Here is a 106174-nt window from a genome sequence, read left to right as displayed (position 1 = left end):
GAGATGAACCGCTGTATCGCCTGCTATCGCTGCGTTCGCTATTACAAAGATTATGCTGACGGCAAAGATCTGGGCGTCTATGGCGCACACGATAACGTCTACTTTGGTCGTCCGGAAGATGGCACGCTGGAGAGCGAATTTTCGGGTAACCTGGTTGAGATCTGCCCGACTGGCGTGTTTACCGATAAAACGCACTCTGAGCGCTATAACCGTAAATGGGATATGCAGTTTGCGCCCAGCATCTGCCAGCAGTGCAGCGTCGGCTGTAACACCAGTCCTGGCGAGCGCTATGGCGAGCTGCGTCGTATTGAAAACCGTTATAACGGCACGGTAAACCACTACTTCCTCTGCGATCGCGGTCGTTTTGGCTATGGCTATGTCAACCGCAAAGATCGCCCGCGTCACCCGCATCAGCTGCGCGGCAGCGATACGATTACGCTGAACGCAGAGCAGGCGGTTAACGCTGCGGCTGACATGCTGCGTCAGGCGAAACGCGTGATCGGTATCGGCTCACCCCGTGCCAGCATTGAGAGCAACTTTGCCCTGCGTGAGCTGGTGGGTGCCGGCAACTTCTCAACCGGTATGCCGGCAGGAGAGCAGGCGCGTGTTGAACTGATGCTGAACGTACTGCAGAACAGCGGTATCTATACGCCTTCACTGCGCGAAATGGAAAGTTACGATGCCGTGCTGGTGCTGGGCGAAGATCTGACGCAGGTGGGCGCGCGCGTCGCGCTGTCAGTGCGCCAGGCCGTAAAAGGCAAAGCACGCGAGATGGCAGCCGCGCAGAAAGTTGCAGACTGGCAGATCGCCGCCATCCTGAATATCGGTCAGCATGCGAAACATCCGCTGTTTGTCACTAACGTCGATGAAACCCGTCTGGATGATATTGCGGCGTGGAGCTATCGCGCCCCGGTAGAAGATCAGGCGCGCCTCGGGTTTGCCATCGCCAGCGCGCTGGATGAGAGCGCACCCGCGGTAAGTGATATCGATAAGTCACTCAGCAGCAAAATTGATGTGGTAGTGCAGGCGCTGGCAGGGGCGAAAAAGCCGCTGATTATCTCCGGCACCCACTCCGGCACGACCGCGATGATTGAGGCGGCTGCAAACGTGGCGAAAGCGCTGAAAGCCCGCGGTGCTGATGTAGGGATAACCCTGCTGGCCGGCGCGGCTAATAGCATGGGCCTGGGCATGATGGGCGGTTACTCGCTGGATGCGGCGCTGGATCAGCTGACAAACGGCGAAGCGGATGCGCTGGTGGTGCTGGAGAACGATCTCTATCGCCATGCACCGAAAGCCCGCGTCGACGCTGCGCTGCAGAAGGCGTCAGGCGTGATTGTGGTTGACCATCAGCGGACCGCCACGCTGGAGAAAGCCGGTATGGTGCTCTCCGCAGCCAGCTTCGCTGAAAGTGATGGCACCTCAATCAACCATGAAGGTCGCGCGCAGCGCTTCTTCCAGGTTTACGATCCCGCTTACTATGACAACAGCATTGTGATGCTGGAAAGCTGGCGCTGGCTGCATTCGCTGCACAGCGCGCTGGAGAGCCGTCATATCGACTGGACGCAGCTGGATCACGTGATTGATGCGGCGATTATTGCGCTGCCGCAGCTGAAAGGCATCAAAGATGCGGCACCGGATGCCAGCTTCCGCATTCGCGGTCAGAAGCTGGCGCGTTCACCGCATCGCGCCAGCGGTCGTACTGCCGCCCGCGCCAATATCAGCGTACATGAGCCACGTCAGCCGCAGGATAAAGACACTATGTTTGCCTTCTCAATGGAAGGGAACAACCAGCCTGAAGCACCGCGCTCGCAGATCCCCTTTGCCTGGGCGCCGGGCTGGAACTCACCGCAGGCGTGGAACAAATTCCAGGATGAAGTTGGCGGCAAACTGCGGAATGGCGATCCGGGTGTCCGGCTGTTTGAAGCGGGCGAAGGCTCACTGCCGTGGTTTAGCAACGTGCCGGAGCGGTTTGCCAGCGGCAGCCATTTCCGCGTTGCGCCTTACTACCGGCTGTTTGGCAGTGAAGAGATGACGCAGCGCTCTCCGACGTTCCAGAAGCGTATGGTCCCGGCTGAGCTGGTGATTAACCCAACGGATGCAGAGAAGCTTGGCGTCAATCACGGCGCTGCCGCAGAGCTGGTTTGCGCCGGCGAAACACTGCGCCTGCCGGTACGCTTCTCCGCTTTCCTGCAGCCGGGTCAGATTGGTCTGCCGCTCGGCATGCCGGGTGTGCCGCCGTTCCTTGCGCATGCGCAAATTGATCAACTGCAGGAGGCTGCGCAATGAGCTGGCTGACATCGGACGTTATCGACATCATTCTGCAGGTGGTTAAGGCGATTGTAATTTTGCTGGTCGTGGTAGCCTGCGGGGCGTTCATGAGCTTTGCCGAGCGTCGTTTGCTCGGCTTATGGCAGAACCGCTACGGACCTAACCGTGTCGGCTGGGGCGGTTCACTCCAGCTGGCGGCGGATATGATCAAAATGTTCTTTAAAGAGGACTGGGTACCGCCGTTTACCGACCGCTTCATCTTTACTCTGGCACCGGTTATTGCTTTTGTATCGCTGCTGCTGGCCTTTGCGATTGTACCGGTTTCACCCACCTGGATGGTCACGGATCTGAACATCGGTCTGCTGTTCTTCCTGATGATGGCGGGTCTGGCCGTCTACGCCGTGCTGTTTGCCGGCTGGTCGAGTAACAACAAATACTCGCTGCTGGGTGCGATGCGTGCCTCTGCGCAGACGCTGAGCTATGAGGTGTTTCTTGGCCTGTCGCTGATGGGCGTAGTGGCGCAGGCGGGATCGTTTAACCTGAATGCGATTGTTGAAAACCAGACGCACCTCTGGAACATCATTCCGCAGTTCTTTGGCTTTGTGACCTTCTGTATTGCCGGGGTAGCGGTGTGTCACCGTCATCCGTTTGACCAGCCGGAAGCGGAACAGGAGCTGGCTGACGGTTACCATATTGAATATGCCGGTATGAAGTTCGGTCTGTTCTTTGTGGGTGAATATGTCGCCATTACCACGGTTTCCGCGCTGATTGTCACGCTGTTCTTTGGCGGCTGGCATGGACCTTTCCTGCCGCCATTCATCTGGTTCGCCCTGAAAACGGCGTTCTTCATGGTGATGTTTATCCTGATCCGTGCTGCGCTGCCGCGTCCACGCTATGACCAGGTGCTGTCGTTCGGCTGGAAAGTTTGTCTGCCGTTGACGCTGTTGAACCTGCTGGCGACCGCCGCAGTGATTCTGTACAACGCGCAGTAAGGGGTATTGAGATGACATTAAAAGATATTGTCGTTGGCTTCGGCACGACAGTGCGCAGTATCTGGATGATCGGCATGCACGCCTTTGCCAAACGCGAAACGCAGATGTATCCGGAAGAGCCGGTCTATCTGCCGCCGCGCTATCGTGGTCGCATTGTGCTGACGCGCGATCCTGACGGTGAAGAGCGCTGCGTTGCCTGTAACCTCTGCGCAGTAGCCTGCCCGGTCGGCTGTATCTCGCTGCAGAAAGCAGAGACGCAGGATGGCCGCTGGTATCCGGAATTCTTTCGCATCAACTTTTCACGCTGCATTTTTTGTGGCCTGTGTGAAGAAGCCTGTCCGACCACTGCGATTCAGCTGACCCCTGATTTTGAGCTGGGTGAGTTTAAGCGTCAGGACCTGGTGTATGAGAAGCAGGATCTGCTGATCTCGGGACCCGGCAAATACCCGGAATACAATTTCTATCGTATGGCGGGTATGGCGATCGACGGAAAAGAGAAGGGCGACGCGGAAAACGAAGCCAAACCGATCGACGTCAAAGGGTTACTACCTTAAGGAGCCAGGTATGGAATTTGCGTTTTATCTTTGCGGACTGGTGGCGGTGCTGACGACGCTGCGCGTTATCACGCATACGAACCCGGTACACGCGCTGCTGTACCTGATTGTTTCGCTGCTGTCGATTGCCGGCGCGTTTTTTGCCATGGGTGCCTACTTTGCAGGCGCGCTGGAAATTATCGTATACGCCGGTGCCATTATGGTGCTGTTTGTGTTTGTGGTGATGATGCTTAATCTCGGCAAGCAGCAGCAGGAGCAGGAACGCGAGTGGCTTAAGCCCTCGCTCTGGGTGGGACCCGGCATCGTTTCAGCGCTGCTGCTGGTGGTGATGGTTTACGCTATTCTCACCGCCACCGATCAGGGTATTGATGGCACGGTTATCGATGCAAAAGCGGTCGGTATCAGCCTGTTTGGCCCGTATGTTCTGGCAGTTGAGCTGGCTTCAATGCTGCTGCTGGCAGGCCTGGTGGTGGCCTTCCATATCGGTCGCGACGATCGTCACGCTGAAGTGATGAGCCATCGCGTCACGGATGCGGCATCCAATAAGGAGGGACAGGCATGATCCCATTACAACATGGCCTGATTCTGGCTGCGGTGCTCTTTGTTCTCGGCCTGACCTCGCTGGTGCTGCGCCGTAATCTGCTCTTTATGCTGATTGGTCTGGAGATCATGATCAACGCCGCAGCGCTGGCGCTGGTGGTAGCGGGCAGCTATTGGGGACAGGCAGATGGTCAGGTGATGTATATCCTGGCAATCAGCCTTGCGGCAGCGGAAGCGAGTATTGGCCTGGCTCTGCTGCTGCAGCTCTATCGTCGTCGTCAGACGCTGAACATTGACACAGTGAGCGAGATGCGCGGATGAATCTTCTCTATTTAACTGTACTGTTTCCGCTAATTGGCTTTTTGCTGTTAGCGTTTTCCCGGGGCCGCTGGTCGGAGAACCTGTCAGCCGCTGTCGGAATGGGGTCGGTCGGTCTTTCAGCCCTGACCACGCTCTATGCGGGCATGGAGTTTTTCAGTCAGGGGCAACAGCCGTTTACGCAGGCATTGTGGACCTGGATGCAGGTTGGCAACTTTGACATTAAAGTGAACCTGGTGCTGGATGGCCTGTCGCTGACCATGCTCTCTGTCGTCACCGGCGTCGGCTTCTTTATCCATATGTTCGCCTCCTGGTATATGCGTGGTGAAGAGGGCTATTCGCGCTTCTTCGCCTATACCAACCTGTTTATCGCCAGCATGGTAGTACTGGTTCTGGCTGATAACCTGATGCTGATGTACCTCGGCTGGGAAGGGGTAGGGCTCTGCTCCTATCTGCTGATCGGCTTCTACTACAGCAATCCGGACAACGGCAAAGCGGCCATGAAAGCCTTTATCATCACCCGCGTGGGCGATGTGTTCCTGGCCTTTGCGCTGTTTATTCTCTACAACGAACTCGGCACGCTGAACTTCCGCGAGCTGATGGCGCTGGCACCGGCACACTTTGCCGCCGACAACAGCATGCTGCAGTGGGCGACCCTGATGCTGCTGGGTGGCGCGGTAGGTAAATCGGCTCAGCTGCCGCTGCAGACCTGGCTGGCGGATGCGATGGCGGGTCCGACGCCGGTTTCAGCGCTGATCCATGCGGCAACCATGGTAACGGCGGGCGTCTATCTGATCGCCCGTACCCACGGCCTGTTCCTGCTGACGCCTGACGTTCTGCACCTGGTGGGCATTGTCGGGGCTATCACGCTGGTACTGGCGGGCTTTGCTGCGCTGGTTCAGACCGATATCAAGCGCGTCCTGGCTTACTCAACCATGAGTCAGATTGGCTACATGTTTCTGGCGCTGGGCGTGCAGGCGTGGGATGCGGCGATTTTCCATCTGATGACGCACGCATTCTTTAAAGCGCTGCTGTTCCTCTCGTCTGGCTCCGTTATTCTGGCGTGCCATCATGAGCAGAACATCTTCAAAATGGGTGGCCTGCGCAAGAGCATTCCGCTGGTTTATGCCTGCTTCCTGGTGGGCGGTGCCGCGCTGGCTGCGCTGCCGCTTATTACCGCAGGCTTCTACAGTAAAGATGAGATCCTGTTTGGTGCGCTGGCTAATGGTCACATCAATCTGATGGTTGCCGGTCTGGTCGGGGCATTCCTTACCTCTATCTATACCTTCCGCATGATCTTTATCGTGTTCCACGGCGAAGAGAAGATCCACGCGCATGCCGGTAAAGGCATTACCCATCATCTGCCGCTGATTGTGCTGCTGATTCTCTCCACCTTCATTGGCGCGCTGATAACGCCTCCGCTGGCAGGCGTACTGCCGGAAAATGAATTTGGTGAAAACGGCAAAATGGCACTGGAGATCGCCTCAGGCTTGGTCGCTGTCAGCGGTATTCTGATTGCTGCTGCACTCTGGCTGGGCAAGCGTCAGCTGGTGACCCGCGTAGCCAACAGCGCACCGGGCCGCTTCTTCGGCACCTGGTGGTTTGCCGCGTGGGGCTTTGACTGGCTGTATGACAAAGTCTTTGTCAAACCCTATCTCGGTATCGCCTGGCTGCTGCAGCGCGATCCGCTGAACTCACTGATGAACCTGCCTGCGCTGCTGTCGCGTATTGGTAATAAAGGTCTGGTTGTCAGCGAGAACGGGTACCTGCGCTGGTATGTTGCCTCCATGAGTGTGGGTGCCGTTGTGGTGCTTGCCCTGATGCTGGTGATGTAAAGATTGATGGGCTTGGAAGAGAAGATGACAGAAACTGCTTCTCTTCCTGATAGCGAATGTGAAAATTGCCTGAATGACGAAGCGTAATCGGCGCAGCCCGTTTCGTTATCGCCAGCGCACAGCAACCGGAGCGTACTGATGTACGTAAGGATTGCAGGCACTGCCGGAAACGAAACGGGCAAGCAGGATAGCTCGAAACCAGGTTAAAAAAAGGGAAGTATGCCGTGCTATTACCTTGGCTAATAATAATACCTTTCGTCGGGGGCCTGCTCTGCTGGCTGGCTGAACGGCTTGGCGCAAAAGTACCGCGCTGGATCGCCCTGATCACCATGGGGCTCACGCTGGCGCTTGGCCTGCAGCTGTGGCTGCAGGGGGGCTATTCGCTGACGCAGGCCAGCGGTCTGCCGCAGTGGCAATCAAGCTTTGATGTTGCGTGGATCCCGCGCTTTGGTATTCGCTTCCACCTGGCAATTGATGGTTTGTCACTGCTGATGGTGGTACTGACCGGTCTGCTGGGCCTGATGGCAGTCCTCTGCTCATGGAATGAGATTGAGAAGTATCAGGGCTTTTTCCACCTCAACCTGATGTGGATCCTGGGCGGCGTTATCGGCGTATTCCTTGCCATCGACATGTTCCTGTTCTTCTTCTTCTGGGAGATGATGCTGGTGCCGATGTATTTCCTCATCGCGCTCTGGGGACATAAAGCGTCGGATGGTAAAACCCGTATCACGGCGGCGACCAAGTTCTTTATTTACACCCAGGCGTCTGGTCTGGTGATGCTGATTGCGATTCTGGCGCTGGTGTTTGTGCACTACAATGCGACCGGCGTCTGGACCTTCAGCTATGAAGAGCTGCTGAAAACGCCGATGTCACGCAATGTCGAATGGCTGCTGATGCTGGGCTTCTTCATCGCCTTTGCGGTGAAAATGCCGGTGGTGCCGCTTCATGGCTGGCTGCCCGATGCACACAGTCAGGCGCCGACTGCCGGCTCCGTCGATCTGGCCGGTATTCTGCTGAAAACCGCAGCCTATGGTCTGCTGCGCTTTAGCCTGCCGCTGTTTCCGAACGCTTCAGCTGAATTTGCACCGATTGCGATGTGGCTTGGCATTATCGGCATCTTCTATGGTGCCTGGATGGCGTTCTCGCAGACCGATATTAAACGTCTGATCGCCTATACCTCGATTTCGCACATGGGCTTTGTGCTGATCGCGATCTATACCGGCAGCCAGCTGGCCTTCCAGGGCGCGGTTATCCAGATGATTGCTCACGGTCTTTCAGCCGCGGCACTGTTTATTCTGTGCGGCCAGCTGTATGAACGTCTGCATACCCGCGATATGCGTCAGATGGGCGGTCTGTGGTCGCGAATCAAATGGATCCCGGGTCTGTCACTCTTTTTTGCGGTAGCGAATCTCGGCATGCCGGGGACCGGCAACTTTGTGGGCGAATTCATGATCCTGACCGGCAGCTTCCAGGTCGTGCCTGTGATTATCGTGATTGCCACCTTTGGGCTGGTGTTCGCCTCGGTCTACTCGCTAATCATGATGCAGCGTGCTTACTATGGCGAAGCGAAATCGAAAGAGCCGCTGCCGGGCATGTCAGTACGCGAATTTGCCACCATCGGCGTGCTGGTCGTGCTGCTGGTGCTGCTGGGTGTCTACCCGCAGCCGATTCTCGATACGTCCCATGCTGCGATGAGTAATATTCAGCAGTGGTTTACCGCTTCAATTTCAACTACAAGGCCGTAATTCGCCATGACAATAACTCCTCAACAATTGATCGCGCTACTGCCGCTGTTGATCGTCGGACTGACGGTGGTGGTGGTGATGCTGTCCATTGCGTGGCGACGCAACCACTTCGTTAATGCCACGCTGACCGTTATTGGCCTGAACCTTGCGCTGGTGTCGCTGTGGTTTGTTGGTCAGGCGGGCGCAATGGATGTCACGCCGCTGCTGCGCGTTGACGGCTACTCCATGTTTTATACCGCGCTGGTGATGCTGGCGAGTCTGGCGACCTGTACGTTCGCCTATCCCTGGCTGGCGGGCTTCCCGGATAACAAGGATGAGTTTTACCTGCTGGTGCTGATTGCCGCGCTGGGTGGCGTGGTGCTGGCAAGTGCCAACCATCTCGCCGCGCTGTTTATCGGTATTGAGCTGCTCTCCCTGCCGCTGTTTGGCCTGATTGGCTACGCCTTCCGGCAGAAACGTTCGCTGGAAGCGGCGCTGAAATACACCATTCTTTCTGCGGCCGCCTCGTCGTTTCTGCTGTTTGGTATTGCGCTGGTCTACGCCGATTCCGGCAGCCTGAGCTTTGTTCAGCTGGGTAACAGCCTGACCGACAGCATGATCCAGCAGCCGCTGCTGCTGGTGGGACTGGGAATGATGATTATCGGCCTGGGCTTTAAGCTGTCGCTGGTGCCGTTTCACCTCTGGACGCCGGACGTTTATCAGGGCGCGCCTGCACCGGTATCGACCTTCCTGGCAACCGCCAGCAAGATCGCTATCTTTGGTGTCATTATGCGCCTGTTTATGTACGCGCCGCTGACCGACAGCGAAGCGGTACGCACCGTGCTGGGGATTATCGCCTTTGTCTCTATCCTGGTGGGTAACCTGATGGCGATTTCGCAGAGCAACATTAAGCGTCTGCTCGGCTACTCCTCTATCGCTCATCTCGGCTATCTGCTGGTCGCGCTGATTGCGGTGAAAACGCATCAGCTGTCGCTGGAAACGGCTGGCGTCTACCTGGCGGGTTATCTGTTCAGCAGCCTGGGTGCGTTTGGCGTGGTCAGCCTGATGTCCAGCCCGTATCGCGGTCCGGATGCTGACTCGCTCTATTCCTATCGCGGCCTGTTCTGGCATCGTCCGGTACTCTCAGCGGTCATGACGGTGATGATGCTGTCGCTGGCGGGTATTCCGATGACGCTGGGCTTTATCGGTAAGTTTTACGTTATCGCATCCGGTGTGAATGCGCATCTCTGGTGGCTGACTGCTGCAGTCGTTGCCGGCAGCGCCATCGGCCTGTACTACTATCTGCGCGTAACGGTGAGCCTCTATCTCACCCCACCAGAGCTGCATACGCGTGATACGCCTGCTAACTGGGCGTTTACCGCGGGTGGTGTGGTTGTCCTGATCTCCGCCATTCTGGTGCTGCTGCTGGGTGTTTATCCGCAGCCGCTCATCAGGCTGGTGCAGATGGCGCAACCGCTGATGTAACGATGCATTCTGCTGACGAAAATCAGGCCTCCGGGCCTGATTTTTTTTATCTGTATCGATGGCCGCTACCATCATGGTGTGACTTCGGCCGGCGGAGTAGTCTCAGAATATTGTCATTTGAAGAGGAGGATATCTGTGGAAATAGCATGGCTTGATTGCCACCACCAGGAACTGACGGCACAGCAACTCTATACGCTGCTGGCGCTGCGTAACCGGGTTTTTATTGTGGAGCAGCAGTGCCCCTATCAGGATCTGGATGGCCAGGATCTGGCTGCAGAAAACCGTCATATCCTCGGTTTTCTTGAAGGGAAGCTGCTGGCCTGCGCGCGCATACTGACACCCGCGCAGCCGGATAAGGCAGTCGTTGTGGGGCGGGTGATTGTCTCTGAAGAGGCGCGCGGGCTGAAGCTGGGCTACCGGCTGATGGAACAGGTGCTGAACAGCTGTGAAACGCACTGGCCCGGGCAGGCAATTTATCTGTCGGCGCAGGCGCACCTTGAGGGATTTTATGGCCGGCTCGGTTTTCAGGCGGCCACTGCTGTTTACCTTGAAGATGAGATTCCGCATATCGGCATGCAGAAAATATAACGGCGAGGGAAGCCTCGCCGTTATCGTTATCAGCCCGGCGTCATCTGCCGGTCATCGGTATATTTACGCTGATCGGGCGGTGGCGGAAAATACTGGTAGAGCCAGGTTTCGCTCAGCGTCTCATCTTTGGTGCGCAGGAACAGGCGCATCTCCACAGGCGTGGTCGCATCGCTGTTCGGATACCAGTCAAACAGAATGCGATAACCGTTAATCGGTTCAACGTAGAGGATCTCTACCTGTTTGAACGTGCCTGATGAAACGGTAATGACCGGCTCAATGCCCCTGGCAGCGGCTGCTTTCAGGTCGCCATCAATGAAATCTACGGCAAAGCGGCGGCACCAGGTCTCCGGGAAATGTTCACCCGGCGCCCAGCCTTCGGGAAAACCGCCAATGCCGGTACGGGTCGCATCCACGCGCGCCAGATCGCTGCGCACCGGCGGCAGCTGGCTCCAGTAGAGCTTATAGCCAAAGTTCAGCTCGCTGCCCGCCTGAATCGGCTCCTCTGGCTGCCAGAAGCAGACCACGTTATCCAGCGTTTCCCCGGTGGTAGGGATCTCCATCAGATTAATCGCGCCTTTACCCCATTTTCCGGTTGGCTCGACCCACAGGCTCGGGCGTTTGTCGTACCAGCCAATCACATCCTGATAATTTTTAAAGTCGTGATCCAGCTGCAGCAGACCAAAGCCGCGCGGGTTTTCATCTTTATAGGCGTTGAACTGCAGGCGCTGCGGGTTATTAAGCGGACGGGCGATCCATTCACCGCTGCCGCTCCACATCGCCAGGCGATCGGAGTCATGGATCTGCGGATGGTAGGTGTTGCACATGCGGCGTTCGTTAGTACCGCAACTGAACATACTGGTCATCGGCGCAATGCCGAGCTGACGAATCGCTTTACGTGTATAGAGGTGGTTTTCCACTTCCATCACCACGCGTTTCTCTTCACAGTGAATGGTGAATTTGTAGGCACCGGTCAGGCTGGCACCATCCAGCAGGGCATACACGACAAAGGTAGTGTCGTCTGCTTTTGGCGTTTCAAACCAGAACGCGGTGAAATCAGGAAACTCCTCCTGACCGTTGCTGAACGTGTTAACAGCAACGCCGCGGGCGGAGAGGCCATACTGATAGGTTTCATCCACGGCGCGGAAGTAGCTGGCCCCGAGGAAAGAGACGATATCACGCCGCGCCAGCTCCGGCTTTTTAAACGCGCGGAAACCGGCAAAGCCGAGATCGTTTTTACCCGCCAGCTGCTGCGTGTCGACGCCGGCGTCATGATACTTAAACAGCTCCGGGCGAAAGTGGATTTCCCGTGCTTCGCGGCTGGTCGCATCAACAGAGAACATGCGGATACGCCGTTTAAATCCCATGCCGACGTGGAAAAACTGCACGTCCAGCTCGCGATCGGCGACGTTGTTCCACAGCGAGTGCTGAGCGTCATACTGAATTTCGTTGTACGCTTGCGGCGTAAGGGTCGCCAGCGTGTCAGGCAGCGCACCGGGCGCACCGCCCCAGGGTTTTTTCGCCAGCGCGGCGGCCTTCTGTTTCAATACATCAAAATCGAAGCGCACGGCTTTGCCGTCGGCGATGCCGTCATCGGCCCATGCAGATTGCGCAAACAGCGAGGAGAGCCCGGTCATGCCACTCAGGGCTGACAGAGCGACGGACGCTTTCACAAATTTTCTACGATTCATGCCGGAATTCTAATCCTTAGCTGCTCGGGTGTATTGTGTCTGTTTCCAGACGATTAGCGTCGGGCTACAGGGGGTTACGACAGTGGCGCAATCAAAAAATTCACTCGCCGGAAAATTTATCAGATTAATCAAATAAACGAAGCAGATTCTCTGTCGATCAGGGGGATCCGGCCTGTTTTTACAAAGCCGTCACGTTTTTACGGAGCGCACAGACGCAATTTCGGCCAGCAAAGTTATGATTTATGGCTATAGTTAATCGACACGTTATGAACACGGAGGAACCGCATAATGTCATCTTCAGACCAATTTGATAACCGTTATGAATCAGGTATTGACGACGATCTGGCGCTGTTAACTGAAACGCTTGAAGAAGTGCTGCGCGCGTCCGGCGATCCGGCCGATCAGAAGTATATTGAACTCAAACAAAAAGCTGAGCAGGCGCTGGAAGATGTGAAGAGCCGCGTCAGTCAGGCTTCGGACAGCTACTACTATCGTGCCAAACAGGCGGCCTATCGTGCCGATGATTACGTGCATGAAAAACCGTGGCAGGGCGTGGGTATTGGCGCCGCTGCAGGCCTGTTTGTAGGTTTACTGCTGGCCCGTCGTTAATACGCTGCCGGGCGCGCGCAACGCTGCGCCCGGCTTCGCCTGCCATACTTTCTTCGCTATTTACGACCTCTTTCCCGATTTCCCTTCCTGATGATTGTGTTTACCTCGCCTGCTTTCTACAGTAAAGCGTAACCAGGACAAGGAGAATGCAACGTGATACGTGTTGAGATGCTCGCCACGGGCGATGAAGTGCTGCATGGACAAATTGTGGATACCAACGCCGCCTGGCTGGCGGACGTGCTGTTTCAGCATGGCCTGCCGATGACCAGCCGCATGACCGTGGGTGATGCACTGCCGTCGCTGATTGATGCATTACAGAGCCGTAGCCAGGTGGCAGATGTGCTGATTGTTAACGGAGGACTGGGGCCGACCTCTGATGATTTGAGCGCGCAGGCCGCCGCGGCCGCCAGCGGTTGCGAGCTGGTGCTGCAGACAGAATGGCTGGCAAAAATGGAAGCCTGGTTTGCCAGTCGCGGTCGCGTGATGGCCGCCAGCAATCGCAAACAGGCTGAAATCCCGGCTAACGCCACGCTTATCAATAACCCGGTGGGTACCGCCTGTGGTTTCGCACTCCAGCTCAACCGCTGCTGGATTTTCTTTACGCCGGGCGTGCCGTCAGAATTCAAAGTGATGGTGGAGCAGGAGATTATTCCGCGCCTGAAAGCACGTTTTACCCTGCCTGAACCCCCGCTCTGCCTGCGCCTGACGACCTTTGGCCGCGGCGAGAGTGATATTGCGGCTGAGCTGGAGCCGCTGGCGCTGCCCGAAGGGGTCGTAATGGGTTACCGCTCTTCAATGCCGATTATCGAAATCAAGCTTACCGGGCCTGCCAGTGCGCGCGTGGCGATGGAGCAGGTCTGGCAGCAGGTAAAGCTGCTGCTGGCCGAATGTACGATTTTCGAAGGCACCGAAGGGCTGCCCGCGCTGCTGGCGCGTGAGCTGCAGCAGCGTGAGTTTCGCCTCGCCACCAGTGAGCAGTATACCGCCGGCTTTCTGCACTGGCAGCTGGCCGCCGCGGACGTGCCGCTAAGTGCTGGCGAGATTCTGGCGCCGCAGGCAGAAACACTTGAAGCACAGGTTGAGCGGACACGCATGCTGGCGGCAGAGCAGGGCAGCGCTATGGCGCTCTCTGTCGGTGAGCTGGCCGAAGGAGAAATCGCGATTGCGCTGCAGACGCCGGAAGCGGGCTGGGGACAGCGGGTGAAGTTTTCACACGGTCGTCATAATCAGGAAACCCGGCAGAAAGTGGTGGCGATGATGGCAATGAACATGCTGCGTCGCTGGCTGCACGGCAGCGAAGTTTCAACCGGACACGGCTGGATCGACATACTGGAAACGGTAAAGCACTGATTGCGCCTGCGAAGGGGCATACCGGATACGTCAGTGCTTAACCGGTATCGCTTGCAAAGGGAGCCTGGTTGCGGAAGTGACGGTGGCCTGCCGCCGCGCCATCCATGGCGCGGAGGCTGCTGCAAATCACCGTCGCTTCCGCGCCCTGTGACTTCTGCATAGCTGTCAGATAACTCGCTCTTACAGCCGCACAGAAGCACAGGGGAAGAGGGGGCGTTGAACTAAGCCGGACGTCACGCGGCAGGGACGCCGCGTGCCGAGGCCCGCAGGGAGCGGGTGTTGCCGTTCCGGGCGTGTTCAGCGCCCCTCTGACCAGAGTGGCTTTCTTGTCGCATGAACGATGTGAAAGAAAACAGACGAGGGCGGTTACAGCTCAATCTCAATCTCGCCGCGCGCTTTACAGCAGCAGGGCAGGATTTCACCCTGCTGAATAAAAGCCAGCGGGGTTTCAGCGTAATCGACCTCGCCCCGTACCAGGCGCATACGGCAGGAGCCGCAGTAGCCTTCACGGCACTGAAACTCCACGCAGAGGTTATGGGCCTCCAGCGTGGTCAGCAGATTAGGATGTTCATCTGCGCACTCCAGGCGGGAGCCTGAACTGCGCAGGATAATAACAGCGCGGCTCATGCTCAGAGCTGGAAATCGTTGAAGTCGTCTTCGCCTACTTCAGAGTCAATCTGACCCACCAGATAGGAGCTGACTTCCACTTCCTGCGGTGCTACCTGCACGTTATCAGACACCAGCCAGGAGTTGATCCATGGAATCGGGTTGGAGCGGGTCTGGAAGGGCAGATCGAGACCCACCGCCTGCATACGGATATTGGTGATGTACTCAATGTACTGGCACAGAATATCTTTATTCAGACCAATCATTGAGCCGCCGCTGAACAGATACTCTGCCCACTCTTTCTCCTGCAGTGCCGCCTTCTTAAACAGCTCGAAGCACTCTTCACGGCACTCCGCAGCAATCTCTTTCATCTCCGGATCGTCTTCACCACTGCGCAGCAGGTTCAGCATATGCTGGGTGCCGGTCAGGTGCAGCGCTTCATCACGCGCGATCAGCTTGATGATTTTGGCGTTGCCTTCCATCAGTTCACGTTCGGCGAAAGCGAATGAACAGGCGAAGCTGACGTAAAAGCGAATCGCTTCCAGCGCGTTAACGCTCATCAGACAGATATAGAGCTGCTTTTTCAGCGCACGCAGGCTGACGGTGACTGATTTACCGGCAACCTGATGCGTGCCTTCGCCCAGCAGATGCCAGTAGTTGGTCATCTCAATCAGATCGTCGTAGTACTTTGAGATATCCTGCGCGCGCGCCAGAATCTGCTCGTTGGTGACGATATCATCAAACACCAGCGACGGATCGTTGACGATGTTGCGGATAATATGGGTGTAAGAGCGTGAGTGAATGGTCTCAGAAAACGCCCAGGTCTCAATCCAGGTTTCCAGCTCCGGGATAGAGATCAGCGGCAGCAGCGCGACGTTCGGGCTGCGGCCCTGGATAGAATCGAGCAGCGTCTGATACTTCAGGTTGCTGATGAAGATATGCTTTTCGTGATCCGGCAGTGCCTGGTAGTCGATGCGATCGCGTGAGACGTCGACCTCTTCCGGACGCCAGAAGAAAGAGAGCTGCTTCTCAATCAGCTTTTCAAAAATGTCATATTTCTGCTGATCGAAACGCGCCACGTTCACGGACTGGCCGAAGAACATCGGCTCTTTCAGCTGATCGTTTTTATTCTGTGAAAAAGTAGTATAAGCCATGACTAAGTCCAAAAAGTGAAGCGGGCTGGCAGCGCCAGCCCTGACATAAGTACGCGTCGCCGGTCAGATTTTGCAGGCGCCGCTTTCGCAGCCATCATCCTGAATCGACGGGGCCAGATCGTCCTGTGCATCTTCTGCGCCATCGCGGGTGTTTTGATAGTAGAGCGTCTTCACACCAAACTTATAGGCGGTAAGCAGATCTTTCAGCAGCTGTTTCATCGGTACTTTACCGTTGGCAAAGCGGCCCGGATCGTAGTTCGTGTTTGAGGAGATCGCCTGATCGATAAACTTCTGCATCACGCCGACCAGCTGCAGATAACCATCATTAGAAGGCATTTCCCACAGCAGCTCATACTGATCTTTCAGACGCTCATACTCCGGCACTACCTGACGCAGGATGCCATCTTTAGACGCTTTAATACTGATGTGGCCGCGCGGCGGTTCAATACCGTTAGTGGCGTTAGAGATCTGCGAAGAGGTCTCTGACGGCATCAGGGCAGAGAGCGTGGAGTTACGCAGGCCGTGCGTGGTGATCGATTCACGCAGCGCTTCCCAGTCGAGATGCAGCGGCTCATTGCAGACGGCGTCCAGATCCTTTTTATAGGTATCAATCGGCAGAATACCTTGTGAATAGGTCGTCTCTTTAAACCACGGGCAGGCGCCTTGCTCTTTTGCCAGCTCATTTGATGCTTTCAGCAGATAGTACTGAATAGCCTCAAAGGTTTTGTGCGTCAGATTGTTAGCGCTGCCGTCAGAGTAGCGTACGCCGTGCTTCGCCAGGTAGTAAGCGTAGTTAATGACGCCAATACCCAGCGTACGGCGACCCATGGCACCACGCTGTGCTGCCGGAATCGGATAGTCCTGATAATCAAGCAGCGCATCGAGCGCGCGAACCGCCAGCACCGCCAGCTCTTCGAGGTCGTCGAGGCTGTTGATGGCACCGAGGTTGAAGGCGGAAAGCGTACAGAGCGCAATTTCGCCGTTCTCATCATTCACATCCTCAAGCGGCTTGGTTGGCAGCGCAATCTCAAGGCAGAGGTTGGACTGACGCACTGGCGCAATCGCCGGGTCAAACGGGCTGTGGGTATTGCAGTGATCGACGTTCTGGATGTAGATACGACCGGTTGAGGCTCGCTCCTGCATCATCAGCGAGAAGAGATCGACCGCTTTTACACGCTGCTTGCGGATGCTCTCATCTTTCTCATATTTGGTGTAGAGACGTTCAAACTCTTCCTGATCGGCGAAGAACGCATCATACAGGCCCGGGACATCTGACGGGCTGAACAGGGTGATATCTTCGCCTTTCAGCAGGCGGGTATACATCAGCTTGTTGATCTGAACGCCGTAGTCCATGTGGCGCACGCGGTTACCTTCCACGCCACGGTTGTTTTTCAGCACCAGCAGGCTTTCCACTTCCAGATGCCACATCGGGTAGAACAGCGTCGCTGCACCGCCGCGCACGCCGCCCTGAGAGCACGATTTCACCGCCGTCTGGAAATGCTTATAGAACGGGATACAGCCGGTATGAAACGCTTCGCCGCCGCGGATCGGGCTGCCCAGCGCACGAATACGGCCTGCGTTAATGCCAATGCCGGCGCGCTGTGACACATATTTCACGATAGCGCTGGAGGTGGCGTTGATAGAGTCCAGGCTGTCGCCGCACTCAATCAGGACGCAGGAGCTGAACTGACGGGTTGGGGTGCGCACGCCAGACATGATTGGCGTTGGCAGCGAGATCTTGAAGGTGGAGATCGCGTCATAAAAGCGCTTGATGTAGCTCATGCGCGTATCGCGTGGATAGTTTGAGAACAGGCAGGCTGCGACCAGGATATACAGGAACTGCGCGCTCTCATAGATCTCACCGCTGACGCGGTTCTGCACCAGATATTTTCCTTCCAGCTGCTTAACCGCAGCGTAAGAGAAGTTCATATCGCGCCAGTGATCGATGTAGCTGTCCATCAGCTCAAACTCTTCGGTGCTGTAATCTTCCAGCAGGTGGCGGTCATATTTGCCCAGCTCCACCATTTTCACGACCTGATCGTAAAGCTTCGGTGGCTCAAACTGGCCATAGGCTTTTTTACGCAGATGGAAGATAGCCAGACGTGCTGCCAGATACTGGTAATCTGGCGCATCGCGCGAAATCAGATCGGCTGCGGCTTTGATGATGGTTTCATGGATATCAGAGGTTCTGATGCCATCATAAAACTGAATGTGGGAGCGCAGTTCAACCTGAGAAACTGAAACATTGTTCAGCCCTTCAGCCGCCCAGTCGAGTACACGGTGAATTTTATCGAGATCAATGCGTTCCTGACGGCCATCGCGTTTGGTGACGAGCAGACTTTGGTTCATGTCGCGTGTTTACCTGTCCATGAAATAGGAAATTATCCCCTAACTATTCACAAGGTCTATGCACAAGCCGCTCGCTGTGAGTAAGCCTGTGGATAAACACTATATATAGGGGGTTCGGGAAGTTTTACTAACTATATGGTGAGTATTTTAGTCAGCATTCTTTGCTTAACAAGAGTTGATTTTTGGCAAAGAATCAGTCCTGGTAGCCGGGAAAAATCCTGGATCCGCGTGGCATAAGGCCTGGGTTAGCTGTCAACGGCTTCATACTTTTTTTTAATAGTATGACTGAGCGCGTAAATCTCAATCAAAGGCGCGGAACCCGTCCTTAAGGCAGAGACGAAACGGAGAAGATCGGCTAGCGGGGATGAAGAAGAGAGGCGCGCTCCGCAGAGCGGGCCTCTGTTATCAGCGTGTTTCGCCTGCGGCATCAGCCTGAGCGTGGGTATGAATCATATAGTTCACGTCCACACCTGGTCCGAGACGGAACTTGTTGGTCAGCGGATTATAGTGCAGGCCAATCATGTGGCGTTCGCGCAGTGTGGTTTCGTCTACCCAGTCCAGTAATTCAGCCGGGCGGATAAATTTTTTGGCGTCATGCGTACCGCGCGGCAGCATGCGCAGCACATATTCGGCGCCGAAGATTGCCAGCAGCCAGGCTTTAGGATTGCGGTTTATCGTGGAGAAAAAGACCTCACCACCTGGTTTTACCAGACGGGCGCAGGCTATAACAACCGAGCGCGGATCGGGTACGTGCTCCAGCATCTCCATGCAGGTCACTACGTCATACTGGCCAGCATGGCTGTTCGCATGATCCTCTACCGTCTGCTGAATATAATCGACGCTGACGCCGTTCTCTTCAGCATGCAGACGCGCGACTGCCAGCGGTTCCGCGCCCATATCCAGCCCGGTTACGTCTGCGCCTTCACGCGCCATGCTCTCTGCCAGAATGCCGCCGCCGCAGCCGACATCGAGCACTTTTTTACCAAACAGGCCGTTGCTGTGCTGCGCAATCCAGCCCAGACGCAGCGGGTTAATACGGTGCAGCGGCTTAAATTCACCCTCCAGATCCCACCAGCGCGAAGCGACCGCTTCAAACTTGGCAATCTCGCTGTGATCGACGTTCTGACGGCTTTCCTGCGGTTGTTCACTCATTGAATAACGACTCCTGGCAAAATATCTTCTGAGTATAAACGCTTAAACGTCAGGTGGCATCTCTCAGCATGAACGAAAAGCGCCAGAAAACCCCGCTTTACGTTCACCGTACGTAAGCAATGTGATATACTTTCGCACCTTTAAAATCCGGGATTAAGTAGAGGGATAGCGGCTCCATGAGCGACCTTGCGAGAGAAATTACACCGGTCAATATCGAAGAAGAGCTGAAAAACTCCTACCTCGATTACGCCATGTCGGTCATTGTTGGCCGAGCCTTACCCGATGTCCGTGATGGCCTGAAGCCGGTGCATCGCCGCGTGCTTTACGCCATGAGCGAACTGGGTAACGACTGGAATAAAGCCTATAAGAAATCTGCCCGTGTGGTAGGTGACGTTATCGGTAAGTATCACCCGCACGGTGACTCTGCTGTATACGAAAGTATTGTCCGTATGGCCCAGCCGTTCTCCCTGCGCTATATGTTGGTTGACGGTCAGGGTAACTTCGGTTCCGTTGATGGCGACTCCGCCGCAGCGATGCGTTATACCGAAGTCCGTATGGCGAAGATCTCCTCTGAGCTTCTGGCCGATCTGGAAAAAGAGACGGTCGACTTTGTGCCAAACTACGACGGCACCGAGCAGATCCCGGAAGTGCTGCCAACCAAAATTCCTAACCTGCTGGTAAACGGCTCCTCCGGTATCGCCGTGGGAATGGCAACTAACATTCCGCCGCATAACCTGACTGAAGTGATCAACGGCTGCCTCGCCTTTATCGATGATGAAAACATCAGCGTAGAAGGACTGATGGAGTACATCACCGGTCCGGACTTCCCGACCGCAGCCTTTATCAATGGCCGTCGTGGTATTGAAGAGGCCTATCGTACCGGGCGCGGTAAAATCTACATTCGCGCGCGTGGCGAAATCGAAACCGATGCCAAAACCGGTCGCGAAACCATTATCGTCAATGAGATCCCGTATCAGGTTAACAAAGCGCGCCTGATTGAAAAAATTGCCGAGCTGGTTAAAGAGAAGCGCGTTGAAGGGATCAGCGGGCTGCGCGATGAGTCTGATAAAGACGGTATGCGCATTGTCATTGAAGTCAAACGCGACGCCGTGGGTGAAGTGGTTCTGAACAACCTCTATTCGCTGACGCAGCTGCAGGTCTCTTTCGGCATCAACATGGTGGCTCTGCATCAGGGTCAGCCGAAGATCATGCCGCTGAAAGATATCATCGAAGCCTTTGTGCGCCATCGTCGCGAAGTGGTGACGCGTCGCACCATCTTCGAACTGCGCAAAGCGCGCGATCGTGCCCATATCCTTGAAGGTCTGGCGATTGCGCTGGCGAATATCGATCCGATTATCGAGCAGATCCGTCGCGCGCCGACGCCGGCAGAAGCGAAGGGCGCTCTGCTGGCACAGGCGTGGGATCTCGGCAATGTTGCCGCCATGCTTGAGCGTGCCGGCGATGACGCTGCGCGGCCGGAGTGGCTGGAGCCTGAATTTGGTATTCGCGATGGCCGCTACTATCTTACCGAGCAGCAGGCTCAGGCGATTCTGGATCTGCGTCTGCAGAAACTGACCGGCCTTGAGCATGAGAAACTGCTTGATGAGTACAAAGAGCTGCTGGAGCAGATTGCCGGGCTGATTCACATTCTGCAGAGTGCTGACCGCCTGATGGAAGTGATCCGCGAAGAGCTGGAAGCGATGCGCGATCAGTTTGGCGATGCGCGCCGTACTGAGATCACCGCCAACAGCGCGGATATCAATATCGAAGATCTGATCAACCAGGAAGATGTGGTCGTCACCCTGTCGCATCAGGGCTACGTTAAGTATCAGCCGCTGTCAGATTATGAAGCGCAGCGCCGCGGCGGCAAGGGTAAATCAGCCGCACGTATCAAAGAAGAGGACTTCATTGATCGCCTGCTGGTGGCTAATACCCACGACACGATTCTCTGCTTCTCCAGCCGGGGTCGTCTCTACTGGATGAAGGTTTATCAGCTGCCGGAAGCGAGCCGTGGCGCACGCGGGCGTCCTATCGTCAACCTGCTGCCGCTGGAAGCTAACGAGCGCATTACCGCTATTCTGCCGGTGCGTGAGTATACCGAAGGCTTCAATATCTTTATGGCGACGGCCAGCGGCACGGTGAAGAAAACCGCGCTGCAGGAGTTCAGTCGTCCGCGCAGCGCCGGCATTATCGCCATCAACCTGCGTGAAGATGATGAGCTGATTGGCGTAGCGCTGACCAACGGCAATGATGAAGCGATGCTCTTCTCCGCTGGCGGTAAAGTCGTGCGCTTTGCTGAGAGTGCAGTGCGTGCCATGGGGCGTTCAGCCTCAGGCGTGCGCGGTATCAGGCTGGCAGAGAACGATAAAGTGGTGTCGCTGATTGTGCCGCGCGAAGAGGGCGCGATCCTCACCGTTACGCAGAATGGTTACGGTAAGCGTACGGCTAACAGCGAGTATCCGACGAAATCGCGTGCCACTCAGGGCGTTATCTCGATCAAAGTTACCGAGCGTAACGGACCGGTTATCGGTGCGGTACAGGTGGTAGACGGCGATCAGATTATGATGATCACCGATGCCGGCACGCTGGTACGCACCCGCGTATCGGAAGTCAGCGTGGTCGGCCGTAACACGCAGGGCGTGATCCTGATCCGCACCGCGGAAGATGAGAACGTGGTTGGCCTGCAGCGCGTGGCGGAGCCGGTTGAAGAAGAGGAGCTGGATGCCATCGACGGCAGCGTGGCGGAAGGCGAAGAGGATATCGCGCCGGAAGTCGACAGCGATGACGAGGCACCGGACGCAGAAGACGACGCATAATCGTCTGATGCACCTTATCAGCGGCAGGTCAGGGCAACCGACCTGCCGTTTTATTATCTGAGTTTTCGCCCCGCACCTCTGCACCAACTGGCTTTTTCGCAGCGATAAAGCTAGTGTATGTGCACCTTTTTGGGTCCTGTTAACCGTTACCGCCAGTGAGCCTCTCTTGAAATATCTCGTCTCCTTTCGCACCACGCTTCGTATCTCGCGCTATCTTTTCCGGGCGCTGGCGCTGCTGCTCTGGTCGCTGGGTGCATTGCTGACCACCTTCTACATCATCAATGTGCTGCATGAAAAAGAGAACGGAATACGCCAGGAGTTTGCGACGAACTATGGTAAAGCAGAGTGGTACGTCCGGCACTCGGCTGACGTCATGCGGGAACTGAAGTACATCACGGAAAATCGTCTTAGCAGCAGCGCCAACGGGCTGGACATGCTCAACGGCCTGCCCGCCGGTAAAAGCACGCTGCCGCAGTTTACGCCGCTCTTTTCCGACGGTGACTGCACCTCAATGAGCAACACCTGGCGCAACTCGCTCGACTCGCTCAGCTACTATATCAACTACTGGAAAAGCAATTTTGCTGCGGCCTATGAGCTGAATCGCGTGTTTTTTATCGGCGGTGAGAGCCAGTGCCTGGCTGATTTCACCATTGGCAGCAGCAATCCGTTAGATCGGGAACGCAGCATGAAGGCGCTGCGCGAACATGTGCTGCACTATCGCAACAGCAATGAGGAAGATCGGCGCAATCCGATGTACTGGATCACCGACAGCACGCAGCCCGGAAGCGGCAATTTCTATATGGTCGTCCCGGTTTACGTCGCCAACAAACTTCAGGCGCTGCTGGGCGTTGAGCAGAATATCCGGCTGGATGAATTTGTTCAGCCCGGCGGACTGCCGCTGGTGGCGACCATTACCGATGAAAATTACCGCCCGCTGCTGAGCAGCCGCCGCAGCGGACCCGGTTACGCGCTGGACGATCTGCCCGATGAGAGCACCTGGTTTGGCTACCTCGACAGCTACCGCCAGCTGGTGCTGAAAAAGCCGCTGCCGCCGTCAGATCTGAATATCATCTGGTCTCTGCCCACGTCGGTAATGGTGGATCAGCTGCGGCTGCTGCTGCTTAACGCGCTGCTGCTTAACATCTTCAGTGCGATTGTGCTTTTTACTCTGGCGTGGATATTTGAGCGCCGCATGTTCCTGCCGGCGGAAGATAACGCGCACCGGCTGGAGGAGCATGAGCAGTTCAACCGGAAAATTGTCGCGTCGGCACCGGTAGGGATTTGCATTCTGCGCACCAGCGATGGCACCAATATTCTGAGCAACGAACTGGCGCACAACTACCTTACGCTGCTGACGCAGGAGGATCGCCAGCGGCTTAATGAAATTATCAGCGGCCAGCAGGTGAATTTTGTTGATGTGCTGACCGGCAGCAATACCAACCTGCAGATCAGCTTTGTGCATTCGCGCTACCGCAATGAAAATGTGGCCATCTGCGTGCTGGTTGATGTCTCATCCCGCGTACGTATGGAGCAGTCGCTGCAGGAGATGGCGCACGCCGCTGAACAGGCGAGCCAGTCGAAATCGATGTTCCTCGCAACCGTCAGTCATGAACTGCGCACGCCACTTTACGGCATCATCGGTAACCTCGATCTGCTGCAGACCAAAAGCCTGCCCAAAGGGGTGGAGTCGCTGGTCACCGCCATGAACAACTCCTCCAGCCTGCTGCTGAAAATTATCAGCGACATTCTCGACTTCTCGAAGATAGAGTCAGAGCAGCTGAAAATTGAGCCGCGTCCTTTCTCACCGCGCGAGGTGATTAACCATATCACCAGCAACTATTTATCGCTGGTGGTGCGCAAGCGTCTTACGCTCTATGTCTTTATGGAAAACAACGTGCCGCTGGCGCTGGATGGCGATCCGCTGCGGCTGCAGCAGGTGATCTCCAACCTGCTTAATAACGCCATCAAATTTACCCATACCGGCTGCATTATTCTGCACGCCTACGTTAAAGAGGGCTATCTTGCCTTCCGCGTGCGCGATACCGGGGTCGGCATTCCTGCCAGAGAGGTGACGCGGCTGTTCGATCCTTTCTTCCAGGTTGGCTCCGGCGTGCAGCGCAACTTCCAGGGCACCGGGCTGGGACTCGCAATCTGCGAAAAACTGATCAACATGATGGATGGCGATATTGAGGTCGATTCTGAACCGGGAATGGGCAGCCAGTTTATCGTGCGTATTCCGATCTACGCCGGGCAGCAGCCGGCGCCGCCGCTGCTGGATGGCCTGCAGGAGAAAGCGATCTGGCTTGACCTGCGCAACGACTATCTCGCTGCGTTTCTGCTGCGCCTGCTGCAGCAGCAGGGACTGAAAGCGGCAGCCTGGCAGGGACAGGCAGAAAGCGATGATGTGGTGATAAGCGATCACGACGATTCACTGGCGCAGGCGGTGCGCGCGCGCATTCTGATCTGCGGTGAGCATATCGATATGCCGCAGGAGCGCTCGCCGGGCGTCTGGGTGCAGAGCAGCGCAACGCTGCACGACCTGCCGCTGCTGCTGGGTCGTATCTATCGCATCACGATTGACAGCGATACCACCACGCCGCTGCCGCCACCTGCGGCAGAGAATGCGAGCAGCAATGAAGATATTATGATTCTGATTGTGGATGACCATCCCATCAACCGTATGCTGCTGTCGGAGCAGCTCGGTACGCTGGGCTATCAGACCAAAACGGCGCAGGATGGCGTTGATGCGCTTAACGTGCTGAGTCGCAATCATATCGACATCGTACTGAGCGACGTAAACATGCCGAATATGGATGGCTATCGCCTGACGCAGCGGCTGCGCCAGCTGGGGCACGTGTTCCCGGTGATTGGCGTAACGGCGAACGCGCTGGCGGAAGAGAAGCAGCGCTGTATGGATGCCGGTATGGATAACTGCCTGTCGAAACCGGTGACGCTGGATGAGCTGAAAGTCACCCTGGCGCGCTACGCTGCCCGCGTGCGTACCGGTCGTCAGGCGTAGGGCAGGGGATTAAACGAACGGGCGGCCTGCGGGCCGCCTGCAAAGATTAATCTTTGTCGATCTGCGTGGCGCTGACCGAGGAGAGGTAGTTCAGCAGTGCGATATCGTTATCCACACCCAGCTTCATCATGGCTGATTTCTTCTGGCTGCTGATGGTTTTGATACTGCGGTTCAGCTTCTTGGCAATCTCAGTCACGAGAAAACCTTCAGCAAAGAGACGCAGTACTTCACTCTCTTTCGGCGACAGACGCTTGTCACCGTAACCACCTGCGCTGATCTTCTCCAGCAGTTTGGCAACGCTTTCCGGCGTATATTTTTTGCCTTTCTGCAGTGCGGCCAGCGCTTTTGGCAGATCGGTCGGGGCGCCCTGTTTCAGCACAATCCCTTCAATATCGAGATCCAGAACGGCACTCAGGATCGCCGGATTGTTGTTCATGGTCAGAACAATGATCGAAAGATCGGGATAGTGACGCTTGATGTACTTGATCAGGGTAATGCCGTCGCCATACTTCTCGCCAGGCATTGAGAGATCGGTGATCAGAACATTCGCGTCCAGCTTGGAGAGGCTGTTGATCAGTGCTGTGGAGTCTTCAAACTCACCTACTACGTTAACCCATTCAATCTGTTCCAGAGACTTACGGATACCAAACAGAACAATGGGATGGTCGTCGGCAATAATTACGTTCAGGTTATTCATCTTATTGGTTACCTTGCTGCAGCAGTTGATTGACATAAGCGTCAATTTCACTGGTGGTATTTTTAATGGTTAAATCGTCGCACATTTTAATGTGCTGTTCTAACGCTTCACAAAGCTGTTTACCCGGCAGCAAATTGAGCATGGCAAAAACGCCTTTCAGGCGATGCGCTGTCTGAGCAAGAGAAGGATAGTCGCTATCCGACGCTTCAGTATACAGTCTCCTGACATCAGGCGGTACTGTCTCGGTAAACAGCTGGAAATAGCCGCCGCTTAACAGCGGTGTGCCAGCCTCATTTTCTTCACTCTCCTCCATCAAATCACTGGCCAGCTGCTTTTCAATCAGGGCCAGCAGTGCGTCAAGCAGGGCGTTGCTGAGGTTATAATTCACGCGATACTGTCTGTCGTTCAGAGCGTGATGCCCCAGCTCATCGCCCGCCAGCAGTAATGCCCAGCCGCTGAGACGTTCAGGGTCGTCCGTGATCAGGACGTCATGCTCCTGACCCGAGAGCCGTTCATCTGAGGTCAGGCACTTAGCGCCCCAGTTCTCCAGATGACGACAGACGATTTTCTGTACATCCTCCACTGCTATATCGACCAGAGCGGTCACGCCCTCCAGTAATTTTTCTTCCTGCTCCTCCAGCAGCAGCTGCAGCGTCAGCGGCAGCTGGATGTTATAGCGCGTGCCGATATCGGGTTTAGCGATAATGTCTAACTGGCCGCCCATCTGCTTGCAGAGCTGTTTACAGAGGAAAAAGGCCATTCCGGAGGCCTGACCAAAACGATCCTGCGACGTCTCACCAAGATAGGGGAAATCGGCGTTGGTCAGTTCATCCGCCGTTAGCCCGGAACCGGTATCGACCAGCTGCAGCTGCAGCACATCAGGCTTGTTCGCTGGCGTTTTCACTTCCAGCGTGATTTTTCCCCATTGCGTGGTGGTGAGCGCATAATGCATCAGGGTGGTCAGCACCTTACGCAGCGCGCGGCGATCGCCGCTGCGCATTTCATCATTCGCCAGCTGGTTGTTTACCACCAGCGTCAGGCCCTTGCGTCGCAGCAGCGGCAGGCTCTCCAGCGCAATCTCATCCAGCAGATCCTGCAGATTAAACGGGCTGGTTTCCGGCGACCAGTCATGCGCTTCCAGCCGGTTCAGCAGCACGATATCATCGACCAGGCGGGCCAGCCGCTGGCTCTCATCCAGCAGATCCAGCACGCTCTCATCGTCACTGCGCTGGCTGAGCTGCACCAGCCGCGTCACCATATCCTGCAGCGGGCGGTTCAGCGCATGGCCAAGCTGCTGCATCAGCTGCTGGCGCATCTGGTGATTGCGGTCCAGTACCTGCTGTGCTTTCTGCAGCTTCTTGTTAACCAGCAGTTCGCGATCCTGATCGCGCATCATAAACAGCTGCGTGTGCGGCGACAGCACGCTGCGTGCGTGACGGATCTCATAGACTTCGTTATTGATAGTCGCCTGCAGCACGCCCTGATGCTGATCGGACATATTGATAATCTTCTGCAGGTTCAGGTGCGGCAGCAGGTGATCGGCAATCTTATTACTTAGCAGGGTGCGGTTAGTGGCGAAGTCATACACCAGCAGCCCGACCGGCAGGCTGGCGACGATCTCTTCGTTCAGCATACGCAGCGAATCGAGCTCTGCGCTCTGATTCTCATTCGGGCGCAGCGCCTGCTGACGCAGCAGGGTCACGCCGGCAATCGACAGCAGGAAGAGCAACAGGTTGATAAGCAGCGGCCACATCAGGTTATGCAGCATATCAAGCGCAAGGCTAACCAGCGGTACGCGATAAACCAGCTGCAGCGGCGTGCTGGGCAGCGAGGCAGCGATCTCCAGATCCGGGTTAACCAGCGTAACGCTGGTCGTGCCGTCGCTGCCGTCATCAGTGCTGCTGCCCGGGGTCGCATCCTGACGCAGCTGGAAATTCTCCAGCGGCAGGTTCTGCGGCACCAGATCGTTAACCGGCAGATCGAAAGCAACCACCGTTGCCAGATGACCCGGCTGGTTAAAGGTGGTGCGCAGCGTAAAGTAGTGATCGTTCTGCCAGGTAAAATGACGCAGTGGAGAGAAGCTCTCGCGCTCATCCAGGGCGTTAGCCTGCTGCAGCATCTCAGCCCGGCGGCTGTCGACCAGCGTATTCAGCGCGCTCTCTTTGTAGCGCGTTGCCATATCTTTCAGCGGCAGGGTAGAGATCATGATCAGGCTATTATCCTGACCGTTCAGAAAATACATCGACCACGCCGGGTTTTCCGCACCCCATAAAGTATCGAGATAGCCGGACATACGCATAGTCATATCCAGCGTGCTGCCGTCGTGCGAACCGAAAATCAGCGCTTCCGTTTTGCGGCGCGTTTTTTCCAGATAGTAAACATCCGGGCGCAGCCGGGTCTCCTGCAGCGTGCTGTTTGGCGCAGAGCCGGCCGCACTGGTGGCGAGATTTTCGTAAATCTGCCAGGTGGCGAAGCGGTAAGCGTCGATGCGTTTTTGCATATCACGCGCCAGGTCAGCCATGGCATAACGCTTTTCGGCAATCCAGGCGCTGACGCTATTGTGCACCACGGCGCCCAGCGCCAGCAGCAGCACCAGGTTAAACACGACAACAAAACGCGTAACGTTACCGGAAGTCAGTGGAAATTTATAAAGCATAGTGAGTCTCAGGATCCTGCAATCAACGCGTAACCCGGCGTGCGCTGGCGGCGACAGCCAGCAGCATCAGAGCAATCAGCAGGAATGCACCGCTTAGTGTGAGCCACTGGGAAATAAAGCCGATTAACGCCGGGCCTGAGAGAATACCCGCATAGCCTAACGTTGTCATGGCCGATATCGCCAGGTTGACAGGCATGGCCTGCTGGTTACCGGCGGCATTAAACAGCATCGGCACTGTATTCGCCAGCCCGAATCCGACCAGCAGAAACGCCAGCAGTGCGGTTTGCGGCCAGGGGACCAGCACGGCCAGCGTCATACCTGCGCTGGCTGCCAGCGCGCCGGTAAGCATGACGTGATAGCGGCCAAAGCGCTGAATGATTTTGTCGCCGGTCAGCCGGCCAATCGTCATGGCAACCGAAAACACCGCATAGCCCAGTCCGGCATAGGCTACGCTGAGGCCCGGGCTCTGCAGCAGGAGCAGGGCGCTCCAGTCGAGCACGGCACCCTCGGCGAGGAACAGAATAAAGCAGAGGCAGCCGAGAAAAGCGACCCAGCCACGCGGGATCACCAGCCAGGGTTCATCAGCCTGACGCAGCCGCTCGCTCATCAGGGTTGGCAGACTGCAGCAGAGCAGCACGGCGATCAGCACCATCATAATCGCGATGGCCTGCAGCGGCGTCAGCCCGGCACCCAGCAGCAGACTCACCGCACCGGCGCCGATAATGCCGCCGAGGCTGAAGAAGCCGTGAAAGCCTGACATCATCGGCTTGCCCGCCGCTTTTTCCACGTGAACCGCCTGCACGTTCATCGCCACATCCAGCATGCCGAGTCCGGCGCCGAATAGCATCAGCGTAAACGCCATCGCCCAGAGATGATCCAGCGTGGCAAGCAGCGGCAACACCGCCAGAATCAGCAGCGCAGAGCAGGTCATAATCCGGCGGCAGCCAAAACGACCAATCAGCGCCCCCGTCACCGGCATAGCGGCCAGCGAACCGATGCCCAGACATAGTAAAAGCCCGCCGAGGGAGGCTCCGCTCAGCTGCAGACGCTGGCTGGCGTAAGGCACAAGCGGCGCCCAGGCAGACATACTCAACCCGGCGATAAGGAAAACAGTGCGCGTGCCGAAATTAACACGCTGATGCAGTTTGGCTGGCTGTGCGGCGTCCAGTGCAGTCATAGTCGTTATTTTGATCCGCTGTTAAAGCGTCGAAGTTTAGCATCAAAGCAGGCGGTGCAGCGGAATTAACGCGCAATTTGCGTTGCCTGCTGCTGCACAGGAATCGGACATCTTACCGATATTTGCCCGGGCCAGAATTTTTTCCAGATATTTCCTGGTACTGCCTGACAGATATTAAGTGACATAACGCAAATTAAGTCAGGTGATTGATGACATATACTGATGCAATCAGCGAGAGATCACTGGCTGACTATGGTTTTCGCTGGTTGCGCGTTTTACAGCCATTCTCCGGATTTTTGCCACCAGACAGCAGCCGCTAATGCGCGCTAAGATAAAGCAGGCCATCGCTAAAGGGGCCGCTTAGAGCAAGATCGCCACGCACGCCAGCCCGGCCGGGAGCGCGCATTTAACGTCATACCTTTAACCTTGTTACCTGCGGGTAACCCGTTTTCATCAGGTGAAGCGGGCCATGCTGTTATGGCCTGTATGGCGCACCTATCTGCCTGAAACATTAATTCAGGTAATCACTGGTGCAATACATACTCTGTAACGAGGTTACCTATGTTTTCAGGCCAATCCACTTCATCGTTCGCGTCGTTATTTACCTCTGGCACTGAGCGTGTCAGCCCGACAACTACCAGCCGGCAGCACCGCGATACCACGCCACCGGCCGCGCTACATCCCTATGAACCGCTGGCGCAGGATGGCGTGATCGCCGCCTGGGAGAGCAACCGCGCCATTCACCTGCGCGGACGCGCGGAGCAGGAGCCGCAGTCGCTAAAGCTGGTACAGGCGGAACTCAATCTGACTGAACCGCTGGTGGCGCGCGGTGCGGCAGGTAAAGTTGAAGCGCTGCGGCTGCGGCGCCAGGTCAGCGATCTGCAGGGAAAAATCGACGAGGTGCATAATGACTACGCTGTGCGAACGCATGAGGAGCAGGTCAAAAACAGCGCAGAGCTGGATGCGCAGCTGCAGGTTGCGGCAGGCAGAGAAGATCAGCTGACGCGCACCGCGCTGCTGTCACCGGTGTATGGCATCGTCAAAGCTATCGCTATTACCACGCCGGGCGGTGTGGTAGAGCCGGGCGGTAAACTGATGGAGATTGTCCCGCTGGAGGATCGGCTGCTGATCGAGACACGCGTTGCGCCACGCGATATCGCCTGGATCCGGGCCGGGTTGCCCGCAACGGTCAAAATTACCGCGTACGATACCGCGATTTATGGCGATCTGCCGGGCATCGTCGAGAGCGTTTCTCCGGATACGCTGCAGGATAGCGACCTGCGCGAGCCACCCTATTTTCGGGTCTATGTGCAGACACAGACGGCAACGCTTACCAGCCGGCGCGGTCAGCGCTTTCCTGTGCTGCCGGGTATGCTGACAGATGTGGAGATAAAAACCGGACAAAAATCGGTGCTGGATTATCTGCTCAAGCCGCTGAATAAAGCGGCCGAAGCGCTGCGCGAGCGCTGAATGCATTATTATACTGGCGGGAAAATAGCGCAGATAAAAAAATGCCGGACAAATATGTCCGGCGGGAATCAGGGTAAAACACTCATTCGGGATGAATGAAGATAATAATAAAATAAATGATGATAGCGTGGATAATTGTAGAGGCTGGCAGCAACAAAGTTTTATCATTCAGTGCGGCATTAAATTAATGTAGCTATTTGAATTCAAAGGAATTTAATTCGGTTTGTTTATTCGTGCTTTATTTTTTGTCAATATGTGCTGATTATTAGTTCCACGATATTTACATCTGGCAATAAATTTGTAATCAAATGAAACACTTTCGGAAATTTAGTATCATTTTCGTGATAGATTATTGCCCGCTATAAAACAACAATGAATTGCCGGCTGAATTTTTAACATTCAGTTTGCAGTGGCATAACTATAAAGGCACATAACCGAGGGTAAATAAATGAATCGTCGCGTTCTCTCCCTGATGATCCCGGCGCTGCTGGTGGCGGGTTCAGCAAGCGCAGCCGAAATCTATAATAAAGATGGCAACAAACTCGACCTCTACGGCAAAGTAGATGGTCTGCACTACTTCTCTGACAACGATGGCTCAGACGGTGACCAGTCTTACCTGCGCTTTGGTTTTAAAGGTGAAACTCAGGTGACCGATCAGCTGACGGGTTACGGTCAGTGGGAATACCAGGCCGCGCTGAATACGGCGGAAAGCGAAGGCACTAAAGACAGCTATACCCGCGTCGGCTTTGCCGGTCTGCGTTTTGGTGACGCTGGCTCTTTCGATTACGGTCGCAACTACGGCATTGCGTATGATATTGGCGCATGGACTGACGTTCTGCCGGAGTTTGGTGGCGATACCTATGGCGCGGACAACTTTATGTTCCAGCGCGGTAACGGTATGGCAACCTACCGCAATAATAATTTCTTTGGTCTGGTGGATGGCTGGAACGTGGCCGTTCAGTACCAGGGCAAAAATGATAACCCGACTGAATCCACCTCTGGCCGTGATGTGCTGGGCGAAAACGGCGACGGCTGGGGTCTGAGCACCACCTATGATCTGGGTAATGGTCTGGCACTGGGCGGTGCTATGTTCCAGTCCGATCGCACCAATAACCAGAATGCCGCAGGCGTACTGGGCCAGGGCGATAAAGCGGAAGCCTATACCGGCGGCCTGAAATATGACGCAAACAATATCTATCTGGCTGCGATGTATACCCGCTCTTACAACGCGACGCGTTTTGGCTCAGTTGATTCTGACGCTTTCGGTTATGCGAACAAAGCGGACAACTGGGAAGTGGTTGCGCAGTATCAGTTTGACTTCGGTCTGCGTCCGTCGCTGGCTTACGTCAATTCACGCGGTAAAGATATTGAAGGTTATGGCAGCCAGAACCTGAAAAAATATATCGACGTGGGCGCGACCTATTACTTCAATAAAAACATGTCGACCTATGTGGATTACCAGATCAATCTGCTGGATGACAACAACTTTACCAACAATGCCGGTATCAACACCGATGACATTGTGGCGCTGGGCCTGGTTTACCAGTTCTGAGCCTCTGGCGCGCGGCCCGGCGGGCTGCGCGCCACCTTTCCTGCCCGCTTCTTATCTGCAGCACCCGCCTCAGGCAGGCACAGCATCTGAACTACTGCACACTGCGCCAGCGCCGGGCTTTTGCCGCCGGACGCGGTTCAGCCTGCACTGCCGCAGCCGGCTGGCTGCCCTCCAGCGCAATACCTGCCAGGGTGAAAGCAGAAAAGCTCAGCCACCGCTGCCACTTTTCACTCTGCGTTTTTGACATCGCCATGCTGCACCTCGCTGAGAATAAACCTGCTCTCAACAATGCAGCATTTATGCCATGCTGCCGCTCTCAGCGTCACACGCTTCAGGCGGGGTTTGTTACACTGCGTCAGCCCTGAAGCAGTGCAGAGTGGGTAATAATGGTGCAGTACTTAACGTCGACGTGCGCTATAGCTCTCCAGTGAACGCTGACGCGCGTGCTGCCAGCTGCGATAACTGCCGTACAGGAACAGCGCGGCGGAGAGGGCGGCGATTAATACATACATCATCTGTGCTCCTTAAAGGTGGTATGCCTGGGGGTAAAGCCTGCAGCATGACCGGCGTTAATTCAATGAGATTTAGCGTAAATTACCCGCAGTTTATGCTTTGTAATACGCTGTATTTCCGTGTAACAGATGAGGAACCGATGCATTTCCGGAATATTTTGTTGACTGCTCTGATCGTGACCGGGCTGACGGCCTGCGACCGCGCACCGCAACGTGAACCCCTGGTCCTGCAGGGAAAAACCATGGGCACCGTATGGCGGGTTACGCTCGCCGGCGTTGATCCGCAGCGTAAAGAGGCGCTGCAGCAGGCGATTCAGCAGCAGCTCGATCGCGACGACGGTGAAATCTCTACCTGGAAAACCACCTCAGTGCTGTCGCGCTTCAACCAGTATCAGGGGACAGAGCCGCAGCCCGTTAGCGCGGATATGGCGGATATTGTGACTCTCTCACTGCGCATTGGTGCCAAAACCGCAGGTGCCATGGATATCACGGCAGGCAGACTGGTGAACTTATGGGGGTTCGGACCCGTCGGGCAGCCGGCGCATCAGCCTGATGTGGCAGCGATCGCGGCGGCCAGAGCTGAAACCGGCCTCTCGCATCTGCGGGTGATCCAGAGCGTAAGCGGGCAGTGGCTGCAGAAAGATCTGCCGGGGCTGTATGTGGATCTCTCAACCGTGGGCGAGGGCTACGCCACCGATCATCTGGCGCGGCTGATGGAGCAGCAGGGAATAACCAACTATCTGGTGTCGGTCGGCGGAGCCGTGCTCAGCCGCGGTCGTAATGCCAGCCAGCAGCCGTGGCGGGTGGCGGTTCAGAAACCCACCGATCGAGAAAACGCGGTCGAGGCGCGCGTTGACCTGCAGGGGCACGGCATCAGCACCTCCGGCAGCTATCGCAACTATTATGAACTGGACGGGAAACGCATTTCACACGTCATCGATCCCGCAACCGGACGGCCCATTCAGCATAAACTGGTTTCTGCCACGGTGATCGCCACTACGGCGCTGGAAGCGGATGGCTGGGATACCGGCCTGATGGTGCTGGGCACCGCGCGCGCAAAAGCGCTGGCGCTGAAAGAGCATCTGGCCGTTTATCTAATCACCAAAGAGGGCGACGGCTTCAGCCACTGGATGTCGCCCGGCTTTAAAACATTTCTTATCGACAAACCGTAACCGGAGGCCGTGATGCTGGATCTGTTTAGCGATGAAGCGCCGTGGCAGGAGCCACTGGCAGAAGGCGCGGTCATTCTGCGCCGCCGCGCCCGCGATGATGCACCTGCGCTGCTGGCAGCGATTGAAACCGTTGCGGCGCAGCATCCTTTTACGCACCGCATCACGCCGGGAGGCTATCGTATGTCCGTGGCGATGACCAACTGCGGCGATGTTGGCTGGTTCAGCGACGCGCGCGGCTATCGCTACAGCGAACAGGATGTCAGCAATGGCCAGCGCTGGCCCGCAATGCCGCCGCTGTTTCGTCAGCTGGCGCAGCAGTGCGCGCAGGAAGCGGGGTTTAGTCACTTTACGCCAGACGCCTGCCTGATCAACCGCTATACGCCCGGGGCAAAAATGTCGCTGCATCAGGACAAAGATGAGCGCGATCTGCGTCAGCCGATCGTCTCCGTCTCGCTGGGGCTGCCGGCGATATTTCAGTTTGGCGGTTTTGCGCGCGGCGACGCCACCCGGCGCGTGCTGCTGGAGCATGGTGATATCGTGGTGTGGGGCGGGCCGTCGCGGCTGCGCTATCACGGTATTCTGCCGCTTAAACCAGGCGTGCATCCCGCGGCGGGGGCCGTCCGCTATAATCTCACCTTCCGCCGGGCAAACTAACGTAACAGGGAATGAGAATTATTCTTGCTATCATCTGACGGGCCATTAAACTGCAGGCAGCATTTTTTGACCTTTGGAACAGATTGATGGCATTGCTTCAGGTGGTTTTTCGTCAGTATTGCTGGCCGTTTACCGGCGTTCTTTTTCTTACCCTGCTGAGTGCCGCACTCGGTATCGGCCTGATCGCTTATATCAATAATGAGCTGATTGTGGCGATCAATAGCGACGCAACGGTGCTGCCGGCATTTCTCGGTCAGCTGTTTCTGCTGATGGCGGTCACACTCGCTTCGCAGCTGGCGCTGACGCAGCTGGGGCACCATTTTGTCTGGCGGCTGCGGGGTGAGTTCATCAAGCGTATCCTCGATACTAACGTTGAGCGCATCGAACAGCTGGGCAGCGCTCAGCTGCTGGCCGGACTGACCAGCGACGTGCGGGCCATTACCATCGCTTTTGTCCGGCTGCCGGAGCTGATTCAGGGCATTATCATCACGCTGGGATCGGCGATTTACCTTGCCTGGCTCTCGCCGGAAATGCTGCTGGTCACTATGCTGTGGCTGGCGATCACGCTGGTGGGCGGCTGGCTGCTGGTTTCGCGCGTCTACCAGCATATGGCAAAGCTGCGCGATATCGAAGATGATCTCTATCGCGATTTCCAGACCATTATTGAGGGGCGCAAAGAGCTGCAGCTTAACCGCGATCGGGCGCGTCTGATCTACGATACGGTTTATCAGACGAATGCGGGTCGCTATCGCCATCATATTGTGCGCGCCGACACCTTCCATCTCAGCGCCGTTAACTGGTCTAACATCATGATGCTGGGCGGCATCGGTATCGTGTTCTTTATGGCAAACGGTCTCGGCTGGGCCAACACGGCCGTGGCGGCCACCTATTCGCTGACGCTGCTGTTCCTGCGCACGCCGCTGATCTCAGCCGTCGGCGCGCTGCCCACGCTGCTCAGCGCGCAGGTCGCGTTTCGCAAACTCAACCGCTTCGATCTGGCGCCTTATGAGCCTGCCTTCAGCGCCCCGGCACCGGCCAGCGCATGGCAGACGCTGGAGCTGCGCGACGTCTGCTTTCACTATGGCGAACAGGGCTTTGCGGTGGGGCCGATCAATCTGACGCTGCGACGCGGCGAACTGCTGTTCCTTATTGGCGGCAACGGCAGCGGGAAATCCACGCTGGCGATGCTGCTGACCGGCCTCTATCAGCCGCACGCCGGCAGCCTGCTGCTGGATGGTAAAGAGATAAGCAGTCAGCAATCCGATCTGTGGCGGCAGCACTTTTCAGCGGTATTTACCGACGTGCACCTGTTTGACCGCCTGATTGGCCGCGGCGGCGAACCGGCCGATCCGGCACTGGTTCAGCGCTGGCTGGAGCGGCTGAAAATGAGCGAGAAACTGCAGCTGGATGGCAACCGGGTGCTGAATCTGCAGCTGTCGAAAGGGCAGAGCAAGCGCCTGGCGCTGCTGCTGGCGGCCGCGGAAGAGCGGGATATTTTGCTGCTGGATGAATGGGCCGCCGACCAGGACCCTCATTTCCGCCGGATTTTCTACCGCGAGCTGCTGCCCTGGCTGCAGGCGTCAGGCAAAACGGTGTTTGCTATCAGCCATGACGATCACTACTTTACCCATGCCGACAGGCTGCTGGAGATGCGCAACGGACAGCTGGTGGAACTCAGCGGCCGCGAGCGCGATCTGGCCACGCTCGATGCGGTGGAGCGAACGGATACCGGTCGTTAACGTCAGCGGGTAACACTCATCAAAACCGGCCATCAGGCCGGTCATGGCACACAGGCGGCATGCGGCAGCGTCAGTGATTGGGCGGGATGGCAAAGCTTTTCAGCTGAACAACAAAGTGCTGATGGCCGCGGGTGATGCGGGCGCCACGATCGCACCAGTGAGTCGCCAGACGAAAGAAGTCGTCGCTGCCGATATCATAGGCCAGCTCTACTTTGCTGATGCCTGAATGCAGAAGCTCCTCTGCATCCTGCAGGCTTTTTGCTTTGATGACCATAATCGATTTCCCATCAAATAAATGAGAGCATCAGAGTAGGGGATCTTCATGACACTTTTGTTGCGCTTTGATGAAAGCCTGTTCCGGAAGAGGCAAAGTGTGATCGCGATCGGGTGCAGCAGCAACGCGCTGAAAGCCTGAGAATTTCCGGAATAACGGTATCGGCCGGTACTGCGCGATAAACAGGCATGCCAGCCCTGACAGGCATAAAAAAAGCAGCCATAAAGGCTGCTTTTTTCGGGATAATTTGGTCGGCACGAGAGGATTTGAACCTCCGACCCCTGACACCCCATGACAGTGCGCTACCAGGCTGCGCTACGTGCCGAACGTGGAAAACCATACTACTGATTCCCCAGCCGATTGCAAGATGCGTCAGCGTTAACTGCCTCATATTTAATCAGTTTGCCGTGAAGCGCTTCTCTTCCGTCAGCACCTGCAGCAGCAGCGCCAGCTGCGGCTTATGATCCTTCAGCTCACGACCGCTGGCGTCCCACGCGGTATAACTGCCGCTGTTATTCAGCACCAGCGTCACCGATGGCGTGGTGATCACCAGTTTGCCATCTTCACTGCTGGCTACCCAGTTATGGCTGCGCTGGGCGGCGAACAGATCTTCACCCTGCGAATAGCTGACCGGGCTGGTGCGCACGTGCAGCAGACGCTGCATGAGCGTTGTCATCACATCCTGTTGATCGGTCAGGCGATCGATAGTCTGCGCTGGCGTATTAGGCCAGTGCACCACCAGCGGGATCTGCAGCATCGCGCGGTTGCCCGGGTTATCGCTGTTATTAAAGGTCACCGCACGCTGAGCAGTGATCACCACCACCGTATTTTTCAGCAGGTCGCGCTGCTGCAGCGTGGTCAGTACCGCAGCGATCTGCTCATCCACGCTGCCCGCCTGGCGCAGATAGCTGCGCTGACGCGCCTTCGTGCTGTCGCCGCTGGCGCTTATCCCGTTCAGCGCGACCCAGGAGAACCACGGAGAGCGGCTGTTTTTCTGACCATTGAGCCAGTTCTGCCACTGCGTGACGGTCTGGCTGTTAGGCTGGGAGGTCGCTTCCGGCAGCGTATAGTCCGCCAGCAGCGCCTGCCGGTAGAGCGGCTGATTAAACCCATCCGAGGAGAACAGGCCAAACTGGTAGCCCTGCGCGTTCAGCGCGTTCAGCAGCGCCGACGGCGTGCGCGATGCCAGCACGCCATCCATATAGCTGGAAGAGATGCCGTAAAACAGGCCAAACACCCCTTTTTCAGGCTGCACCCCGGCGCTGTAGTGCCGGGTAAAGCGCACGTTCTCAGCGGCAAACTGCTTCAGCGACGGCAGTGCGCTGTCGAGCGTGGCGTTATTTACGCCATCGACCGTCAGCACCAGCAGGTTATGACCTGTTCCGCCGTCGCGGAAGGTGATATCGCTTAACGGATACTGGACCGACAGCGCTTCAGGATCGCCCTGCTGCACCAGACGGCGCTGATACTCCTGCGCATCCAGCAGCCCGTGACGCTCCAGGAAGCGGCGCGCGGTCATCGGATAGGAGAGCGGCAGATTGGCGCGCTGCATGGTGACAGGACGATAGAAATTGGCATCGGCCCAGATATAGAGCAGATGACTGGCAAAAAAGGCGCTGATAAACAGCGCGGCGAGCGGCTTGCCAAATGAGCGTCGGTTAAGACTGCGCAGCTTCTGCCAGCTCCAGGTGGCAAACAGCATCTCCACCAGAAAAATGCCCGGCACGCTGATAAACATCAGCTGCCAGTCACGCGCCATCTCGCTTTGATCGGGGTTAACCACCAGCTCCCAGACCACCGGATTAAGGTGCAGGTGGAAGCGGTTAAACACGGCGCCATCCACCATAATGAGCGTCAGCCCGGCGGTGGCAACAATCGCGGAGAGTACCCGCAGCAGACGCTGCGACATCACCACAAAGGTAAGCGGGAAAATAATCAGCAGATAGGCGGCAAAAACGATAAAGCTGAAATGGCCAATCCAGCTGGTAAAGGCGTAAATCCGGCCCGCCAGTGAGGAGGGCCAGTCAGCGACCAACAGGTAGCGGCTGCCGAGAGCCAGCGCAAACAGAATATTAAACAGCGCGAACCAGTGCCCCCAGCTAATCATCTGGGAGACTTTTTCACGGTAGCGCTGCCGGTTGGTTACCATATATAGGAGTCAGATCTGCAAATTAATGAGCGTTATCATCGCGCACGGAAGACTGCAACGCTTCCGCGAATGACCGGGCCAGGCTACGGCGCTGGGCTGGTGCGATGTCTGTGTTAATCAAATTGGTGACCATGTTTCCCAGAACCATCAGGGAAAGATCGAGAGGCGCTTTATCTTTTTCAAGAATCTGCGCCAGCTGTGCGAGAAGCTGCTCAACGCGCTCGTCGCTATAACGGGATGATTGTGGCATATCGTCGACTAATCAAGTGTGAAAAGGCGGTATAGTACCGTAACTATGCGATTTTTTCCGCACTTTTATCGCAAGCAAAGCGATCGGTTTGCGTACGCAGTTGAAAGCGACGGCGGGCAGTGATTGAATACGCGCCTGAGTTTAAAGGAGAGTCTATCATGAGTCTGGATATTGACCAGATTGCCCTGCATCAGTTAATCAAACGCGACGAGAATCAGCTGGAGCTGGTACTGCGGGATACGCTGCTGCCGGTAACGCAGGCGGTAAGCAGTATGGCCGAAGAGCTGCATCGCGTGTACAGCGCCAAAAGCAAAGCCTATGGCCTGTTCAATGAAGATAGCGAGCTGGCCGACGCGCTGCGCAACTGTCGTCGCGGGCAGGATGACTTCCTGGCGTTCAGCCGGGCTGCCACCGGACGCCTGCGCGATGAGCTGAGCAAATATCCGTTTGCTGACGGTGGCGTGGTGCTGTTTATGCACTACCGCTATCTGGCGGTAGAGTATCTGCTGGTTGCGGTGCTGAACAGCCAGTCGAGCATGCGCGTTAACGAACAGCTGGATATCAGCAGTACGCACTATCTCGATATCAATCACGCTGATATCGTCGCGCGTATCGATCTGACCGAGTGGGAAACCAGCCCGGAGTCAACGCGCTATCTGACTTTTCTGCGGGGTCGCGTCGGACGTAAAGTAGCTGACTTTTTCATGGATTTCCTCGGGGCCAGCGTCGGTCTCGACACCAAAGCGCAGAACCGCGGCCTGCTGCAGGCGGTCGATGATTACTGTGCTGAGTCAAATCTGGATAAGAACGAGCGGCAGAACTACCGTCAGCAGGTCTACAGCTACTGTAACGAACAGCTGCAGGCGGGAGAGGAGATTGCGCTGGACGATCTTTCGCAGGAGCTGCCACCGCTGGGTGAGAAAAGCTTTCAGGCGTTTACGCAGGAGCAGGGCTATGAGCTGGAGGAGCACTTTCCGGCCGACCGCAGCACGCTGCGCCAGCTGACAAAATTCTCCGGCAGCGGTGGCGGATTAACGCTTAATTTTGACGCACTGCTGCTTGGCGAGCGTATCTTCTGGGATCCGGCAACCGATACCCTGACCATCAAAGGCACGCCGCCTAACCTGCGCGATCAGCTACAGCGCCGCACCGGCGGGAAGTAAATTGCAGGCATAAAAAAACGCCGCAGAGGCGGCGTTTTTTCCGATTTCGTCTGCGATTACGCGCGAACGAAGTCGATGTGGTGCAGTTTTGGCTTGAACGGGTGACGCTGAACAGCCTGAACTTTAACTTTCGTTTCTTTACCGTCAACAACCAGCGTCAGCACATCGGTGTAGAACTCAGGCTTAACCTGCATGTTCATCACGGCGTCGTGATCCAGTTCGATAGAAACTGCAGCTTCATTTCCGCCATAGATGATAGCCGGGAACTTGTTAGCTGTGCGCAGGCGGCGGCTCGCACCCTTACCCTGCTCTTTACGTACTTCTGCGTTGATAGTGAACATCATTATTTCTCTTCAATAATTCCTGCTACAGGCGACCCAGCAACAGGACGGTTATTCAAACGCTTGTGCGGATGCAAAAGCGGGCGGGATTATAGCCGGATCGGGGCAGGGGGGCAAATGATTCTGCCATCTAGCGCAGCTCATTAGCGCGGCGGAAGCGCCCCTGGTAATCAAACACTTTCTCCCGCACCTGCCAGAACTGTCCGCGGGCACGCGCCACCACAAAGTCAGGATGCCGCAGCAGCGGCTGCAGCGCGACCACGTCGGCCGCCTGCTGCCAGCCCAGCTCTACGCCAGGCGCGCGCTGGTGCGGGCGCATAAACAGCTGCTCAAATGCTTTTCGCTGCGCGGGCGTCTGCAGCCGGAAGCGTTCGCTGACGTCGCTGCCATCTTCATCGTAATAGGTCGCTTTCAGCCATTCGCCCTTGTCATCACGGCCATGCGCCAGCGTCATGCCGCTGCAGCGCAGCACTCGCGCATCTTTCAGCTTCAGCGCCGCTTTCAGCATATCATCGGGGTCGACCAGAATTTTGTCGCACTGCTGGCAGCGCCGTGCGGCGATATCATTTTCAGCGCCGCAGTCAGGGCAGCTTTTGAAGCGAAAGCGGAAATCGCACTGTTCACGACCGCCCTCATCATCCTCCAGGATACCCTGACAGCGGCGACCAAAATGCTCAATCACATGCCCGTCTTCGGTAGCTTTTCCCCAGAAGGTATTCGCAAAGCCGCAGGCAGGGCAGAACACCTGCACCGGCTGGTTGTCACTGGCGCCTTTTGGCGCACCCACTTCCGGCGTAAAGAGATCGTGCGGATTACCAGCGTAGTCGAGGATCAGGCAGTCGCGTTTATCCGGAGCCAGGCGCAGTCCGCGTCCGACTATCTGCTGATAGAGGCTGACGGACTCAGTCGGGCGCAGAATCGCGATCAGATCCACGTGCGGTGCGTCGAAGCCGGTGGTCAGTACCGCCACGTTAACCAGAAACTTCAGCTGCTGCGCTTTGAACTGCTGAATTAGCCGGTCACGCTCTTTCACCGCGGTTTCTGCCGAGACCAGCGCGCTGTTCTCCGGCAGCAGCGACAGAATTTCGCGCGCATGTTCAACCGTGGCGGCGAAGATCATTACGCCGCGCCGATCGTCGGCAAACTCAACGATCTGGCGGATAATCTGTGGCGTGACGCGCTGCTGCTGTTTCAGCTCACGGTTAAGATCCGCTTCGCTGAAGAGGCCGCTGTTCTGCGGCACCAGCCGGCTGAAGTCATACTGCACCACCGGCATATCAAGACGTTCCGGCGGCACCAGAAAACCGTGTTTGATCATGTAGCGTAGCGGCAGCTCGTAGATGCAGTCGCGAAACAGCGCTTTTTCATCGCCGCGTACCATGCCGTGATAGTGGAATTGATAGATCCAGCCTTTGCCCAGCCGGAACGGCGTGGCGGTCAGTCCCAGCAGGCGCAGCTGTGGATTATGCTGGCGCAGGTGGCTGAAGAGCTGCTGATACTGGCTCTCCTCATTGTTGCTGATGCGATGACACTCATCGACAATTACCAGTGAAAAGGCGCTGTCGAAGCGGTCAAGGTTGCGCGCCACGGACTGTACGCTGCCAAATACCACTTTGCCTTCGCTCTGCCTGCGCTGCAGCCCGGCCGCAAAAATATCCGCTTCCAGCCCGTAAGCCTGATACTTGCTGTGGTTCTGCTCGACCAGCTCTTTGACGTGCGCCAGCACCAGCACCCGGCCACGCGCCAGCCGCGCCAGTTCAGCAATGACCAGGCTCTTACCGGCACCGGTGGGCAGCACAATCATCGCCGGCGTGGTATGGCGCCGGAAGTGGGCAACGGTTGCATCAACCGCTTCCTGTTGATAGGGACGAAGTGTAAAGGCCATCAGCATAAACTTTTTTCTGGATCAGAGGCGTATTATGCCATGTAAGCGGATGAAACGCAGGATCGGCACTATTAGCAGGCAAAGCTTCAGGCTATACTGCCCGCACTTTTTTAACGGTTATCCTGGCCGACGTATTCTGCGCACAGGCACCGTTTCAGTTTTTCCCCCGCAGTAACAGGCAAAAGCGAATTCATGCGACTCGACAAATTCATATCTCAGCAACTGGAAGTTAGCCGTGCTATCGCTGGCCGCGAAATTCGCGCCAGAAAGATCACCATCAATGGCGAAATTGTGCGCGATACCGCGTACAAAGTGATGCCGGAAGATGATATTGCCTACGATGGCAACCCGCTGGTGGTACAGCAGGGGCCACGCTACTTTATGCTGAACAAGCCGCAGGGCTATGTCTGCTCCACAGACGATCCCGATCATCCCACTATCCTCTATTTTATTGAGGAGCCGTCAGCCTATAAGCTGCACGCCGCCGGCCGACTCGATATCGATACTACCGGTCTGGTGCTGCTGACGGATGATGGCCAGTGGTCGCATCGCATCACTTCACCACGTCACCATTTAGAAAAAACCTATCTGGTTGAGGTGGAAGCGCCGCTCGATCCGGCACTGGTGGAGACGTTTGCTGCTGGTATCCAGCTGCACAATGAGAAGACGCTGACCAGGCCAGCCCGGCTGGAGATCCTCGATGAAAAAGCGGCGCGACTGACAATCGGCGAAGGGCGCTATCATCAGGTTAAGCGCATGTTTGCCGCGATGGGGAACCATGTGGTTGCGCTCCATCGTGAAAGTATCGGCTCGATTGTGCTGGATGAGGCGCTGGAAGAGGGGGAATATCGCGAACTGACCCCCGAAGAGGTTGACAGCATCGGTCTGCCAGACGAACTGAAACAGCACAAATAACGGAGTACAAGGTGCGCAAGGAGAAAAACTCCCCGGCAGGATTAGTGGTGATTCTGGGATTGCTGGCGATGCTGATGCCGCTCTCCATTGATATGTATCTGCCCGCTATGCCGCAGATTGCCCGCGAATTTGCCGTCTCCGCAGGCAGCGTGCAGATGACGCTGAACCTCTACATCCTGGGCTTCGCTATCGGGCAGCTGGTGTATGGTCCGCTGGCGGACAGCTATGGCCGCAAGCCGGTCATCGTGCTGGGTACGCTGATTTTCGCCTGTGCCGCCGCCGCCTGCGCACTCTCCGGCTCTATCGATCAGCTGATCCTGATGCGCTTTTTGCACGGTCTCTCTGCCGCTGCCGCCAGCGTGGTGATCAACGCCCTGATGCGCGACAGTTATTCAAAAGAGGACTTCTCGCGCATGATGTCCTTTGTGCTGCTGATCACCACAATCGCGCCGCTGGTGGCCCCGGTGCTGGGCGGCTGGCTACTGCTTATCTGGAGCTGGCACGCTATTTTCTGGGCGCTGGCGATTGCGGCACTGATCACGACCGTGCTGGTGGTGACGCAGGTGCGTGAAACCCTGAAGCCGGAGCAGCGTCAGCGCTTTCATCTGCGTACAATGCTGGGCAATTTTGTGGCGCTGGTACGGCATAAGCGGGTGTTCGGCTATATGCTGGCCAGCGGCTTCTCGTTTGCCGGCTTATTTGCGTTTCTCAACGCTGGTCCCTTTGTTTATATCGAGGTCAACCACGTATCGCCGCAGGATTTTGGCTACTACTTCGGCCTGAATATCATCTTTCTTTTTGTGATGACGCTGATTAACAGCCGCGCGGTGCGCCGTTTTGGTCCGCTGAAGATGTTTCGCCTGGGGCTGACCATTCAGTTTGCTATGGGCATCTGGCTGCTGATTGTCAGCGCGCTGCAGCTCGGCTTTCTGCCGCTGGTGCTGGGCGTGGCGATGTTTATCGGCTGCGTTTCTATTGTCTCCTCTAACGCCATGGCAATTGTACTCGATGAGTTTCCGCACATGGCGGGGACCGCCTCGTCGCTGGCAGGCACGCTGCGCTTTGGCGTCGGGGGTCTGGTGGGCGCGCTGCTGTCGCTGGTCAGTATGAACAGCGCATGGCCAATGGTAGCAACCATCGCGCTGTGCGCCACCCTTTCCATTATCCTGTTCAGCTACGCTGCCCGCCCGCGTAAAACCACTTAATCCCGCAGGGGCCGCATATAAGGTTCTCCATTCCCCGTAGGGGCCGCATTCATGCGGCCCTGGCGTATTCATGCGGCCCTGGCGTATTCATGCGCGCCCGGCATATTTCCCCTCTCAGGCAAAAAAAGAGAACCATGCTCGCTAAACGCCAGCTATTCGTTATGCTTAATGTTTCCGTGATGTGAAAATTTTTAGACAAAAAAGTAACGCTAATGCGTATAAACTGGTTGTCTGCATCTGGCGATCGCGGTACACATAAGCTTAACTGCGAGAATGCTCGCAAATAACGTATTTTTTCTATGATTTTGTATTTAAAACGCGAAGGTCATCACTGACATCCGTTTTTTGATTTGAGGTGGGATTTCCGGCTGCGGGCACAGGGTTCAGGCCGGAAACAGGATTAACATCTTTGGGGAACACCATGCTGCAGCTCTCTGTTGTGCATCGTCTGCCACATCTTTATCGCTGGTCTGCAGATCAGTTAGGCGAAATTGAACTTCTGGAAACCACCAGCGGCATTAACGATGAAGATCTGGTTGCATTGAGATTACTGAGCCATGAAGGCGCGCTGGCGCTGGATATTCTGCAGCAGCTGCGCGAAACGCTGGCGCAGATTCAGGTGGAGTGCAAAATTGCCCGTTGTGAAGGGCACCCCTGCCTGTTGATCCAGCGAATTAACGAAAGTGCTGCAAGCTGCTGCCTGAAAAATCAGGGCGTGGCCATTGCAGAAGATTTTAACGGACGCTGATCCCCGCCCCTCATTTGCTCATTTGCGCCGAGGCCAGCAGCTGGCGTGTATAAGCTGCCGCTGGCGCAGTGAACAGCACCGCGCTTTCTCCCTGTTCAACCACCTCTCCCTGCCGCAGAACCACCAGCTGATGACAGAGCGCGCGCACTACCTGCATATCATGGCTGATAAAAATATAGGTCAGCTGACGATCCGCCTGCAGGCGTCGCAGCAGCGTCAGGATCTGCTGCTGAACCGGACGATCCAGTGAGGAGGTCGGCTCATCAAGTATCAGCAGCTGTGGCTCAAGGATCAGCGCACGTGCAATCGCAATACGCTGCCGCTGCCCGCCGGAAAATGCTGCCGGATAGCGGCTGCGGCTGTCGGGATCGAGCCCGGTTTCCTGCATAACGGCAATAACGCGGGCATCCTGCTGCGCTGCGCTAAGCTCCGGCCGGTGTACCGCCAGACCTTCAGCAATGATCTGCTGCACCGTCATGCGCGGATTGAGCGAGGAGTGGGGATCCTGAAAAACGACCTGAATGCGCTGGCGCAGCGGCAGCAGCTCTCTGGCCGTCAGCTGATGCAGCGGCTGGCCGGCAAACCAGATCTCACCGCGTGCGGCGATAAGACGCAGCAGGGCCAGCCCCGTGCTGCTTTTGCCGGAGCCTGATTCACCTACCAGACCCAGGCTCTCGCCCTGATGCAGCGAAAAACTCAGCTGCTTAAGTATCTGCTTCTCCTCTGTTTTGCGCCTGAACCAGCCGCGTCGCAGCGGAAAACTTACCTGCAGATTGCGGACCTGAAGCAGCAGCGGTGTCGCTTTCAGCGGTACCGGTTCACCGGTGGGTTCAGCGGCAAGCAGTTCGCGCGTATAGGGGTGCCGGGGCTGCCGGAACAGCGCGGCGCAGCGATTCTGCTCCATCACGCGTCCGGCACGCATCACGGTAACGCTGTGTGCCAGCTGACGCACGATAGCGAGGTTATGGGTAATAAAAAGCATGCCCATATTCAGCTCGCGCTGCAGTTCGCGCAGCAGCTGTAAAATCTGCTGCTGCACGGTCACATCCAGTGCCGTGGTGGGCTCATCGGCAATCAGCAGCTGCGGCTGCGTCAGCAGCGCCATGGCGATCATGACGCGCTGGCGCTCGCCTCCGGAGAGCTGATGAGGAAAATCGCGCAGGCGGCTCACCGGCTGCCGGATACCGACGCGATCGAGGCAGGCAACGATCTCGCCGCGTGCCGCTTCACGCCGCATGCCCCGGTGCAGCGCCAGCACTTCATTCAGCTGTTTTTCAATCGTATGCAGCGGATTGAGCGACACCATCGGCTCCTGAAAAATCATCGCCATACGGTTGCCACGCAGGCCGAGCAGCGTGCGTTCGCTGGCCTGCAGCAGATCCTGACCCTGAAACAGAATTTCGCCCTGCGGATAACTTACCGCGGGCTGCGGCAGCAGGCGCATCACCGACTGAGCGGTCACGCTTTTCCCGCAGCCCGACTCTCCGACCAGCGCCAGCGTCTCGCCCGCCGCAAGGCGCAGTGAAACATCATGTACGACCCGCTGTTGCTGAAAAGCCACCGCAAGATGATTAATGGTTAACAGATCCACTCAGCCTCCCCGCGCCGGATCAAATGCATCGCGTACCGCCTCGCCGATAAAAATCAGCAGCGACAGCAGCAGCGCCAGCGCAATAAAACCGGACAGCCCGAGCCACGGTGCCTGCAGATTATTTTTGCCCTGCAGCAGCAGCTCGCCCAGTGAAGGCGCACCCACCGGCAAACCGAAACCGAGAAAATCGAGCGAGGTCAGGGTGGTAATTGCGCCGCACAGAATAAAGGGCAGATAGGTCAGGGTCGCTACCAGCGCATTGGGCAGAATGTGGCGCAGCATAATACGGCTGTCGCTGACGCCAAGCGCACGGGCGGCACGCACATAATCGAAATTACGCGTGCGCAGAAACTCGGCCCGCACCACGCCGGCCAGACTCATCCAGCCAAACAGCACCGTCAGCAGCAGCAGCCACCAGAAGCCAGGCTGGATCACGCTGGAAAGCAGGATCAGCATAAACAGCGTTGGCATGCCGGACCAGACTTCAATCAGCCGCTGGCCGGCTAAGTCGATGCGGCCGCCAAAATAGCCCTGCAGCGCCCCGGTGATAATACCGATAACGCTGGAGAAGAGCGTCAGCAGCAGGCCAAACAGCAGAGAGACGCGGGTGCCGTAGAGCAGGCGCGCCAGCACATCGCCCCCGCTGGCATCGGTACCCAGCCAGTTTTGCGCTGACGGAGGCGAAGGGAAGGGCGAACGGGTCGCAAAGTTGATTGTGCTGTCGCTAAAGCGAATCGGGGCCCAGAGTGCCCAGCCCTGCTGCGCAATCCGCTGCTGCAGCCACGGATCCTGATAGTCGGCGGCGGTAGCAAATAGGCCGCCGTAATCCTGTTCGCTGTAATCAACCAGCAGCGGCACATACCAGCGCTGCTGGTAGCGCACCAGCAGCGGTTTTTCATTCGCCAGCAGCTCGGCGGCCAGTGAAAACAGGAAAATCAGCAGAAAAAGCCACAGCGACCAGTAACCCCGGCGGTTGTGACAGAAACGCTGCCAGCGCTGGCGATGAACCGCAGAGAGAGCCATCAGCGCGCCTCAAAATCGATGCGCGGATCGACCAGCGTGTAGGTTAAATCGCTCACAATATTCATCAGCAGGCCAATCAGTGTAAAGATGTAGAGCGTGCCAAACATCACCGGATAGTCACGCTGGATAGTGGCATCATAGCCCAGCAGCCCGAGGCCATTCAGAGAAAACATAACTTCGATTAGCACCGAACTGGTAAAAAACAGGCTGATGAACGTGGCCGGAAAGCCGGCGATCACCAGCAGCATGGCGTTACGAAACACGTGACCATAAAGGATACGTTTTTCATCCAGGCCTTTGGCGCGCGCGGTCATGACATACTGCTTGCGGATTTCATCCAGAAACGCATTTTTTGTCAGCATGGTAAGCGTGGCAAATCCGCCGATGACCGTGGCCAGCACCGGCAGCGCAATGTGCCAGAAGTAGTCGAGGGCTTTGCCATACCACGGCAGCGAGGCAAACTGCGGAGAGGTAAGACCGCGCAGCGGAAACCAGTCGAAATAGCTGCCGCCGGCAAACAGCACGATCAACATGATGGCAAAAATAAAGGCCGGAATAGCGTAGCCAATAATAATCAGCAGGCTGCTCAGGCCGTCGAAACGGCTGCCGTGATGCACCGCTTTCCGGATCCCGAGCGGAATGGAGACCAGATAGATAATCAGGGTGCTCCAGAGTCCCAGGCTGACAGAAACCGGCAGGCTCTCTTTGATCAGCTGCAGCACCGGGGCGCTGCGAAACAGGCTATCGCCAAAGTCAAAGCGCAGATAGTTCCACAGCATCTCGCCGTAGCGCTGCAGCAGCGGCTTATCAAAACCGTATCGCCGGGTGATCTCAGCAATCACTTCCGGATCGAGGCCGCGTGCACCGCGATACTGATTGTCACCCGGATTGTCGCGCAGCGACGCACCGCGCGCGCTGCTGTCGCTGCTGCCCGGCAGCCCGGTGGTATAGCCAAACTGAATAGTGGCCAGCGCCTGATCGACCGGGCCGCCAGGTGCTACCTGCACAATAAAAAAATTCAGCGTGATAATCGCCCAGAGGGTCGGGATCACCAGCAATACTCTGCGCAGCAGATAAGCACCCAAGCCAGCCTCCTTAACGTCGATCGGCCGGCAGCCGCCCGGCTTTATTGACATCGTACCACCAGTTTTCCAGCCCGGTTGCGAAAGCGGGCCGGACGGCGGGATAAGCATATTTATTCCAGTAAGCCAGGCGCTGCTCAGCGCTAAACCACATCGGTATCATATACGCCTGCCAGAGCAGAATGCGATCCAGCGCCTGACCCAGCGGCAGCAGCGCCTGCTCATCGCCCTGGTGCGCCACAATCTCTTTGATAAAGTGATCGACCACGGGATCTTTAACGCGCGCGCTGTTCCACGATGAGTCGATATACTCTGACTGCCAGTTCACGCGCAGGCTGGCAGCAGGCCACGGCGCAGCCGGATAGAGCGTCTGAATCATATCGTAGTCGCCTTCGCGCAGCCGGCGCAGAAACTGTGAGTTGTCGACCTGGCGCAGGGTGGCCGTGATGCCCAGCCGGGCCAGACTGTGCTGCCAGGGCAGCGCCCACTCATTCTGCGCGCCGCTGCGCAGCAGGATCTCAAACCGGAACGGTTCACCGCTCTGGCGATTGACCAGCTTCCGGTTGCGGATCTCCCAGCCCGCCTCTTCCAGCAGCTGCATCGCCCGCAGCAAATTAGCCCGGTTATAGCCGCTGCCATCCGAGCGCGGTGGCGTATAGATTTCACTGAAGAGGGCAGGCGGCAGCTGCGCTTTCCACGGCGCCAGCAGCTGCAGCTGTGCCGCGTCGGGATAGCCGGCAGCCGCATATTCTGTGTTCTGAAAATAGCTGCCGGGGCGGCGCCACGCGTGGTAAAACAGCGCCTTATTCATCCACTCAAAATCAAAGGCCAGCGTTAACGCCGCGCGTACCCGGCGATCGGCAAACAGCGTTTTTTGATTATTAAAGGCGAGCCAGCGGGTATCCGTAGCGGCGTCCTGAGGCGTGGTCAGTTTTACGATTGTCTGTTCTGCAAATGGCCCGCCCTTATACTGCGTCGCCCACTTTTTTCCCGACAGCTCTTCGCGCAAATCGTAAGCGCCCGCCCTGAAAGCTTCAAAAGCGACGTTGTCATCGAGATAGTAGTCATAGCGCAGCGTATCCAGATTAAAGCGTCCGCGATTGACCGGCAGATCGGCGGCCCAGTAATCCTTTACCCGACTGTACTGCACAAACTGGCCCGCCTTATAGGCAGAGATCCGGTAGGGTCCGCTGGAGAGCGGCGGGTAGCCAAGCGGCTCATTAAATTTGCGGCTCTGCCAGAACGCTTGCGGCAGCACGGGCAGCGTCAGCCAGCTCAGGATGCGATCTTTATCCGGTCGCGGTGGCGTGATGCGCACCGTAAGGCGATTGAGTGCAGTGACTTCCGTGCCGCGGAACGCGACGCGAAACTGCGGAACGCCTTCGCGCATCAGCTTCTGAAAAGTAAAGGCCACATCGCGGGCGGTGATAGGCGTGCCATCCTGAAAGCGGGCGTGTGGATTGAGGGTAACCTCCATCCAGCGGTAATCCTGAGGATAGCGTGCCACTTCAGCAATCAGCGGATAGTAGCTGGCGGGCTCATCATCTGAGGTGGTAAACAGCGAATCGTAGAGTGTCTCTGTGCCGGCGGCCGGATTTCCGCGTGAAGCAAAGCGGTTGAAGTTATCAAACGTACCGACCACCGCCAGCGTCATGCTGCCGCCTTTCGGGGCAGCGGGATCGGCATAAGCGTAGTGGGTAAAGTTGACCGCGTAGCGCGGCACCCCCAGCTTTGCAAACGCATAGCCTTCACGTACCGGCTCAGCGCGCAGCGGCGTCAGCACGCAGCAGAGCAGCAGAGTGATCAGACGCAGCATAAGTGAAATACTCTCCCGAATAGTCTGTGCTTCAGATCGGCCGGTAAGCGTGTTAAGCCACCTTACCCGAAACGCGGAAAGTTTTGATAGTAGCTGATCAACTTTTCCGGCCGCAGCGGCCGGCTGAACAGGTAGCCCTGCAAATGCGTCACGCCGCGGCTGACCAGCCAGCTGGCCTGTTCGTGCGTCTCCACGCCCTCCGCCACCGTTTTGAGATTGAGCTTCTTAGCCAGCAGCAGCACGGCGTCCAGCACCGGCGAGGTGAGCGTCTCGGTGCCGATGCTCTGAACAAATCCCCGATCTATCTTCAGATAATCAAACGGATACTTTTCCAGATAGATCAGCGCGCTATGTCCGGTGCCGAAATCATCGATGGCAATGCTGAACTGGTTAGCGCGCAGCCAGGCAAACACCTCTCCGGCGTTGGCTTCTTTCACCATGGTGCGCTCGGTGATCTCAAACACATAGCTGAAGTGGTCAGCAGGCATTGCGGCAATCCACGTCTGAACGTCGTGACGAAAGCTGTCGGCGGCAAGGTGCAGCGGGGAGAGGTTCAGGCTCAGACGCGTACCGCGCGGCAGCTGCTGGCTCAGGCTATGCGCATCGCGCGCGACCAGGCAAAACAGATGCCGGGTAAGCGGAATAATCAGGTTCTGCGCTTCGGCATAGCTGATGAACACATCGGGCGGGATCGTACCCTCTATGGGATGCGCCCAGCGCAGCAGCGCTTCCACGCCGTAGGGTTGACCGTTATGCGCCATGATTAACGGCTGATATTCAACGTAGAACTGCCCGCGCCGGATTGCCAGCATGATCTCGCGCGCCGGGCGCTGGTGGCGGTTAAGCAGCACGCCGGTCAGACAGCCGATCATCAGCGCAAACAGGACGCCGGTCAGCAGCGTCATTTGATAGTCGCGCGTTGTCAGCGTGCTGCCATAGAGAACAAAGCGGATATCACTCTGCGGCAGCGTAAGGGCGGTCAGTCCGGCTGGCAGGTCGCGGCGCGGAATAGCGTGGCTGACGTCGCTCTTCAGCGCATTGTTGCCAATAACCAGCGCCATGCCGGTGATTTCAGGGTGATAAGAGGCGAGCAGCTGGTAGGGCGCAAGAGAGAGATTTACCGTTGTCAGGATGCCGCTCTCTGCGCCGCCGGGATACTTGAGCCACAGCGCCAGCGCCGGACGCGACGGCAGCAGCGGGGTGCCCGGCAGCAGCCGTATATCGCGATCGCTCTCCAGCTCGGTGGCGGGTGAAATCTCACTAACAGGCAGCCTGAAGGCGCCGGTGGCCGATGAGCACCAGGCGAGGCCGTCCCGCACCAGCAGAATCGCGCGGATATTATCTGCAAAGGCGGCACGCGAGGTGAGTTCACGGCTGACGCTGTTGCAATCCAGCATCGTATACTGCTGCAGCGGACGCAGCGTGTCGGTCAGCGTTGCGAGCATCTGCTGCAGGTCGTCCGCGCTGTGCTGCAGCAGCAGTTCATGCTGCTGCTGGCGTTTATGCCAGGTCAGCGTAAGCAGTATGGTGATAAAAAGAGTAAACGAAACCATGCCTGCCAGCGCACTCTTCCGGAACAGACGGCGCATGTGCGTAGCGTGCGGTTTCAGCGTCCGCGACAGTGGCATGGTGTCAATGTTCCTGATATTGCCATGTGAGTAAACCGTCTGAGGCTGCACCGGAGAGGCTGTGAGAATATAACGAGGATGCCAGGAAAGTCTTGTTATATTTCTGATTACCAACTGGATTTCAGCGGAGTAGATATCCGCAATAAAAAAACGCTGCCGGGGCAGCGTTTCTGTTTTCTCTGGCTGAGAGAATCATCGGAGAGAGGGGTTAGCTTTGATTTTTAGCCAGAACCCGTCGTGCTTCGCGGTAGCGCGTCTTCCAGTAGCTGTCATTGAGATTTGAAATCATGACGCCGCTGCTGGTAGAAGCGTGGACAAAGTTATCATTGCCCAGATAAATGCCGACGTGTCGCCCGGTTGAGCCGGCGCGGAACAGCACTAAATCACCCGGACGCAGTTTACCGCGTGAAATGCCTTTGCCCGTATCCTGCTGCTCATAGGTTGAGCGGGGCAGTTCCAGACCAAACTGGTCGCGAAAGGTGCGCTGAACAAAAGCAGAACAGTCGATGCCACGTTTGGTGTCACCGCCTAAGCGATAGCGAACACCTTTCCAGTCGCTGTACTGTTCCATGATGCGGGACTTGATGTCCACATTCTGCACCATTTGTTCAAATTCGTCCTGAGACGCCTGAAGTAAAAAACCATTGTGGTTGTTAACTTCATGATTCTCGTTTTTCGCATTCTGGCCATTATGGCTGCTGCTACATGCTGATAAAAGTGTTGCTAATGCTACCGCGGGAATGATCCGCCTGAGGTATCTCAGAATTGGTTGAGACTTGACCATTATACGTGTGTTCCTTCGATGTCCTTACGACAGAATGTCGCCAGCCAGATGACAAAACGGGTTGAGATTAATAAGTACAGCGGTCTAAGACAAATCCTTAATTACTAAAATGTGTTAATGCACACATTTTTCGCTCAGTTTGCCACCACATTTTATGCTGCACCAGGGTAATCGAGCTTGAGGTTAACTGATTACAGACCCCGTGGCGAGTGGTTTTATATAAATTTCTATAGGTTTTTTTGATGTAAATTAAAACATTCACTGAACGGCTACTTTATCACCAATCGGGCGTAATTAATGCGCAAATAAGCGGCGGCTTAAGCAGGTAATTCCGGCGTTAGCGCTGATTTTCAGCGGGTTCTGACTGGACAGGGGATAACAAGAGAAAAGGTTAAGGCTTGTTTGCCATCATGTTTTCTTTTGATGGCAAACTGTTAGGTTGCTAATAGTTTTTTTAAACATTCAATAAGCGCAGGCGGGTCACTTTTTGCTCTCCGGTTACCTGCGCTAAACAATTACCCGCGTGGCTTATATTTGCCAGGCAGCGTGCGATATAGCCACGCCACCAGTTTGTCGCTGGCCGGCGTTAATAACCACCAGCTCAGTCCAACTAATATTACCGACAGCGAACCCACGGCAATATCGGTAAACCAGTGGGCGCCGGCCATTATGCGCGGCAGGGCAAACAGCACCACAATCAGCACGCCGGTTAAAAATGCCCGGAAGCCGAAATAGCGCCACATAAAGCAGGCAAAAATAATCAGCATCATGCCGTGGTCGCCAGGAAAACTGTCGCGCGAGGCATCCTTTGCCGGAATACCGGTGAGTTCACTGACGCGATGGACGTTATCAAAAAACAGCGTCGGGCTGGCGTGTTTCACCGGCAGCAGATGTCCCAGCTGGTTAAGTAAAACTGCCGTCAGCAGCATAGTTATCCCGATAGCCAGCATACGACGACGGCCTTCAGGCGTTTCGCGTCGCCAGAAGGCGAGGTAGAGCAGCCCCATCGCCAGCAGTGAAACCGCATCAAAACCGCGATAGTTGGTAATCGCCACCAGGACGGCAAATGCGTGGTGATCGACCATCAGATCGTTGAAGCTGAAAAAGATCCCTTTATCGATAGTGAACCAGAAACCGTGATTGGCTGGCAGATACCACGAGAGAAATAGCATCACACCCAGCGCATTAAGCAGCAGGATGGTGACAAGACGTGTTGCGCGCATAAAAAGTAACACCCAAAAAGTGAAATAACGGGCAAACCTATCGCAATTAATTTAAACGAATCTTCAACAGCGAGGTCTGCAGAGCATTCCAGTCGGCTGGCTGATGATGGATCAGTTCAATACGGCTGTCGGGAGGCGCGACCGGACGGGTTTCAATAAACAGATCGTCCCCCTGTCGGTTAACGTTCACCAGGCCATCTGGCGTACGCAGCACGCCTTTTACCCGATCGACCGGCGCACGTCGCGCCCATTCCAGCAGTGGAATGGTATCAAACTGCGTCTCTTCATCGAAAATCCAGCCACACGAAGCATAGCCCTGACCTTCATTTAACGCACGCCGCCAGCGCGCCTGACCCTCCAGTTTCAGCGCCGCCAGTCCCTGTGGGCGGGTGCTGTGAGCGTGGTGGAGTGCGTCCGGAACCGGGCGATCGTGTTGTGCGGGGTGTGTCAGCAGCGCCGGGTCTATTTTCCCCCAGGCTGTCTCTGTCAGCAGGCGATCGCCCAGATTGTCCCGCTGCCAGTCCGCCAGACGCTGGCGATCTTCCGGCTGCCAGCGATCGCTTTTACTGGCGACGATAATGTCAGCGGCAGTGAGCTGATCGCGAAAATTTTCGTTTGCGGCCACGCGCGCATCAGCAAGCTGACGCGGATCGAGCAGCGTCAGCGTCGCATCCACCGTTATCCACGGCTGATAGACGGCGGCGCGCAGCATATTAAGTAACTGTTTGGGATGGCCAAGGCCGGTGGGTTCGATAATCAGACGATCGGGTCTCGCCTGTTTCAGCAGCATATTAAGCCCGACCTGCAGCGGCAGACCGTTAACGCAGCACATGCAGCCGCCGGGGATCTCTTTTAGTTCAGCGCCGCGGTTGGCCAGCAGGGCGCCGTCTATACCGACTTCGCCAAACTCATTGACCAGAATAGCCCATTTTTCATCGGCTGGTTTATGCGCAAGCAGATGCAGCAGCGTGGTGGTTTTACCGCTGCCGAGAAAGCCGGTAATGAGGTTAACGCGCGTCATAGTTTCTCCCTGTGGCCTGCTGCTGTCTGGCAGGCAGTGAACTGAGCGCGCGGCCGGTAACGCGGGCCGCGCCGGATGTTGTTATAGTATAACAACCTGCCGGGCGCGGACAACGCAGCGATCAGTCAGCGCGGCTCATATAGCGCCGTTCAGCTACGTGAATGCGAATACGGTCGCCGTTGCTGAGGTATTCAGGCACCTGCACCGAGAGGCCGGTACTCATCACCGCGGGTTTGGTGCGCGCGCTGGCAGAGGCGCCTTTGATGCCGGGCGTGGTATCAGCAATCACCATATCCACCGTCTGCGGCAGCTCCAGCGCCAGTACCTGGCCCTCCATCGTCAGCACCTGCATACCGGGAATACCGCCCTCCGGGATAAACAGCAGCTCTTCGGCAATCTGCTCCTGCTTAAAGTTGTAGGGCGTGTAATCTTCATCATCCATAAAGACATATTCGTCGCCGTCGATATAAGAGAAGGTCACCGGGCGACGGCTCAGCTGAATGGCATCGATAATATCGTCGCCTTTAAACCGCTCTTCGACCTTGAGGCCGGTACGCACATCGGTAAACCGCATTTTATAGAGCGTGGCTGCCCCGCGTGCGCTGGGACTCTGCACATCAATATCCTTCACCAGCAACAGCTTGCCGTTCCAGGTCACGGCCATTCCTTTTTTGATTTCGTTTGCCTTAGGCATGATGTTATTTACTCAGAAAAGAGAGGTGCGCGTCACGTTACGCGCGCGACCGGAAACAGGCAAGTAAGGCCCTGTAAAATTGTTATCTGCACATAGCTTTCAGCAGGCGGGGCTGCTATTGTCGCCGCGAAATCTCTGCCGGAGCGCTTCATGTTATGCCGCGACCAGTGCGGTGCCTGCTGCACCGCGCCCTCAATTTCTTCGCCTATTCCGGGTATGCCTCATGGCAAGCCCGCCAATACGCCCTGCGTTCAGCTGGATGCGCAGCAGCGCTGCCAGCTGTTTGGTTCGCCGCTGCGTCCAGCCGTCTGTGCTGGCCTGCAGCCTGGACCGGAAATGTGTGGCAGCAGCCGGGATGACGCAATGATCTATCTGCTGCAGCTTGAGGCAGAGACGGCACCCTGAAAAGCTGTAAGCCTGCTGAAAATCTGCCCGACCCGCCGCCTTTACTTTCAGCAAACTCATCAGCTGAGGCGTGCGAAAAATCTTAATTTCCCGATGAAGTGTGCGTAGCGTCAAAGATCTGTTCTTTGGTTTACGCATTTTCTTGCCTCGAAGAGCCGCCTGTACCATATTCCCTGAAACGTTTCAGCGTTGTAGTTGCGGCTAAGTGGCTGTGATGCAGCGTGTTTTTTCGCCATTAAGCTGAAACGATTCAATTCAGCAAGCGAGGAGAGATATGTTCCAGCTCGAAGTTCAGGCCATCCATACAGGCGCCACGGCACAGACAAAAGAAGACGCTATTAGTCAGGTTGCCGCCGCGCTGACCGCAGCAGGCAACGTTGCTGAAGGCTATGTCAGCGGCATGCTGGCTCGCGAACAGCAGACCAGCACCTTTCTCGGCAACGGCATCGCTATTCCACACGGCACCACCGACACCCGTGACCTGGTGCTGAAAACCGGCGTACAGGTTTTTCAGTTTCCCCAGGGCGTAGAGTGGGGCGAAGGGCAGATTGCCTATGTGGCTATCGGCATCGCCGCTAAATCAGATGAGCACCTGGCGCTGCTGCGTCAGCTGACGCATGTGTTAAGCGATGACAGCGTGGCAGAGCAGCTAAAAACGGCCTCTGCTGAGGATCTGCGTGCGCTGCTGATGGGTGAGAAGCAGGGAGCTGAATTTACCTTTGATACCTCGCTGATTGCGGTGGATGTCGCGGCGAGCGATCTGATCACGCTGCAGGCGCTGAATGCCGGTCGTCTGCAGGCGGCAGGCGCGGTTGACGCCGCATTTATCACCGACGTTATCTCCCGCACGCCGCTGAGTCTGGGGCAGGGGATCTGGCTGAACGACAGCGCGCAGGGTAACCTGGGCAGCGCTGTCGCGGTAAGCCGCCCGGCGGTGCCGTTTGACCGGCAGGGCGAGCGCGTGGCGCTGCTGCTGACGGTTGCCGCAGTGGATGAGCGTCCGCTGGAGGTGCTGGGCTACCTGAGTAACCTGCTGCAGAACAATAAAGCTGAACGTCTGCTGAAAGCGGATGCAGCCGGCGTACTGGCGCTGCTCACCAGCGAAGTGGATGAAGCCGCTGAAGTGCTGACCGCAGAATTTACCATTCGCAATGAGCATGGCCTGCATGCGCGTCCGGGCACTGCGCTGGTCAGCGTTATCAAGCAGTTTAACAGTGATGTCACGGTTACCAACCTTGACGGCAGCGGTAAGCCCGCTAACGGCCGCAGCCTGATGAAAGTGGTGGCGCTGGGCGTGAAGAAAGGCCATCGCCTGCGCTTTACCGCCAGCGGTGATGATGCGCCGCAGGCGATGCAGGCTATCGAAGAGGCCATTAATTCCGGTCTGGGCGAGGGGGCAGCATGAGCCGTCGCGTCGCCACCATTACGCTGAACCCGGCGTATGACCTGGTTGGCTTTACGCCGGAGATAGAGCGCGGTGAAGTCAATCTGGTCAAAACCACCGGCCTGCATGCGGCAGGCAAAGGGATCAACGTTGCCAAAGTACTCAAAGATCTCGGCATCGACGTCACCGTCGGCGGCTTTCTTGGCCGGGAAAATCAGGATGGCTTCCAGCAGCTATTCAGCGAGCTGGGAATAGCCAATCGCTTTCAGGTCGTGCAGGGGCGTACCCGCATCAACGTAAAGCTTACAGAGAAAGATGGCGAGGTAACCGACCTCAACTTCTCCGGCTTTGAAGTAACCGCGCAGGACTGGGAGCGCTTTACCGCAGATTCACTCACCTGGCTCGGCCAGTTCGATATGGTCTGCGTCAGCGGCAGCCTGCCGGGCGGCGTGACGCCAGAGGCGTTTACCCGCTGGATGAGCGATCTGCGTACGCTCTGTCCGTGCATCATTTTTGACAGTAGCCGTGATGCGCTGGTTGCGGGTCTGAAAGCCGCCCCGTGGCTGGTTAAACCAAACCGGCGCGAGCTGGAGATCTGGGCTAACCGCAAGCTGCCTGAACTGCAGGATGTGATTAACGCGGCGCATGAACTGCGCGAGCAGGGCATTGCTCACGTGGTGATCTCGCTCGGCGCAGAAGGTGCACTCTGGGTCAACGCATCTGGCGAATGGCTGGCAAAACCGCCGGTCTGTGAGGTTGTCAGCACGGTCGGTGCCGGTGACTCCATGGTCGGCGGCCTGATTTATGGCCTGCTGATGCGTGAATCCAGCGAACATACGCTGCGACTGGCTACCGCCGTGGCGGCAATGGCTGTCAGCCAGAGCAACGTCGGCGTAGCCGATCGTACCCGGTTGGCCGCGATGATGGCGCGCGTCGACTTACAACCCGTTAACTAACAGCAGGAGAGCGATGATAATGAAAACGCTGCTGATAAAAGATTCTTCACTGGGACTGGCCTCCGCACATCTGGCTATCGAACGTCTGCGTGCTGCAGCAGCACAGGCCGGACTGGAGCTGGTCAGCACTGCCGCTGAAGCCGAACTGATCCTGGTTGCCGGCGACAATATTCCGGAAGATACGCAGCTGACGGGCAAATCCGTAGCGCGCGTTGATGTGCAGCAGGCGCTGCGCGATCCTCAGGCGGCGATAGCACAGGCGCAGGCAAACGCGCAGCGCTGGCAGCCCGCAACCGCACCGGCAGCCGGGGCTGCCGCAGCACCGGTTACGGCCAGCGCGCAAAAGCGCATTGTCGCCGTTACCGCCTGTCCGACCGGCGTCGCACACACCTTTATGGCGGCAGAAGCGATTGACGCGGAAGCGAAAAAACGCGGCTGGTGGGTAAAAGTCGAAACCCGTGGTTCCGTTGGCGCGGGCAACCCGATTACTCCGGAAGAGGTGGCCGCCGCCGATCTGGTGATCGTGGCAGCGGATATCGATGTGGACCTGGCGAAATTTGCCGGCAAGCCGATGTACCGCACCTCCACCGGCCTGGCGCTGAAGAAAACGGCGCAGGAGCTGGATAAAGCGCAGGCGGAGGCGAAAGTTTATCAGCCCTCCGGCAGCCAGAGCGCCAGCGCACAGGGCGACAGCAAAGAGAAAGCGGGCGCATACCGTCACCTGCTGACCGGTGTCTCCTACATGCTGCCGATGGTGGTTGCAGGCGGCCTGAGCATTGCGCTGTCGTTTGCGTTCGGGATCACCGCGTTTAAAGAGCCGGGCACGCTGGCAGCAGCGCTGATGCAGATCGGCGGCGGCAGCGCATTTGCGCTGATGGTGCCGGTACTGGCAGGCTTTATTGCATTCTCCATCGCCGATCGTCCTGGCCTGACGCCTGGCCTGATTGGCGGCATGATTGCCACCAGCATCAATGCCGGTTTCCTGGGTGGTATTATCGCCGGCTTTATCGCCGGTTATGCGGCGAAGTTCCTGAGCAGCAAAGTGAAGCTGCCACAGAGTATGGAAGCCCTGAAGCCCATTCTCATTATTCCGCTGGTTGCGAGCCTGATCACCGGCCTGCTGATGATCTACGTGGTGGGTAAACCGGTTGCCGGTATCATGAGCGGCCTGACCAGCTGGCTGGCCAACATGGGCACCGCAAACGCCGTGCTGCTGGGCGCCATTCTTGGCGGTATGATGTGTACCGATATGGGCGGTCCGGTCAACAAAGTGGCCTACGCGTTTGGCGTCGGGCTGCTGAGTTCGCAAACCTATGCGCCGATGGCCGCGATTATGGCTGCGGGCATGGTGCCACCGCTGGCGATGGGTTTGGCGACGCTGGTTGCACGCCGCAAGTTCAATAAAGGGCAGCAGGAGGGCGGCAAAGCGGCGCTGGTGCTGGGTCTCTGCTTTATCTCTGAAGGGGCCATTCCGTTTGCGGCGCGCGATCCGATGCGCGTGCTGCCGTGCTGCATCATTGGCGGAGCCGTGACCGGCGCCATCTCAATGGCGATTGGCGCGAAGCTGATGGCACCTCACGGCGGTCTGTTTGTGCTGCTGATCCCGGGTGCGATTACGCCGGTGCTGGGCTATCTGCTGGCGATTATCATCGGTACCGCGATTGCCGGTCTCGGTTACGCCGTGCTGAAGCGTCCGGAAGAGGAGCTGGCGAAAGCTGCGTAACCCGACGGACATAAAAAAAGGGAGCTAAGGCTCCCTTTTTTATTGTCCGCTATCCGGCGTGCTGCTCAGCTTTAAGCCAGGCGATCTCATCTTTCCAGATATCGGGATTGATGGTTTCCAGGATCAGCGGAATGTTATCGAAGCGCGCATCTTTCATCAGCCAGCTGAACACGGTTTTGCCGATGTTGCCTTCACCCAGACTGTGATGGCGATCGACGCGGCTGCCAAGGGCACTTTTGGCATCGTTCAGATGCATACCGCGCAGATAGTTAAAGCCCACCACGCGCTCAAATTCGGAAAAGGTAGCGACACAGTCAGCTTCGGTGCGCAGATCGTATCCGCCGGCGAAGGTGTGACAGGTATCAAGACAGACCCCCACGCGCGATTTATCCTCGACGTGCGCAATAATGGTCGCAAGATGCTCAAAGCGATAGCCGAGGTTACTGCCCTGGCCGGCGGTATTTTCAATCACCGCGACGACATTTTGCGTTTTATCCAGCGTGATGTTGATCGATTCGGCGATGCGCTTCAGGCACGTCTCTTCATCAAGCTGCTGCAGATGGCTGCCGGGGTGGAAGTTCAGCAGCGTCAGGCCAAGCTGGTCAGCGCGCTGCATCTCATCCAGAAACGCGGCGCGTGATTTCTCCAGCGCTTCGGCCTCCGGGTGACCCAGGTTGATCAGAAAGCTATCGTGCGGCAGGATTTGCGCGGAAGAGTAGTTATACCGCGCGCAGGCGCTTTTGAACGCGTCAATGGTCTGCGCAGAGAGCGGTGCGGCTTTCCACTGACGCTGATTTTTTGTAAAGAGCGCAAAGGCGGTGGCCTCCAGCTCATGGGCGCGGATCACTGCCTGATCCACGCCGCCGGATGCGCTGACGTGTGCACCGATATATTTCATGCCGCTCTCCTGTATGGGCGTTAACTAAAGCAAGGCGCACATGATAGCGGAAGCGGCTATGCCATGAAATGTTGCACCAGCAAATTCAGCGCGCCGCCGCCGACGATGAGCCAGCAGAACATCATCAGCCCCAGCAGCAGCGGTTTTGCGCCCGCCTGTTTCAGCGCGGAGAAGCGCGTGGTCAGACCCAGCGCTGCCATCGCCATCGCCAGCAGCAGGTTGGCCAGCTGGTTCAGCGCGCTAACCACTCCGGCTGGCAGCAGTTGCAGTGAATTCACCAGCGCGACCGCGATAAACAGCAGTGCAAACCACGGAAAGCTGCGTGCAGACGTTGCCGTGCGCGGGCCGCGCTGCCGGAGCCAGCTGCCCAGCAGCAGCAGGAAAGGGGCCAGCATCATGACGCGCAGCATCTTGGTGATCACCGCCATATTCTCTGCTTCAGCGCCTATGGCGTGCCCGGCGGCTACTACCTGCGCCACCTCATGCAGCGTGGAGCCGGTAAAGATGCCAAACTGCGCGGCGCTGACAGCGGGCAGCAGTGCAAACAGCGCGGGATAAAGCAGGATGCCGGCGGTACCAAACAGCACCACGGTTGCCACCGCCACCGCCACTTTCGAGGCGTCAGCTTTGACCACGGGTTCCGTCGCCAGCACCGCCGCCGCACCGCAGATGCTGCTGCCGGCACCAATCAGCCACACCGTCTCGCGATCCATCTTTAGCAGCCGGATGCCAGCCAGGCAGGTAAGCAGGAACGTTGTGCCGATAATCAGCGTATCGATAATCACGCCGCGCAGGCCGACGCCGGCTATCTGCTGAACGGTGATGCGAAAACCAAAAAGAATAATGCCGAGGCGCAACAGGCGCTGTTTTGCCAGCAGCACACCGCTGTCGCAGTGGCTGGCGATACGCGGGTAAAAAGTATTGCCGGCAATAATGCCGCCAACGATCGCCAGCGTCAGCGCGCCCAGACCGACGTGAGACAGCCACGGCAGCGAGGTAAGCCAGGCGGCGCAGCCTGCCAGCGCCGCCGTGAGTGCCAGACCCGCCACCACCCGGCAGGGCGGGAGCACCGGTTTTATTATGCTAAATTCAGCCATTAACCACCTCCTGAGTATGGCAATAGCCTGCGCCTCTCTGATATAAAAGTGAAATTGATAATATCTTTATAATCGACCGGAATAAGTGATAAGGAGAAAGGCTATGTTTGTGCGTCTGCGCCGCTGGGCAAAGCTGATTAAGCGGGATGTCCTGACGCTGTGGTTTGCCTGTCGCGATCCGCGTACGGCATGGTGGTTCAAACTGATGGCGTTTGAGCTGGTGGCCTATGCGCTCAGCCCGATTGACCTTATTCCGGACTTCATCCCGATTATTGGTCTGCTGGATGACGCCATCATTGTACCGCTGGGCGTGATTATTCTGCTGCGCCTGCTGCCGCGCGATATTCGTATCAGCAGCGCTGAACGCGCGGAAGTACAGCGCGCGCGCGGAGTAAAAATTGTCAGTCGCGCCGGATTTGGCCTGATCCTGCTGATCTGGATCGGCATTATCGTCTGGCTGATACAGCGCTATATGGCCTGAGGAGCAAGCATGCATATTACGCTACGCCAGATTGAAGTGTTTACTGAGGTGCTGAAGAGCGGTTCCACCACCCAGGCCTCGCAGGTGCTGTCACTGTCGCAGTCGGCGGTGAGCGCGGCGCTGGCGGATCTCGAAAACCAGCTGGGAGTACAGCTGTTCGATCGCGTAGGCAAGCGGCTGGTGCTGAATGAGCATGGGCGGCTGCTCTATCCGCGCGCCGTCGGGCTGCTGGAGCAGGCGGGTGAAATTGAGCAGCTCTTCCGGGAAGATAGCGGGGCGATCCGGCTGTTTGCCAGCAGTACCATCGGTAACTATTTGCTGCCGGGCATGATTGCCGCCTACCGGCGCGATTTTCCCGCACTTCCGCTGGAGCTGAGCGTCGGCAACAGTCAGGATGCGATTCAGGCCGTTGCAGATTTTCGCGTGGATATCGGCCTGATCGAGGGACCGTGTCACGAGCCGGATATCATCAGCACGCCGTGGCTGGAAGATGAGCTGGTGGTGTTTGCAGCACCCGACTCGGCGCTGCTGCAGCAGCCGGTGACGCTGGTAAGCCTGGCGGCGGCACCGTGGATCCTGCGTGAACGCGGCTCCGGTACGCGTGAAATTGTTGATTACCAGCTGCTGTCGCATCTGCCGCAGTTTCAGCTGGGTATGGAACTGGGTAACTCCGAAGCGATCAAACATGCGGTACGGCACGGCATGGGCATCAGCTGCCTGTCGCGCCGGGTCATTGCCGACCTGCTGGAAGCGGGCACGCTGGCAGAAGTGGCGGTTCCGCTGCCGCGCCTGACGCGCACGCTCTACCGCATTCACCATCGGCAAAAACATCTCTCAAACGCGCTCAACCGCTTTCTTGCCTACTGCTGTGAATAGCCGGCGGCGGCGGGTGCTGCTAATAATCGCCCGCCGATCATGAAGGTAACTAATAACCCGAGGTGAATGCTATACAGCGCAGGGTTAGCTGCTACAATCGCGCCTTATTTTTATCCGGCATAGCGTTTACACATGCATAATGACTCAAAAACAACACAACAACCTGGGCTGCGCCGTGAATTAAAAGCGCGCCACCTCACTATGATCGCCATCGGCGGCTCCATTGGTACCGGCCTGTTTGTCGCTTCCGGCGCCACCATTTCACAGGCCGGACCCGGCGGCGCGCTGCTCTCCTATGCCCTGATTGGGCTGATGGTCTACTTTCTGATGACCAGCCTCGGCGAACTGGCTGCCTTTATGCCGGTTTCCGGCTCTTTTGCCACCTATGGCGCAAAATATGTTGAAGAGGGCTTTGGCTTCGCGCTGGGCTGGAACTACTGGTACAACTGGGCGGTGACCATTGCTGTTGATCTGGTCGCCTCGCAGCTGGTGATGAACTACTGGTTCCCCGATACGCCAGGCTGGATCTGGAGCGCCACTTTTCTCTGCCTGATGTTCCTGATTAACTTTATCTCGGTTAAAGGTTTTGGCGAAACAGAGTACTGGTTCTCGCTGATTAAAGTCGTCACCGTCGTTATTTTTATCGTGGTGGGGATTCTGATGATCACCGGCATTATGCGCGGTGCGGAACATGCAGGCTGGCACAACTGGACCGTGGGCGATGCGCCTTTTGCCGGCGGGTTTTCTGCAATGATCGGCGTGGCGATGATTGTCGGCTTCTCTTTTCAGGGCACCGAGCTTATCGGCATCGCCGCCGGTGAATCGGAAGATCCGGCCAAAAATATTCCGCGCGCGGTGCGGCAGGTTTTCTGGCGTATTCTGCTGTTTTATGTGTTTGCGATTCTGATCATCAGCCTGATCCTGCCCTATACCGATCCGCAGTTGCTGCATAATGACGTGACCGATATCAGCGTCAGCCCGTTTACGCTGGTGTTCCAGAATGCCGGTCTGCTCTCAGCGGCGGCGATCATGAACGCAGTCATCCTGACGTCGGTGCTTTCAGCGGGTAACTCCGGTATGTACGCCTCAACGCGCATGCTGTTTAATCTCGCCCGTGAGGGCAAAGCGCCGCGCATCTTTGCAAAACTCTCCAGAGGCGGCGTGCCGCGCAATGCGCTGATTGCGACCACCGTGGTAGCGGGTCTCTGCTTCCTGACGTCAAAGTTTGGTAATCAGGAAGTTTACCTGTGGCTGCTTAATACCTCAGGTATGACCGGTTTTATCGCCTGGCTGGGCATTGCCATCAGCCACTATCGTTTCCGTCGCGGCTATGAAGCGCAGGGGCGCGATCTGGCCGATTTACCTTACCGCTCCGGCTTTTTCCCACTGGGCCCTGTCTTCGCCTTTGTGCTCTGCCTGATTATTACGCTGGGGCAGAACTACCAGGCGTTCCTCGCCGACACCATCGACTGGTACGGCGTGGCGGCAACTTATATCGGTATCCCGCTATTTCTGATTATCTGGATGGGCTACCGGCTGACGCGCGGCAGCCGCGTAGTGAAATATAGCGAGATGGAGTTCCCGGTTTTTAAACAGTAAAACCTGGCGTGGCGGCATTCCAATCCAGACGTAGGGGGCGCATTTTTGCGCCCCTGGTTTCAGGCGATTCACCCAACCCAGGGCGGCATTAATGCCGCCCCTGTGATTGCACGATATGCAGGGGACGCATTTATGCGTCCCTGATTTCATGCGATTCACCCGGACCAGGGCGGCATCAATGCCGCCCCTACGCATTTATGTGTTCCTGGCATATTGATGCATCCCTGCCGGTTTGAGCTTTGTTACAGAGATATAATTGATAATTATTATCACCTGCTCTATTGTGTCAGCCGTTATGATTACGGCTATACAGGTAGACTCATGCGTACGACGGATTCCGTGCTGATAGCGGAACACCCCCCTGAAGCTGACACCCTGACACGTTATCGTCAGGTGCTGCGTCAGCGACTGCTGCTGACTGGCGCACTGGTTGTTGCTATTCTCGCCTCGGTTATTCTCGATTTCACCCTCGGTCCGGCCGGGCTTACGCTGGAAACGCTCGGGCAGACCTTGCTGCATCCGGCCGCGATGGATGCCGGTACCCGCGTCATCGTCTGGGATATCCGTCTGCCCTATGCGCTGATGGCGGTGGTTGTCGGGCTGGCGCTGGGACTGGCGGGTGCCGAGATGCAAACCATTCTGAACAACCCGCTGGCGAGTCCTTTTACGCTGGGCGTCTCTTCCGCTGCAGCCTTTGGTGCCGCGCTGGCAATTATCCTCGGCGTCGGTTTTCCCGGCCTCTCCGATCAGTGGTTTATCTCCGCTAACGCCTTCGTGTTTGCGCTGTTTGCCGCGCTGATGCTGGATGGCATTACGCGCTGGAGCAAAGTCTCGACCTCCGGCGTGGTGCTGTTTGGTATTGCGCTGGTATTTACCTTCAACGCCCTGGTTTCCATGATGCAGTTTATCGCCAGCGAAGATACGCTGCAGGGACTGGTGTTCTGGACCATGGGTAGCCTGGCGCGCGCATCGTGGGAGAAGCTGGGCGTGCTGAGCGCTGCGTTTGCGCTGCTGGTACCGTTTTCCATGCTCAGCAGCTGGAAGCTGACCGCGCTGCGGCTGGGGGAAGATCGCGCCATTAGTTTTGGTATCGACGTGCGCCGTCTGCGACTGGCAACGCTGTTACGCATCAGCATTCTCTCGGCGCTGGCAGTAGCCTTTGTCGGCCCGATTGGCTTTATCGGCCTCGTCGCCCCGCATATCGCCCGCATGATGTTTGGCGAAGATCATCGTTACTATCTGCCCGCCAGCGCGCTGGTGGGCGCATTGGTGCTGTCGCTGGCCTCGGTTGCGTCGAAAAACCTGATCCCGGGCGTGATTATTCCGGTGGGGATCGTGACCTCGCTGGTCGGCGTTCCCTTCTTTCTGAGTATTATTCTGCGTCACCGGGGGAGCGTGTAATGGATTCAGGCTTACGTATTGAGCAGTTCAGCGCCGGTTACCCTAAGCGTCAGGTGATCGACAATCTGGACGTTGCCACGCTGCCGCGCGGCAAAATCACCGTGCTGCTTGGCCCGAACGGCTGCGGTAAATCCACGCTGCTGCGCGCGCTGGCGGGCCTGGGTAAAGGCGAGGGCGCACTCTGGCTGAACGGCGTTGATTTAATGGCGCAGCCCTTCACGCAGCGAGCAAAGCGGGTGGTCTACCTGCCGCAGACGCTGCCGGCCGGGGTTCATCTGCACGTACTGGAATCGATTATCGTGGCGCAGCGCGCCTCGGGCGGCCTCCATAGTGCGGACAGCGAAGCAGAAATTATGGCGCTGCTTGAGCAGCTGGGTATCGCTCATCTGGCGATGCGCTACCTCGATCAGCTCTCAGGCGGGCAGAAACAGCTGGTAGGTCTGGCGCAGTCGCTGATCCGCCGGCCGGAGCTGCTGCTGCTGGATGAACCGCTGAGCGCGCTGGATCTCAACTATCAGTTTCACGTGATGGATCTGGTACGACGCGAAACCCGGCTGCGCAATATGGTCACGGTGGTGGTGGTGCACGATATCAATATTGCGCTGCGGCATGCTGACCACGCGCTAATGCTGAAGCAGGGCCGGCGTCTGGCGGATGGCATACCTGCAGAGGTGATTACGCCGCAGACGCTGGCGCAGGTGTATGGCGTGCGCGGCCGGATTGAGCACTGCTCGCAGGGCATGCCGCAGGTAATGATTGACGGGCTGGTGGCAGAGTCGCTGATGTAGCTATATCTGCAATGCCAAATCTATAGTGTGATGGCTTGCCTGCCCACTGCTCGATCGGCCAGCCTGTCTCCTTCACCGGTATCGACACCTGTCAGGCCCTTTCGCCCTTTCAGCCCTGCAGTTAAGCGACAGGTTCACTATGAATGGCTATGAGGCCATGCAGGGGGCATGACCTCTTAAGGCCAGAGATATGCCAGCATGGCGTGAGAGGGACTTAACCTGCACGATTTTTTCATTTCAAAATATCGATGAGAGCTTATCAATATTAAGCTTTTTAAGCGCTGAATGTCGCTGAGAATAAAACGTTTTAATGCTGCAGCTCCAGTCAAGCTTCCTGGTTTTCGTTAGCAGCGTTGTCTTTAATGCTTCAAATTCCCTTGGCGTAATGATTTTTTTATTGCTGCTGCATTTATACAGATTGCCCATAGCGGCAGAGTAGATCTTACCATTGTCAAATATAATGATTTTGCTGGAGCGGTAAGCCAGGCTGATAGCTAAAGGCATCATATCTCTGGACACCAGCAGTAAGATGATTTCATCAGCCCGCTCATTCTCTTCGCAAAAGCAGATGAAATCTTTTAGTGATGCTTTGTTAAGCAGGAAAACCGATGCTTTACTAAAATGAAAAAGAAAGCGCTCTTGCAGATAAAGTTCGCTAAATCCCCTCTCCAGAAAGTAGTTTTCTTTTTGAATTAAATTAACATCCATATTACACCCCGTTAACAGTATGGTTGATTTTATTTCCATTCTTTTGCTTTTAGCCGTAGCATATAATTCCCAGGGCCATAGGATCGGGAATTCTTATGAAAACAGGTGTAAAAGCAACTACAGTCAGAGATATCGAAAATTGCTATAGCAAAATAATGCAAAGCGAAAATTTTCATGCGGCTTTGATGACGCATGCAAATATGATCTGTAAAGAGTTCGCATCCAATAAGATTTTCTATAAATACATTTTCAAAAATAACAGATTTCTTGCATCCGTGATTATCACATGTGTCTTCTTTAAAAAAGAGAAGCCTTGCCTGAATGATATAAAGTATCAGTGCATCAGAACCAATATGATCAGTCCTAATACTGTCTCTTCTCTGCTATTACTGTTAAAAACGGGTAGCTATATATCCACCAGAAAAGACACTATTGATAAGAGAAAAACGCATTTTTCAATTACTGACCGGGGATTGAAGTCAGCGATGTCGTTAACAAAGACGGTGGCTATTCCATTAGATGAAATGGGTATAACGGATTTCAAAGTCAATAACTTCTCAGTAGAGAATATGCAAAGCTTCTTTAAAAGATACTATGACATATTTCATCACGATATCCATCTTATTAATATTGCTGACAAAGCTGATATTTTTATCAACAAAGACTCCGGTCATATGATTATGACTCATCTATATCTTCACGGAACTACCGCACAAGACTGCGGTGAGGCATTAACCATCATCAGCCTGGCGAAGCGCTGCGGCGTATCACGTTCGCATCTTCGTAACATCATATTAGAAGCGAAAGAAAATTCCCTGGTGGATTACGATCCGAAATCAGGCCGCATACACATTCTGGAGTCTTATAATGCGATGTATCATAAATATATGGCGTATTATTTTTCTTTTGTCCTTTATGCCGCCGAGAATTTCAAAGATTAGTTGCTCTTCCTTTCTGCATTGCGGTAACACTGGTAATGCAGAAAGAGTAAGTAATCCTCCTGGCTTTGTAAATGTTAATGATTAGACCCAAAAAAAAACACCTGATCTGGACAGGTGACTTCCCCTGAACGCAAAGAGCTGAATAAAAGATCGCATTTAGCAAGCATTCTTTCTTAGCAAGCAAGGCACGATACTAAAAGCGTTGCATTTCGGCGATAATGCCGAACTATGATTATAACTAATTGTTTTTGATCAATAATATGCAATGATAGTTGTCATGATAGACCCATCTGCTTTTGTGATTCAAATTTTTAATTCATAATAGCTAATGTAAATGATCAACGGTGATTATTATTACACAGGTAAACCGATCATTGTTTCTTAACTGAATCATTAAAGAAAACGTATTTTGCTATCCTGGTTAGCTGTTTATTCGAAATGCGAGTTAGGATTTTTCTCAATACCGATCAGTATGCCTGGATACATATAGGAATATAATAAAATAGGATGATTTAAATAATCTTATTACCTGGTTTTTAATTTTACATAAACGTGCTCTGAACGGGCTGAAGCAGATATAAATTCTGTCTCTGCCGTTATGTCATTTTTTTATTTCAATTTATTCCGCTGCTTTTTTTTCAGGTTTACCGGGTTAGCTCGTAACTCTACTCTCTGGCTTCCCTGGTCAGGGATTGATAGTTAGGGCGATAGCTGTTTTTCGGCAGCATTCGGTTATCTTGAGACGAGGTATAATTATGAAAAAAACGACACTTATTGCTGTGCTGGCGGCTGCCGGCATGTGCCCGGCCGTATTTGCTGCCGATGGCACAATAAATTTCACCGGGAGTATCCGCGATACAGCCTGCACCGTTAATACCAGCTCTGCTACGCAGACCGTCAATCTGGGCACTGTAGCCGCCAGCTCTTTTGGCGCGGCCGGTACGCAGGCCTCGGCAACGCGTTTTACCATTAACCTTACCAGCTGTCCGACAGCGGTGACGTCAGCCAGCATCCGCTTTGACGGTCCGCTGGCGAGCGGCAACTCAAGCCTGCTCGGCCTGACGTCCGGAACCGGCGTGGCTACCGGCGTTGGTATCGGTATCTATGAACAGAACAGCACCACGCTGATTCCTGTCGGGCAGGCATCTGCGCCTGTCACGCTCTCTTCTACCGGCACCAATGCCCTTAATTTCATCGCCAAATATGTGTCAACTGCTGCCACCGTTGGCGCAGGTACGGCGAATGCTGCTGCCACGTTTACCGTTGCCTATAACTGATAATGCGAGCCGCTTGCGGCTCCTTCTCTTCAGGGAAGACTTCATGATTCGTTTTTGTATTCTATTGATAGTGCTGATCAATCCACTGATGAGTCTGGCAGGGGTTGAGATAGGGGGTTCACGGCTCATTTATGAGGGGAATGCGCGGCAGGCTGCGCTGAGCATCAGTAATCCGGATGATTATCCCTACCTGATTCAGGCATGGGTAGATAAAGATCCTACACAACGTCACAGTGACAACACGTTTATTGCCACGCCGCCCCTGTTCCGGCTGAAGCCGCATACGCAAAATTCTGTCCGCATTGTCTATACCGGCGCGGCGCTGCCTGCCGATCGGGAATCTCTGTACTGGCTGAGCATTAAGTCCGTGCCGGGCACGCCGAAAGAGGAGACCAATCGCCTGTTAATCACCGTAAAAAGCGTCTTCAAACTCTTTTACCGGCCGGCAGGGTTACCAGGCGATGCGGCGACAGCGTTTGAAAAAATCACTTTTCGTCGTCAGGGCGACCGTATTTACGCTTCTAATCCCACGCCGTTTTATATCTCCTTTTATGAACTGAAAATGGGCAACGCTAAGCTGAAATCGCTGCCTGTGCTCAGTCCATTATCAGAGCAGGCTATCGATTTTCCGCCGGGAACCGCAGGCACGCTATCCTGGCGGGCGATTAATGATTACGGCGGTATTACCGACGTCAGAACTGCAAAAATCTGATTAAGGCCTGACCATCAATGCGGACGACGCTTTTTACCCGCCAGTCAGGCCGGTCGGCGTCAGCGATGACAGGCTTCATGCTGGCAGCGCTGATGAGCCCTCCCGGATCTGCAACAGATTATTTTGATCCTGCCGCGCTCGAGCTGCGCGGGCAGGTGAGTGCTATCGACCTCTCGGCACTGGAACAGCCCGGCGGTCAGATCCCCGGACGATATCGGACGGAAATCTATCTGAACAGCCGCTATATGGCTGAAAGAATACTAAATTTCACGCTGGGTGAGCGTGGACTTATCCCGGAGATCACTAAAGAAGATCTGCTTTCCTGGGGCGTGCGCAGCCAGGCGACACCGGCATTTTCAGCGATGAGCAAGGGATCACTCCGCCAGCCGATCGATCGCGTCCTGCCCGACGGCCAGCTTAGCTATGACTTTGCTCAGCGGCGTCTGGATATCAGCATTCCTCAGGCGTTTATGCAGCAGAGTGTGCAGGGAGCGATCTCCCCTGAAGAGTGGGATGACGGGCTGCCTGCTGCCTTTGTGAATTACGCCTACAGCGGTGCCAGCAGCCGCAGCGACGCTCGTCAGGGAACGGTTCAGAATAATTATCTGAATCTGCGCAGTGGCGTAAACCTGGGAGCATGGCGTCTCAGAAACTATTCATCCTGGTCTGATAACGGGCGCTCGCGCCAGTGGAACAGCATCAATACTTACCTGCAGCATGACGTTAAATCACTTAACGCGCAGTTTGTGGCGGGCGACAGCTATAGCCCGGCAGGCGTGTTCGATAGCGTCGCTTTTCGCGGCGTGCAGCTCTACTCTGATGACAATATGCTGCCGGAAAGCCGCCGTGGATTTGCCCCGGTCATTCGCGGCATCGCGCAGAGTAATGCGCGCGTTACCATTCGCCAGGATGGAAACATCATCTATCAGGCTTATGTTCCACCAGGACCTTTTGCAATTACCGATCTCTATCCTGTCTCCTCAGGCGGCGATCTCAGCGTCTCAATTCGCGAAGCAGATGGCACAGTGCGTCAGTATGTTCAGGCATTCTCAGCAGTGCCGCTGATGCTGCGTGAAGGTCAGGCTAAATATGCACTGACGGCGGGTAAGTATCGGGTGGTTGCCGCTGATAATGCCGCCCGGTACGAACCACTCTTTTTGCAGACAACCGGGAGCTATGGTCTGACGAATGCCAGCACGCTCTACGGCGGAATAATCCTGTCCGGCGATTATATGAGCAGTAGTCTGGGATCGGCTAAAGGGCTGGGTTATCTGGGTTCGGTCTCGATAGACGGAACCTGGGCGCATGCGCAGTCAGGTGAGATCGAAAAACAGGGGGCATCGTTCCGTTTTCAGTATGCCAAAGATTTTACCGCCAGCGGAACCACGTTTAATCTGGCCGGCTATCGCTACTCAACATCCGGCTATATGGATTTTAATGAGGCAAATGGCTATTACAATACGCCCCCGCTTAATGCCAGCAATGATGAGCTGATTGGTTCAAAGCAGGCGCAACGCGTCTGGACGGAGTGGCGCAATCGCCACAATAAACGCAGCCGGGCCGAGCTAAACATCAATCAGAGGCTGGGCGATTTTGGCAGTCTCTATCTGTCTGCTTATCAGCAACAATACTGGGGCATAAGCGGCCGGGAAAATACGTTTAATCTCGGCTACAGCATCAGCCACAATGCGGTGAGCTATACGCTTAACTACATGCGTTCGTCCTCGCCCTGGCTAAGCCAGCAGAATAACGTGTTTTCGCTGGCCGTTCAGATTCCGTTTGAACGCTTCATGCCGAAAAGCTGGCTTAACGTCTCAGCCAGCCAGACAAACAGTAGTGGATTGATGGCATCAGCCGGTGTTGCGGGCGTGGCGCTGGCGGATAACACGCTTAGCTATAACATTCAGCAGGGTTATGCCAGCCGGGGAACCGGCGGGTCGGGCAGCGCAACCCTCGACTATAAAGGTTCTTCCGGTGAATATCTGGCGGGCTATAACGTAACCCGCCAGACGCGACAGCTTAATTATGGCGTCATGGGGGGGATCCTGGTTCACCCCTGGGGCCTTACTCTATCGCAGCCCTTAGGCGATACGATGGCGCTGGTAAGGGCAGACAAAGCGGCAAATGTGAAGGTAGAAAATAGCACTGGTGTTTATACCGATAGCCGGGGTTATGCCGTGGTGCCCTATCTCTCTCCCTACCAGCGAAACATCATCAAACTAGATTCCGGCACGCTGGCCGACGACATCGATCTTACTGCAGATACCCGTCGTGTTGTGCCAGGACAGGGCGCGCTGGTTCTGGCAGATTTCCCGACAGCGGCGGGGCAGAAAATAATGCTGACGCTGAATTCAGAAAAAACTATTCCTTATGGCGCGTCGGCCACGGTAACCAGCGGCAGCCAGACATCATCAGGTATCGTAGACGATCGTCATCAGGTTTATCTGAGCGGCGTGCCGTCGCGCGGCACGGTAAAGGTGGTCTGGCAGCATGACGGATGTCAGGCCGATTACGTCCTTCCCGGCGACAAGCCGGTTATACAACTTATTAGCCTGCAATGCCGGTAAAGGATTAACCATGCGAAAAATTCTGCTGCTTACTATTCTGGCTCTGCCCGGTGCCTTTACGGTGCAAACGGCTTACGCCTGGAACTGTTCCGTTGCGACAGCGACAAGCGTTATCACGCCGCCAACGCTGGTGGTACAGAGAGATCTACCGGTTGGCGCCATGATCGGGAGCGTGCTGACCTCAGATATGGCGGGAAGATTTAGCTGTTCAGATACGCCTGCGCCGGCGCTGACCTATCAGGAGTTTGGCATCAAGAGTCATGGCAAAAATGTCACGATTATTGACGGACGCAATATCTACAGTACCGGTATTGCAGGCATTGGCTACGCATTCGGCGGGCTGTCCGGGAATAACTGTGCCGGCACGTCAGGGTGGGTGGATAGTGTCTGGGGACCGAACGTTCAGCAGCTCTGCAAAAGCAGTGGCCTGCTGGCCAGTCAGCCGATGACGGGGCAGGCGCTGGTGCAGTTCTATAAGACGGCGCAAACCACCGGCAGCGGTAGCGTCGGCGCGCAGCTGATTGGCTCATTTATCCTGCGCAACAATCAGTCAGCCTGGATGTGGCCGGAGGCATATATCAACCTCGGTGCATTGACGGTAACGACGGTGGCCTGTTCGGTAACCAATAGCGCGCTTTCGGTCACAATGGGTACGGTGCAGAAGCGGGCCTTCAGGGGCGCGGGCACGGGACCGGGCGACAGTTTTACCCGCACGCTGACCATTCCGCTGAACTGCAATGCAGGTACGCGGGTAAACGTGCAGATCGATGGCAGCGTTCAGGATGCGGCAAATGGCGTACTCAATCTGACCGGCGGAACTGGCAGTGCAACAGGAGTGGGCATTCAGCTGCTCTACAACAATGTACCGTTAACGCTGCAAAAGCCAATTAACACCGGCAGTGCGGACACAGCCGGAACGTTCAGTATCCCGCTGCAGGCGCGCTATTATCAGACCGGAAGTGATATTACGCCCGGTACAGCAAATGCCACCGCCACCTTTACAATTACCTATCAGTAATGGTGCGACGCCTGCCGGGAAGGTCTAATCGCAGTGAACCGGTCAGAGATAAGCGGAAGGGGCAGCTGATAGCCAGCCCGGGCTGAGAAGCCCGCGGCTGGCAAAGGACTATACCAGCAGATGTTTCGCGTGAAAGCGCAGGTGATCTTCCACAAAAGTGGCGATAAAGAAGTAGCTGTGGTCGTAACCCGGCTGAATGCGCAGCTCCAGCGGGAATCCCTGTTCGCGCGCAATCGCCTCAAGGCGCTCCGGACGCAGCTGGTCCGCGAGAAACTGATCGCCGTCGCCCTGATCGATCAGCAGCGGCAGACGCTGCTCCGCCTCCTGCATCAGCAGGCAACTGTCCCATTCCCGCCACGCCTGGCGGTCGTCGCCGAGATAGGCAGTAAACGCCTTTTGTCCCCAGGGGACGTCGCAGGGATTCACAATCGGTGCAAAGGCTGAAGCGGAAGCAAAGCGTCCGCCGAGGCGCAGTGCCAGTACCAGCGCACCGTGTCCTCCCATTGAGTGGCCCATAATCGACTGCCGATCGCTCAGCTTGAAGTTATCCGCCAGCAGCGCCGGCAGCTCCTCGCTGAGGTAGTCAAACATACGATAGTGCGCCGCCCACGGCTGCTGCGTTGCGTTGAGATAGAAGCCGGCGCCCTGGCCGAGATCGTAACTCTCATCGTTAGCCACCGCGTCCCCGCGCGGGCTGGTGTCCGGCATAATCAGCACCAGACCCAGCTCTGCGGCCACGCGCTGCGCGCCCGCTTTGGTGGTGAAATTTTCGTCGCTGCAGGTCAGTCCGGCGAGAAACCAGACCGCAGGCGGCGGCGTATCAGCTTTGGGCGGCGGTAAAAAAATGCTGAACGTCATCGGGCAGTTCAGCACCGATGACTGATGTCGCCAGCGTTGTTGCCAGCCGCTAAAGATGCGGTGTTCTTCCAGCAGTTCCAGCGTGGATGCCATAACGCCTCCGGTTATTTGTTGAAGTGCACCACAGAGCGAATCGATTTCCCTTCGTGCATCAGATCAAAGGCGTCGTTGATCTCATCCAGCGCCATGGTATGGGTGATGAAATCGTTCAGCGCAAACTTGCCATCCAGATAATCCTGCACGATACCCGGCAGCTGGCTGCGGCCTTTCACGCCGCCAAACGCGGAACCCCGCCAGACGCGGCCCGTGACCAGCTGGAACGGGCGGGTGGAGATCTCTTCACCGGCACCGGCCACGCCGATGATGACCGACTCACCCCAGCCTTTATGACAGCACTCCAGCGCCGAACGCATGACGTTGACGTTACCGATACACTCAAATGAGAAATCGACGCCGCCATCGGTCAGCTCAACGATGACATCCTGAATAGGCTTATCGTAATCTTTCGGGTTGATCAGGTCGGTGGCACCCAGCTTGCGGGCCAAATCAAATTTGCTGGTATTGATATCGATAGCGATAATGCGGCCCGCTTTTGCCATCTGCGCACCGATGATCGCCGAGAGGCCAATACCGCCGAGACCAAAAATTGCCACGGTATCGCCCGCTTTAACTTTAGCGGTATTCATCACCGCGCCCATGCCGGTGGTCACGCCGCAGCCCAGCAGGCACACCTCTTCCAGCGGAGCTTCTTTACTGATTTTCGCCAGCGAGATTTCCGGTACAACGGTGTACTCGGAAAAAGTAGAGGTGCCCATATAGTGGAAAATAGGCTGGCCATCTTTAAAGAAGCGCGTAGTGCCATCCGGCATCAGTCCCTTGCCCTGGGTGGCGCGGATCGCCTGGCAGAGGTTGGTTTTGCCGGAGAGACAGAACTTACATTTGCCGCACTCCGGAGTGTAGAGCGGGATAACGTGATCGCCCACGGCGACGCTGGTAACGTCTTCGCCCACCGCTTCCACCACGCCGCCACCTTCATGACCGAGAATGGCCGGGAAAACGCCTTCCGGATCTTTGCCGGAGAGCGTATAGGCGTCGGTATGGCAAACGCCGGTAGCAACGATGCGTACTAACACTTCGCCTTTCTGCGGCGGCATCAAATCCACTTCTTCGATTTTCAGCGGCTCGCCAGGTGCCCAGGCAACGGCGGCACGGGTTTTAATCATGTTCATGCAATCCCTCTTGCGGTAGATGCGGGCCAGTGGCCCTGGTGGTCATTACTTATTTCAGCAGCGTCTGCTCGCTGTCCGGCAGCGGATGCAGCAGGCCGTCGTGCTGTGGCCGGTCATCAAACATATCGATAATCAGGTATTTCAGCGCCTCGACGTTCGGCGTAAACGCATCGCGTCGCCACATCAGCCAGGTAGCGGTATCGCGATAGAGCGGCGGCAGCGCGTGCTCCTGTACCCGCTCGCGCGCCGGCATCTGCGCCAGCACGGAGGCGGGCAGCATTGCCACGCCGCCGCCGCCCGCCACGCAGGCAACCATCGCGTGATAGGACTGGATCTCCATGACGTTGCGCGGTGCGCTCTGGCTGTCGCGGTACCAGCTCTCCAGCCGGGTGCGGTAGGAGCAGCTGTTGCCAAAGGCAAACAGCGTATCCTGCTGGGTATCGCGTGCGCTGAGGATCGGCGGATGTTCAGGGCTGGAGATCAGCACCATCTCTTCGCTGAAGGCGATACAGCCGTTCAGGTCATCATAGGGAGCCGGACCATCAACCAGCGCCGCCGCCAGCGTGCCGGCGCGCACTTTGTCGATGATATCGCCCGATGTGCCGGTCACCAGGGAGAGCGCCACCGCCGGGTAGCGCTGATGATAGGCGGCCAGCAGCGCCGGCAGGCGGGTAGCTGCCGTGCTCTCCATTGAACCAAAAGCAAAATTGCCGCCTGGCTCACCGGCGCGGGCGATATTCAGCGCTTCATCGCTCAGCGCCAGAATACGGCGGGCGTAGTTGAGAAAATTATGCCCCATCGGTGACAGACGCATGCGCTGCTTCTCGCGGATAAACAGGTCAACCCCGATCTCCTCTTCCAGCTGGCGCAGGCGCGTAGTGAGATTAGAGGGCACGCGATGCAGCTGTTCAGCGGCTCGCGCCAGAGAACCGGTATCGGCTACACAACAGAACATTCGCAGCTGAACTAAATCCATCTTCTCATCCCGTAAACAACAAGTGCAATGTTATTCATATTTTGTGAGTCTAAACTGCCCGCCGGCGGCTGGCAAGTGCGTTATTGCCGCTTTTGCAGTTTAGCCAGGCGCGCTGCTGATAAGTGTAGTGATAGCGACAGCAACAGCCGCTTTTTTGCGCCTTTTGGTGCCGCGCACGCGCACGTGCTGATTGCCAATCAGATTGATTACTGGATTAAGCCTGCGTTGTGTTTCACAATACGCGCTCAGAATTTCCCCCGCGGGCTATGTTCCGCGGGCGCATCACCTGCCGGAGAATGAGAACGATGAGCACCTTAAGTCAGGAAGCCGCCCTGGTTCATGAAGCGCTGCTGGCGCGCGGTCTGGAAACGCCGTTACGCGCCCCGGTGCGCGAAATGGATAGCGAAACGCGCAAGCGTGAAATTGCCGGTCACATGACGCAAATCATGCAGTTGCTGAATCTGGACCTGGAAGATGACAGCCTGATGGAGACGCCGCATCGCATCGCAAAAATGTATGTGGATGAGATTTTCTCAGGTCTCGATTACGCCAACTTCCCGAAAATCACCGTTATCGAAAACAAAATGAAAGTGGACGAGATGGTGACGGTGCGTGACATCACGCTGACCAGCACCTGCGAACACCATTTTGTGATCATCGATGGCAAGGCGACGGTGGCCTACATTCCCAAAGACAAAGTGATTGGCCTGTCGAAAATCAACCGCATCGTGCAGTTTTTCGCCCAGCGCCCGCAGGTGCAGGAGCGGCTGACGCAGCAGGTGCTGGTCGCGCTGCAGACGCTGCTTGGGACGACTAACGTGGCGGTGTCGATTGATGCAGTTCATTACTGCGTAAAAGCGCGCGGCGTGAAAGATGCGACCAGCGCAACCACGACCACGTCGCTGGGCGGGCTGTTTAAATCGAGCCAGAATACGCGTCAGGAGTTCCTGCGCGCGGTACGTCATATCTGATCCCCAGGCGGCCCCGGTGCCGCCTTTTTTGATGGCTGAGGGCCGCAATGCAACGCTACCAGGCGCTGGATTTTATTCGCGGATGCGCGGTTCTGGGCATTTTGCTGCTCAATATTACCGGCTTTGGCCTGCCGTCAGCCGCCTATCTTAATCCCGCCTGGCAGGGCAGCGTTACGCCGCAGGATGCCTGGACCTGGGCGATACTGGACGGGCTGGCGCAGCTGAAATTCCTCACGCTGTTCGCACTGCTGTTTGGCGCCGGACTGGCGCTGCAGATCCCCCGCGGTAAGCGCTGGATCAGCACGCGCCTGACGCTGCTGGTGCTGCTCGGGTTTATCCATGGCGTCTTCTTCTGGGAAGGGGATATTCTCCTCGACTACGGGCTTATCGGCCTGATTATCTGGCGTCTGCTGCGTGAAGTGCCCTCTGAGCGTGCGCTGTTTCAGACCGGCGTGCTGCTCTATCTGGTCGGCTGTGCGGTGCTGCTTATCTTCGGAGCGATCTCCGGCAATCAGAGCAGCAGCGGCTGGCAGCCAGGTGCCGCTGTGCTGGAGTATGAAAGTTACTGGAAGCTGGTGGGCGGCTGGGAAGCGGTACGCAACCGGCTCGATCTGCTCGCATCGGGCCTGATGGCGCTGGCATCCCAGTATGGCTGGCAGCTGGCGGGGCTGATGCTGATAGGTGCCGCGCTGCTGCGCTGCGGCTGGCTGACCGGTGAGTTCAGCCTGCAGCACTACCGGCGCGCCGCACTGCTGCTGCTGACGACCGGCTGGCTAATCGCGGTGCCGGGTATCGTTGCGCAGTGGCAGCTGCAGTGGGCGCAGCGCTGGACCAGCTTTTATCTGCAGGTGCCGCGCGATCTCGCCTCGCCTTTTATCAGCCTCGGCTATGCGGCGCTCTGTCTCGGCTTCTGGCCTGCGCTCGCGCGTAACCGGCTATGCAACCTGATTCAGGGAGTGGGGCGCATGGCGCTGAGCAACTATCTGTTACAGACGCTAATCTGTACCACGCTTTTCTACCGGTTTGATCTCTTCCTGCACTTTAACCGGTTACAGCTGCTGGCGCTGGTGCCCGCTATCTGGGTAGTCAATCTTCTCTTCTCAGCGCTCTGGCTGCGCTATTTTCGTCAGGGGCCGCTGGAGTGGCTGTGGCGCTGGCTGACGCAGCGTCTCTCTGCAACCGGCACCGCAGTGCCGCCTGTCAGATAATGACCTGCATCACAAAGATCGCATAAAGCAATGTAACCGTTTTCATGGATGTGAGCTGTTTCACGTAGCTGAAGTCTGCGGCCTGACACTATAGCGCTATTACGCGCCCGTCGCGTCTTTCAGCCTTTGTGGAACCGCTGCATGATAACGATTCGTGATGTCGCCCGACTGGCGGGAGTTTCTGTTGCCACCGTGTCGCGCGTGCTCAATAACAGCAGTGCCGTCACCTCTGATACCCGCGACGCCGTGCTGCAGGCGGTGGAATCGCTGGGCTATCGTCCGAACGCCAACGCACAGGCGCTCGCCACCCAGGTCAGCGACACGATTGGTGTCGTTGTCATGGATGTCTCCGATCCCTTTTTTGGCGCGCTGGTGAAAGCGGTGGATACCGTGGCGCAGCGGGTGCATAAGCATGTTCTCATCAGTAATTCCTGGCATCAGGAAGATAAAGAGCGGCACGCCATTGAGGTGCTGATCCGTCAGCGCTGCAATGCGCTGGTGGTACATGCGAAAACGCTTTCAGACGCTGAACTCACGCAGTTTATGGATCAGGTGCCGGGAATGGTGCTGGTTAACCGGGTGATCCGCGGCTACGAGCATCGCTGCGTCTGTCTCGACAATGTAACCGGTGCGCAGGTTGCCACCCGCATGCTGCTGCAGCAGGGGCATCAGCGTATCGGCTATCTCAGCTCCAGCCACCCGATTGAAGATGTGGCTCAGCGCCGCGATGGCTGGCTGCAGGCGCTGTCAGAGCAGGGTATCCAGCCGGCAGAGGCGTGGATCGCCCATGCTGAACCCGATATGCAGGGCGGTGAAGCCGCGATGGTGGAGCTGCTCGGGCGCAATTTGCATCTGACCGCCGTGTTTTCCTATAACGATGGCATGGCGGCTGGCGCCCTGACGGCGCTGAAAGATAACGGCATTCAGGTGCCGCAGCATTTTTCTGTCATCGGTTTTGATGACATTCCTATTTCCCGTTACACCGATCCCCAGCTGACAACCGTACGCTATCCCATTGTTTCTATGGCAAAACTGGCAACAGAGCTGGCGCTGAAAGGCGCAGCCGGTGAGCTGGATCCTCAGGCATCGCACTGCTTCATGCCTACGCTGGTGCGGCGTCACTCAGTGGCCCAGCGACAAATTGTGGAGTCGATCACTAATCCAGGCGATAGCGCCATGTAACCGTTTCCAATATGTGATTACATTCACAGTTAATTACCAGACCGCTCACTATGATGGCAGCGTCTTACCGGACTGAAACATCATGAAACGCCGGGTCACGCCTCTCCGGACAGGTTTCAGTAGCCGATTGAAATGGTTCACAACACTCTTCAGGAAGCGGTTACGTACAGGGAAGTCAGGATAGGGAGAGCGGTCCGGCCAATGCCTGCGCCTGCTCCAGAATGATAGCGTTTCAACCGACTGCGTTCGCTGCCCGCAGGCAGCAGGGCGCAATGAAATACCCTGCATAATTAAAACCGGAGATACCATGAATAAGAAGGTTTTCACGCTCACAGCACTGGTTGCCAGCATGATGTTTGGTGCAACTGCACACGCCGCCGATACCCGCATTGGCGTGACCATTTACAAATATGATGACAACTTCATGTCAATGGTGCGTAAGGATATCGAGAAAGAGGCGAAAACGCTGGGCGGCATTCAGCTGCTGATGAATGACTCGCAGAATGACCAGTCCAAACAGAACGATCAGATTGACGTGCTGATGGCCAAGGGCGTGAAAGCGCTGGCAATTAACCTGGTAGATCCGGCAGCGGCAGCGGTAGTCATCGACAAAGCAAAAGCCAATGACGTACCGATTGTGTTCTTCAACAAAGAGCCGAACGCCAAAGTGCTGGCCAGCTATCCGAAAGCCTATTATGTCGGTACAGACTCAAAAGAGTCAGGTATCAAACAGGGCGAGCTGATTGAGAAGCACTGGAAATCGACGCCAGCCTGGGATCTGAACAAAGATGGACAGATTCAGTTTGTCCTGCTGAAAGGCGAGCCAGGCCATCCGGATGCTGAAGCGCGTACCAAATATGTTATCGACACTCTGAACAAAGATGGCATCAAGACGCAGCAGCTGGCGATGGATACCGCAATGTGGGATACCGCTCAGGCGAAAGATAAAGTCGATGCGTGGCTCTCCGGTCCGAACGCTAACAAAATTGAAGTGATTATTGCCAACAACGATGCAATGGCAATGGGCGCGGTTGAAGCGCTGAAAGCACACAACAAATCAAGCATTCCGGTGTTTGGTGTCGATGCGCTGCCAGAAGCGCTGGCGCTGGTGAAATCGGGTGCGATGGCGGGTACCGTGCTGAACGATGCGGAAAACCAGGCGAAAGCCACGCTGGATATCGCGAAGAACCTGGCAGATGGCAAAGAGCCAACCGCGGGCACTAACTTCAAGATGGAAGATAAAGTGGTTCGCGTGCCTTATGTCGCCGTAGATAAAGAGAACCTCTCTCAGTTTGCGAAGTAATCTATTCCGGGCGCGGCAATTTGCCGCGCCTTATTGCATCTGCATACGCTTTTTTTAGCCAGGTAAATTATGGCCAGTGAGAATCCGACCACACAGCGTGAATATCTGCTGGAGATGACGAATGTCTCGAAATCATTTCCAGGGGTGAAAGCCTTAGATAATGTGAATTTGAAAGTGCGGCCGCACTCCGTCCATGCCTTAATGGGTGAAAACGGCGCCGGAAAATCGACATTATTAAAGTGCTTATTTGGCATCTATAAAAAAGATACGGGGAGTATTCTTTTTCAGGGCCAGGAGATTGACTATAAAAGCTCCAAAGAAGCGCTGGAAAATGGCGTCTCAATGGTGCATCAGGAATTAAACCTCGTGCTGCAGCGCAGCGTGATGGATAATATGTGGCTGGGTCGCTACCCGCGTAAAGGGCCATTTGTCGATCAGGACAAAATGTATCGCGATACCAAAGCGATCTTTGATGAGCTCGATATTGATATCGATCCGCGCGATAAAGTGGCGAATCTTTCTGTATCGCAGATGCAGATGATTGAAATTGCCAAAGCGTTCTCCTATGACGCCAAAATTGTCATTATGGATGAACCGACCTCTTCGCTGACGGAAAAAGAAGTTAACCACCTGTTTACTATTATTCGTAAACTAAAAGATCGCGGCTGCGGTATTGTCTATATCTCGCATAAGATGGAAGAAATCTTTCAGCTGTGCGACGAGATCACCATTCTGCGCGACGGACAGTGGATCGCCACTCAGTCGCTGGAAGGGCTGGATATGGATAAGATCATCGCCATGATGGTGGGCCGTTCGCTCAATCAGCGCTTCCCGGATAAGAGCAACGTGCCGGGCGAGGTGATTCTGGAGGTCCGCAACCTCACTTCACTGCGTCAGCCCTCGATTCGCGATATCTCATTTGACCTGCATAAAGGGGAGATCCTCGGTATCGCCGGGCTGGTGGGTGCCAAGCGTACCGATATCGTTGAGACGCTGTTTGGCATTCGCGAGAAGTCGGGCGGAACTATCCGGCTGCACGGCAAAGCGATCAACAACCACAGTGCAAACGAAGCGATTAACCACGGTTTTGCGCTGGTGACAGAAGAGCGTCGCTCCACCGGGATCTACGCCTATCTCGATATCGGCTTTAACTCGCTTATCTCCAATATTAAAAAATATAAATCCAGTATCGGCCTGCTTGATAATAAGCGTATGAAGAGCGATACCCAGTGGGTTATTGACTCGATGCGGGTAAAAACGCCAGGTCACCATACGCAGATTGGCTCGCTTTCAGGCGGTAACCAGCAGAAGGTCATTATTGGCCGCTGGCTGCTGACCCAGCCGGAAATATTAATGCTTGATGAACCTACGCGCGGTATTGACGTAGGGGCTAAATTTGAAATTTATCAGCTGATTTCAGAACTGGCCAAAAAAGAGAAGGGCATTATTATTATCTCCTCAGAAATGCCAGAGCTGCTGGGTATAACCGATCGTATTCTGGTAATGAGTAACGGTCAGGTAGCCGGTATTGTCGATACAAAAACGACCTCGCAGAATGAAATCCTGCGTTTAGCGTCATTACACCTTTAATGAAGCAAGGGCTTTAAAATGAAAGCGACTACTAAAAAGAATGCGCTAACCTGGTTAAAAGAGGGCGGTATTTACGTCGTCCTGTTTGTTCTGCTGGCGATTATTATTTTCCAGGATCCGACGTTTTTAAGTTTAATGAACCTGAGTAACATCCTGACGCAATCGTCGGTGCGTATTATTATCGCGCTGGGCGTGGCCGGGCTGATTGTGACTCAGGGTACTGACCTCTCCGCCGGGCGGCAGGTTGGCCTGGCGGCGGTAGTGGCGGCGACGCTGCTGCAGTCGATGGATAACGCGAACAAGGTTTTCCCGCATCTGGAAACCATGCCGATTCCGCTGGTTATTCTGGTAGTGTGCATTATCGGCGGCGTGATTGGCCTGGTAAACGGCGTGATCATCGCATACCTCAAGGTAACGCCGTTTATTACCACGCTGGGTACGATGATCATCGTGTATGGTATTAACTCCCTCTACTACGATTTTGTCGGTGCCTCGCCGATCGCCGGCTTTGACGCGGGCTTCTCCACCTTTACCCAGGGTTTCCTGCGCTTTGGTGACTTCAAGCTCTCGTTTATCACCTTTTACGCCATTATCGCTATCATGTTTGTCTGGATCCTGTGGAACAAAACCCGCTTCGGTAAAAACATTTTTGCGATTGGCGGTAACCCGGAAGCGGCAAAAGTTTCAGGCGTTAACGTGCCGTTCAACCTGATTCTGGTCTATGCCCTGTCAGGTGTGTTCTATGCGTTTGGCGGTCTGCTGGAAGCGGGCCGTATTGGCAGCGCCACCAACAACCTCGGCTTTATGTATGAGCTGGATGCGATTGCCGCCTGCGTGGTGGGCGGCGTCTCCTTCGCCGGCGGTGTGGGTACGGTCGCAGGCGTCGTGACCGGGGTAATTATCTTTACCGTAATCAACTACGGCCTGACTTACATCGGCGTGAACCCTTACTGGCAGTACATCATCAAGGGCGGCATCATTATCTTCGCCGTGGCGCTGGATTCACTGAAATACTCGCGCAAGAAATAAGCGTGAAGTAACGGAAAAAGGCTGCGCTGGCGCAGCCTTTTTTTATGGCTGCCGGCCGCAGCAAAGGCTACTTACGCAGCTTCTCTTCCAGCTCCAGCAGCTGTTCAGGCGTGACCGCCGGATAGCTCTGCGCATCTTCCGGCACCGTATGCACTGCCGGAATTGGCACCAGCGGTCCGAGAAAACGCGGCTCGCGCTTCATCAGATAGAGATCGGCCATGGCGCCCAGCCGGGCACCGACTTCGCGTGCGCGCACCGACAGCATATTTTTCGGCGAGGGTACGGCATAGCACTGTGCCTGAATGCCAAGGTGCAGCGCAATGTAGAGCGCCCGCTCGCAGTGAAAGCGCTGGGTGATAATAATGAAGTCGTTGGTGTCAAACACCTTGCGCGTGCGCACAATGGAGTCGAGCGTGCGAAAACCGGCATAATCCAGCACGATATCGGCTGGATCGACGCCAGCTTTAATCAGATCGCGTCGCATGGTGGCGGGCTCGTTATAGCTCTGCTGGGCGTTGTCGCCGCTCAGCAGCAGGTAGTTAACTTTGCCGCTGTTATAGGCGTTGAGCGCGCCCTGCATGCGATAGAGGTAATACTGATTAATGACGCCGGCACGATAATATTTCGCGGTGCCCAGTACCACGCCAACCTGACGATGCGGCAGCGAGGCGACATCTTCATAGATAAACGGCGCGGTTTTCCAGCTGATCCAGCGATCAAGGCCGAGCGCGGTCGCCACCATCGCTAAGATGATGATGATCAGAGCAAAGAAAACGCGTTTCAGCATGCGCGCGGCAACTCAACAGGCAGGATTCAGGGTGCTTCAAGGCTACTTGAGCCGGGGCGGCTAAGCAAGCTCACCCCGGCTGGCTGATGTTTTTTTCGGCAGTGCCGGATCGAAATCCGGCGCTGAGGCGATCAGATAGAGGTACGGCGGTAGTGGCGATACTGCGGCAGCCAGAAGTTGTTGTGAACCGCTTTAGAGAGCACATCCTCCGACGTTACCACGGCAACGCCAGCCAGCTGTGCCGCTTTGCCCACTTCCATCGCAATCAGTTTAGAGACGCCCTGAATATCTTTGATCTCCGGCAGGACCGGACCTTCGCCGTCGTTAACCAGCGGCGAGCAGTCAGCCAGCGCGCGGCTGGCGGTCATCAGCATGGAATCGGTCACGCGCGTTGCGCCCGCGGCAATCACGCCGAGTCCGATGCCCGGGAAGATATAGGAGTTGTTGCACTGGGCAATCGGATAGGTTTTGCCTTTCCAGGTCACCGGTGAGAACGGGCTGCCGGTGGCAACCAGCGCGGCACCGTCGGTCCAGGCGATGATATCCGCCGGCGTCGCTTCCACGCGTGACGTCGGGTTAGAGAGCGGCATCACGATAGGGCGTTTGCAGTGCTTGTGCATCTCGCGAATGATCTCTTCGGTAAACAGGCCTGGCTGGCCCGATACGCCGATCAGAATATCGGGCTGCGCGTTGCGCACCACATCCAGCAGCGAAATCGTGTCGCTGGTGACGTCCCAGGCTTTCAGATTGTCACTTTTCTGCACCAGCCTGCTCTGGAAGTCGAGCAGGTTTGGCAGCTTATCGGTGAGCAGACCAAAGCGGTCAACCATCATGACGCGCGAACGCGCTTCATCATCGCTCAGTCCTTCCGATTTCATCTGCGCAACGATCTGTTCAGCGATACCACAGCCTGCAGAACCGGCGCCGAGGAAGACCACTTTCTGCTCGCACAGGCGGCTGCCTGCGGCGCGGCTGGCGGCAATCAGGGTACCAACGGTAACGGCTGCGGTGCCCTGAATATCGTCGTTGAAGCAGCAGATTTCATCGCGATAGCGCTGCAGCAGCGGCATAGCGTTTTTCTGTGCAAAATCTTCGAACTGCAGCAGGACGTTTGGCCAGCGACGTTTCACCGCCTGAATAAATTCATTCACAAACGACTCATACTCTTCGCCGCTAATGCGCGGATGACGCCAGCCCATATAGAGCGGGTCGTTGAGCAGCTGCGGGTTATTGGTTCCGACATCCAGCACCACCGGCAGGGTATAAGCCGGACTGATGCCGCCGCAGGCGGTATAGAGCGACAGTTTACCAATCGGAATACCCATGCCGCCGATGCCGAGGTCGCCCAGGCCAAGAATGCGCTCGCCATCCGTGACCACAATAACCTTCACATTCTGCTTGGTGGCGTTCTGCAGCATGTCTTCGATGCGATCGCGATTGTTGTAGGAGATAAATACGCCGCGCGCGCGACGGTAAATTTCGGAGAAGTGCTCGCATGCCGCGCCCACGGTCGGGGTGTAGATAATCGGCATCATCTCTTCCAGATGATTATCCAGCAGGCGGTAGAACAGGGTTTCGTTGGTATCCTGGATATTGCGCAGATAGACGTGCTTGTCGTTATTGTTTTTGAAATCCAGGAACTGACGCCAGGCGCGTTCCGCCTGCTCTTCAATGGTCTCAACCGCATCCGGCAGCAGGCCATTAAGATTAAATTCGTTTCGCTCTTCCAGAGAGAAGGCGCTGCCTTTATTCAGCAGCGGAAATTCCAGCAGAATCGGACCCGCATAGGGGATATAGAGCGGGCGTTTACTTTCGTACTCGAGTTCCATGCAATGTTTGCTCCGGTTGCAGTGTTTGCTGACGTATCGCTACGAAAAGGTCACGCCAGATCTGATTATTGTGAAGGTCTGGCGCCCGATCCTATGAAAATTCCGGCAGATGTACAGCTTTTGTTAACAGCAGGTCACAAAAGCGGTAAAAGGATCACTAAACGGATGTTTTTGAAACTAAAGTAATCGTCAGCTCGCGGCAGCCGAGCGCGGCCAGCGTCGCCCGCGTGGCGTCCGCCTGCGTCAGCGTACCCTCTGCAGACTCGGCCAGCGCCGCGCGGCGAATAGTTTCCAGCGGTTCATGATGCATATTCATCAGGATCAGCGCGGCCTGCAGCGGCGGCAGGCTCGGGTTGAAGGCGGCATTCTCCGCATAGCGGCCGCTGTAAATGGCGCCGCTGTGGCTCTCCAGTGCCACGCCACTGTAGCTGAAGCTATAAGGCGCGTGGCTCTGGCTGGCAGCCCGGATTGCCGCCTGCTGCAGCGCATCGCCGGCAGGAGCAAAGGCATGGTCAACCGGCGTCATCAGCCGTTCGGTAATATTGAGGTCGGCAGGACCAAATGCATCGGGCAGGTAGTGGGCCAGCGTGTTCACGTCACGGCCCGGCAGGCTGATGCGGATCGCCGTGCCGCTGTTCAGCTCATTCATAAACTGACGGCAGTGGCCGCACGGCGTGTAGTTAACCGTAATCGCCTCGATCCCGGTTTCACCGCGCAGCCAGGCGTGGGTAATCGCGCTCTGCTCAGCGTGCACTGTCTGCTGCATCGTGGCACCGCGAAACTCCATATTCGTCCCAAAATACCAGTGGCCGCTGACGCCGCGCGCGATAGCGCCAACGCTGAAGCGCGAGAGCGGTGCAACCGCGCAGCAGGCGGCAAGCGGCAGGAGCGCCAGCGCCAGCGCATCCTCTTCCAGTCCGGTCGCCTGCTGCAGCGTTATCCGCTCATCGGGGCGGAGAACGCCGTGAAAATCGGGCGCGTCCAGCAGCGGCTGCAGCGCCTGCTGCAGGGGCAACGGCAGGTCGGAGAAAGCGGAAGAGAATCGTGGATGCATGGTATCAGGCCTCATTAACTCATCAGCGGCGGTGCGCCGCCTGCTGAGTTATATGTGATCCATGTCGCTATGACAATGCAAGCTCATTGAGTTGTTTCAACTTTGCGAGATCTCTCGCAAACTTTCAGCCAAACCATGCCAGCAGCAGCGGAAAGATAAACGGCGCCAGTAAAGAGGTGATGATGCCGCAAATCACCAGCGCCAGCGAACTGAACGCCCCTTCCTGATAGTCGAGTTCCGCCGCGCGCGCCGTGCCCAGCGCGTGTGACGCGTTGCCAATCGCCAGGCCACGCGATGCTTTGCTGCGAATGCGCAGGAGGTTCAGCAGCATGTGCCCGAATACGGCACCAAATACGCCCGCGATCAGCACGCAGATAGCGCTGATGGCCGGAATACCGTGCAGTGAGGCAGAGACCGCCATCGCAATCGGGGTGGTGACTGACTTGGGCAGGAGCGTCGCGGCGATCTCCGGTGTGGCGCCCAGCCACAGCGCCATCGCGGTACCAGAAACCATGGCGGTCAGGCTGCCAATAAAGCAGACGCTGATGATGGTTTTCCAGCGTGCGCGGATCTGATGCATCTGCTCATAGAGCGGCAGCGCTAAGGCCACGACCGCCGGTTGCAGCAGCTGATTCAGCAGTGCGCTGCCGGCAAAATAGCGCGTATAGGGGGTATGCGTGAGCAGCAGCAGCGGGATAATGATGGCCATAGCTACCAGCAGCGGATTAATCAGCGAGATTTTGAGCTTTGCCGCCAGTCGGCGCGCCACAAAATAAGCAGCCAGCGTCAGCGGCAGGGACCACCAGGCGTCACTCATGCGGCTGCTCCGGTTTCGGACGCTGCAGGCGTTCAGCGCTAAAACCTACCACCACCAGCACCATCAGCGTACTGGTGAGGCAGGAGACCACGATCGGCCCAAACTGCGCGGAAAGTACATCGGTATAGCTGATGACGCCGACGCTTATCGGGACAAACAGCAGCGCCATATAGCGGATCAGCAGATGGCAGCCGGGCTTTACCCAGCGGACCGGCAGAATTTGCAGTCCCAGCAGGAGAAACAGCAGCAGCATACCGATAATACTGCCGGGAATAGTAAAGGGAAGCAGGGCGGCGATCGCGATACCGGCATAGAGCGCGGCATAGATAATCGTAAAGGCGCGCAGATAGCGCCAGCAGGCAGTTAACACGTCAGGCATCTCCGGCGTCTGTCATCGGTTTACATCATACGCATTACGCGCTTAGCGTGCCAGAGTCCGGCCTGCGTGCGCGGCAGAACTGGCGTAGAGGGTCGTTCAGGAAGAGGGCGGGAGCGGAAAAGCAGCCCTCTTCGCAGCGGAGAGGGCTGTAAACAAAGAAAAGCGATTACTTAACCGGCATGCCGGGCTGTGCGCCGCTGTCCACCGAGAGCACAAACAGATCGCTGCCGCCAGAGCCAGCTGAGAGCACCATCCCTTCCGATACGCCAAAGCGCATCTTACGCGGTGCCAGGTTGGCCACGATAATGGTCATCTTGCCCACCAGTACCGAAGGATCGGGGTAGGCAGCACGAATGCCGGAGAAGATCTGACGCTTCTCACCGCCGAGATCGAGCTGCAGGCGCAGCAGCTTGTCTGAACCCTCAACCAGTTCCGCCTGCTCAATCAGCGCTACGCGCATATCGACTTTGGCGAAATCATCAATGGTGATGGTGTCGCCAATCGGCGCGTCAGCAAGCGGGCCGCTCACCGCAGGCTGACTGGCCGCCGCCGCATCCTCTTTCGATGCCTCAATCAGCGCCTCCACTTTTGCCATCTCAATACGGCCATAGAGCGCTTTGAACGGTGCCACGCTGTGATTCAGCAGCGGCTGCGCGATGCCATCCCAGCTCAGCTCGCTCTGCAGAAACGCCTCGGCGCGCTCGCTCAGCGACGGCAGTACCGGCTTCAGCCAGGTCATCAGCACGCGGAACAGGTTGATGCCCATTGAGCAGATCGCCTGCAGGTCAGCGTCACGGCCTTCCTGTTTCGCCACCACCCACGGTGCCTGCTCATCAACATAGCGGTTCGCCAGATCGGCCAGCGTCATGATCTCACGGATAGCGCGGTTATATTCACGGTTCGCCCACGCCTCGCCAATCTTCTCTGATGCGGCCACAAAGGTCTGATACAGCGCCGGATCGGCGAGTTCAGCGGCCAGCTCGCCGTTAAAGCGTTTGGTGATAAAACCGGCGTTGCGCGAAGCCAGGTTAACGACTTTGTTCACTACGTCAGCGTTAACGCGCTGCACGAAATCTTCCAGATTCAGGTCGATATCATCAATGCGCGAAGAGAGCTTGGCCGCGTAGTAGTAGCGCAGGCTGTCGGCATCAAGATGCTTCAGCCAGGTGCTGGCTTTGATAAAGGTACCGCGCGATTTTGACATCTTCGCGCCGTTTACCGTGACATAGCCATGTACAAACAGGTTGGTCGGCTTGCGGAAGCCGCTGCCTTCCAGCATTGCCGGCCAGAACAGGCTGTGGAAATAGACGATATCTTTACCGATAAAGTGGTAAAGCTCGGTCGCGGAATCTTTCTGCCAGAATTCGCTGAAGTCGATATCGCCGCGCTTGTCGCACAGGTTCTTGAACGAACCCATATAGCCGATTGGCGCATCCAGCCAGACGTAGAAATATTTGCCCGGCGCGTTCGGGATCTCAAAGCCAAAGTAGGGCGCATCGCGGGAGATATCCCACTGCTGCAGTCCCGACTCAAACCACTCCTGCATCTTATTGGCGACCTGCTCCTGCAGCGCGCCGGAACGCGTCCACGCCTGCAGCATCTCGCTGAACGCCGGCAGATCAAAGAAGAAGTGCTCAGAGTCACGCAGTACCGGCGTAGCGCCGGATACCACTGACTTCGGCTCAATCAGCTCAGTTGGGCTGTAGGTGGCGCTGCACACTTCGCAGTTATCGCCATACTGATCGGCCGCTTTACATTTCGGGCAGGTGCCTTTCACAAAGCGATCGGGCAGGAACATCCCTTTTTCCGGGTCGTAGAGCTGCGAAATGGTGCGCTTCTTAATGAAGCCATTTTCATTCAGGCGCGTGTAGATCACCTCAGCCAGCTGACGATTCTCATCGGCATGCGTTGAGTGATAGTTGTCATAGCTGATATTAAAGCCGGCGAAGTCAGTTTCATGCTCCTGCTTCATCTCGGCAATCATCTGCTCCGGCGTGATGCCCAGCTGCTGTGCTTTCAGCATAATCGGCGTGCCGTGCGCATCGTCTGCGCAGATGAAGTAAACCTGGTTGCCACGCATTCGCTGGTAACGGACCCATACATCAGCCTGGATGTGTTCCAGCATGTGACCAAGATGGATAGAGCCGTTTGCGTACGGCAGGGCGCACGTTACCAGTAATTTTTTAGCGACTTGAGTCATGATTTGCGTAGCTTTCCGTTAATGAAAAATCGGGGTTAGATGTTAACCGAAGCACCCTCCGGCGTAAACACAGGAGGCGCGTCGCGCTCTTTTTCGCGCTGCTCTGATATGATTGACCTTATACCGCTACATTCTGGCGTCATGATGAAATAAGGAGAGGGGATGAGCACACAATCCCGGGATTATCATTCACCTGAAGCGTTGCGTGCCGTGGTGAGCGGCGTGCTGAGCGCATTTACGCACCCTACGCTGCAGCAGAATCTCACTACGCTGAAAGCGCTGCGGCACGTGGCGCTGCTGGATGAAAAACTGCATATCGAGCTGGTTATGCCGTTTATCTGGCGCAGCGCGTTTGAGGATCTCAAAGCGCAGGTCAGCGCGGAGCTGCTGCGGCTGACGCAGGCGCGCGCCATCGACTGGCGTCTGCGTCACGATATCGCCACCCTGAAGCGGGTAAAAAATCAGCCGGGCGTGAACGGCGTGAAAAATATCATTGCGGTCAGCTCCGGCAAAGGCGGCGTCGGCAAGTCGAGTACGGCGGTTAACATGGCGCTGGCGCTGGCCGCCGAAGGGGCGCGCGTGGGGCTGCTGGATGCGGATATTTACGGTCCCTCCATTCCGAATATGCTGGGAACGGAAGCGGAGCGTCCGACATCGCCTGACGGCACGCACATGGCACCGATTATGGCGCACGGGCTCGCGACCAACTCAATTGGCTATCTGGTTACGGACGATAATGCGATGGTGTGGCGCGGACCGATGGCGAGCAAGGCGCTGCTGCAGCTGCTCAACGAGACGCTGTGGCCCGACCTCGACTATCTGGTTCTCGATATGCCGCCCGGCACCGGCGATATCCAGCTGACGCTGGCGCAGAGCGTACCGGTCACCGGCGCAGTGGTGGTGACCACGCCGCAGGATATTGCGCTGCTGGACGCGCGCAAAGGCATCGTGATGTTTGAAAAAGTGGCGGTGCCGGTGCTGGGGGTGGTGGAGAACATGAGCATGCATATCTGCAGTGAGTGTGGCCATCATGAGCCTGTTTTCGGCACCGGCGGCGCTGAGCGGCTGGTACAGGATTACCACACTCGCCTGCTGGCACAGCTGCCGCTGCATATTCACCTGCGGGAAGACCTGGATGACGGGACACCTACGGTGATCCGCCGGCCAGAGAGCGAGTTTACCGCCCTCTATCGCCAGCTGGCGGGACGCGTAGCCGCTCAGCTTTACTGGCAGGGCGAGGTGATCCCGGGCGACATCGCCTTTCGGGCGGTATAACTCACGCCGTTTCGCTGGCGCGCCCCGCCAGCGGATAGTGCATCAGCACATAGGTACCCTGTTCGCCTTTGCCGCTGGCGACGCGCTGCCAGCCGTGATGCTGGTAGAACGCCAGCGCGGCCCGATTCGCAGCCAGACATTTCAGCGCGCCGGTTGAGGTAAAGCGTGCTGTAACCTGCTGCAGCAGCGCGCTGCCCACACCCTGACCCTGATACGCCGGGTCAACATAGAGGCTGTGCAGAAAATTGTCGTTATCGAGAATGCCGGCAAAACCCGCGCGTTCGCCGCCGATCTCCGCTACCAGCACCGTTTCACCCAGGATCACCGCATCAAAATCCTCCAGCTGCCACGCATCACCGTTAAGCCACGTCCAGCTGTGCCGGCGCGCGGCGAGAAACAGCGTGCGCAGAAACGGGCGATCGCTCTCCTGAAAAGATCGGATATTCACGTACGGGGTCTCCTGAATCGCAAGCATCGCTTATGGCACGCGGTCATACGTACCAGCCTGTAAAAAAAATAGCAGTTTTGCCGCATTCTGAGAAAGCCTGTTATCGCCGCCGCTTTTCTGTGTAGAATGCCGCGGCAAGCCGCACCGGATCTGGTCTCGCTGCATTGATAGCTTTTGTTTATCTGAGTGATAACGTCTGCGTATTAGCACCTGGCCTGAAAAAACTGTAGCCTGCATCACATCTTTTTAACGGAGGTCACTATGTCAATCATTAACACCAAAATTAAACCGTTCAAAAACGCAGCGTTCAAAAACGGCGAATTCATCGACGTAACCGAGAAAGACGTTGAAGGTAAATGGAGTGTTTTCTTCTTCTACCCGGCTGACTTCACCTTCGTATGCCCGACCGAACTGGGTGACGTTGCAGACCACTACGAAGAGTTCCAGAAACTGGGCGTAGATATCTACTCCGTTTCTACTGACACGCACTTTACCCACAAAGCCTGGCACGGTTCTTCCGAGACCATCGGCAAGATTCAGTATGCCATGATCGGCGATCCAACCGGCGCGCTGACCCGCAACTTTGAAATTATGCGTGAGGCAGAAGGTCTGGCCGATCGCGGTACGTTCATCGTTGACCCGGAAGGCATCATCCAGGCGATCGAAATCACCGCTGAAGGCATTGGCCGCGACGCTTCTGACCTGCTGCGCAAAGTGAAAGCTGCACAGTACGTGGCTTCACACCCAGGCGAAGTCTGCCCGGCTAAATGGAAAGAGGGCGACGCCACGCTGGCTCCGTCACTGGATCTGGTCGGTAAAATCTAAGTTACCTGACGCCATTCGGTCTCTTTTTTATCGGGTGCTGCGGCACCCGATTTTCTTCACAGGAACTCACTATGCTCGACACCAATTTAAAAACCCAGCTTAAGGCTTACCTTGAGAAACTAACGAAACCGGTTGAGTTGATTGCTACCCTGGATGAGGGCACCAAATCTGCTGAGATCCGTACGCTGTTAGCAGATATTGCCGCGCTCTCTGACAAAGTCAGCTTCCGTGAAGAGAACGATCGTCCGGTACGCAAACCGTCGTTTCTGATCACCAACCCAGGCAGTCAGAGCGGTCCGCGCTTTGCCGGCTCGCCGATGGGTCATGAATTTACGTCACTGGTGCTGGCGCTACTCCAGACCGGTGGACACCCCTCTAAAGAGGCGCAGAGTCTGCTGGATCAGGTGATGTCACTTGATACCGATCTGCACTTTGAAACCTACTACTCGCTCTCCTGCCATAACTGCCCGGATGTGGTGCAGGCGCTGAACCTGATGGCGGTACTGAATCCGCGTATCAGCCACACCGCCATTGATGGTGGCGTGTTCCAGAATGAAATTACCGAGCGCAACGTCATGGGCGTGCCGGCCGTCTATCTGAACGGCAAAGAGTTTGGACAGGGCCGCATGAGCCTGGCCGAAATCGTCGGAAAAGTTGATACCAACGCTGACAAGCGTGCGGCAGAAGAGCTGAATAAACGTGACGCTTATGAAGTCCTGATTATCGGCAGCGGTCCGGCAGGCGCCGCAGCGGCTATCTACTCCGCGCGTAAAGGTATTCGCACCGGCCTGATGGGCGAGCGTTTTGGTGGTCAGGTACTGGATACAGTAGATATTGAAAACTACATCTCGGTACCAAAAACAGAAGGGGCGAAGCTGGCGGGTTCACTGCGCGCGCACGTCGATGATTACGCGGTAGATGTGATTGACACACAGAGCGCCATTAAACTGATTCCCGCCGCGCAGGAAGGGGGATTGCACGCCATTGAAACCGCTTCCGGCGCGGTGCTGAAATCACGCAGCATCATCATCGCCACCGGCGCGCGCTGGCGCAACATGGGCGTACCGGGCGAAGATCAGTATCGCACCAAAGGCGTGACCTATTGCCCGCACTGCGACGGCCCGCTGTTTAAAGGCAAGCGCACCGCGGTTATCGGCGGCGGTAACTCCGGCGTGGAAGCGGCCATCGATCTGGCCGGTATTGTTGAGCACGTTACGCTGCTGGAGTTTGCCGGCGAAATGCGCGCTGACAAAGTGCTGCAGGATAAACTGCGCAGCCTGAAAAACGTCGACGTGATCCTTAACGCCCAGACCACCGAAGTTAAAGGCGACGGCAGCAAAGTCACCGGGCTGGCGTATCTGGATCGCACCACCCAGACTACGCACGAGCTGGCGCTGAGCGGCATCTTTGTTCAGATTGGTCTGCTGCCTAATACCGGCTTCCTTGAAGGCGCGGTAGAGCGCAACCGCATGGGTGAAGTGATTATCGATGCGAAGTGCGAAACCAGCCTGAAAGGCGTATTTGCCGCCGGCGACTGCACCACTGTGCCGTATAAGCAGATTATCATCGCCAGCGGCGAGGGCGCTAAAGCGTCACTCAGCGCCTTTGATTATCTGATCCGCACCCAGCCAGCACAGTAAATCTCGCTGTCCGGCCCGCGCCCCGCACCTTGCTGCGGGGCTTTTTTTTGCGCTAAATCAGCCGAGCCAGCGGCGCGCTTCGCTATCGCTGAGGTCGCGGTAGTAGAGCTTATGCAGCTGTACACCACAGCTGCGACAGCGCGCGTTGATAAAGGTAGCCTGACAGTAACGTCCGGCAGGATTCAGAACGCCGTGGCGGCTGATGGTAATCTGATGCCAGCGGTGAGCGTGCGGAATAAGATGGCGCAGCAGGTTAAGCATGGTGATATCCGGCAGGGTGATCCGGCAGCAGATTAAGCATGCTGCCGCGTTGTCGCGGCTTGCGCTGTATCAATAAACCGGTCACTCCAGCGGTCTGTCTGCTTCTGCTACCGCGCAGATCAAGCTTTCTGCTCTCTGCGGCTTGCTTCGTGCGATCGCTTCCCCTAAGCTGCCGGTGTGTCGTAACAGACACCATGACTCGGGGTGCCCTTCTTTGTGAAGGCTGAGAAATACCCGTATTACCTGATCTGGATAATGCCAGCGTAGGGAAGTCAGATGCCTGCGCGCATTCGCCTTCCTGTACGCCTGACAGGAGCGCTATGATGACCCACCCTTCCTCTGTTTTACCGCGCGGCTTGCCCCGTATAAATGCCCTGACTATTGCCGGTACCGATCCCAGCGGCGGCGCGGGTATCCAGGCCGATCTCAAAACCTTTTCCGCGCTCAGCGCCTACGGCACCAGCGTTATTACCGCGCTGGTGGCGCAAAACACCTGTGGCGTACAGTCGATCTGTTACATTTCACCGGCGTTTGTCGCCGCCCAGCTGGATTCGGTGCTGAGCGATATTCGTATCGATACGGCAAAAATCGGCATGCTGGCAGAGAGCGCTATTGTAGAGGTGGTGGCAGAGAAACTGGCGCGCGCGCGGCTGCCGTTTGTAGTGCTGGATACGGTAATGATTGCCAAAAGCGGCGATGCGCTGCTGGCGCCAGAGGCGGTGGCGGCGATGCGTGAGCGGCTGCTGCCGCAGGCTTCGCTGATCACGCCTAATCTTCCGGAAGCCGCGGCGCTGCTGGAAACAACACCTGCCCGCGATGAGCGCGCCATGCAGCAGCAGGGGGAGGGGCTGCTCGATCTCGGCTGTGCCGCGGTGCTGATGAAAGGAGGACATCTGGAGGATGCGGAAAGCCCGGACTGGCTGATTACCCGCAGCGGACGTTTCCGCTTTACGGCCCCGCGCGTAGCGACGCGCCATACTCACGGCACTGGCTGTACCCTCTCGGCGGCGCTGGCAGCGCTGCGGCCGCGTCATGAGAGCTGGGCTGATACGGTGACGGCGGCAAAAGGCTGGCTGCAGCAGGCGCTACTGCAGGCCGATTCGCTGGAGGCAGGAAAGGGCATCGGGCCGGTGCACCACTTTCATCACTGGTGGTAGGGCGGATAACACGCAGGCATAAAAAAAGCAGCCTTACAGGCTGCTCTTTTTAAGAATCTGGCTCCTCTGACTGGACTCGAACCAGTGACATACGGATTAACAGTCCGCCGTTCTACCGACTGAACTACAGAGGAATTGTGTGGAACGGGGCGCATAATATCGGGCAGCCTGCTGCGTGTCAAAGCCCTTTTGCAAAATTTTTACTGACTGCTGAATAAACCGCCACTGCCTGACTTAATGTGAGGAATATCACCAAAGTACTGCAAAATTACAGCGGGATTTGTTGATTTTGTCGTGTGCTCCACATCAATGATCACAGATATTTCATTTCGCCATTGTGGCGCTAAAAAATGAAACATATATTCCGCGAAACTTCCTCCACTTTTCACGGGTGCAGCATGAACAGAGTCAGAATCGGAATGATCGGCAGCGGATATATCGGGCGGTGTCACGCTATCGCCTATGCGCAGGCGCCCACGGTGTTTGCCCTGAAAGGTGAGATCGTGCGGGAGATGCTGGCTGAAGTCGATCCGGCACTGGCGGCAAAGCAGGCGGCCACGTTTGGCTTCGCCCGCTCCACCGGCGACTGGCGCGAGCTGGTCAGCGATCCGCAGATCGACGTTGTCGATATCTGCGCGCCCAACTTCCTGCATAAAGAGATGGCGCTGGAGGCGATCCGCCACGGCAAACATGTCTACTCGGAAAAGCCGCTGTCGCTGAGCGTGGCGGATGCAGAGGAGATGGTGCAGGCGGCAGAGCGGGCGGGTGTAAAAACGCTGGTGGGTTTTAATTACATGAAAAATCCGACCAGCCAGCTGGCGCGGGAGATCATCGCGCGCGGCGAGATTGGTGAAGTGGTGCACTTTTACGGCACGCATAATGAAGATTACCTCGCCAGCCCGCAGACGCCGCTGGACTGGCACTGTCAGAAAAAACTGGCAGGGCTGGGCGCACTCGGCGATCTGGCCGCGCACATCGTCAATATGGCGCACTATCTGGTGGGTGACATTGAGGAGGTCAGTGGCGACATGATGACGGTAATCGCGCAACGCCCCGACCCTAAAAATCCTGCGCGTCTGCTGCCGGTAGAGAATGAGGATCAGGCCAGCGCGCTGCTGCGCTTCAGCAATGGCGCGCACGGCGTGATTGAGACTTCACGTATTGCCTGTGGCAGCAAGATGGGGCTGACCTATGTGGTCACCGGCACCCGGGGTACGCTGCGCTATACCCAGGAGCGTATGGCCGAGCTGGCGCTCTATATCCACGACGAACCAGCCGGACGGCAGGGCTTTAAAACGCTGCTCACCGGACCGGCGCATCCCGACTACGCCAGCTTCTGCGTCTCCGCCGGGCACGGTATCGGGTTTAACGATCAGAAAACCGTGGAGATCCGCGATCTGATCAACGGCATTGCGGCAGGCGATCGCATGTGGCCAGACTTTGCCGAAGGGTTACAGGTACAGAAAGTGCTGGAAGCCATCGCAATTTCGGCCACCGAGCGGCGCTGGATGAAGGTGTAACGCGGAAGGTTAAGCCGTTTTGCCCGGCAAACCACCGGGTGCGCATCAATGCGCACCCGGCGATGCGTGCGGCGTCAGGCCAGCAGCGCGCACTGTGGCGGCAGGCGACAGCTGAGCGCGCCTGGCAGCACGTCAATAGTAAACTCGCTGCCGCTCAGCGGCTCACCGTCCAGATTAAACGTCATCTCATGCGGCGAACGAATAGTCAGCGAGTCGAGCTGAGCCGACACAATATTGGGGTTCTCATCATCGCGCGTCAGCGAATGCAGCAGCGTTGGCAGCAGCTCCTGCGCGGTAACAATGCTGAGGTTAAGCTGACCATCGTTGATCAGCGCATCGGGGCAGAGGCGCTGCCCGCCACCCGCCTGACGACCGTTACCGATACCGATAACCAGCGCATCACCCTGCCAGCTGAAGCCAGGCCCGCTGATTTCACAGCTGTCAGGTTTGAGCGCATCCACGCGCATCAGGCCGTGAATAAAGTAGGAGACGCCACCCAGCGCGGATTTCAGTTTCTCCGGCGTTTCGGTGGTAATACGCGTACCAAAGCCGCCGGTCGCCATATTGATAAAGTAGCGGTCGCCATTCACCCGCGCCAGATCGATAGCGGTGGCTTTACCCACCACGGCAAGGCGCAGCGCCGGCTCCATCTCCGCCGGAATGCCCACGCTGGTGGCAAAATCGTTGGCGGTGCCGAGCGGCAGAATGCCGAGTACCGGACGTGAGGCCTCGGGTATAGCGGCCAGCGCGGTGGCAATCTCATTTATGGTGCCGTCGCCGCCGCCTGCAACAACGGTTTCCGCCTGCAGAGCAACCGCTTCCTGTACATAGCGATCGCCATCACCTTTTTCCCAGGTGACGCGCACGGCCAGATTAAAGCCCTCTTCGCGCAGCGTATTAACGGCCGCGCGCAGATCTTCATTGCCGGCGCCTTTTCCATTCAGGATCAGCAGCGTGAGCGGTGTAGTGTGCATCTTCAGTTCCTTGAAACGTGAGACAGGGATGTGGTTATAGCATAGCTGCGGCGGGAACTTTATCGGCAGGCGCTGAAAAAAGAAAACCCGCGCGGGGGAGCCGGGCGGGTAAATGAGGTGGTTCCTGGTCGTGCACGCTGGATATTGTTACTCATTAGCAGCAGGCGGGATTCTAAAGCGCGGCGCTGTAACCGTCTGTGATCCTGTTCTAACTTCGCCGCCTTTTTTTCATTTTGTGCGATTTTTGCCGTGCGGATCGCTGGTAGTATTGCCTTCAGTGAGGTTGCGCAGCAGCAGCGCAAAGCGGAGATCCACCTCTGCCGGCACCGGGATCCAGACCCGATGACCGTCGCCAGGAGCGACGGTGACCGCCTCGCCGCGATCGTTTTCCATCGCCTCCAGCGTGCAGGTCAGGTTGCCCTGCGGCGTCATGATCTCTGCCACATCGCCCTGCAGGAATTTGTTTTTCACCGCAATCTGCGCCCGGTCGCCGCGCCGCTCGCCGGTAAATTCGCCCACAAACTGCTGACGTTCAGAAACGGAAAAGCCCTGCTCATAGTTCTGGTAGCTGTCGTGGGTGTGACGCCGCAGGAAACCCTCGGTATAGCCACGATGCGCCAGACCTTCCAGCGTGGCGAGCAGTGAGGTATCAAAAGGTTTACCCGCTGCGGCGTCGTCAATCGCGCGGCGATAGACCTGCGCGGTGCGCGCGCAGTAGTAGAACGATTTGGTACGCCCTTCAATTTTCAGCGAATGAATGCCCATTGCGCTCAGCCGTTCCACATGCGCCACCGCACGCAAATCTTTTGAGTTCATGATGTAGGTACCGTGCTCATCTTCAAACGCGCTCATCACCTCGCCCGGTTTCATCTTCTCTTCCAGCAGAAACAGCCGGTCGGTTGGCGCGTTGTGGCCGGGCACGGGAGCCTGCTGCTCTGCCGGTTCATGGATACCGGTAATATTGCCGACCTCATCCTGCTGGCCTTCTGAGACCTTATACGACCAGCGGCAGGCGTTGGTACAGGTGCCCTGGTTTGGATCGCGCTTGTTGAGATAGCCGGAGAGCAGGCAGCGACCGGAGTAGGCCATGCAGAGCGCGCCGTGGACAAAAATCTCCAGCTCCATCTCCGGCACCTGCGTGCGGATCTCCGCAATCTCCTCCAGCGACAGCTCGCGTGACAGAATGACGCGCGTCAGCCCCATCTGCTGCCAGAATTTCACCGTGGCCCAGTTGACGGCGTTGGCCTGCACGGAAAGGTGGATCGGCATCGCCGGAAACGCCTCGCGCACCAGCATAATCAGTCCCGGATCGGACATGATCAGCGCGTCGGGCTGCATCGCCACCACCGGTGTAAGGTCGCGAATAAAGGTTTTCAGTTTGGCGTTATGCGGCGCGATATTGACCACCACATAGAACTTTTTACCCAGCGCGTGCGCTTCGGCGATCCCCTGTGCCAGATTGTCATGCGTAAATTCATTATTGCGGACGCGCAGACTATAGCGCGGCTGGCCGGCATAAACGGCGTCAGCGCCGTAGGCAAAGGCGTAGCGCATATTTTTCAGCGTTCCCGCCGGGGAGAGCAGTTCAGGTTTAAACATGGAAGACTCACTGATGTCAGGTCAGCTGACCATCGCGGATGGCCACAGCAGAAGCCGCGGCGTGCGGCTCTGCAAAAGAGGCGGAAATTGTAGGCAGGGTGCGGAGTGAAGTAAATTGATCGGGATCAATAACAGGCTATGCCAGCCGGCACATATCCGCTTCCCAGCGATAGCCAATGCCATATACCGCACGAATAAACGGCTGATCGGCATCCAGCGCCTCAAGCTTGCGGCGCAGATTCTTGATATGGCTGTCTATGGTACGGTCAGTTACCACGCGGTAATCATCATAAAGCTGATTGAGCAGCTGCTCGCGGGAAAAGACTTTGCCTGGCTCCAGCGACAATGTTTTCAGCAGGCGGAACTCCGCCGGCGTCAGCTCCAGCGGCGCAGTACGCCAGCTGGCCTGAAAGCGGCCCTCATCAATCAGCAGCAGCGACGCCTGCTGCGTCTCTTCCGGCGATTTACGCGCGCGGCGCAGAATGGTTTTCACCCGCGCCACCACTTCGCGCGGGCTGAATGGCTTACAGATATAGTCATCCGCGCCGGTTTCCAGCCCCAGCAGGCGATCAATCTCTTCGGTACGGGCGGTGACCATAATAATCGGCAGATCGGAGTGGCGGCGTATCTCGCGGCACAGCGTCATGCCGTCGCAGCCCGGCAGCATCAGATCGAGCAGCATCAGCGCTGGCGTAGTGTGCTGCAGCCAGGCCTGTACCTCGCCGCCATTGGCAATATGGTGCGTGCGGTAGTTTGACGCCTGCAGATAATCGATCATCAGCTGCGCCAGTTTGGGTTCATCTTCAACAACAAGAATTAGTGGATCGCTATTTTCCGGGCTCATACGGGCTTTCTACTGGGGAACATAGGGCAAGTTTAGCCTGATTTGCACGCCACCTAAATCAGAGTGCTCCGCAGAAATCGTGCCGCCGTGCGCCTCGACGATATTTTTACAGATAGCCAGTCCCAGGCCGGACCCTCCGCTGGCGCGATTGCGGGAGTTTTCCGCACGGGAAAAACGCTCAAACAGCTGCGCCCGCTGCGCCGCCGCTACGCCGGGCGCGCTGTCATCAATACAGAGCAGCCACTGATTCTCCTGCTGCCGTATGGTGATGCGGACTTCGCCGCCGGGATGGGTATAGCGCAGGCTGTTTTCCAGCAGATTCGTAAACAGCTGCATCAGGCGGTCAGGATCGCCAAAGCTGCTGGCTTCAGCAGGCAGCTGCAGCTGCAGCGTCAGCTGGTGCGTGCGATAGCGTCCGGCAAAGCTGCCGGCGATCACCTCCAGCAGGTTAACCAGATCCAGCGGCTGTTTGCGGTAGGCGAGGGCGCCCGCATCGGAGAGCGAAAGCTGATGCAGGTCATCCACCAGCTTGGTCAGTACCACCACTTCACTCTGCAGCGAACTTATCGCCTCGGGCGTGACCTGCCGGACGCCATCCTGAATCGCTTCCAGTTCACCACGCAGGATCGCCAGCGGCGTGCGCAGCTCATGGGAGATATCCGCCATGAACGCGCGGCGATTACTCTCATTTTTCTCCAGCGACTGCGCCAGCTGATTAAAGTCGCGCGCCAGCTGACCGATTTCATCACCGCTATCCACCTCAACCCGGGTAGCAAATTTTCCCGCAGCCAGCTGATGGGTGCCCTCTACCAGTCGTTTAACCGGCGCCAGCAGGCCGCGTGCCAGCAGCCAGGTGACCAGCGCCGCCAGCAGAGTGGAGAGTGTGACGATCATCCAGTTGGTCTGGCGCTGCTGCCGGTCAAAATTGATGTCGGTGCTGCGCGTCAGGTTTTCCGCCGGAGAGGCAATTACCCAGCCGACAATTTTACCGCTGCTGGTGGTGATGTTACGCCGCGGCCCTTTTGGCGGAATCGGGGCGCGCGGGCCTGACAGCACCTTATATTGCTGATCGATGATCCAGAACTGCGTGCGCCAGCCGTGCGGCGGCAGCGGATTGTGGCTGCCTGGGTTCTGCTCCAGCGAGCGCAGAATGGTGAAGATCAGCCGATCGTTCTGGCGCAGAAAATCCCAGCTGCCGTGCTGCTCATACTGATCTGCCAGCGCATCACTCAGCAGTGTCAGCCGCTGTTCGTTGCCTTTTTTGATGTAGTCAACAAAGCCATGCTCAAAGCTGAGCCGTACGCCCCAGTGCATAGTAATGATGACCAGCATGCAGGTACCAAAAATCGCCATAAAGAGTTTGGCGCCAATGCCGGGCCGGAAACGCGCCATCACTTTTTACTCCTGGTTCTGAGATCAACATTTTTACTGAGTGCTTCCGGTACCCGCCAGAACACCAGCGCCGGCAGGGCGATGACGACCACCATACAGAGCCAGGTCCAGGCAAACGTCTGCTGCGCCATGTCGCTGCCCGCGGCAGCCTGCTGGCCAAAAGCGCCGAGCAGCAGACCCGCCAGCGTGACGCCGATACTCATCGACAATTGCATAATCATCGACAGTAAGCTGTTGCCGCCGGAGGCGAGATCGTCCGGCAGATCTTTCAGCGTCAGGGTATTCATAGCGGAAAAGCGCAGGGCATTGACCATGCCGAGCAGCAGTAATATCAGCGGCAGGAGCCAGATCCAGCCAGCCAGCGCGACCACGGCAAACAGCGCCACGACAAGCGCCAGCGCGAGCGTGCTTCCCACCAGTACGCGGCGATAGCCAAACAGGTTAACAATGCGCACCACCACCCGCTTGATGCCCATATTTCCCAGCACCATCGGGATCATCATTAACCCGGCGAGAAACGGCGTAAAGCCCAGACCTACCTGCAGAAATACCGGCGTCATAAACGGCAGCATGCCGCTGCCGATGCGCCCGGTAAAGCTGCCCAGCAGACCAATCGAATAGAGGCGGTTATCAAACAGGCGCAGGCTGAACAGCGCGTTGTCATTGTGGCGGCCGTGCATCAGATAAAACAGCAGTGACAGCACGCCTGTCAGAATCAGGAAGCCGGGCAGCAGCGCGCCATTGCCGCCGCCATCCAGCGCCAGCGTCAGCGCCGCCATGCCGGCCGCCAGCAGCAGAAAACCGGCAAAATCAAACCGGCGCGTCTGCATGGTGTAGTTCGGCATCAGCATCAGCGTGGCGACAGCGCCAATAATGCCGACCGGAATATTGATAAGGAAAATCCAGTGCCAGCTGGCGTACTCAACCAGCACGCCGCCGAGGGCCGGACCGAGCAGCGGGCCAATCTGGCCCGGCAGGGTAACAAAGGTCATGGCGGACATATATTGCTCACGCGGCACAATTTTCATGACCGTTAAGCGGCCCACCGGCACCATCATTGCACCACCGATACCCTGAACCACGCGCGCCACAACCAGCTGATTAAGCGTGGCAGCCAGCGCGCAGAACAGCGATCCGACGCTGAACAGCACAATCGCGCTGAAAAAGATGTTACGCACGCCAAAACGGTCAGCCAGCCAGCCGCTCAGCGGCAGCATCACCGCAACCGTCAGAACGTAAGAGACGATAACGGAATGCATATGCAGCGGGCTGACGCCAAGATCGCGCGCCATTGAGGGCAGCGCGGTATTGACAATGGTGGTATCCAGCGTTTGCATAAAAAAGCCAAACGCCACAATCCATAGCTGCCAGCGTACCGTGGTGGCAGGTTTGTTCATCTTCTCTCCTCCAGCATAAGGCGCGTTTGTTTACCCCGGGGTGCATTAATGCAGCAATCGTCCCCGCAGGGGCGCCATTAATGGTGCCCTGGTTTCGTACGTGTTGATTGCCCAGGGGCGCATAAATGCGC

Annotated in this window: 88 protein-coding genes, 2 tRNA genes, 1 pseudogene and 1 riboswitch; of the genes and pseudogenes, 47 read left to right on the top strand and 44 right to left on the bottom strand. The window is 56.6% G+C overall.

Going from position 1 to position 106174, the window contains the following annotated elements:
• The 9 genes from B4056_RS13455 to B4056_RS13415 form a co-directional block, all read left to right on the top strand.
• On the top strand, positions 1-2286 hold a 2286-nt coding region (locus B4056_RS13455), incomplete at its 5' end, for a molybdopterin-dependent oxidoreductase (protein ID WP_288654994.1).
• On the top strand, positions 2283-3260 hold the full coding sequence (gene nuoH, locus B4056_RS13450; RefSeq protein ID WP_039385568.1) for an NADH-quinone oxidoreductase subunit NuoH: 978 nt from the start codon (positions 2283-2285) through the stop codon (positions 3258-3260). The genes B4056_RS13455 and nuoH, both read left to right, overlap by 4 nt.
• Before the next feature lie 11 nt (positions 3261-3271).
• Positions 3272-3814 (top strand): NADH-quinone oxidoreductase subunit NuoI, encoded by a 543-nt coding sequence (gene nuoI / locus B4056_RS13445; protein ID WP_039385566.1) that lies wholly within the window; start codon positions 3272-3274, stop codon positions 3812-3814.
• A gap of 10 nt (positions 3815-3824) precedes the next feature.
• Positions 3825-4376, top strand: a complete 552-nt coding sequence (nuoJ, locus tag B4056_RS13440) for an NADH-quinone oxidoreductase subunit J (RefSeq protein WP_039385563.1) — start codon at positions 3825-3827, stop codon at positions 4374-4376.
• The gene (nuoK, locus tag B4056_RS13435; RefSeq protein WP_013509877.1) at positions 4373-4675 is read left to right on the top strand and encodes an NADH-quinone oxidoreductase subunit NuoK; all 303 of its coding nucleotides are present in this window, start codon (positions 4373-4375) and stop codon (positions 4673-4675) included. Before nuoJ ends, nuoK begins: the two co-directional genes overlap by 4 nt.
• A complete protein-coding gene (gene nuoL / locus B4056_RS13430) occupies positions 4672-6507 on the top strand; it encodes an NADH-quinone oxidoreductase subunit L (RefSeq protein WP_094111123.1) in 1836 nt (611 codons plus the stop codon). Before nuoK ends, nuoL begins: the two co-directional genes overlap by 4 nt.
• Before the next feature lie 224 nt (positions 6508-6731).
• The gene (nuoM, locus tag B4056_RS13425) at positions 6732-8252 is read left to right on the top strand and encodes an NADH-quinone oxidoreductase subunit M (RefSeq protein ID WP_039385553.1); all 1521 of its coding nucleotides are present in this window, start codon (positions 6732-6734) and stop codon (positions 8250-8252) included.
• A 6-nt stretch (positions 8253-8258) separates the two neighbouring features.
• The gene (gene nuoN / locus B4056_RS13420) at positions 8259-9716 is read left to right on the top strand and encodes an NADH-quinone oxidoreductase subunit NuoN (RefSeq protein WP_039385550.1); all 1458 of its coding nucleotides are present in this window, start codon (positions 8259-8261) and stop codon (positions 9714-9716) included.
• Positions 9717-9851: 135 nt separating this feature from the next.
• Complete coding sequence (locus B4056_RS13415) at positions 9852-10304, top strand: GNAT family N-acetyltransferase (protein ID WP_288654991.1); 453 nt, start codon at positions 9852-9854, stop codon at positions 10302-10304.
• 29 nt (positions 10305-10333) lie between these two features.
• Here B4056_RS13415 and B4056_RS13410 read toward each other — a convergent pair whose 3' ends face one another.
• On the bottom strand, positions 10334-11992 hold the full coding sequence (locus tag B4056_RS13410; protein ID WP_288654989.1) for a glucan biosynthesis protein D: 1659 nt from the start codon (positions 11990-11992) through the stop codon (positions 10334-10336).
• 288 nt (positions 11993-12280) lie between these two features.
• Between B4056_RS13410 and elaB the strand changes: the two genes are divergently transcribed.
• Both elaB and B4056_RS13400 read left to right on the top strand, forming a co-directional pair.
• Positions 12281-12601 (top strand): stress response protein ElaB, encoded by a 321-nt coding sequence (elaB, locus tag B4056_RS13405; RefSeq protein ID WP_039385541.1) that lies wholly within the window; start codon positions 12281-12283, stop codon positions 12599-12601.
• Between the two features lie 153 nt (positions 12602-12754).
• Positions 12755-13951: a nicotinamide mononucleotide deamidase-related protein YfaY gene (locus B4056_RS13400; RefSeq protein WP_288654987.1), complete on the top strand. Its 1197-nt coding sequence runs from the start codon at positions 12755-12757 to the stop codon at positions 13949-13951.
• A 366-nt stretch (positions 13952-14317) separates the two neighbouring features.
• Here the strand turns inward: B4056_RS13400 and yfaE are convergent, their stop codons facing one another.
• The 4 genes from yfaE to ubiG all read right to left on the bottom strand — a co-directional run bounded on the left by yfaE (position 14318) and on the right by ubiG (position 19212).
• The gene (gene yfaE, locus B4056_RS13395) at positions 14318-14578 is read right to left on the bottom strand and encodes a class I ribonucleotide reductase maintenance protein YfaE (protein WP_094111125.1); all 261 of its coding nucleotides are present in this window, start codon (positions 14576-14578) and stop codon (positions 14318-14320) included.
• Positions 14579-14580: 2 nt separating this feature from the next.
• Positions 14581-15711, bottom strand: a complete 1131-nt coding sequence (nrdB, locus tag B4056_RS13390) for a class Ia ribonucleoside-diphosphate reductase subunit beta (protein WP_039385534.1) — start codon at positions 15709-15711, stop codon at positions 14581-14583.
• Between the two features lie 63 nt (positions 15712-15774).
• Positions 15775-18060 (bottom strand): class 1a ribonucleoside-diphosphate reductase subunit alpha, encoded by a 2286-nt coding sequence (gene nrdA, locus B4056_RS13385; protein WP_039385532.1) that lies wholly within the window; start codon positions 18058-18060, stop codon positions 15775-15777.
• Positions 18061-18465: 405 nt separating this feature from the next.
• Positions 18466-19212, bottom strand: a complete 747-nt coding sequence (ubiG, locus tag B4056_RS13380) for a bifunctional 2-polyprenyl-6-hydroxyphenol methylase/3-demethylubiquinol 3-O-methyltransferase UbiG (RefSeq protein WP_288654985.1) — start codon at positions 19210-19212, stop codon at positions 18466-18468.
• A 176-nt stretch (positions 19213-19388) separates the two neighbouring features.
• On the opposite strand from ubiG, the gene gyrA reads away from it, so the two are divergent.
• Together gyrA and rcsC are read left to right on the top strand one after the other, a co-directional pair.
• On the top strand, positions 19389-22028 hold the full coding sequence (gene gyrA, locus B4056_RS13375) for a DNA topoisomerase (ATP-hydrolyzing) subunit A (protein ID WP_288654983.1): 2640 nt from the start codon (positions 19389-19391) through the stop codon (positions 22026-22028).
• A gap of 166 nt (positions 22029-22194) precedes the next feature.
• Positions 22195-25047 (top strand): two-component system sensor histidine kinase RcsC, encoded by a 2853-nt coding sequence (gene rcsC / locus B4056_RS13370; RefSeq protein WP_071668053.1) that lies wholly within the window; start codon positions 22195-22197, stop codon positions 25045-25047.
• A gap of 46 nt (positions 25048-25093) precedes the next feature.
• Here the strand turns inward: rcsC and rcsB are convergent, their stop codons facing one another.
• Genes rcsB through B4056_RS13355 form a run of 3 tightly spaced genes read right to left on the bottom strand, consistent with a single transcriptional unit; the run spans position 25094 to position 29577 of the window.
• The gene (rcsB, locus tag B4056_RS13365; protein WP_033750421.1) at positions 25094-25744 is read right to left on the bottom strand and encodes a response regulator transcription factor RcsB; all 651 of its coding nucleotides are present in this window, start codon (positions 25742-25744) and stop codon (positions 25094-25096) included.
• 1 nt (position 25745) lies between these two features.
• On the bottom strand, positions 25746-28400 hold the full coding sequence (gene rcsD / locus B4056_RS13360) for a phosphotransferase RcsD (protein ID WP_094111128.1): 2655 nt from the start codon (positions 28398-28400) through the stop codon (positions 25746-25748).
• Positions 28401-28422: 22 nt separating this feature from the next.
• Complete coding sequence (locus tag B4056_RS13355; protein ID WP_039385523.1) at positions 28423-29577, bottom strand: MFS transporter; 1155 nt, start codon at positions 29575-29577, stop codon at positions 28423-28425.
• Positions 29578-30348: 771 nt separating this feature from the next.
• Here B4056_RS13355 and B4056_RS13350 point away from each other — a divergent pair.
• Positions 30349-31047 (top strand): annotated as a pseudogene (locus B4056_RS13350) (HlyD family efflux transporter periplasmic adaptor subunit); the annotation flags it as partial.
• 448 nt (positions 31048-31495) lie between these two features.
• Complete coding sequence (ompC, locus tag B4056_RS13345) at positions 31496-32599, top strand: porin OmpC (RefSeq protein WP_039385507.1); 1104 nt, start codon at positions 31496-31498, stop codon at positions 32597-32599.
• Between the two features lie 91 nt (positions 32600-32690).
• On the opposite strand, the gene B4056_RS13340 is transcribed toward ompC, so the two are convergent.
• Complete coding sequence (locus B4056_RS13340) at positions 32691-32852, bottom strand: hypothetical protein (RefSeq protein WP_166714014.1); 162 nt, start codon at positions 32850-32852, stop codon at positions 32691-32693.
• Between the two features lie 399 nt (positions 32853-33251).
• On the opposite strand from B4056_RS13340, the gene apbE reads away from it, so the two are divergent.
• From apbE to B4056_RS13320, 3 genes are all read left to right on the top strand, one after another.
• Positions 33252-34283 carry an FAD:protein FMN transferase ApbE gene (gene apbE / locus B4056_RS13330; protein WP_288654979.1) on the top strand — a complete coding sequence of 344 codons (1032 nt, stop codon included), beginning with the start codon at positions 33252-33254 and terminating at the stop codon, positions 34281-34283.
• Positions 34284-34295: 12 nt separating this feature from the next.
• Positions 34296-34937 (top strand): DNA oxidative demethylase AlkB, encoded by a 642-nt coding sequence (gene alkB, locus B4056_RS13325; protein WP_039385509.1) that lies wholly within the window; start codon positions 34296-34298, stop codon positions 34935-34937.
• An 86-nt stretch (positions 34938-35023) separates the two neighbouring features.
• Positions 35024-36676, top strand: coding sequence for a multidrug ABC transporter permease/ATP-binding protein (locus B4056_RS13320; RefSeq protein ID WP_094111130.1), 1653 nt, complete (start codon positions 35024-35026; stop codon positions 36674-36676).
• 70 nt (positions 36677-36746) lie between these two features.
• Here B4056_RS13320 and B4056_RS13315 read toward each other — a convergent pair whose 3' ends face one another.
• The 4 genes from B4056_RS13315 to B4056_RS13300 form a co-directional block, all read right to left on the bottom strand.
• Positions 36747-36950, bottom strand: coding sequence for a hypothetical protein (locus B4056_RS13315; protein ID WP_039385513.1), 204 nt, complete (start codon positions 36948-36950; stop codon positions 36747-36749).
• A gap of 248 nt (positions 36951-37198) precedes the next feature.
• Positions 37199-37275: transfer RNA gene (locus B4056_RS13310), tRNA-Pro, on the bottom strand.
• A 72-nt stretch (positions 37276-37347) separates the two neighbouring features.
• Positions 37348-39099 (bottom strand): LPS biosynthesis-modulating metalloenzyme YejM, encoded by a 1752-nt coding sequence (gene yejM / locus B4056_RS13305; protein WP_071668047.1) that lies wholly within the window; start codon positions 39097-39099, stop codon positions 37348-37350.
• 22 nt (positions 39100-39121) lie between these two features.
• Positions 39122-39349, bottom strand: coding sequence for a YejL family protein (locus B4056_RS13300; RefSeq protein ID WP_039385503.1), 228 nt, complete (start codon positions 39347-39349; stop codon positions 39122-39124).
• Between the two features lie 158 nt (positions 39350-39507).
• Here B4056_RS13300 and yejK point away from each other — a divergent pair, with 158 nt between their 5' ends.
• Positions 39508-40512: a nucleoid-associated protein YejK gene (gene yejK, locus B4056_RS13295; RefSeq protein WP_039385500.1), complete on the top strand. Its 1005-nt coding sequence runs from the start codon at positions 39508-39510 to the stop codon at positions 40510-40512.
• Positions 40513-40568: 56 nt separating this feature from the next.
• Here yejK and rplY read toward each other — a convergent pair whose 3' ends face one another.
• Both rplY and B4056_RS13285 read right to left on the bottom strand, forming a co-directional pair.
• Positions 40569-40853, bottom strand: a complete 285-nt coding sequence (rplY, locus tag B4056_RS13290) for a 50S ribosomal protein L25 (protein WP_039386023.1) — start codon at positions 40851-40853, stop codon at positions 40569-40571.
• Positions 40854-40983: 130 nt separating this feature from the next.
• Positions 40984-42738, bottom strand: coding sequence for a DEAD/DEAH box helicase (locus B4056_RS13285; RefSeq protein ID WP_288654977.1), 1755 nt, complete (start codon positions 42736-42738; stop codon positions 40984-40986).
• Between the two features lie 192 nt (positions 42739-42930).
• On the opposite strand from B4056_RS13285, the gene rsuA reads away from it, so the two are divergent.
• From rsuA to B4056_RS13270, 3 genes are all read left to right on the top strand, one after another.
• Positions 42931-43653, top strand: a complete 723-nt coding sequence (gene rsuA, locus B4056_RS13280; RefSeq protein WP_039385498.1) for a 16S rRNA pseudouridine(516) synthase RsuA — start codon at positions 42931-42933, stop codon at positions 43651-43653.
• An 11-nt stretch (positions 43654-43664) separates the two neighbouring features.
• Complete coding sequence (locus B4056_RS13275; RefSeq protein ID WP_039385496.1) at positions 43665-44858, top strand: Bcr/CflA family multidrug efflux MFS transporter; 1194 nt, start codon at positions 43665-43667, stop codon at positions 44856-44858.
• Between the two features lie 421 nt (positions 44859-45279).
• On the top strand, positions 45280-45606 hold the full coding sequence (locus B4056_RS13270; RefSeq protein ID WP_094111132.1) for a hypothetical protein: 327 nt from the start codon (positions 45280-45282) through the stop codon (positions 45604-45606).
• Positions 45607-45616: 10 nt separating this feature from the next.
• Here the strand turns inward: B4056_RS13270 and yejF are convergent, their stop codons facing one another.
• The 9 genes from yejF to yeiP all read right to left on the bottom strand — a co-directional run bounded on the left by yejF (position 45617) and on the right by yeiP (position 56468).
• On the bottom strand, positions 45617-47197 hold the full coding sequence (gene yejF, locus B4056_RS13265; RefSeq protein ID WP_288654975.1) for a microcin C ABC transporter ATP-binding protein YejF: 1581 nt from the start codon (positions 47195-47197) through the stop codon (positions 45617-45619).
• Positions 47198-48220 (bottom strand): ABC transporter permease, encoded by a 1023-nt coding sequence (locus B4056_RS13260; protein ID WP_288654973.1) that lies wholly within the window; start codon positions 48218-48220, stop codon positions 47198-47200.
• Complete coding sequence (locus B4056_RS13255) at positions 48220-49305, bottom strand: microcin C ABC transporter permease YejB (RefSeq protein ID WP_113655371.1); 1086 nt, start codon at positions 49303-49305, stop codon at positions 48220-48222. Before B4056_RS13255 ends, B4056_RS13260 begins: the two co-directional genes overlap by 1 nt.
• A gap of 10 nt (positions 49306-49315) precedes the next feature.
• On the bottom strand, positions 49316-51118 hold the full coding sequence (locus B4056_RS13250) for an extracellular solute-binding protein (protein WP_071668042.1): 1803 nt from the start codon (positions 51116-51118) through the stop codon (positions 49316-49318).
• A 62-nt stretch (positions 51119-51180) separates the two neighbouring features.
• The gene (locus B4056_RS13245) at positions 51181-52746 is read right to left on the bottom strand and encodes a cyclic di-GMP phosphodiesterase (RefSeq protein WP_113655369.1); all 1566 of its coding nucleotides are present in this window, start codon (positions 52744-52746) and stop codon (positions 51181-51183) included.
• A gap of 208 nt (positions 52747-52954) precedes the next feature.
• A complete protein-coding gene (mepS, locus tag B4056_RS13240) occupies positions 52955-53530 on the bottom strand; it encodes a bifunctional murein DD-endopeptidase/murein LD-carboxypeptidase (RefSeq protein ID WP_071668040.1) in 576 nt (191 codons plus the stop codon).
• 515 nt (positions 53531-54045) lie between these two features.
• Positions 54046-54753, bottom strand: a complete 708-nt coding sequence (locus B4056_RS13235) for a phosphatase PAP2 family protein (RefSeq protein WP_071668039.1) — start codon at positions 54751-54753, stop codon at positions 54046-54048.
• A gap of 46 nt (positions 54754-54799) precedes the next feature.
• Positions 54800-55774, bottom strand: a complete 975-nt coding sequence (locus B4056_RS13230; RefSeq protein WP_071668038.1) for a CobW family GTP-binding protein — start codon at positions 55772-55774, stop codon at positions 54800-54802.
• Positions 55775-55895: 121 nt separating this feature from the next.
• Positions 55896-56468 (bottom strand): elongation factor P-like protein YeiP, encoded by a 573-nt coding sequence (gene yeiP, locus B4056_RS13225; RefSeq protein WP_065648868.1) that lies wholly within the window; start codon positions 56466-56468, stop codon positions 55896-55898.
• Positions 56469-56618: 150 nt separating this feature from the next.
• Here yeiP and B4056_RS13220 point away from each other — a divergent pair, with 150 nt between their 5' ends.
• The 4 genes from B4056_RS13220 to fruA all read left to right on the top strand — a co-directional run bounded on the left by B4056_RS13220 (position 56619) and on the right by fruA (position 60936).
• A complete protein-coding gene (locus tag B4056_RS13220) occupies positions 56619-56873 on the top strand; it encodes a YkgJ family cysteine cluster protein (protein ID WP_071668037.1) in 255 nt (84 codons plus the stop codon).
• A gap of 274 nt (positions 56874-57147) precedes the next feature.
• Complete coding sequence (gene fruB, locus B4056_RS13215) at positions 57148-58278, top strand: fused PTS fructose transporter subunit IIA/HPr protein (protein WP_113655367.1); 1131 nt, start codon at positions 57148-57150, stop codon at positions 58276-58278.
• A complete protein-coding gene (gene fruK / locus B4056_RS13210) occupies positions 58275-59213 on the top strand; it encodes a 1-phosphofructokinase (protein ID WP_039385473.1) in 939 nt (312 codons plus the stop codon). The genes fruB and fruK overlap by 4 nt, the downstream gene beginning before the upstream one ends.
• Before the next feature lie 19 nt (positions 59214-59232).
• Positions 59233-60936: a PTS fructose transporter subunit IIBC gene (gene fruA, locus B4056_RS13205; protein WP_108569522.1), complete on the top strand. Its 1704-nt coding sequence runs from the start codon at positions 59233-59235 to the stop codon at positions 60934-60936.
• Between the two features lie 49 nt (positions 60937-60985).
• On the opposite strand, the gene nfo is transcribed toward fruA, so the two are convergent.
• Both nfo and B4056_RS13195 read right to left on the bottom strand, forming a co-directional pair.
• Positions 60986-61834: a deoxyribonuclease IV gene (nfo, locus tag B4056_RS13200; protein ID WP_113655366.1), complete on the bottom strand. Its 849-nt coding sequence runs from the start codon at positions 61832-61834 to the stop codon at positions 60986-60988.
• Positions 61835-61890: 56 nt separating this feature from the next.
• Entirely contained in the window at positions 61891-62931 is a 1041-nt protein-coding gene (locus B4056_RS13195; protein WP_071668033.1) for a YeiH family putative sulfate export transporter, read from the bottom strand.
• A 103-nt stretch (positions 62932-63034) separates the two neighbouring features.
• On the opposite strand from B4056_RS13195, the gene B4056_RS13190 reads away from it, so the two are divergent.
• The 5 genes from B4056_RS13190 (at position 63035) to B4056_RS13170 (ending at position 68076) form a co-directional block, all read left to right on the top strand.
• Positions 63035-63412, top strand: a complete 378-nt coding sequence (locus B4056_RS13190; RefSeq protein WP_288654967.1) for a YkvA family protein — start codon at positions 63035-63037, stop codon at positions 63410-63412.
• Positions 63413-63421: 9 nt separating this feature from the next.
• Entirely contained in the window at positions 63422-64288 is an 867-nt protein-coding gene (gene yieE, locus B4056_RS13185; protein ID WP_071668032.1) for a DNA-binding transcriptional regulator YeiE, read from the top strand.
• Between the two features lie 132 nt (positions 64289-64420).
• Entirely contained in the window at positions 64421-65887 is a 1467-nt protein-coding gene (locus B4056_RS13180) for an amino acid permease (RefSeq protein WP_094111858.1), read from the top strand.
• 321 nt (positions 65888-66208) lie between these two features.
• Positions 66209-67288: a FecCD family ABC transporter permease gene (locus B4056_RS13175; protein ID WP_094111859.1), complete on the top strand. Its 1080-nt coding sequence runs from the start codon at positions 66209-66211 to the stop codon at positions 67286-67288.
• Positions 67288-68076, top strand: a complete 789-nt coding sequence (locus tag B4056_RS13170) for an ABC transporter ATP-binding protein (RefSeq protein WP_094111860.1) — start codon at positions 67288-67290, stop codon at positions 68074-68076. Before B4056_RS13175 ends, B4056_RS13170 begins: the two co-directional genes overlap by 1 nt.
• Positions 68077-68313: 237 nt before the next feature.
• On the opposite strand, the gene B4056_RS13165 is transcribed toward B4056_RS13170, so the two are convergent.
• Positions 68314-68784, bottom strand: a complete 471-nt coding sequence (locus B4056_RS13165) for a hypothetical protein (RefSeq protein ID WP_113655365.1) — start codon at positions 68782-68784, stop codon at positions 68314-68316.
• 95 nt (positions 68785-68879) lie between these two features.
• Between B4056_RS13165 and B4056_RS13160 the strand changes: the two genes are divergently transcribed.
• From B4056_RS13160 to B4056_RS13140, 5 genes are all read left to right on the top strand, one after another.
• Complete coding sequence (locus B4056_RS13160; RefSeq protein WP_113655364.1) at positions 68880-69725, top strand: hypothetical protein; 846 nt, start codon at positions 68880-68882, stop codon at positions 69723-69725.
• Positions 69726-70480: 755 nt separating this feature from the next.
• Positions 70481-71002, top strand: coding sequence for a fimbrial protein (locus B4056_RS13155; RefSeq protein WP_039385450.1), 522 nt, complete (start codon positions 70481-70483; stop codon positions 71000-71002).
• A 43-nt stretch (positions 71003-71045) separates the two neighbouring features.
• A complete protein-coding gene (locus B4056_RS13150; protein WP_288654962.1) occupies positions 71046-71714 on the top strand; it encodes a fimbrial biogenesis chaperone in 669 nt (222 codons plus the stop codon).
• Positions 71715-71806: 92 nt separating this feature from the next.
• The gene (locus tag B4056_RS13145; protein ID WP_288654960.1) at positions 71807-74281 is read left to right on the top strand and encodes a fimbria/pilus outer membrane usher protein; all 2475 of its coding nucleotides are present in this window, start codon (positions 71807-71809) and stop codon (positions 74279-74281) included.
• 10 nt (positions 74282-74291) lie between these two features.
• The gene (locus B4056_RS13140) at positions 74292-75299 is read left to right on the top strand and encodes a fimbrial protein (protein ID WP_288654958.1); all 1008 of its coding nucleotides are present in this window, start codon (positions 74292-74294) and stop codon (positions 75297-75299) included.
• A gap of 108 nt (positions 75300-75407) precedes the next feature.
• Here B4056_RS13140 and fghA read toward each other — a convergent pair whose 3' ends face one another.
• Genes fghA through ptrR form a run of 3 tightly spaced genes read right to left on the bottom strand, consistent with a single transcriptional unit; the run spans position 75408 to position 78362 of the window.
• Entirely contained in the window at positions 75408-76250 is an 843-nt protein-coding gene (gene fghA, locus B4056_RS13135) for an S-formylglutathione hydrolase (RefSeq protein WP_094111865.1), read from the bottom strand.
• Between the two features lie 11 nt (positions 76251-76261).
• Entirely contained in the window at positions 76262-77386 is a 1125-nt protein-coding gene (locus B4056_RS13130; protein ID WP_288654955.1) for an S-(hydroxymethyl)glutathione dehydrogenase/class III alcohol dehydrogenase, read from the bottom strand.
• A 49-nt stretch (positions 77387-77435) separates the two neighbouring features.
• Positions 77436-78362 carry a putrescine utilization regulator PtrR gene (gene ptrR / locus B4056_RS13125; protein ID WP_039385440.1) on the bottom strand — a complete coding sequence of 309 codons (927 nt, stop codon included), beginning with the start codon at positions 78360-78362 and terminating at the stop codon, positions 77436-77438.
• Positions 78363-78667: 305 nt separating this feature from the next.
• On the opposite strand from ptrR, the gene folE reads away from it, so the two are divergent.
• The 6 genes from folE to mglC all read left to right on the top strand — a co-directional run bounded on the left by folE (position 78668) and on the right by mglC (position 85645).
• Positions 78668-79333, top strand: coding sequence for a GTP cyclohydrolase I FolE (gene folE / locus B4056_RS13120; protein ID WP_039385439.1), 666 nt, complete (start codon positions 78668-78670; stop codon positions 79331-79333).
• Positions 79334-79380: 47 nt separating this feature from the next.
• Positions 79381-80541, top strand: coding sequence for a DUF418 domain-containing protein YeiB (gene yeiB / locus B4056_RS13115; protein WP_288654952.1), 1161 nt, complete (start codon positions 79381-79383; stop codon positions 80539-80541).
• Positions 80542-80682: 141 nt separating this feature from the next.
• Positions 80683-81723 carry an HTH-type transcriptional regulator GalS gene (gene galS / locus B4056_RS13110; RefSeq protein WP_039385437.1) on the top strand — a complete coding sequence of 347 codons (1041 nt, stop codon included), beginning with the start codon at positions 80683-80685 and terminating at the stop codon, positions 81721-81723.
• A 307-nt stretch (positions 81724-82030) separates the two neighbouring features.
• Positions 82031-83026, top strand: coding sequence for a galactose/glucose ABC transporter substrate-binding protein MglB (gene mglB, locus B4056_RS13105; RefSeq protein ID WP_071668025.1), 996 nt, complete (start codon positions 82031-82033; stop codon positions 83024-83026).
• A gap of 69 nt (positions 83027-83095) precedes the next feature.
• Complete coding sequence (mglA, locus tag B4056_RS13100) at positions 83096-84616, top strand: galactose/methyl galactoside ABC transporter ATP-binding protein MglA (RefSeq protein WP_071668024.1); 1521 nt, start codon at positions 83096-83098, stop codon at positions 84614-84616.
• 18 nt (positions 84617-84634) lie between these two features.
• Entirely contained in the window at positions 84635-85645 is a 1011-nt protein-coding gene (mglC, locus tag B4056_RS13095; protein ID WP_288654949.1) for a galactose/methyl galactoside ABC transporter permease MglC, read from the top strand.
• Positions 85646-85712: 67 nt separating this feature from the next.
• Here the strand turns inward: mglC and sanA are convergent, their stop codons facing one another.
• The 6 genes from sanA to metG all read right to left on the bottom strand — a co-directional run bounded on the left by sanA (position 85713) and on the right by metG (position 92711).
• A complete protein-coding gene (gene sanA / locus B4056_RS13090) occupies positions 85713-86432 on the bottom strand; it encodes an outer membrane permeability protein SanA (RefSeq protein WP_094111868.1) in 720 nt (239 codons plus the stop codon).
• Between the two features lie 131 nt (positions 86433-86563).
• On the bottom strand, positions 86564-88261 hold the full coding sequence (locus B4056_RS13085) for an NAD-dependent malic enzyme (RefSeq protein ID WP_039385428.1): 1698 nt from the start codon (positions 88259-88261) through the stop codon (positions 86564-86566).
• Positions 88262-88418: 157 nt separating this feature from the next.
• Positions 88419-89315, bottom strand: a complete 897-nt coding sequence (cdd, locus tag B4056_RS13080; RefSeq protein ID WP_288654947.1) for a cytidine deaminase — start codon at positions 89313-89315, stop codon at positions 88419-88421.
• Positions 89316-89439: 124 nt separating this feature from the next.
• Positions 89440-90132 (bottom strand): CidB/LrgB family autolysis modulator, encoded by a 693-nt coding sequence (locus tag B4056_RS13075; protein WP_113655360.1) that lies wholly within the window; start codon positions 90130-90132, stop codon positions 89440-89442.
• The gene (locus tag B4056_RS13070) at positions 90125-90511 is read right to left on the bottom strand and encodes a CidA/LrgA family protein (RefSeq protein ID WP_094111870.1); all 387 of its coding nucleotides are present in this window, start codon (positions 90509-90511) and stop codon (positions 90125-90127) included. The genes B4056_RS13075 and B4056_RS13070 overlap by 8 nt, the downstream gene beginning before the upstream one ends.
• Positions 90512-90677: 166 nt before the next feature.
• Complete coding sequence (metG, locus tag B4056_RS13065; protein ID WP_113655358.1) at positions 90678-92711, bottom strand: methionine--tRNA ligase; 2034 nt, start codon at positions 92709-92711, stop codon at positions 90678-90680.
• A 162-nt stretch (positions 92712-92873) separates the two neighbouring features.
• Here metG and apbC point away from each other — a divergent pair, with 162 nt between their 5' ends.
• Positions 92874-93986 (top strand): iron-sulfur cluster carrier protein ApbC, encoded by a 1113-nt coding sequence (gene apbC / locus B4056_RS13060; protein WP_094111871.1) that lies wholly within the window; start codon positions 92874-92876, stop codon positions 93984-93986.
• 1 nt (position 93987) lies between these two features.
• Here the strand turns inward: apbC and B4056_RS13055 are convergent, their stop codons facing one another.
• Positions 93988-94434 carry a GNAT family N-acetyltransferase gene (locus B4056_RS13055; RefSeq protein WP_150034206.1) on the bottom strand — a complete coding sequence of 149 codons (447 nt, stop codon included), beginning with the start codon at positions 94432-94434 and terminating at the stop codon, positions 93988-93990.
• 261 nt (positions 94435-94695) lie between these two features.
• Here B4056_RS13055 and ahpC point away from each other — a divergent pair, with 261 nt between their 5' ends.
• Both ahpC and ahpF read left to right on the top strand, forming a co-directional pair.
• Positions 94696-95259 (top strand): alkyl hydroperoxide reductase subunit C, encoded by a 564-nt coding sequence (gene ahpC, locus B4056_RS13050; RefSeq protein WP_039385421.1) that lies wholly within the window; start codon positions 94696-94698, stop codon positions 95257-95259.
• Between the two features lie 71 nt (positions 95260-95330).
• Positions 95331-96899 (top strand): alkyl hydroperoxide reductase subunit F, encoded by a 1569-nt coding sequence (gene ahpF, locus B4056_RS13045; protein WP_071668018.1) that lies wholly within the window; start codon positions 95331-95333, stop codon positions 96897-96899.
• 57 nt (positions 96900-96956) lie between these two features.
• Here ahpF and B4056_RS13040 read toward each other — a convergent pair whose 3' ends face one another.
• Positions 96957-97160 carry a hypothetical protein gene (locus tag B4056_RS13040; protein ID WP_288654943.1) on the bottom strand — a complete coding sequence of 68 codons (204 nt, stop codon included), beginning with the start codon at positions 97158-97160 and terminating at the stop codon, positions 96957-96959.
• Positions 97161-97350: 190 nt separating this feature from the next.
• Positions 97351-97447: riboswitch (TPP riboswitch) on the top strand.
• A 69-nt stretch (positions 97448-97516) separates the two neighbouring features.
• Between B4056_RS13040 and thiD the strand changes: the two genes are divergently transcribed.
• Entirely contained in the window at positions 97517-98317 is an 801-nt protein-coding gene (gene thiD / locus B4056_RS13035) for a bifunctional hydroxymethylpyrimidine kinase/phosphomethylpyrimidine kinase (RefSeq protein WP_288654997.1), read from the top strand.
• A gap of 58 nt (positions 98318-98375) precedes the next feature.
• Here thiD and B4056_RS13030 read toward each other — a convergent pair.
• Positions 98376-98451, bottom strand: a tRNA-Asn gene (locus B4056_RS13030).
• A 264-nt stretch (positions 98452-98715) separates the two neighbouring features.
• On the opposite strand from B4056_RS13030, the gene B4056_RS13025 reads away from it, so the two are divergent.
• Positions 98716-99837, top strand: coding sequence for a Gfo/Idh/MocA family protein (locus B4056_RS13025; RefSeq protein ID WP_150034208.1), 1122 nt, complete (start codon positions 98716-98718; stop codon positions 99835-99837).
• Between the two features lie 74 nt (positions 99838-99911).
• Here the strand turns inward: B4056_RS13025 and yegS are convergent, their stop codons facing one another.
• The 5 genes from yegS to mdtD form a co-directional block, all read right to left on the bottom strand.
• Positions 99912-100811, bottom strand: coding sequence for a lipid kinase YegS (yegS, locus tag B4056_RS13020; RefSeq protein WP_094111873.1), 900 nt, complete (start codon positions 100809-100811; stop codon positions 99912-99914).
• A 228-nt stretch (positions 100812-101039) separates the two neighbouring features.
• On the bottom strand, positions 101040-102410 hold the full coding sequence (gene yegQ / locus B4056_RS13015; RefSeq protein ID WP_039385414.1) for a tRNA 5-hydroxyuridine modification protein YegQ: 1371 nt from the start codon (positions 102408-102410) through the stop codon (positions 101040-101042).
• A gap of 136 nt (positions 102411-102546) precedes the next feature.
• On the bottom strand, positions 102547-103254 hold the full coding sequence (gene baeR / locus B4056_RS13010) for a two-component system response regulator BaeR (protein ID WP_039385412.1): 708 nt from the start codon (positions 103252-103254) through the stop codon (positions 102547-102549).
• A gap of 9 nt (positions 103255-103263) precedes the next feature.
• Positions 103264-104646, bottom strand: a complete 1383-nt coding sequence (gene baeS, locus B4056_RS13005) for a two-component system sensor histidine kinase BaeS (protein WP_288654995.1) — start codon at positions 104644-104646, stop codon at positions 103264-103266.
• Entirely contained in the window at positions 104646-106043 is a 1398-nt protein-coding gene (gene mdtD, locus B4056_RS13000) for a multidrug transporter subunit MdtD (protein ID WP_288654940.1), read from the bottom strand. The genes baeS and mdtD overlap by 1 nt, the downstream gene beginning before the upstream one ends.
• Between the last annotated feature and the right edge of the window lie 131 nt (positions 106044-106174).

This window comes from Pantoea sp. UBA7232 (genome assembly GCF_002473195.1).
In the GTDB taxonomy this organism is placed as follows: domain Bacteria; phylum Pseudomonadota; class Gammaproteobacteria; order Enterobacterales; family Enterobacteriaceae; genus Pantoea; species Pantoea eucrina.
Note: the sequence above shows the minus strand (reverse complement) of the source record. Positions and strands in the feature narration are given on the sequence as shown.

Bases quoted from the DNA above. Each gene is read 5' to 3' on its own strand.
- nuoH (WP_039385568.1), top strand. From the start codon at position 2,283: ATGAGCTGGCTGACATCGGACGTTATCGACATCATTCTGCAGGTGGTT.
- nuoI (WP_039385566.1), top strand. From the start codon at position 3,272: ATGACATTAAAAGATATTGTCGTTGGCTTCGGCACGACAGTGCGCAGT.
- nuoJ (WP_039385563.1), top strand. From the start codon at position 3,825: ATGGAATTTGCGTTTTATCTTTGCGGACTGGTGGCGGTGCTGACGACG.
- nuoK (WP_013509877.1), top strand. From the start codon at position 4,373: ATGATCCCATTACAACATGGCCTGATTCTGGCTGCGGTGCTCTTTGTT.
- nuoL (WP_094111123.1), top strand. From the start codon at position 4,672: ATGAATCTTCTCTATTTAACTGTACTGTTTCCGCTAATTGGCTTTTTG.
- nuoN (WP_039385550.1), top strand. From the start codon at position 8,259: ATGACAATAACTCCTCAACAATTGATCGCGCTACTGCCGCTGTTGATC.
- B4056_RS13410 (WP_288654989.1), bottom strand. From the start codon at position 11,992: ATGAATCGTAGAAAATTTGTGAAAGCGTCCGTCGCTCTGTCAGCCCTG.
- elaB (WP_039385541.1), top strand. From the start codon at position 12,281: ATGTCATCTTCAGACCAATTTGATAACCGTTATGAATCAGGTATTGAC.
- yfaE (WP_094111125.1), bottom strand. From the start codon at position 14,578: ATGAGCCGCGCTGTTATTATCCTGCGCAGTTCAGGCTCCCGCCTGGAG.
- nrdB (WP_039385534.1), bottom strand. From the start codon at position 15,711: ATGGCTTATACTACTTTTTCACAGAATAAAAACGATCAGCTGAAAGAG.
- nrdA (WP_039385532.1), bottom strand. From the start codon at position 18,060: ATGAACCAAAGTCTGCTCGTCACCAAACGCGATGGCCGTCAGGAACGC.
- ubiG (WP_288654985.1), bottom strand. From the start codon at position 19,212: ATGAGTGAACAACCGCAGGAAAGCCGTCAGAACGTCGATCACAGCGAG.
- gyrA (WP_288654983.1), top strand. From the start codon at position 19,389: ATGAGCGACCTTGCGAGAGAAATTACACCGGTCAATATCGAAGAAGAG.
- rcsB (WP_033750421.1), bottom strand. From the start codon at position 25,744: ATGAATAACCTGAACGTAATTATTGCCGACGACCATCCCATTGTTCTG.
- rcsD (WP_094111128.1), bottom strand. From the start codon at position 28,400: ATGCTTTATAAATTTCCACTGACTTCCGGTAACGTTACGCGTTTTGTT.
- B4056_RS13355 (WP_039385523.1), bottom strand. From the start codon at position 29,577: ATGACTGCACTGGACGCCGCACAGCCAGCCAAACTGCATCAGCGTGTT.
- ompC (WP_039385507.1), top strand. From the start codon at position 31,496: ATGAATCGTCGCGTTCTCTCCCTGATGATCCCGGCGCTGCTGGTGGCG.
- B4056_RS13340 (WP_166714014.1), bottom strand. From the start codon at position 32,852: ATGGCGATGTCAAAAACGCAGAGTGAAAAGTGGCAGCGGTGGCTGAGC.
- apbE (WP_288654979.1), top strand. From the start codon at position 33,252: ATGCATTTCCGGAATATTTTGTTGACTGCTCTGATCGTGACCGGGCTG.
- alkB (WP_039385509.1), top strand. From the start codon at position 34,296: ATGCTGGATCTGTTTAGCGATGAAGCGCCGTGGCAGGAGCCACTGGCA.
- B4056_RS13320 (WP_094111130.1), top strand. From the start codon at position 35,024: ATGGCATTGCTTCAGGTGGTTTTTCGTCAGTATTGCTGGCCGTTTACC.
- B4056_RS13315 (WP_039385513.1), bottom strand. From the start codon at position 36,950: ATGGTCATCAAAGCAAAAAGCCTGCAGGATGCAGAGGAGCTTCTGCAT.
- yejM (WP_071668047.1), bottom strand. From the start codon at position 39,099: ATGGTAACCAACCGGCAGCGCTACCGTGAAAAAGTCTCCCAGATGATT.
- B4056_RS13300 (WP_039385503.1), bottom strand. From the start codon at position 39,349: ATGCCACAATCATCCCGTTATAGCGACGAGCGCGTTGAGCAGCTTCTC.
- yejK (WP_039385500.1), top strand. From the start codon at position 39,508: ATGAGTCTGGATATTGACCAGATTGCCCTGCATCAGTTAATCAAACGC.
- rplY (WP_039386023.1), bottom strand. From the start codon at position 40,853: ATGTTCACTATCAACGCAGAAGTACGTAAAGAGCAGGGTAAGGGTGCG.
- B4056_RS13285 (WP_288654977.1), bottom strand. From the start codon at position 42,738: ATGGCCTTTACACTTCGTCCCTATCAACAGGAAGCGGTTGATGCAACC.
- rsuA (WP_039385498.1), top strand. From the start codon at position 42,931: ATGCGACTCGACAAATTCATATCTCAGCAACTGGAAGTTAGCCGTGCT.
- B4056_RS13270 (WP_094111132.1), top strand. From the start codon at position 45,280: ATGCTGCAGCTCTCTGTTGTGCATCGTCTGCCACATCTTTATCGCTGG.
- B4056_RS13260 (WP_288654973.1), bottom strand. From the start codon at position 48,220: ATGGCTCTCTCTGCGGTTCATCGCCAGCGCTGGCAGCGTTTCTGTCAC.
- B4056_RS13250 (WP_071668042.1), bottom strand. From the start codon at position 51,118: ATGCTGCGTCTGATCACTCTGCTGCTCTGCTGCGTGCTGACGCCGCTG.
- B4056_RS13245 (WP_113655369.1), bottom strand. From the start codon at position 52,746: ATGCCACTGTCGCGGACGCTGAAACCGCACGCTACGCACATGCGCCGT.
- mepS (WP_071668040.1), bottom strand. From the start codon at position 53,530: ATGGTCAAGTCTCAACCAATTCTGAGATACCTCAGGCGGATCATTCCC.
- B4056_RS13235 (WP_071668039.1), bottom strand. From the start codon at position 54,753: ATGCGCGCAACACGTCTTGTCACCATCCTGCTGCTTAATGCGCTGGGT.
- B4056_RS13230 (WP_071668038.1), bottom strand. From the start codon at position 55,774: ATGACGCGCGTTAACCTCATTACCGGCTTTCTCGGCAGCGGTAAAACC.
- yeiP (WP_065648868.1), bottom strand. From the start codon at position 56,468: ATGCCTAAGGCAAACGAAATCAAAAAAGGAATGGCCGTGACCTGGAAC.
- B4056_RS13220 (WP_071668037.1), top strand. From the start codon at position 56,619: ATGTTATGCCGCGACCAGTGCGGTGCCTGCTGCACCGCGCCCTCAATT.
- fruB (WP_113655367.1), top strand. From the start codon at position 57,148: ATGTTCCAGCTCGAAGTTCAGGCCATCCATACAGGCGCCACGGCACAG.
- fruK (WP_039385473.1), top strand. From the start codon at position 58,275: ATGAGCCGTCGCGTCGCCACCATTACGCTGAACCCGGCGTATGACCTG.
- fruA (WP_108569522.1), top strand. From the start codon at position 59,233: ATGAAAACGCTGCTGATAAAAGATTCTTCACTGGGACTGGCCTCCGCA.
- nfo (WP_113655366.1), bottom strand. From the start codon at position 61,834: ATGAAATATATCGGTGCACACGTCAGCGCATCCGGCGGCGTGGATCAG.
- B4056_RS13195 (WP_071668033.1), bottom strand. From the start codon at position 62,931: ATGGCTGAATTTAGCATAATAAAACCGGTGCTCCCGCCCTGCCGGGTG.
- B4056_RS13190 (WP_288654967.1), top strand. From the start codon at position 63,035: ATGTTTGTGCGTCTGCGCCGCTGGGCAAAGCTGATTAAGCGGGATGTC.
- yieE (WP_071668032.1), top strand. From the start codon at position 63,422: ATGCATATTACGCTACGCCAGATTGAAGTGTTTACTGAGGTGCTGAAG.
- B4056_RS13180 (WP_094111858.1), top strand. From the start codon at position 64,421: ATGCATAATGACTCAAAAACAACACAACAACCTGGGCTGCGCCGTGAA.
- B4056_RS13175 (WP_094111859.1), top strand. From the start codon at position 66,209: ATGCGTACGACGGATTCCGTGCTGATAGCGGAACACCCCCCTGAAGCT.
- B4056_RS13170 (WP_094111860.1), top strand. From the start codon at position 67,288: ATGGATTCAGGCTTACGTATTGAGCAGTTCAGCGCCGGTTACCCTAAG.
- B4056_RS13165 (WP_113655365.1), bottom strand. From the start codon at position 68,784: ATGGATGTTAATTTAATTCAAAAAGAAAACTACTTTCTGGAGAGGGGA.
- B4056_RS13160 (WP_113655364.1), top strand. From the start codon at position 68,880: ATGAAAACAGGTGTAAAAGCAACTACAGTCAGAGATATCGAAAATTGC.
- B4056_RS13155 (WP_039385450.1), top strand. From the start codon at position 70,481: ATGAAAAAAACGACACTTATTGCTGTGCTGGCGGCTGCCGGCATGTGC.
- B4056_RS13150 (WP_288654962.1), top strand. From the start codon at position 71,046: ATGATTCGTTTTTGTATTCTATTGATAGTGCTGATCAATCCACTGATG.
- B4056_RS13145 (WP_288654960.1), top strand. From the start codon at position 71,807: ATGAGCCCTCCCGGATCTGCAACAGATTATTTTGATCCTGCCGCGCTC.
- B4056_RS13140 (WP_288654958.1), top strand. From the start codon at position 74,292: ATGCGAAAAATTCTGCTGCTTACTATTCTGGCTCTGCCCGGTGCCTTT.
- fghA (WP_094111865.1), bottom strand. From the start codon at position 76,250: ATGGCATCCACGCTGGAACTGCTGGAAGAACACCGCATCTTTAGCGGC.
- B4056_RS13130 (WP_288654955.1), bottom strand. From the start codon at position 77,386: ATGAACATGATTAAAACCCGTGCCGCCGTTGCCTGGGCACCTGGCGAG.
- ptrR (WP_039385440.1), bottom strand. From the start codon at position 78,362: ATGGATTTAGTTCAGCTGCGAATGTTCTGTTGTGTAGCCGATACCGGT.
- folE (WP_039385439.1), top strand. From the start codon at position 78,668: ATGAGCACCTTAAGTCAGGAAGCCGCCCTGGTTCATGAAGCGCTGCTG.
- yeiB (WP_288654952.1), top strand. From the start codon at position 79,381: ATGCAACGCTACCAGGCGCTGGATTTTATTCGCGGATGCGCGGTTCTG.
- galS (WP_039385437.1), top strand. From the start codon at position 80,683: ATGATAACGATTCGTGATGTCGCCCGACTGGCGGGAGTTTCTGTTGCC.
- mglB (WP_071668025.1), top strand. From the start codon at position 82,031: ATGAATAAGAAGGTTTTCACGCTCACAGCACTGGTTGCCAGCATGATG.
- mglA (WP_071668024.1), top strand. From the start codon at position 83,096: ATGGCCAGTGAGAATCCGACCACACAGCGTGAATATCTGCTGGAGATG.
- mglC (WP_288654949.1), top strand. From the start codon at position 84,635: ATGAAAGCGACTACTAAAAAGAATGCGCTAACCTGGTTAAAAGAGGGC.
- sanA (WP_094111868.1), bottom strand. From the start codon at position 86,432: ATGCTGAAACGCGTTTTCTTTGCTCTGATCATCATCATCTTAGCGATG.
- B4056_RS13085 (WP_039385428.1), bottom strand. From the start codon at position 88,261: ATGGAACTCGAGTACGAAAGTAAACGCCCGCTCTATATCCCCTATGCG.
- cdd (WP_288654947.1), bottom strand. From the start codon at position 89,315: ATGCATCCACGATTCTCTTCCGCTTTCTCCGACCTGCCGTTGCCCCTG.
- B4056_RS13075 (WP_113655360.1), bottom strand. From the start codon at position 90,132: ATGAGTGACGCCTGGTGGTCCCTGCCGCTGACGCTGGCTGCTTATTTT.
- B4056_RS13070 (WP_094111870.1), bottom strand. From the start codon at position 90,511: ATGCCTGACGTGTTAACTGCCTGCTGGCGCTATCTGCGCGCCTTTACG.
- metG (WP_113655358.1), bottom strand. From the start codon at position 92,711: ATGACTCAAGTCGCTAAAAAATTACTGGTAACGTGCGCCCTGCCGTAC.
- apbC (WP_094111871.1), top strand. From the start codon at position 92,874: ATGAGCACACAATCCCGGGATTATCATTCACCTGAAGCGTTGCGTGCC.
- ahpC (WP_039385421.1), top strand. From the start codon at position 94,696: ATGTCAATCATTAACACCAAAATTAAACCGTTCAAAAACGCAGCGTTC.
- ahpF (WP_071668018.1), top strand. From the start codon at position 95,331: ATGCTCGACACCAATTTAAAAACCCAGCTTAAGGCTTACCTTGAGAAA.
- B4056_RS13040 (WP_288654943.1), bottom strand. From the start codon at position 97,160: ATGCTTAACCTGCTGCGCCATCTTATTCCGCACGCTCACCGCTGGCAT.
- B4056_RS13025 (WP_150034208.1), top strand. From the start codon at position 98,716: ATGAACAGAGTCAGAATCGGAATGATCGGCAGCGGATATATCGGGCGG.
- yegS (WP_094111873.1), bottom strand. From the start codon at position 100,811: ATGCACACTACACCGCTCACGCTGCTGATCCTGAATGGAAAAGGCGCC.
- yegQ (WP_039385414.1), bottom strand. From the start codon at position 102,410: ATGTTTAAACCTGAACTGCTCTCCCCGGCGGGAACGCTGAAAAATATG.
- baeR (WP_039385412.1), bottom strand. From the start codon at position 103,254: ATGAGCCCGGAAAATAGCGATCCACTAATTCTTGTTGTTGAAGATGAA.
- baeS (WP_288654995.1), bottom strand. From the start codon at position 104,646: ATGGCGCGTTTCCGGCCCGGCATTGGCGCCAAACTCTTTATGGCGATT.
- mdtD (WP_288654940.1), bottom strand. From the start codon at position 106,043: ATGAACAAACCTGCCACCACGGTACGCTGGCAGCTATGGATTGTGGCG.